The organism is Bradyrhizobium sp. P5_C12 (assembly GCF_054049735.1).
The window spans coordinates 1-110412 of sequence record NZ_JBFULU010000007.1 but is presented as its reverse complement, the minus strand read 5'-3'; the positions used below and the strand labels follow the sequence as shown (position 1 = coordinate 110412).

Below are 110412 nucleotides of genomic sequence, written 5' to 3'. Positions count from 1 at the left end.
ACCACCTGTCGGCTTACTGGGTGCTGCGCGACTTCTTCCAGAGCAGAGCACTGCCGTTTCTCCTGGCCGTCGTATTTCTTGCGCTCTGTCAATACGGCGACGGCGAAGCATTCAACGGACCGTCCGCCCTCGCCATCAGGTACATGTTCGTGTTCATTGCCACGGGCATTCTTGCGCGTTTCCTGGTCCAACCTTCAGCTTGGTTATTGGCGGCGCTATCCACCGTCTGCGCAATCTYGATCTTCTGGAACACGGAGACTGGGATTTATACCTGGCTTGTGGGTTGCGCGGTCTTGTCGGTGCGGGTGCTCGAAAGGCGCTGGCCTTGGGAAGTCGCGGCATTCACCGGACTGTCTGTTGTCATCCTGTCCGCACTGTTCGTCGCTGCGTTCGGTTCGGCCGTTCTTTCGATGGACTTCTTGCACGTATTGCTCGCGCCGATCGGTCTGCACAGCGTCTCGAATTGGGTAGCGGTGACGATGAACTGGCGTCCCGGATTTGGGACATTCTACCAGTTGATCTTTCCAGCGATGGCCATAGGCACAGCTGTTAGCGTTGCAGGGACGTGGGCCAAGTGCCGCTCCATCGAGCGTGCGTATCTTCTGGTACTCTCCCTCGTCGCGCTGGTGTTCATGGCCAAGTGGCTGAACCGGTCCCTTGACGCGGTGTGGCAACAAAACGCCTTTGCTTATCTTGCGGTTTGCGCGTGGTGGTGCCGGTCGGCATTCCGCGCTGTCCTCGGCCGAACGACTTCGCTGGCCATCCCTGCGCTATCGTTGGCGGCAACGGCCGTGCTCTCGGTCGCCGCGCTTCTGAGCGCGCAGGATCGTCAACAGGGCGTGACGATCGGGCTGCGGTCGTATTGGCAATATCCGAGCATCGCCAGGCTGAAGTTGGGCCGAGGAGCTGGGAAGGTAAAGGTTTCTCTCGATAGCAGCGACGTCGACCTGGTCAACAAGGTCGTCCCACGCGATGGTCGCATGTTGTTATTGTCCGACCAGGATTGGCTCGTCCTTGTCGCGCTTGGCAGAGCACCCAAGAGTTACTTCCTTCCATTCCGGGATACGTTCAGCCCGGAACATGTGACTCGGAGCTTTGCTGGCACGGATCATTTCATTTTGGACCGCGGCGCGACCTATGAGTATGACTGGCTGAAGGAGATGGTGGAACGCATCCTGCTGGACCAGTTCGAACGCACCGAGGAATCAACCCGGTTTGCTCTCTATCGAAGGAAGTCATGACCGGCGGGGATGTAGCGGGCACGCGGCGAATTCCGGTGCAGTCACCGCAATTCTATTCGATACTCTCCTATCCGGCAACAGACCCTTCCTGGTCGTGACGAATGACGACAGGTCCGCGCGTCACGCAGCGGAATCCGATATGGCTGGTCGACGTGTCGACCGGCTCGGCATGGCGCGCGGCGGGACGGTAACGCCGGCAATAATTGGGCGCGCAGAGATGCGAGCCGCCCTTCAGCACCTTGCGTGGAATGCGGATGTCCGGCAGGGCGAGGTCGTAGCTCGCATCCTCGCGGCCGCCGTGTGGATTTTTCGGAATGCAGCAGGGCTTTGCGGCGTCGGCCACGTGCCGCGCCGACCACCAGTCCGAGGTCCATTCCCAGACATTGCCGATCATGTCGTGAAGGCCGTAGCCGTTCGGCGGGAAGGCCATGACCGGCGAGGTACGCTCGAACCCATCCTCGCCGAGATTCTGGACAGGGAAATTTCCCTGCCAGATATTGGCCATGTGCTTGCCGCCCGGCATCAGTGCATCGCCCCAGGCAAACTCCTCGTCGTCCAGACCGCCGCGCGCGGCGAACTCCCACTCCGCCTCCGTCGGCAGATCCTTGCCGGCCCAGCGCGCATAGGCCACGGCATCGCTATAGGAGACGTGGACGACGGGATGGTCGTCGAGGCCTCTGATATTGCTGCCGGGCCCATAGGGATGGCGCCAATTGGCACCGCGCATGAAGGTCCACCACTGGCTCCAGTTGGTGAGATCCGTGATGCGCGGCAGCGGCGAGAACACCAGCGAGCCGGCGTAGAGCATTTCCCTGAGCACGCCGGGATAATCCCTGGGATCCGGAACGATCTGGGCCTCGGTGACGTGGCCGGTGGCGTCAACGAACTTCTTGAACTGCCTGTTGGTGACGGGCGTGCGATCGATCCAGAAGCCATCGACGAACGCGCGATGGCTTGGCGCCTCCTCGGGATAATGGTGATCGGATCCCATGCGGAAGGTCCCGCCGGGAATGAACACCATCTCGCCGGACTTTATGTCGTCCGGCAGCCACTCGCAGTGATCCAGGTCCGCCCGCAGCATGGTGGCACTCCGATACGCGCATTCGACCTGGTGCTACGGGGTGGAATTCAGCAGACGTCGATTGCGGCGGATCGCCTTGCACATTGGACGCATTGTCCGGTCCCCCCTCCTTGGCGCCCAGAGCTTGAGATGCTGACGACGTATTGCGTCAGCATCTCCTCCCCTTTTTGCGCGCGCGCTATCCTGCACGCGGCGAAAACCCGCCACGTGCGCTCTGCCAAACCGCAGAGCGACTCCAATTCGTTTCGCTTAGGCCGCAAACGATATCCGAAGATCGGACTTCTGTGATGTGCAGTTTGTGCCAGTACGCCACAGCGACGGTTGAGGTTTGATCCACGACGCCATGCGGCGACGATCTCGCGTCAAATTCGGCGATGATTTGCCTCAAAACACCACATCATCGGCCTGCCCCCCACTTCCCGYTGTGGCACTGCCGGCTGCCGCAGAATCGTCGCGCTTCAGCAACAGAGTACGACCATGGGGCAGGTCCTTCTGGTTGATTCGCGGAAGATCGAGAGCTTCGAAGGTCTTCACCAGGCCGTCCACGGCTCCCATGTCGACGTCATGCAGCTCGGACGCGGTCGGATGCGCGGAGCGCTGTCGCATGTCGGCATCGGGGATTTCTCGCTCAGCATCGGCACCTTCAATGTCGGCATGCGTACGCAGCGCATCGCCAGCGACGACAAGCTCATCATCGGAATGTTGCTGACGGCCGCGGAGCGCGTCGCTCACTGGTCGTTCAACATGCAGCTCAACGACGTCCTCGTGATTCCGCCGCTGGTCGAGCACGATGGCGTCTTTCACGGCGCGTCCGCTTACGCCGCCATGCGCTTCGACCTCAATGAAGTCGCGTCCATGTTCGGCGGCGAAGCGAGACTGAGCGATCCCGACACATGGCGCAGCCGCGGCCATTTCCGGGCTGATCCCGAGACCGGCGCGATCGCCTCACGCCGTCTTGTCGAGATCATGTCGCACCTTCGCGCCCACAATGATGCCCTGACGGCTTCGACTGCCGATTTCTGGAAACGATCCATCGTCGAGTGCATGGCCGCCAACGTCATGTCGTCCATGCCGCCCGATGACAGTGGCTGGCTGCCGTCGGCGAGGCGGCTCATCCGCCGGGTTGAAGGCTATCTCGACGAAGCCGGCACGCGCCCGGTACATGTCTCCGAGATTTGCGCGGCGCTAGGGATCTCGCGACGCACCTTGTATCGCGCCTTTCACGAGGTGTTCGGCGTCGGCCCCGTCGGCTTCCTTCGGCACAAGCGCCTTTGCGCGGTGCACTCCATTCTGCGCGACAGCGCTCCCGGCTCGACGACGATCGCAGCGGTGGCGATGCAGCAGGGCTTCTACGAACTCGGGCGCTTTTCACAGTACTATTTGGCGATGTTCGGGGAACATCCATCGCAGACGTTGGGAGTCGCACCGTTCTCGGCGTCCAAACGCGAGGCCGTCTAGACGCAGGCGACAGGACGGTTACCGCCTCTTGCGGCAGGCCGGTTCGAGCGTCGCTCGGGCCTGACCCCGCCTCAACTCCCCCGCGCCACGCCGTTGCCAATCAACTCCGTTGGGCGCACGCTGTCCGGGCGCGTTAGACGCACCGCAGGGAGAGACACATGAAGGAACACGGCCTGGATGGCCGCCACCGGGACAAGGATGGCGGGATCAGCAAGAAGCACGGCAACACGCTGGTCGGTACCTTGCGCAAGATCTATGGCAAAGGATTTGCGGCCGGGTATCCGGATGCGACCCAGCTCAGCGAGGTCTTGCTTCAACTGAACGAGACGTCGCTGAGCCAATTGCGTCGGGATCACGATACCGGGCATCTGGCGCACAAGATCGACCACGCCTCGAAATGACGGACTTCACTTGACCACTGCATTGGCCACTGCATCTGGCCAAGTTGATGTTGCCGAAACCCGCGCCGCCGGCGCCTTGGCTTGGACAGGCGCGGGTTCGGTCGCCCTCACCGCACTTACCATTTGAGCCTTCCAAAACCGGGCGCTAGGATGAGCCCTTTTACGGAGGCTCATTTGAAACCAATGATTTTCATCGCGGCCATTGCGCTCGTTGCAGCGGCCCCCGCCTGGTCACAAGCCCTGGTCGATCCCAACAAGGTCGCCCCCGAATATCGGGAGGCGGCCGAGAAGCGCCGGGCCGAGCAGATGCGTCAGCGCGAATGCGCGCTGAAGGCGGATCTCGACAAGGTGCTTCCCAGGGATCGCACCGTCTATCTCAACCATTGCCTGGACGCGCTCGCCGCCAAGCAATAGCGGCTGAGCCGGCGGCTTTGACGGACTGAGGCTTCCCCCGTTGTCGCGGGACGATGACGCTCGGCCGCGCGGTGCGCCTGCGCCGCGACGTTGCTCGCGCCCGTTGTATCGGATGCGGCAAGATTTGCGGCCAATTCGCAACCAGCCTTCAGGCTTTCTTCAGACCTCCGGGCACACGCTGGCAATTCATTTCCAATAGTCATTGTTGTCCGCATGAATTCGGTCCAGGTCCAGTGCACGCGCTGCAAGAACGTGTTTCGTGATCGTGCGGGACGATTGCAGGACGGCTATTCGCGGCAATGTCCCAGTTGCGAAGTCGTGTTGTTCTTCGCCGAGGATTCGCCGAACCCTCAGGTCAAGCTCGCGATGAAGCGCGCGCGCAAGGCCCGCAAGGAGCAGCGCGAGTCCGGGATGGCCAAGGCGTCCGACAAGGCGTCCGCGTCGCAATCACGCGCGGGTCTTTCGCGATCGTTTGCCGGGCGGACGAACGCGGCGGAGGACGAGGGCTAGCTCACCCGCGCGGCCGCCGCTTCCTCGGAAACAGCCGATCGCGGATGTAGCGCGAGGTCGGCGTCAGGCGGATGCCGCGCGGCTTCTGCCAGGCGGCGCGGTCGATCTCCTTCTTGTCGCCGATCGCGAGCCTGCCCTTGGCGTCCTTGGCGATGAAGATCGCGTCGCTCATCTTGCGGCCGGAACGCTTATTCCTGGCGGTTACTTCCTTCCAGAGGCTGACCCTGCCGAGCTTCAGCTTGGGCAGTTCCTCCTTGATCTCCCGCCGCAGGCAGTCCTTGTCGGACTCGCGCGCCCGCTTGCGGCCGCCCGGGAACATCCACAGGCCGTCCGACCGGCGTCTGACCAACAATACCTTGCCGCGTTTCGCGGCAACCAGCTTGGAAGACTTCGCCATTACTGTCGTAGACTCGAACCAGAATCGAGCTATCGTAACTTGTCTAGTTCAATAGACAAGTTCGGGGCGCGCTTTGCTCACAACCCTTGCGCGCCGTCAGGTTGCACGGCGCGGCGGGCGGATCGCGCCTGCAAGTGACGGGGTCAGCCTTCGCTCGGCCCCGCCCGGTCCTCGGTCCTGATCCACGCCGCCGCCATTTCCCACGCCACCGACAGGATGATCGGCCCGATGAACAGGCCGACAATGCCGTGGGCCAGCGTGCCGCCGATTACGCCGACGAAGATCACGATCGTAGGCGTGGTCAGGCCCCGTCCCATCACCAGCGGCTTCAACATCGTATCGATGAAGCCGACAAGGACGAGAAACACCGTGAGCAGCAGCGCCGTGGTGACGTCCTTGGCGGTCCAGATCCAGATGATCACCGGCAGCAGCACGAGGAACGCGCCGATCTGCACGATCGAGAGCAACAGCACGATGAAGGCGAGCAGGCCCGCGCTCGGCACGGCCGCGAGCTTGAAGCCGACGCCGGCGAGCAGCGCCTGCACGATCGCGACGCCGATCACCCCCTGCGCCACGGCGCGGATGGTTGCGCCCGCAAGCCCCAGGAAATGCTCGCTCTGCTCGGGGACGATGCGATACAGGAAGCCGCGCCCGGCCGCGACCAGCCGCGGCCCGTGCGGAAACAGGAAGCCGGCGACAAACACCGAGACCAGGAACTGGAGCGTTCCGAGGCTGGCATCGCCCGCGAGCGACAACAGCGGTCCCGCCAGCGGCTGGAGATAGGGCGCGACCTCGCGCAGCACCGCGCGGATATTGCTGTAGGCCTGATCCCAGAGCTCGTAGAGCGTCGGGCCGATGACCGGCCACGACTTGATCTGCTCCGGCGCCGACTGGAGCGCGAGGTCGCCGGTACCGAGCTGATGTGCCAGCTCCCGCGCGCCGTCCACCGCGCTCAGGCCGAGCCAGGTCGCCGGGCCGAGGACGATGCCGAGCGTGATCAGGGTGAGGATGGCCGCTGCGGTCTTCGGGCGGCCACCGAGGATTTTTGCGACCCAGCTGAAGGCCGGATAGAAGGCGACCGCGAGCACACAGCTCCAGGCCAGGATCGGCACGAACGGGCGGATGATCAGGAACGTCCAGATGATCAGCAGCGCCAGCAGGCCAAGCCGGATCACGAGCTGGATGATGTCCTCGCCGGTCAGGAGCTGACGGAGACTTTTCACGGGCACGGCTTTCCTTGCGGCATCGACGCGGGTTCCGGCACTTGCGCGGCCTTGCGTTATTGCCAGCAACGCATCCGGCGTCAAGACGACGGGGTGACCCGGCGAGCCCCGCGATTGGGAACGCATCGCCACAACGCGCATTCCCGGACGATGGTACACCGCCCCAAACCGCCTGATGACCACGCCGGCGTTCACCGCGGCATCCATTTCTCGCTGACGCAGAATGCCGCAGCGGGCTTTTGGCGCTGGGCCTATGCGGTCGGCGACAGGGCCCGGTCCGGGCGGGTGCAAGGCAGGCTGTCGCTGCTGGCCTTCAAGCGCGTCCAGATGCGCATCGACCGGGACATGCGGCCCGGCCGAACTGAGGACTGATCCATCTGCGAAGCCAACACGGCTAGAAGTGATAGTTCACGCCGACCGTGCCGGTCTGGATGTTCAGCTTCACGTTCGCAGGCGTCGCCACCAGATTGCCCGTTGTCACCGGCTGCTCAGTGATCGCGCCAAAGCCCATATAGTTGTACTCGGCCTTCACCGACCAGTTCGGCATGAACATCCATTCGACGCCGCCGCCGGCGAGCCAGCCGGTGCGGTTGAAGCTGCCCGAGGCGGACCCGGCGAGCGCGCCGGCAAGGCCGTTATTGGCGTCGTATTTGTCGCGGGTAAAGGCCGCGCCGCCCTTGGCGTAGAGCAGCACGCGGTCGAAGGCGACGCCGAACCGTCCGGCCACTGTTGCGATATAGTCGTTCTTCAGGGTGAAGGTGAAGCCCGCCCCGCCCCCGAACGGGCCGCCGGCGTTGAGCTTGACGCTGGACCAGGCGCCGGTGCCCTCGAGACCCACCACGAAATTGCTGATCTGATAATTGCCGCCGATCTGGCCGCCGACGATGCCGCCGCTGGCGTTGACCGAGCTCCAGACGGCTAAGGGATCGGTCGGGTCGATGCCGGACCACTTGTTCCAGACCCCGCCGCCATGGGCGCCGATATAGAAGCCGGTCCAGGTGAAGATCGGAGCCGGTACCGGCGCCTTCACCGGCGCGGGCGCGATAATATCCGCTGCAAATGCCGGCGTTGCCAGCGACAGCAGCGCAGCCGTCAAAATAAGTTTCGTTCCCATGATCCCACCCCCAACTGACCCGCCTTCCGACCGAGGCGATGGGGGAAATCTAGCTGCCGGATCAACGGCGCGCTTGGACCGACCGGCGGCGCGATTTGGACTGACGGGCGTTGCAGATACCGGGAAATTCCTGCAAGTCCCGCGATCGGAGGCGGGTTTGGCTAATCGCGATTAACCGGATTTCCGCGGGCGGGTTTACGCCGATGCAAAGCCTCGCACCTAGGCTTCTCCCCAAGTCCCCGAGAACACCGAAGTGCGATGGCCAACAGCATCTGGACGATCGAAGAATTCACCTGCACGGGTTGCAGCATGAACTACAGCGCGACCCGGGAAGAGCACACCGAGCCGCATTCAGGCCACTTCAAATGCAGCATCTGCAGCGGCGTGGTGCACAGCTGGTCCGGCAAGCATCATTTCTTCGGCTGGCAAGCGGTGAAGACGAAGCCGGCCGTGTTCGGCCGGCGCTGGGCCGGCGCGGGCTGGTAGGCGAACGCCGACACGATACGCGGTCTGCCGGGAATCGCGGATCGCGTTGCCCGTCCGAGCTACGAGCACCGTTGCAGCGCCTCTGGACATAAGACTGAGTGGCGCAATCGCCTATGCTCCGTCTGCTGCCCAGCGTCATCTGGCGAAGCAGCCCATTAGCCGGGTCAGTGTCGCGCGGGGGAGTCGCAGCTTCTGCTAAGCTGCGGCCCGGGTTAGACTCCCCTGCCCCGCAACTGAAGCCGACACGCAATGACCGCGCCTTTTGTTCCCCAGATCGCCCTCTATCGCACTTGGCTCGCCGAGCAGCGCGGCCTTTCCTTCGCGAATTACGAGGACATGCGGCAATGGTCGGTGCGCGATCTCGACGGTTTCTGGCGCAGCATCTGGGATTACTATGATCTGCAATCGCCGACGCCGTTTGCGGCCGTGCTCGCCGAGCGCAAGATGCCCGGCGCGGTCTGGTTTCCCGGCGCGCGGGTCAATTACGCCAGGCAGGTGTTCCGGCATGTCGCGGCGGCCGACGCCGCGGGCCTGCCCGCGATCATCAGCGGCGGCGAGGACGGCAGGCTCATCGAGACGAGCTGGCCCGAGCTGCGGCGCAAGGCCGCCGCGCTCGCGCTGCATCTGAAGGACAAGGGCATCAAGCCCGGCGACCGCGTCGCGGCCTATCTGCCCAACATCCCCGAGACCATCATCGCGTTTCTCGCGAGCGCCAGCATCGGCGCGATCTGGAGCGTCTGCGCGCCCGACATGGCCGCGCCCGCGGTGATCGACCGCTTCAAGCAGATCGAGCCAAAAGTGCTGATCGCCTGCGACGCCGTCACCTATGCCGGACGGCGGCACGACCGACGCGACGTTGTGAGCGAGCTCAGGCGATCGCTGCCGACGGTCGAGCAMGTCATCCTGCACAGCAAGGCGGGCGCGCCCGCAGCGCCCGACTCCCTGCTCTCTGATATTCTCGCATGGACGGGTGCCGCGATCGACGCGTTCGAGCCGGCCTGGCTGCCGTTCGATCATCCGCTCTGGATCGTCTATTCCAGCGGCACCACCGGCCTGCCGAAGCCGATCGTGCATGGCCATGGCGGCATCGTCATCGTGGTGCTGGCGCTGCTCGGGCTGCACAACGACCTCGGCTGCTCGTATCATCCAAACTCGTTCGGCGAGCGCTATCACTGGTACTCTTCGACCGGCTGGATCATGTGGAATTCGCAACTCGGCGGCCTGCTCGGCGGCACCACCTGCTGCATCTTCGACGGCAGCCCCGGCGGCACCAAGGACAAGCCGGACTGGACCACGCTGTGGCGCTTCGTGGCGCAGTCGAAGGCGACCTTCTTCGGCGCGGGCGCGGCGTTCTTCGCCAACTGCGCCAAGGCCGAGATCGACCTCGCCGCCGCCGGTGACCTCTCGCAGCTGCGCTGCCTCGGCTCGACCGGCTCGCCGCTCAGCGCCGACACGCAGGCCTGGTTCAACGCACGCTTTGCGGCGCTGTCGAAGACGAACGGCAGCAAGGCGCAGGCCGACATCTGGTGGGCCAACATCTCCGGCGGCACCGACTTCGCCGGCGCCTTCATCGGGGGCAATCGCGAATTGCCGCAGACGCCCGGCGCGATGCAGTGCCGGCTGCTGGGTGCGGCCGTGGAAGCCTTCAGCGAACAGGGCCGCGCCGTCACGGGCGAGGTCGGCGAGCTCGTCTGCACCGAGCCGATGCCGTCGATGCCGCTTTGCTTCTGGAACGACCGGGGCGACATGCGCTACCGCGCGAGCTATTTCGAGACCTATCCGGACAATTTCGACGGCAGCGGCCGCGGACCCGTGTGGCGGCACGGCGATTGGCTCAAGGTCGATCCGGACGGCTCCTGCATCATCTATGGCCGCAGCGATGCCACCATCAACCGGCACGGTCTGCGCATGGGCACGAGCGAGCTCTATTCCGCGATCGAGGCGCTGCCGGAGGTGCTGGACTCCCTCGTCGTCGACCTCGAATATCTCGGCCGCGACAGCTACATGCCGCTGTTCGTGGTGCTGCGCGAGGGCACAGCACTCGACGGCGCGATGCAGGTGAAGATCAACAAGGCGATCGAGGCCGGCCTCTCCCGCAGGTTCCTGCCGAACGAGATTTTCGCGGTCGCCGAGATTCCGCGCACGCTGTCCGGCAAGAAGCAGGAGCTGCCGATCAAGAAGCTGCTGCTCGGCCAGCCCGTCGAGAAGGTCATCAACAAGGAGGCGATGGCCAATCCGGCCTGTCTCGACTGGTATCTCGCCTTCGCGCGCGACTATCTCGCCAGAACTGCGGCGTGACGGATCGCGGCTTGTGGCTGCGATCAGCCGCCGCCGAAATTGGAGGGATCGAGATTCCTGTTCTCCGACGGCGGGATCGGCGGATAGCCGGGAAACTTGTACCAGCCGGGCGGGACTGGCGCGTCCTCGGGGAGACGAACCACGACATGATGCCGCGGGCGAGCATGATGCACTGGCGCCGCGATAGCCGGCGCGCACGCTGAGATGAAGAGAACCAGGGCCAGGACAGACCGCATCGAACGTGCTCCAGACGGCCACCCAGCCCTGATGTGGTGTTGGAACCGGACCGCGCCATTCGTCCGCGGGGTCACAATCGGTCACATCGGCGGCACTCGCGCAGGCCCTCACGCCGGAAGATCGGCCCAATTGCGCCAATGGCGTTTGGACTCCGTTCACCGATCGCCGCTAGATCAGGTTGGATACTCCACACTGAACACCAGCCATGGCCGACCTCAACGCCGTCCTCACCAGGCTCAACGACCGTCTGCTCCGCCTCGAGGGCGAGCTGTTCGTGCTACGCTCGCTGGCGCGGGCGACGCTGACGGCGGGCGACGACCATGCGGCGCGCATGCGCAAGCTGGTCGAAGCTGCAAAAGTCGCACTCGATGACGAAGCCAAGCGCTCGCTGGACAAGCCGACACGCAAATATGTCGACGCGGCATCCGCGCTGGTGGAAGAGCTCCTGGTCGAGCCGACCCCGGCGCGGCCGCTGTTCACGGTCATCGACGGCGGCCGGCGCGACTGATTGCTTCAGACGGGTCGTGTCGCGCCGGGATCGGCGGAAGCCGCCTTCAGCCGGCTGAGGCCGGCTTCGATGATCGCGATCTCCTCATCGATCTGGCCGATCGGCAGGCTGAAATCATAGCCGGACCTGCTCTTCAGATCGACCGCGAGCCGCTGCCGGTGCATCATCAGCGTATCGAGGCCGCGGCGGTTCTTCATCCGCACATAGGCGTCGACGATCTGCTCAATCGCGCTCGGCATGAAATTTGTCCCGGCAGAAAAAACCGCGCGGCGCGCGGACGCCGGCGGGACAATCTTGGTGTCGCGGTACGCAATACAAATCCGCGACAGATTCGTCGATACGCTAAGCTGGTTGAGAACATGTTACCGTTCGATGATCTTACGGTGCGTGGCGTGAAAAAGCCGCTGGCGATCATGCCAGCGGCTTTAGCCGGGTTCGAAAATGGATCCGGAATCAAATGTCGCCAGCCCCGGTAAGGAGAGATCTTAACGGCGGGCCGGATTCCGTCTGTTCGAAATGAAACACAGGAACCGTCGCATCGACGATTTCCTGCCGGTGATGCCCTGCGGCAACGCTAGTCGGTCACGCAAAAATACGTCCGCGGCAGCCGACGATAGGCGGTGTAGCGGTAGTGCCGCCGGTAGGCATAGCCGCGATAAAGTGCCGGCGGCTCCTCGCCGTAATAGGCGCCGTAATAGAAATTGTAGACCGGCCCCTGGGCACAGCGATAGGCATCCCAGGTCGGACCGATGAACGGCGCCACGCCGATCTCAGGCGGAATCGCCGGGTAYGGCACTTGCCCGGCGGCTGCGGGCGCCGTGACGGCCGCAGCCATAGCGGCAACAACGATCAGTCGGGCACTCCGCATCCGGCATCTCCGCAGGCCGATGACAACCCGCTCATGGAAACACCGGAAAGCGATGCTGCGCAATCGCGCAGCTCGTGTCCCGCGCATTGTTGATAACCGGCGCAAACGCCCCGCGGGTGGTGACAGGACGGCCTGACGTGTTATCGGGGGTACAACGCAGTTGCGAGACGGATCGGACACACATGCGCATCACCCTCGTCGGCTCCCGCCATTTCGGCGTGACCACCCTGAACATGCTCCGGGAGCACAGCGTGTCGGTCGCGCGGGTCGTGGTGACCGATGCCGAGGACCGCCTCGCCGCGACCGCCAGGGCCGCCGGCATCGAGGTGGTGGTGCAGGCCAATCCGAAGCTGGTGGTCGCCTCCGAGATCGCACCCGACACCGACCTGATCATCACCGCGCACAGCCACGCCCGGATCGGCAAGGACGCGCTCGCCGCCGCCCGGTTCGGCGGGATCGGCTATCACCCGTCGCTGCTGCCGCGCCACCGCGGCAAGGCCGCCGTCGAATGGACCATCAAGGAAGGCGATCCGATCGCCGGCGGCACCATCTACCATCTGGCCGACCGCATGGATGCCGGCGCCATCGCCGCCCAGGACTGGTGCTTCGTCAAGAAGGGCGAGACCGCGCGGGAGCTCTGGGAGCGTGCGCTCGCCCCGCTCGGGCTCAAATTGCTGGCCGACGTGATCGATTACGTCAAAGTCCACAAGGCGCTGCCGGCCAAGATTCAGGACGAGCAGTTCGCGACGTCCGCACCGAGTCTCTCCTGACGTTTACCCTTAACGTCAAGCCGCATTGATTCTGCTTCGAAAATTGGTGCCAAAAACGCAAATAAACTATTGTTTCCACAGGAACAATTTTCGTTTTGGCATCGCAACAAATTTCCGTCACATTTGGCCTGAATAAGCGTCATCATATCAGACATATTCAAGGACGGAATTCATGCGTTTTGGTCGCATTGCGGTGTTCTGTGCCGCTTCAGTTTTCTCCGGTACCCTCGCCGCTGCCGCCTTCGCCCAGACCCCCTATGACGGTAACTGGCACGTCACCATCGTCACCAAGAGCGGCACCTGCGAGCCGACCGCCAGCTCCATGCTGACGGTGGCCGACGGCAAAATCACCGCACCCGGCGCTAACGTTTCCGGCACCATCGGCAGCGGGGGACTTGTGAAGGTTTCGATCAATGGTGCATATGCCAACGGTCAACTCAGCGGCAACGCCGGATCGGGGAAGTGGAATGGAGCATCTGCAGGCATACCGTGCAGCGGGCGGTGGGAAGCATCGCGCCAATAAGCAATTCGGGACCAGCGTCCTAAACCGGCGGCTGCTGATCGCGGCCGCCGTTTTGTTTGCGGCGTCAATCGCAAATTCTGAAAGCAAGGCCCAGTCCGGCCCATTCGCGCCGATGGCGGGAAGCTGGAGCGGCGGCGGCACCGTCATGCTGGATGACGGCTCGACCGAGCGCATCCGCTGCCGGGCCAAATATGCCCCGATCGGCCCGACCATGGAGATGTCGCTGACCTGCGCCAGCGACGCCTACAAGTTCAACCTCGGCGCCAACGTCCGGGCCGAAGGCAACGCCATCACCGGCAGTTGGAGCGAAGCCAGCCGCAATATCAGCGGCTCGCTCCAGGGCCGCGGCGGCGGGGGAAATTTCGAGGTGGTCGCCTCGACCGCAGGTTTCAACGCCAACATCGGGTTGAAGACGAGCGGCAGCAAGCAGACCGTCACGATCCGCGCGGACAGCCAGTTCCGCGGCGCCAACATCTCGCTGTCGCGCTAAGCCGATACAGCCACATCACAAACGATCCGGCGCCCCGCGTCGGATCGTTTTTTTATGCGCTGGGAACGAACGCCGTCACCTCGATCTCGACCTTGGCCCGGTCGTCGACGAGGCCACCGATATAGAGCAGCGTCGAAGGCGGGAAATTGCGCCCCAGCGTCTCCTTCCAGGCCGCGCCGATGCCGGCACCCGCGGCCTCATATTCGCTGCGGCTGGTCAGGTACCAAGTCAGGCGTACGATATGCTCAGGGCCGGCGCCGGCCTCGCGCAGCAGCTTGATGATGCGCTTCAGCGCGGCCCCGACCTGCGCCGCCATGTCAGGGGCGTAGTCGCCCGCCTCATCGCCGCCGGTCTGCCCGGCCAGCACCACCCAGCGGCCCGGCCCCTCGACCACGACGCCATGGGAGAAGCCGCGCGGTTTTTTCCATTCGTCCGGCTGCAAGACGCGCATGAGCTGTTTCTCCCGTTTCGCTCGCTGGCCTTCCCTTAGCACGCAGCCGCGCATCGCTGCATCCGCAGTTTTGGCCGTTGCAAACCGTGCCGATGTCGCGGATACCGGCCTCCCCTTGCAATCCTGCCCTCCTGCCTCTTGCACCGATGACCACTCCTCCGTCCAAAACGATGGCTGCGCTGTGGATGGCCGGCTGGCTGTCGCTGACGCTGGTCATGGCGGTCGCAGGACGCGAGGCCGTGCGCGAGATGAACGTCTTCCAGGTCCAGGAGGTGCGCTCGCTGCTCGGGCTCTGCTTGCTCTATCCGATGATCCGGCGCGCCGGCGGCTTCACAACGCTCAAGACCACGCGCCTGCCGCAGCACATCGTGCGCAACCTGATCCACTACGTCTCACAGCTCGGCTGGTTCTTCGCGCTGACGCTGATTCCGATCGGCCAGGTCGTGGCGATCGAGTTCACGATGCCGATCTGGACCGCGATCCTCGCCGCCAGCTTCCTGTCCGAGCGCATGACATCGTGGAAAATCGCCGCGATCGTGCTTGGCCTCGTCGGCGTGATCGTCATCGTGCGGCCCACGACCGGCGAGATCAATCAGGGGCAGTTGATCGCGCTCGGCGCCGCGATCGGCTTCGGCGTCTCCATGGCGCTGGTCAAATCGCTCACCCGCACCGAGAGCGCGCTGGCGATCCTGTTCTGGATGCTGGTGGTGCAGGCGGTCGTGGGCTTCCTGCCGACGCTCTATGTCTGGGCCTGGCCGCCCAACTATGTCTGGGGCTGGGTGGTGGTGATCTCGGTCTGCGGCACGTTCGCGCATTATTGCCTCGCCAGCGCGATGCGCTATGCCGACGCGACCGTGGTGGTTCCGATGGACTTCCTGCGGGTCCCGCTCACCGCCACGGTGGGCTGGCTGTTGTATGCAGAGCGCCTCGATGCCTGGACGGTCCTTGGTGCGGTGCTGATCCTGTTTGGCAATCTCTTGAACCTGAAGCCGGCCGCCCCGGTTCCCGCCCGCGTGCAGTGAACCTCGCGCGGCCTCGCGCGACAAAACGAAGTGGCCGTGTGATTTGGATCACGTTGGAGGGGCATTCCATCGTGCACATTCGGCCACACAGCAGCGGGTTGAATACGACGTACTGCCGTTTTGGTGGCGCGAAGTCGGGCACTTCGTGTAGGTTCGTTGCCAATTTGTTGCTGCCTGCAATTCGATTCTGGGGATTTCAGATGCGCTATCTCACCCTCCTCGCTTCGCTGATGTGCATGGCGCTGTCGGTCAGCGCCGCGAAGGCCGACCGCCGCGTCGCCTTCGTCGTCGGCAACGGCACCTACAAGAACGTCGCGCAATTGCCGAACCCGCCGATCGACGCCAAGGCGATGGCGTCGACGTTGCGCAATGTCGGCTTCGAGGTGATCGAAGGCTCCAACCTCACGCGCGACCAGATGACGGAGAAGCTCCTGGACTTCGGCCGCAAGGCGCAGGGCTCCGACATCGCTGTGTTCTATTATGCCGGCCACGGCATCGCCGTCAGCGGCAGCAATTATCTCCTGCCGGTCGATGCCGACATCAAGTCGGAGATGGACGTCAAGTTAGGGGCCGCCATCAATATCGACCTGACGCTCGAACAGACCATGGGCGATGCCAAGGTCAAGCTGGTGTTCCTTGATGCCTGCCGCGACAATCCCTTTGCCGCGAAGATCAAGTCGAACTCGGCGACCCGCAGCGTCAACGTGCAGAGCGGTCTCGCCGAGATGAAGTCCGGCGAAGGCACGCTGATCGCGTTCGCCACCGGCCCGGGCCAGACCGCGCTCGACGGCCAGGAGGGCAACAACAGCCCGTTCACCCGCGCGCTGATCGACAACATCACCAAGCCCGGCATCGAGATCCAGCAGGCGATGACGTCGGTGCGCGCCCAGGTCAATGAAGAGACCCGCAAGGGCCAGCTGCCCTGGGGCCATACCAACCTGATCGGCGCGGTCTACCTCAACCAGGCGCCAACGACCCAGGTGGCCAACGCCGCCCCCACCGCGGCCGGCAGCATGCCAGCGGCGGCCGCCGGCAGCTCGGACGGTGTCGAGCTCGAATACTGGCGCTCGGTGAAGGAGAGCAACAAGCCGGAGGAGCTCAACGCCTACCTCTCGGCCTATCCGAACGGTCAGTTCAAGGCCCTGGCGCTGGCACGCCTCGCGGCGATCAAGAGCGGCCCCTCGACTGCGACCCGCAACCTCAATGCCGGTGTCGATCCCGCGACCTTCACTGACGATGCCAGCCAGCTCACCGAGGACCAGATCGGCCTCGACAAGGGCCAGCGCCGCGACGTGCAGCGCCGCCTCACCGGCCTCGGCTTCGACACCAAGGCGACCGGCGCGTTCACCGACGAGACCCGGACCGTGCTGAAGCGCTGGCAGGCCGCCCGCGGCTATCCGTCGACGGGCTACCTCAACAAGCTCCAGCACAAGGCCCTGCTGTCCGAGATCGTGGCGGCCGCGCCGGCCACCGCGAGCGACGAGAGCCAAAAGCCGGCCCGGCGTGCGGCCCCCGCCCAGGCCCAGAGCGCACCGGCGCAGCCTCGCAACAGCGGCGGCGGCGATGCCGGCGCAGCCTTCGTCGGCGGTGTCGTCGGCGGCATGATGGGCGGCATGTTCCGCCGCTGAGGCGAGACCCGGCTCCAAAACGCAAAAAGGCCCGGCGAGAGCCGGGCCTTTTTCGTGCTGGCAATGGCGTGCTGGCAATGGCTAGTAATCCTGGGTGAACCAAGGCACGAGCGTCCGGATCCGCGGCATCGCCTGCATCGTAATGCTCGTCCGAGCCATCTCCGCGATGCGCGGCGCCAGTGATGAGAGATCGCCACGGCGGGTCACCAGAAGCAGCTCACGAAAAAATCCGGGGCCCGGCAGAGGGAGAGCGCTGACTTGACCAGCATGGGCAAGCCCCTGCAACAGACACAGCGGCGTGGTGATCGCGACGCCCATCCCGGTCGCGACCATGGCGACCAAACTGTCCGAGGTGTCGAACTCAAAAGCCCGCGGCGGGCGAATGCCCATGCGGCTCAGATGGCGCTCGACCTGAGCGCCCGCATAGGAACGCTCGCTGTACCGGACCAGGCGATGTCGACCGAGGATATTCCGCAGATCAAGGCCGGCAAATTCGGCCTCCATGCCGCGCGGCACCACCAGCAGATTTGGCTCGCGATAGAATGGGAAGCGCTCGACGTCATACAGGTCATCCATCGCATCGCATGTGATCGCCGCATCGATCGTTCGGTGGACCAGCGCCTCGGCATGCGAGTGAGCAAGGCCCGACCAAACGGACAGACTCAGTGCGACCTCACCCGTCATGAGCTCCTTGACGAGGTGTGCGCCGACCGTGGCGGCATAGGAGTCGATGACGCCGAGCCTCAGATCGACACGCTCAGGCAGTTTCGCTGCGTCCCGGAGTGCGCTGAGCAATGCGTCAAAGTCGCGATTCAGATCGCGAACCCGGCCAGCAAGGATGCGGCCCGCCCGCGTCAGTGTAAGCGGCCTCCGGCTGCGGTTGAAGAACGCGACTCCGATCGAGGCCTCGGCCCGCCGCACAGCCTGAGAGACCGCCGATTGCGTCATCCCGAACTGACGGGACGCCTGAAGCATGCTGCCGGACTCCGCGACGGCAGCGACAATCTGCAAGCTTCGCAAGTCTGGAATGGGTGGCGTCATATCCATAGCTTAAGCAGAAGTCATATTAACATGCAAATTGTCTTCATTATATGAATTATCCTTGTAGGACAGCCGCATCCGAAAGCAGACTTCGGATCGTCCTAACAATTAAGCAGTCCCGATCCATGAGCGAGAAAGCGGATATTCTGGTGATCGGCCTCGGTGCCATGGGCAGCGCGGCCCTCTACCAACTGGCCAAGCGAGGGGTAAAGGCGGTCGGCCTCGATCGCTTCGCCCCGCCCCACACGATGGGATCCAGCCACGGCGAAACCCGCATCACCCGTCAGGCGGTCGGCGAAGGCCGCGATTACGTGCCCCTGGTGCTGGATACCCACCGGATCTGGCGTGAGCTTGAAGCCGAGACGTCTGCCGAGCTCCTCACGCCATGTGGCCTCGTCGTCATGGCGCCCGGTGTTGGCGAGACGTCGCACCACGGCAAGCCGGATTTCGTCGCACGCTCGATCGGAGCCGCGCGTGACTTCGGCATCGCTCATGAAGTGCTCGACGGGCGAGAGGTGGCTTATCGCTTCCCGCAATTCCTGAATCTCGAGGGTAACGAGAAGGCCTATTACGAACCCGGCGGAGGATACGTTTTTCCGGAGCGCTGCATCAAGGCGCAACTGACGCGCGCGGAGCAGCTCGGCGCAACGATACGCACGGGAGTCGAGGTTCTCTCGATCGTGCAGAGAGGCTCCGCCGTTCGGGTGGAAACGTCCTCAGGCACATTCGAGGCGGACCAGGCCGTCGTGTCGGCAGGCGGCTGGAATGCCCACCTGCTCGGCGCACCGTTCGATCGCGTGCTCACGGTGAAGCGACAGGTGCTGCATTGGTACGAGCTCGACGATACCAGCGCGTATCGCGCCAACGCCCCTGTGTTCATCTGGATGCACGGCGCGACGGATGTCGACTACCTCTACGGCTTTCCGCCATTGCCTGGCGATCGTCGCCTCAAAGTAGCGACCGAGCAGTACGAGACCAACACGACGGCCGACACCATCGACCGCACCGTCGATCCCGCGGAATCGGCTGAAATGTACCGGAAGCACGTCGCGGGGCGGCTCGCCGGCGCCACGCCGCGCGTCGCGCAGGCGGCTGCCTGCATCTACACTGTGACGCCCGATCGGGGCTTCATCATCGACCGCCATCCCAACCAGGACAGAATTTGCGTCGTCTCGGCGTGCTCGGGCCACGGCTTCAAGCACTCGGCAGGTATCGGCAACGTCGTGGCCGGGATGGTGACCGACGGTCGAAGTGCGATCGACCTCAGCCCATTCTCCATCTCCCGATTTTCGTGACGTTTGGCACGAGCCTTGTATCTTGAAAAAGCGCGCGCAACGCGCGTCGTGGTTTAAATCCTGGAGGCGTCATCCGATGAGAGACATTGTCCGTTCTATGATGACAGGAGTCGCGGCGCTGCTGATGCTTGGCAGTGCCCAAGCAGCCGATGGCGTCGATGCCATCAAGCAGCGCGGCACGTTGAATGTCGGTGTCAAGGCTGACTACAAGCCCTTCGGCTTCCGCGATCCCACGGGAAACGTGGTCGGCATCGAGCCGGATCTCGCCGCAGACATTGCCAAGCGCCTCGGCGTCAAACTCGAACTCGTTCCGGTCGCGGCCTCGAACAGAATTGAATTTCTTCAGCAGGGAAAGGTTGACCTGCTGATCGCGACCATGTCGGACAGGCCGGAACGCCGTCGCGTGGTTCAAGCCATCGAACCGTTGTACTATTCGGACTATGTGAACATCCTTCTCAACAAGAAGTCCGGCATCAAGGACTGGGCCGAGCTCAAGGGAAAACCCGTCTGCGCCACGTCGGGGGCCTGGTACAACAAGGACGTCGCCAAATCCTACGGCCCCGAAATCGTTGCGTTTGACGGCTCGGAGAAGCCCCTGTTCGCCATGAAGCAGGGCAATTGCATCGGCTATGTCTATGATCAGACCTTCCTGCAAGGCAAACTGCTGGAGGATGAGTGGAAGACGGACTACGACTTGCCCCTGAAAGGTGTTCTGCCTTCACCGTGGATGATCGCCGTTGCGCTCGAGAATACCAGCCTTCAGAAGCTGCTCGAAGATACGACAAAGGACTGGATGAAGACGGGCTTCATCGTGGCAGCGGAAAAGAAGTGGGGCATTACGCCGACCGAGTATTCGGTCTCCATGCACGAGCAATACAAGGACAAATGAGCGCGTGAACCGGAGCGCCGGAACGGTCTTGCGCTCCGAACAGGTCGAACCAATGCACTGATACGAGGCATCGCCTCAGCACCTCGGTCTCGCGCAAAATGCACGCCATCGGCGACTGGTTTCAACGGCTCTACGAGTCAACGGGGCTGAATTTCTCCGTGTTCTACGATGCGTACGACTGGGACCGCTATTTCGGCGGCCTCAAGATGACGCTGCTTCTGAGTGTCACGACCATCCTGCTGAGCCTCGTGATCGGTGCGGTTGGCGCCTTGCTGCAGGGCAGTCCGTCGATGTTGTTGCGGCTGCCCGTCAATGCTTTCGTGGTGGTGTTCCGCAACACGCCGCCGCTGGTCCAGCTCTTCTTTTTCTATTTCGGCCTCGGCACCATGCTTCCGGCCGTCGAGGCGGCGGGCATGCGCGTTCCGCTGCTGAGCAACGTTCAGTGGGCCATCATTTCGCTGTCACTGTTCGCGGGTGCATTCAACGTCGAAATCTTCCGCTCCGGCATCGAGGCGGTGCCGAGAACGACGCTGGAAGCCGCCGAGGCGCTCGGATACACGCGCCTCAAGGCCTACATCCATATCGTCCTTCCGCTGGCCATTCGCGTCTGCCTTCCCGCATTGAACAACAACCTCGTCAACCTGCTCAAGACGACCACCCTCGCCTACGCGATCGCCGTTCCCGAAACACTTTATGCGGTCAAGCAGATCTGGTCGGAATCGCAGAACGTCCTCGAAATGATGGTCGTGTTGCTGGCGACCTACGGCATCCTTGTCGGCGTCCTCGTCTGGCTGATGCATCGCTGGGAGCGGGCGATGCGCATCCCGGGATATGTCCGATGAAAGCCGCCAAGGCCGAGCACCGGCTCGCCGTCCTTCTGCCGTATCGTCTCGCGCCGACCCGGATGTCCATTCGGATCAACCCGCTGTCCGCCGCGATCCTCTGTTTTTGCGTTATCATGGCTGCATCCACCGCGTGGGCGGCGCAGACCGGGCCGGCGGTGCTGTCCCCGTTGCAAGTCATCGTGAAGTGGTCGCCACTGCTGCTGCGAGGGTTCGCCTTCAACATCCTGATCTCCCTGCTGGCCATGCTGCTGGGGACCATCGCCGGGCTTGGCCTGGGTCTGGGATTGCTATCGGAATTCCGGCCGCTCGCAGCCGTCAGCTGGTTCCTGACTCAATTCTTCCGGAACGCGCCCTGGCTGGTGCTGCTGTTCTTCGTCATGTTTCTGGTGCCCTTCCAGATCACCCTGTTCAAGACCACCGTCCCCTTGCCGGACTGGATCAAGGCAACGGTGGGCTTCGCATTGCCCGTCATGGCGAATGTCGCCGAGGTCGTGCGCGGTGCCGTCCGCTCCATTCCATCGACGCAATGGGAGGCAGCGGAATCGCTCTCATTCACGCGGCGCCAGACGATGTGGCTGATCATGCTGCCACAGTGCATCAAGCGCATGTTGCCGCCCTGGATGAACGTCTATGCGCTGGTCGCGATGTCGACGGTGCTGGCATCGATCGTCGGTGTTTCGGAAATGCTTACCCTGACAGCACAGGTGCATGCCGCCGAAGGCGGCAGGCCGGAGCTGTTCGCGCCGCTCTACGGTTTCGCCCTGTTGTGTTTCTTTCTCTACTGTTATCCGATCAACCTCTGGACCGCTCGTCTCGAGCGCCGGTTCCGCKTACGCTGAGGAAGCAGAGCATGGCCACGAGCTGGACTCCGGATCAGCCCATCGTCCAATGCGTCGACGTCAGAAAGTCGTTCGGCGCTCTCGAGGTTCTGAAAGGTATCAGCCTGTCGGTCAGGAAGAGCGAGGTGATCTGTATCATCGGCCCGTCCGGATCAGGAAAATCCACGCTGATCCGCTGCATCAATGCCCTTCAACCGATCTCGTCCGGCAGCATTCAAATCGAAGGCATCGAGGTTTCCGACCCCAGGCTCGACAAGCTGGCGCTGCGCCGCAAGGTCGGGATGGTCTTCCAGCAGTACAATCTTTTCCCGCACAAGACCGCGCTCCAGAACGTGATGATGGCGCCGATCCATGTTCTCGGCCGGAAACGTGCCGAGGTCGAAGCGCGCGCCCGAGCGCTGCTCGCCAAGGTGCGGCTCGCGGGGAAGGAGGATACTTATCCCGGTGAACTCTCCGGCGGACAGCAGCAGCGCGTGGCTATCGCCCGCTCGCTGGCGATGCGACCGGACATCATGCTGTTCGACGAAGTTACGGCCGCCCTCGATCCGGAAACGGTCAAGGAGGTCCTGGTCACCATCCGGGAGCTTGCCGAGGATGGGATGACATGCCTCCTCGTCACCCATGAAATGAACTTCGCGCGTGAGGTCGCCGATCACGTCTACTTCACCGATCGCGGTGTGATCGTCGAGCACGGGCCGCCGGAAGCATTGTTTACGGCGGCCAAGGACGAGCGAACGCAGCGATTCCTGTCGCAGGTCCTCTGAGTTCGCCGGCGCGCCGCCTTTCGGCGCCCCTGGCAGCCGGCCCCTACTTCCCCGCGGCCTTGCGCAGGGCGTCGTTGATGCGGTCCTGCCAGCCGGGGCCGCCCTCCTGGAAGAACTCGAGGACGTCCTGGTCGATGCGCAGCGTGACCTGCTCCTTGATCCCGGGAGCCGTGTTCTGCTTCGGGGGCGGCGCCACGGCGACCTTGGCCGTCACCTTCTTGAACGCCGCCTCGGCTTCGGTCCGCGCGTCGCCCAATGTCCGTGGCCGCCTCGGTAGATCCGCCATCTGCTAAATTCCTTCAAACAAAGCCGTCGAAAGATAGCGCTCCGAGAAGGATGGCACCACCGCCAGAATGGTTTTTCCCTCAGCTTCCGGCCGCTTGCCGATCTGGAGCGCGGCAGCGATGGCGGCGCCCGAGGAGATGCCGCCCGGAATGCCCTCGTGGCGCGCCAGCGCCCGCGACATCTCGATCGCCGTCGTCGAGTTGACCTTCACGATCTCGTCGATCACGGAGCGGTCGAGGATGTCGGGCACGAAGCCCGCGCCAATGCCCTGGATCTTGTGCGGGGTGTGCTGGCCGCCGGAGAGCACCGGGCTTTCCTCGGGTTCGACCGCGACCACCCGCAACGAGGCTTTGCGCGGCTTGAGCACCTGGCCGACGCCGGTGATCGTGCCACCGGTGCCGACGCCGGCAACGAAGAAATCGATATTGCCACCGGTGTCGTTCCAGATCTCCTCCGCAGTGGTGCGGCGATGCACCTCGGGATTGGCGAGGTTCTTGAACTGCTGCGGCATCACCGAATTCGGTGTGGTCTTCAGCAGCTCTTCGGCGGCGGCGATGGCGCCCTTCATGCCCTGCGCCGCCGGCGTCAGCACCAGCTCGGCCCCGAGAAACGCCAGCATCTTGCGCCGCTCGATCGACATGGATTCCGGCATCACCAGCTTCAGCCGATAGCCGCGCGAGGCGGCGACGAAGGCCAGCGCGATGCCGGTGTTGCCGGAGGTCGGCTCGATCAGCACGGTATCCGGCTTGATGATGCCCGCCTTCTCCATGGCGATGATCATGGCCGCCCCGATCCGATCCTTCACGCTGGCGGCCGGATTGAAATATTCAAGTTTTGCCAAAATGGTCGCATTCACGCCGTGCATGCCCGGCAGGCGTTGCAGCCGCACGATCGGCGTGTCGCCAAAAGCCTCGACGATCGAGTCGTAGACCCGGCCGCGGCCGGGTTGGTGCGCTGCACCCGTGGTGGACGATACGTCCATGATGAACTCCCTGTGACGGCGGTTTGCGCTTCTATCGCAGCTCTTGCGCAGTTACGGACAGCTTGCGGTGACACGCAAGCGACATTGCGGCACATGTTAAATACGCTGCATCGCAAAATCGCGTGAGCTGTAATTATCAGAAAACCAACGCATTTGTGTTGCGACCTCGTCAACTGATTCTGCTTATGTTAGACTTAGGTCTAGAAGCAGGAGGTCACCACGATGTCAGCAGTAGCTGAAGTGTTGTCGACCGTAGTGCCGATGCGCGATCCGCGTTGCAGCGAGTTGCCCACCTGTCCCGTCTGCGCCGACTCCATGGTCGCCGCCGAAGCCTCTGCGTACGTTTCCGACCACATGATCAGCTATCTCTGGACCTGCGACAATTGCGGGTACGGCTTCGTGACCAAGCACGCCGTCAAGCAGCGCTTCGTCTGCAACTGAGTTAGCGCTGGGCGATATCGCCCCTCGCCCAGTCCTCGCGCGTACGCTGATAGAACTCTTCGAACCTTCCGTGTGCGATCGCGTCCCTGATGCCCTGCATCAGGGACTGGTAGTAAGCGATATTGATCTCGGACAGCAGCATCGCCCCCAGCGTCTCGCCGGCCTTGACGAGATGGTGCAGGTAGGCGCGCGCGCAGTTGCACGTCGACGGCCACGAGCTCGCTTCGTCGAGCGGACGCGGATCGTCGGCGTGGCGTGCGTTGCGCAGGTTCACCTGGCCGAAGCGGGTGAAAGCGACGCCATGGCGGCCATTGCGTGTCGGCATCACGCAATCGAACATGTCGATGCCGCGCTTCACCGCCTCGAGGATGTCGTCGGGCGTGCCGACGCCCATCAGATAGTGTGGCCGGTCGGTCGGCAGCGCCGGCGCGGTCTCGTCGATCATCGCCAGCATCACGGCCTGCGGCTCGCCGACGGCGAGGCCGCCGATCGCATAGCCGTGGAATCCGATCTCGACCAGGCCTCTGGCGCTGGCATGGCGAAGCTGCGGCACGTCGCCGCCCTGCACGATGCCGAACAGCATGTAGCCCGCAGGCGCGCTCTCGAACGCGCGCTTGCTGCGCTCCGCCCAGCGCAGCGACAGGCGCATCGCCCGCTCGATGTCGTCCCGCTCGGCCGGCAGCCGCACGCATTCGTCCATCTGCATGGCGATGTCGGAGCCGAGGAAACGCTGCACCTCGATCGACCGCTCCGGCGACAGCTCGACCTTGGCGCCGTCGATATGCGAGCGGAAGGTGACGGCATGCTCGCTGACCTTGCGCAGATCCGACAGCGACATCACCTGGAAGCCGCCGGAATCCGTGAGCATCGGCCCGTTCCAGCCGGTGAAAGTCTGCAAGCCGCCGAGCGCAGCGATCCGCTCGGCGCCCGGGCGCAGCATCAGATGATAGGTGTTGCCGAGCACGATGTCGGCGCCGGCGTCGCGCACCTCGCGCCAATGCATGCCCTTCATGGCCCCGGCGGTGCCGACCGGCATGAAGGCCGGCGTCCGCACCACGCCGTGCGGCGTGGTCAGGCGACCGGTCCGCGCGGCACCATCGGTGGCGAGCAGTTGGAAATGATTGGGAAGAGAACTGTCGGGACGACTCATGGCGGTGCTTATTGCGTGTCGGGAGAGACCGATCAACCGCCCAATTCGCGGCCGTCAGCCACCCAGACCGCCCCACGACCGACACAATTGAGCCATGTGAGGGCCCACGCACGACCGCTTGTTAAACAAAACGATACCGTATAGTTCTATCAGCGGGGTCAGGATGGGATGTCGGCGCCCGGCGAAAATGCCGGCGGCGGCGTGTAGCGTAGACGGTGACTGACGGCGAATGCCTTCCCCCTTGGCCCAGACTGAATCGATCCTCTCCCGCGGCCGGATGAGGAGGACAGGCCTTCGCCTGCTCGGATCGGCCGTCCTCGCGTGCAGCCTTGCGCTGGGCGCCTGCACGACGCTGCCGCGGACGCCCTACACCGCGGCCGATGCCAGTGTTTCGCGCGTGCTCGATATCGACGGCCTCCGGCGTTACGCCGACGATCCCGTCACGAAATTCAGCTTCGAGAAAGACACCAGCACCGCCACCCGAAGCTATCTGGCCCTATCCGGCGGCGGTGCCGACGGCGCCTATGGCGTCGGCGTGCTCAACGGCTGGAGCGCGGCCAGAACCCGTCCCACCTTCTCGGTCGTCTCCGGCGTGAGCACCGGGGGCCTGATCGCGCCCTTTGCGTTCCTCGGCTCGCAATATGACGACACGCTGAAGGAGGTCTACACCAGCGGCATCGCCGAGAGCCTCTTGAACGATCCCAGCATCATGCGCGTGCTGTTCGGCTCCGGCCTGTTCGGCAACACGCGGCTGCGCGAGCTCGTCGCCCGCTATGTCGGGCCGGAAATCATGGCCCAGGTCGCGCGCGAGAACGCCAAGGGCCGAAAGCTCTTGGTGGTGACGACCGATCTCGACACCCAGCGCACCGCGATCTGGGACATGGGCAGGATCGCAGCGGTCGGAACACCCGAGGCCCTAAAGCTATTTCGCGACGTGATGGCGGCCTCCGCCAGCATTCCCCTGGTGTTTCCTCCGATCATGATCGATGCCGAAGGCGAGGGCCGCAGGTTTCAGGAGATGCATGTCGATGGCGGCGTGACGGCGCCGGTGCTGACGCTGCCGGAAGCCCTGCTGTTCCAGGGTAGCCGCCTGCCGGGCACCGCGAAGATGGACATCTACATCCTCGTCAACAAGAAGATCGAACGCAATTTCGAGCTCGTCTCCAACAGCACCATCGATGTTGCCTCGCGCAGCCTGTCGGCGATCACCCAGTCGCAGACGCGCTCGATCATCTTCTCGACCTATGATTTCGCCAAGCGCAACCGGCTGGGCTTTCATCTCTCCTACATCGCGCGCGATTATCCCGCGTCGCCCTCGGAGGGGTTCGACACCGCCTATATGCGGGCGCTATATCAGTACGGATATGAGAAAGCGGCGGCCGGCCAGGCCTGGACCTCGTCGCTCCCTTGAACCCCGGAACGACGCCGTACGGAGACCGTTGACGATACGGCCAATTCGGCCAGATTCGCGATGACGCCCCCGATCCTGCGCGTTATAGAGCGATGACCATTGTTGCTACCGCGCAGGAATCATTGGGCATGGGATTGACTGCGACCAGGACAAAACCGGCAGCGCCACGGCGCGAGGTGCCGAAATCCCGTGGCGGCCGCCCGACCAAAAGCGCCGCCATCGAGCGCGATCAGCGGCTGATCGAGGTCGCCACCCGCCTGTTCCTGGATCGCGGTTTCGACGCGACCTCGCTCGATGCGGTCGCGGAAGCCGCGCGCGTGAGCAAGCCCACGGTCTATTCCCGCTATGGCGACAAGCGCGGCCTGTTCACGGCGGTACTGAGACGCGAAATCTCGCGCTGGCTTGCGCCGCTGTCCGCGGCGGCCGAGACCCGGCTCGGCAGCTCATCCGACATCTCCGTCGAGCAGCGGCTGGTCGAGATCGGGCGGGAGATGCTGACATTCACCTGCGGGCCCGACGCCATGGCCTTCAGCCGCATGATGACGTCGCAGGCCATCAACTTTCCCGACATCGCCAAGCTCGGCAAGGAAGAAGGCTGGCTGAAGGCCGTCGCCACCACCGCGCGCTTCTTCGATCATCTGGTGGTGCAAGGCGCCCTCGATGTCGAGGACACCACCATTGCGGCCGAGGTGTTTCTTGACGTCGTCGTCGGCCACACCCATCGCATGGCGACGTTCGGAACCCCGATGGAAATCAAGTCCGCGGAGAAGCGGATGCGCGCGGCGATCAAGCTGTTCCTGGCCGGGGCGCTGGGACCCGCCGATCGCGTCAAGGATGCCGCCAAAGCCGCGCCACGCCGCCGTCCGTCCCGCTGACAATTCCGTGAGCTCGCGATCTATCCCCAAGGGGGCCACGGCCGCGCCATTGACCAAAATAAAACGATACGGTATGGTTTTGTTATAAGCGGTTCAGGCCCGGTTTTCACCAGCCCCAAAACGGGTCCGGACCGCCTTTCAGACTAGGATCGCCGCGACGGGTACAGCCCGTTGCAATGATCCGCGGCCGGCCGCTGCCCATGGTCGGCCGCGCATTTCTGTTCAAGACGGCCCGGGCCGCCGGCCGGTAAGACAGGTCTCGGCATGGAGACAACGAGAATGCGCATCGTCATAGGCTGGAAGCCGGTCCTCGCGATCACCCTGTGGGCGATGCTCATCGCAGCGCCGGCGCAGGCGATCGTCTCGGCAGGCGGCACACCCACCGCCCTTCACAGCGAGACAGATGGTGATGCGGAAGCCGACCGCCAAGCGGTCAGCCGCGAGATCGAGCGCTTCCGCAGCTCGACCGTCTCGATCAGTCAGGCCATGGCCATTGCCGAAGCGCGGCACGCCGGCGCCACGACTGCCGATGTCAGTTTTGACGGCGGTTCCGGCGTGCCGGTCTACCGGGTCAAGACCCTGCACAACGACCGGATCTGGCGGCACACGATCAACGCCTCGACCGGTGAGCTCATTGGCGGGGAAGCGGCCCTGCCCTTGACCGAGCTCGACGCGGAGGATCGCAACAACCTCGCAGCGCTCGGCGCCATCCGGCACCGCCTGGCGGATGCGGTGCGCGTTGCCGAGCACACGGCGTCCGGCAAGGCCATCAGCGGCGGGCTGGTGCGCGAACGCGGCCGGCTCAATTTCGCGATCGTCGTCATCAGCGGCGATGACCTCAAGGAGGTCATCCTCGAGCCGCCGGGCGCCCCGGCCAAATAGCGGAGGCCCCCGCCCCGGCCACAATCCCGCCGAAAAGCCATTGACGGGCGCAAGACTCTCCAGCATAAGTCGCCGCCATGTTCACGACCACCAAACGCACGACCAAAACCACCACGGCCTTCGGGGCCCGGGGAGGCGTGCGCTTGTAGTCGTCGACTAAAACGCAATCTGCTCTACCGAAGCCCCGCCCATGATGGTCCGGGGCTTTTTTGTTGTCTAAATCGCAAATTCAATGGAGGACACAGTGAGTAACGATCCCGTCGTCGCGATTGTCGGCGTCACCGGTGCGGTGGGCGCCGAATTCATCGCCACCATGGACAAGCGCGGCTTTCGCGTCAGTCAGCTCAAGGCGCTGGCGAGCGCCCGCTCGGCCGGCAAGACGGTGTCGTTCCGGGGCAAGGACGTCGTCATCGAGGAATTGACCGAGCGCGCCTTCGACGGCGTCGACATCGCCCTGTTCTCCGCCGGCGGCAGCATCTCGAAGAAGTACGCGCCGATCGCGGTGAAGGCCGGCGCCGTCGTGGTCGACAATTCCTCCGCGTTCCGGATGGATCCGAACGTGCCGCTGGTGATCCCCGAGATCAACGCCAACCGCATCCGCGACCACAAGGGCATCATTGCCAACCCGAACTGCGCCGCCATCACCGCGCTGGTTCCGCTCTGGCCGATCCACCAGAAGAACCGCATCAAGCGCGTGATCATCTCGACCTACCAGGCGGCTTCCGGCGCCGGCGCGGCCGCAATGGACGAGCTCGTCGAGTCCACCCGCGCCAATCTCAACGGGCAGGTCTATACGCCCAGGGTGATGCCGCACCCCTACGCGTTCAATCTCTTCAACCACAACACCGCGGTCGACCCCGAGACCGGCTACAACGACGAAGAGACCAAGGTCATCAAGGAGACCCGCAAGATTTTTGAGGACGAGACAATCGCGATTGGCGTGACCTGTGTGCGCGTGCCGGTGCTGCGCGCCCATTGCGAGGCCATCACCTTCGAATGCGAGAAGCCGATCAGCGAGGACCAGGTCCGCGCCATCATGGCGCAAGCGCCCGGCGTGAAGATCGTCGACGACCGCGCCAAGAACTACTTCCCGATGCCGATCGACGCCTCGGGCCAGGACGACGTTCTGGTCGGCCGCATCCGCAGGGATCTCAGCGATCCTAGCGGGCATTCGATCTCGATGTTCGTGGCCGCGGACCAGTTGCTCAAGGGCGCCGCGCTGAACGCCGTGCAGATCGCGGAGCTGCTGCCGCAGCGGGTGATGGCGTAACGGAAGGTACGTAGGGTGGGTTAGCAGAAGGCGTAACCCACCTCTTTACTGTCCACGCGGATAGAGAAGTGGTGGGTTACGCTTCGCTAACCCACCCTACGGCCCTGCCCGAAACAGCAGGCACGCATCCCCGTACGAATAGAACCGGTAGCCTTCCGCGATCGCATGCGCGTACGCCTGCTTCATCGTCTCGAGCCCCGCGAACGCCGACACCAGCATGAACAGGGTCGAGCGCGGCAGGTGGAAGTTCGTCATCAGCACGTCGACGGCTCGGAAGCGATAGCCCGGCGTGATGAAGATCGACGTCTCGGCCGTAAACGGCTGAATGGTGCCGTCCTCGGCAGCGGCGCTCTCCAGCAATCGCAGTGACGTGGTGCCGACGGCGATGATGCGGCCACCGTTGCTCCGCGCCGCGTTGAGCCGCTCCGCCGTCTCGGCCGGGATCGTGCCCCACTCGGCGTGCATCTTGTGGCCTTCGGTGTCGTCCACCTTCACCGGCAGAAAGGTCCCTGCCCCGACATGCAGCGTGACACGGTTGATGCCGACGCCGCGGTCGCGCAACGCCTGCTCCAGCGCCGGGGTGAAGTGCAGGCCCGCGGTCGGCGCGGCAACGGCGCCTTCATGCGCCGCGAACATGGTCTGGTAGTCAGCAAGATCCTGATCGTCAGGCGTGCGCTTCGAGGCGATGTAGGGCGGCAGCGGCGGGCTGCCGAGATCGGCGATCGCCTGGTCCAGCGCGGGGCCATGGAACGAGAAGCCAAGCGTCACCTCGCCGTCCGCGCCCTTGGCCTCGACCTCGGCGTCGAGATGGCCGAGCAGGCAGACCTTGCCTTCATTGCCGAACCGGATGCGGTCGCCGGCGGTGAGCTTCTTCGCCGGCTTCACCAGCGCCTGCCAGCGCGAACCGTCGAGCCGCTTGATCAGCGTCGCATCGATCTTCGGCTCGGTCTCGCGGCCGATGCGGCGGCCCCTGAGTTGCGCCGCGATCACCTTGGTGTCGTTGACGACGAGCTGGTCGCCCGGATTCAGCCATTGCGGCAGGTTGGAGATGGTCTGGTCGCGCAAGGCTCCGTTCTCCACGACCAGCATTTTCGCGGAGTCGCGCGGCTGCGCCGGGCGCAACGCGATGCGCTCGGCGGGCAGATCGAAGTCGAAGAGATCGGTGCGCATTGCGCCGTTGCGCCTCACTTGGCGTCATTCCGGGGCGATGCGCAGCATCGAACCCGGAATCTCGAGATGCCGGATTGCCGCGCTTTGCGCGGCCTCCGGAATGACGTGCTTGCGGTTACTCCGCGTCCGCGGCCATCCGCGCCTTGACGATCTTGTCGGGGTTCTGCACCGGCTCGCCGCGCTTGATCTTGTCGACGTTCTCCATGCCGGAGGTCACCTTGCCCCACACCGTGTACTGGTTGTCGAGGAAGCGGGCGTCGTCGAAGACGATGAAGAACTGGCTGTCGGCCGAGTCGGGGCTCGCCGCACGCGCCATCGAGGTGACGCCGCGCACATGCGACTCCTTGTTGAACTCGGCCTTCAGCTTCTGGCCCGAGCCGCCGGTGCCGGTGCCGTGCGGGCAGCCGGTCTGCGCCATGAAGCCGTCGATCACGCGGTGGAACACGATGCCGTCGTAGAAGCCCTCGCGGACCAGCTCCTTGATGCGCGCGACATGGTTCGGCGCGAGGTCGGGCCGCATCTCGATGGTGACGGGCCCCTGCGTGGTTTCGAGGATCAGTGTGTTTTCAGTGGCGCTCATGCTCGTCTCTCTTGGGTTGGGGGTGAAGTCTTCCGGTTGCGAAACTGGATCGCGAATGGACGCCCCGCAGCGGCGCCGGCCATCGCATCGGTAAATGGCATCGGCGTGCAGCGTTGCAATGCCTCCATCACCGCGATCCGGTATTGCAGCCGGTCATCGTCGGAGGCCTCCGCGGACTCATAGGTAATCCTCGGATGGCCCAGAATGTTTCCGGCCCGGTTAAAGCTCACGACGACGGTGATGTCGATGGGGCGGGCCCTGGCGGCCGGGGGCGGCTTCCAGCAGGTGCGCAGATGCTGGAATACCTCCTGGATGGTGTTGACCCGCGCGTCCTCGGCGGCCGCGCCGGACAGGCCGAACAGCAGCGCCGCGGCAGCTACGATGAGCTTTTCGCCACGGCGCGCCATCGCCTCTCCTATTTGATGTCGGAGGCGACCTGCACCTTCACCATCTTGTCGGGATCGGTGACGGTGCCGCTGCCTGAACCGGGAGGCGCCTTCTTCAACTTGTCGACGACGTCCATGCCCTGCACGACCTCGCCGATCACGGTGTAATTGTTGTCGAGGCTGCCGCCGTCCGCGAACATGATGAAGAACTGGGAGTTGGCGGTATCAACGCTGTCGCCGCGCCGGGCCATGCCGACGATGCCACGTGCGAAATGCACCTTGGAGAATTCCTGCTTCAGGTTCGGATATTTCGAGCCGCCGGTGCCGTTGAAGTTCTGGCCGTCGCCGGTCTGCGCCATGAAGCCGTCCATCACGCGGTGGAACGGCACGTTGTTGTAGTAGCCCTCGCGCGCGAGCTGCTTGATGCGCTCGGCGTGCTGGGGCGCAAGATCGGTCCGCAGCTTGATGACGATGCGGCCCTTGGTGGTGTCGATGACGATGGCGTTGGCCTTGTCGAGGCCAGCCGGCAGGGTCTGTGCGCCCGCCGGGACCGCGCCGACGAGCGCGGCAAAGATCGTGGCAAGAATTGCGAGACGACGGATCATGAAAACTCCGGATCAGGTGAGGTGAAGCGGTGCGCCGTTATCCGGCGAATTTGGCCTTGAGCAGGCTTGCTACGAGCGGCGGCACGAACGTCGAAACATCTCCGCCCATGGCAGCGATCTGGCGCACCAGTGTGGCGGTGATCGGGCGGACCATGGGGGACGCCGGCAGGAAGACGGTGTGCACCTCCGGCGCCATGGCCTCGTTCATGCCGGCGAGCTGCATCTCGTAGTCGAGATCGGTGCCGTCGCGCAGACCGCGAATCATGATGGTCGCACCATGCTTGCGTGCGGCAGTCACGGAGAGGTCATCGAAGGTGGTGGCCTCGAGGGTGCAGCCGGCCGCCGCCGCCACCGGCCCGCACACGTCGTCGAGCATTTTCAGCCGCTCTTCGGTCGAGAACAGCGGCTTCTTGCCGGGGTGGACCCCGATCGCGATCACCAGCCTGTCACACAGGGGAACGGCATGCCGGACCACGTCCAGATGGCCGTTGGTGATGGGGTCGAAGGAACCTGGATAGAAGGCAATGCGCGGCATGGCTCCGTCCTACCGCGCCCGGCCCGGCCCGGCAAGCCGGACCGGTTCCCTGGCCGTTTCCCGCCAAATATGCCGCCGGTCCTGTCGGCGCCGGCCGATTTGTTTCGTCCCGGGAGCGGCCACGAAACAAAGGGAGCGCGAACGAAACCATTTCCCGCGTCCGCGAAGACGTCCGGAAACTGGCCATGGTTACTAATCCGGCCAACGAATGACGGGCCGCATACTGGGCGTAGCGGCCGCATCACAGGGGACCGTCAATGATCAAGACCATCTCAGCGATCGCCATCGCCGCGTGTGTTGCCGCAGCGCTCACCATTTTGCCCGGCTTTGCCCCGACCGTCGAAGCCAGCGTGCCGCAGCCGCTCGCCAAGAGCGACCGGCTCGACATCCGGACCATCGGCAAGGACTGCTCGCAGCAGGCCTGGCCGAACTTCGAGGCCTCCTGCCTGCGCCGCGCCGGCACCAAGAGCAATGTCCGCGAGGCGCGCCTGGTGACCGCCGACCGTACCCCGTAGTCGGGTCTGTCAGCTTCGCGTCATGTAACCCCCAGTATGAATCTCATGGATATTTGCGACGTCTCGTCGCAGACTGCCTGATGATCGCGCCCCACGGAATGGCCTGTCGGGCGCGAACCCATTGGGGGATTGCCGTTGTCCAGTACGCCCGCAGTCGCTTCCGGCCATCAACCTGATCCGCTGCCGATTGCCATGACCTTGGGCGCCCTCGGGGTGGTCTATGGCGATATCGGCACCAGTCCCCTCTACGCCCTCAAGGAAGCCGCCAAGGCGGCCGCCCATGGGGCCACCCTCGCTCCCGAAGCTGTCCTGGGGATTGCATCTCTCATCCTCTGGGCCTTGCTGCTGATCATCTCGCTGAAATATGCGCTTTTGATCCTGCGCGCGGACAACCGCGGCGAAGGCGGCATCGTCGCGCTGCTGGCGCTGCTGCATGCCCGCAATGCGCAACCCGGCACCTGGCGCGCGCACCTCCTGGTCGTCGGCCTCGTTGGCGCCGCCCTGCTCTATGGCGATGGCGCGATCACGCCGGCGATCTCGGTGCTCAGCGCCATCGAGGGCCTCAAGGTCGACGCGCCCTCGCTTGCGCCGGTGGTGGTGCCCATCACCGTCGCCATCCTGATCGGGCTGTTCATGATGCAGAAGCAGGGCACCGGCTTCATCGGCCGCATCTTCGGACCGGTGATGCTCGCCTGGTTCTTCGTGCTCGCCGCGCTCGGCATCCACGGCATCGTCAAGGCCCCCGCGGTGCTGGCCGCGCTCAGCCCGCTCTATGCCTTCGACTTCCTGATCCACCAGGATTTCCACGTCTCCTTCGGCATCCTGGGCGCCGCCTTCCTCGCCGTGACCGGCGGCGAGGCCATGTATGCCGACATGGGGCATTTCGGCCGTTTCCCGATCCGGCTGGCCTGGTTCGCCATCTGCCTGCCCGCGCTGGTGCTGAACTATTTTGGCCAGGCCGCGCTCCTGATCACCGATCCCTCCATGATCGAGAACCCGTTCTTCCAGCTCTGCCCCGACGCGTTGCATTACGCGCTGGTCGCTTTCTCTGCCGTGGCAACCGTCATCGCCTCGCAGGCCATCATCTCCGGCGTGTTCTCGCTGACGCAGCAGTCGATCCAGCTCGGCTTCCTGCCGCGCATGCAGATCCGCCACACCACCAGCCACGCGATCGGCCAGATCTACGTGCCGCTGGTGAACTGGCTGCTCGCGGCCGCAACGCTCGGCGCGGTCCTGAGCTTCGGCACCTCCGATGCGCTGGCCGGGGCCTATGGCATCGCGGTGTCGCTGTTGATGGCGATCACCACGCTGCTGGCCGCCCTGGTCGCGATCCAGTGGGGCTATTCGCCGTGGCTCGTGATTGCCGTGAACGGCTTCTTCTTCGTGATCGACGTGATCTTCTTCTCGGCCAATTCGATCAAGCTGTTCGAGGGCGGCTGGTTTCCGCTGCTGCTCGCAGCCCTCGTCGCCTTCCTGATGCTGACCTGGCGCGCCGGCGTGAAGCTGGTCGAGGCGGCGCGCRGAAAACTGCGCCAGCCCGAGGAGGATCTGATCGAGACTGCGGTCAATAAATGCAGCGCCCGCCTCCCCGGCACGGCGGTGTTCCTGGCATCCGCAGCGAAAGGCGTGCCGCTGGCGCTGACGCAGTTCGTCAATCACAACCACGTGCTGCATGAACGTATCGTCCTCGTCACCGTCCTGATCGAGGAATCGCCGCACATCACGGACGAGGACCGCACCGAGGTGATCGAGATCATCCCGGGCATCACCCGCGTGGTCCTGCACTACGGCTTCATGCAGAATCCGACGATCTATGACGGACTGACGCTTGCCTGCCGCCAGGGCAAGCTGCCCGGCATCGACCTCTCCGACATCACCTATTACGTCGGCCGCGAGACCATCATCCCGCGCGAGGACGTCCCGGGCATGTGGGTCTGGCGCGAAACCGTATTCGCCTTCCTCCAGCGCAACGCCGAACGCTCAGCCGCGTTCTTCGGCGTGCCGACCAAGCAGGTGGTGGAGTTCGGGACGGAGCTGGAGATCTAGCGAGCCAAACCGTCCTGCTTACTTCTGCGGCGCCGGCACCCGTCGGACCGCCCAGCCGTCGTTGAAGCGTACCAGAATCGCGTCGCAGTCGTTGTCGGGACACTTCAGTTCGGTGTCGGCCGGGAATACGCGCAGAGCCACATGGTCGTTGTCGATCCAGCGTTGATGGCGCCACTCGACAAGTCCATCCTGCGACTCGCGCTGCCATTGGAGCACAAGCACGTCGCCCAGGGTTGAGCCGACTGCGAGGTCATATTCACCGCCGTGCGCATAGTCATTGTCGATAACGACAAAGCGCGATCCGTCATCCGAAAAAAACGGCACTCCAGAGAGACGCAAGGTTTTCCCCGTGCGGGCGCTCACCAGTTCGACGCCGCTACCCTCGTAATACCGGATGGCGATCGAATAGACGTGGGCCACAGGATGGTAGCCGACAAGCCAATATTGGATGCAATGCTGCGCGTCGTCGATCTCACATGCCTTGATGTCTGTTCGATAGACCTTGGACGTGCCGTTCTCGAGTTGCAGCGACAGCACGTCGCCCTTGCGGCTCGCAAGCTTTCCGAGGTCGCGCAGGCAAACAGCCTCCCGCGCGTCGAGCTTCGTGTCCTCGATATTGGCACGGCAAGTCCCGGCCGCAGCATTGGAGGCTGTCTGAGCTGCGGTCTGCCCAGCGCACAGAGCCGCGAGCCAGCCAACGAAAATAAGGATGGCGATAACGCGCACGTTCCCGGCGTGTCCATGTTTGTAATGGATGCGATCGATTGCCGGACACTACTCAAAGTTACAATTGAGGACAACTCTCTCGGCGAGCTGCACCTCAATGTAACTGCAATGTCGACGTTGCTGCGTCGGCAACTGCCCGCGACCGGGCAGCGGATCAGCTGGCCCTTGTCGGTGACCAGCATGATCTGGCCGGCACCTCCACCGGGGCGGTTCTGCCTTCAATGCGGCGGCAAGGGCTTCATTCCGGCCTTGGTGATCACGGCTGCAACATCTGCGGAGGACAGGAAGTGCAGCAGGGCAATCGCGGCGTCGGGCTGTTGCGAATTCTTGGGCAGGGCACCGACATACAGGGTCGGCGGCTGAACCTCAGACGGCACCGTGCCCACGAAATCGATCCCCGGCACGTGGATCAGCTCCGGGACTTGCTGGAAACCTATGTCCGCCTCTCCGCGGGCGACGACGGCAGCGACGGGCTCACCTGAGGGAGGACCGCGTACCTTGCGAGTCTTGCCGGCGATCTCGTCGGCGACACCGAGCTTCTTGAAGCCGACTGTCGACAGATAGGTGCCGCTGGAGCTGTCCGAATAGGCGATCGACTTGGCCGCGAGCAACGTCTTGCGCAGCGAATCCACCGTGCTGATGTCGGGCTTGGGTTGCCCGGCACGAACCACCATGCCGATGAACGATTCCGCAAGCGGCATCCGGCTGCCGGGTCGCGTCAAATTCCGCTGGTCCAGGAGATCGACGCCGACGCCGTCCATGATCACCACGTCGGCCTCCTCGCCGCGGGACAGACGCGTCGGTATCGCTTCCGGTGAATCGCCGATCGAAGGCCCGCGCGTGGTGACGAGCTTGTGCCCCGTCGACTTCTCGAATGCAGGACCGAGCTCCTCGTACACGGCAAAGAACCCGGCCGAGATCATCACCTTGACATCAGCAGCCGCTGCCCCCGTCGCCAAAGTGACGGTGACCAGGACAGCAAACAGGCAAGCAATGCATCGCGGCATGGCACGTCCCCCCAATACTAGCCTCGGCCGCGCCTAATGCGCACCATTCCCGTTCTCGCCGTTGCCGCTCTCGGCCTCTTCCGTGATGTGCTCGACCGAGACGACGTGCTCGTCCTCGGCGGTGTCGAACACGATCACGCCCTGGGTCGAGCGGCCGGCGATGCGGATGCCCTCGACCGGGCAGCGGATCAACTGGCCCTTGTCGGTGACCAGCATGATTTGATCAGCATCCTCCACCGGGAAGGACGCGACCAGGTTGCCGTTGCGGTTGTTGACGCTCATGGCGACGATGCCTTTGCCGCCGCGCCCCGTCGTGCGGTACTCGTAGGACGAGGTCCGCTTGCCATAGCCGTTGACGGAGACGGTGAGCACGACCTGCTCGGCCGCCGACATCTCGACATAGCGCTCCGGCGGAAGCTGGAAGCTGCCGGAGGTCTCCTCGGCCTCGGCGTCAGCTGCCGGCTCCTCGGCCGCGGCTTCGCCGGCGACCGCGCGGCGCATCTTCAGGTACGCCGAACGTTCGTCCGAAGAGGTCTCGACATGGCGCAGGATCGCCAGCGAGATCACCTTGTCGCCCTCGCCAAGCGCAATGCCGCGCACGCCCATCGAGGTGCGCCCGGTGAACACGCGCACGTCGGTGACGGGGAAGCGGATGCACTGGCCGCCCGCGCCGGTCAGCAGCACGTCGTCGCGCTCGGTGCAGATCTGCACGTCGACGATCGCTTCATTCTCGTCGAGCTTCATGGCGATGATGCCGGAGCGGCGGACGTCGACGAAGTCGGACAGCTTGTTGCGCCGGACATTGCCGCCTGTCGTGGCGAACATCACGTCGAGGTTGCCCCAGGTGGATTCGTCCTCCGGCAGCGGCATGATGGTGGTGATGCGCTCGCCCTGCTCCAGCGGCAGGATGTTGATCAGCGCCTTGCCGCGCGCGTTCGGCGCTGCCATCGGCAGCCGCCAGACCTTCTCCTTGTAGACCTGGCCGCGCGAGGAGAAGAACAGAACCGGCGTGTGCGTGGAGGCCACGAACAGGCGGCTGACAAAGTCCTCGTCGCGGGTCTGCATGCCGGCGCGGCCCTTGCCGCCGCGGCGCTGCGCCCGGTAGGCCGACAGCGGCACGCGCTTGACGTAGCCGGCGTGCGACACGGTGACGACCATGTCCTCGCGCTGGATCAGGTCCTCGTCCTCGACCTCGCCTTCCTGCTCGATGATCACGGTGCGGCGTGGGGTCGCGAACTCGGCCCTCACCTCGGCGAGCTCGGTCTTGACGATGTCGAGCACGCGGGCACGCGAACGCAGGATGTCGAGATAATCGGCAATTTCGCCGGCGAGCGTGTCGAGCTCTTCGCGGATCTCGTCACGACCGAGTGCTGTGAGGCGCTGCAAACGCAGATCGAGAATGGCCCTGGCCTGCTCCATCGACAGCCGGATGGTGCCGTCCTCGCTGATGCGGTGGCGCGGGTCATCGATCAGGGTCAGCATGTCCTCGACGTCCCGGGCCGGCCAGTCGCGCGACATCAGGGTGTCGCGCGCCGCGGTCGGATCCGGTGAGGTGCGGATGACGCGAATCATTTCGTCGATGTTGGCCACCGCGATCGCCAGGCCGACCAAGATATGCGCGCGGTCGCGCGCCTTGCTCAGCAGGAACTTGGTGCGCCGCGTGACGACCCGCTCACGGAAGTCGACGAAGATGGCGAGCAGGTCTTTCAGAGTCATGATCCGCGGCCGACCGCTGTCGAGCGCCACCATGTTGACGCCGAAGCTCGTCTGCAGCGGCGTGAATCTGTAGAGCTGGTTCAGCACCACGTCGGGCACGGCGTCGCGCTTCAATTCGACGACGACGCGGAAGCCGTCGCGGTCGGATTCGTCGCGCAGGTCGGCGATGCCCTCGATCTTCTTTTCCTTGACCAGTTCGGCGATGCGCTCGACCATCGTCGCCTTGTTCACCTGATACGGGATCTCGGTGATGATGAGCGCCTCGCGCTCCTTGCGAATGGTGTCGATGGTGACCTTGCCGCGCATCACGACCGAGCCACGGCCCAGGTGGTAGCCGGCGCGGATGCCCGCCCGCCCGAGAATGATGCCGCCGGTTGGAAAGTCCGGTCCGGGAACGATGTTGATCAGCTCGTCGATGGTGAGCGCGGGATTGTCGATCAGCGCCACGCAGGCATCGATGACCTCGCCGAGATTGTGCGGCGGAATGTTCGTGGCCATGCCGACTGCGATGCCGCCGGCGCCGTTGACCAGAAGGTTCGGGAACTTGGCCGGAAGAACCGAGGGCTCGGTCTCGTTGTTGTCGTAGTTCGGCTGGAAGTCGACGGTGTCCTTGTCGATATCGGCCAGCAGGGCCAGCGCCGACTTGGTCAGTCGCGCTTCGGTGTAACGATAGGCGGCAGGCGGATCGCCGTCGACCGAGCCGAAATTGCCCTGACCGTCGATCAGCGGCACGCGCATCGAGAAGTCCTGCGCCATGCGGACCATGGCGTCGTAAATCGACTGGTCGCCGTGCGGATGATACTTACCGATGACGTCGCCGACCACGCGGGCGGACTTGACGTATTTCTTGTCGGGCGTGTGGCCCTGCTCGTGCATCGAGTACAGGATGCGGCGGTGCACCGGCTTCAAGCCGTCGCGGGCATCAGGCAACGCACGCGCCACGATCACGCTCATGGCGTAATCGAGATAGGACTTCTTCATCTCGTCGAGGATGGAGACGGGGCGAATGTCCGAGGGTTGCGCCGGCTGGTCGCCGGGCTTGTTGTCGTCGTCAGCCAAAGGGGAATCCGGTGAGTTTTTATCTGGGAATCATATAGCGCATCGAAGCCCTCATAACCACCCTTGCGAGGTTCAGGGAAGCGCTTTTTCCGACTGTTTTTCCAGAGACTTACGCGCTCCGCGGCACCGCCTTTGACGGGGCCGGAACGAGCCGGGCGGAACCGCCTCTTACGCCCCGAAAATCACCCGGTTCATGATCCGCCCGGGCAGCAGCGTGAACAGGCCCGCGATCACCAGCGCGCCGACGAAGGTCATGATCATGATGCGCCGGTGATCGGCGACGCGGTGGGTGTGCGCCCGCCAAACCGCGAGCGGCAGCATCACCAGTGTGAAGATCGAGAGCAGATGGATCGGACTGAATGGCCCGACCAGGCGGATCTGGTGGATCCAGAACGACGATGCGGCCACGGCCGCCATCAGCACCACCCAGATCCAGCCGATCGTCCGATGCGGCAGCGTGCCCTTGGGAGCTGCAAACTGGACGAGACCGAGCACGAAGGCGGCCATGGCGGCGAAGGCATGCAGCGGAATGGCCGGGGCGGCCTCAAGCAGCGGTGCAAAGCTCATGCGGGGCTTCCTCCGATCGACAGCCAGTCCATGTGAATAGGATTAACATTAAGTTAATACCATTCACATCGCAGCCCGTCAAAGACTTGAGGCAGCACATGAGGCAAGCCCGGAAAACCGAGCTTGACCCGTCAATTGGTAAGAAATCCTGCCGCTCTACGCCAGCCCGTAACTCTGATGGGTGAAGCGCCCCTTTTGGCCAACGCCAGGACGGGATTCCGCCAGCCACCAAAAGGCGTGTATCTAGAACCAGATCGATCGGGCTTTCCCGGTCCCTCCCCTGGAGTGGTCAAAGTGACCAACGTCCTGTTCGTCTGCAGCGCCAATCGCCTCCGCAGCCCGACCGCTGAACAAGTCTTTTCGACTTGGCCAGGCGTCGAGACCGACTCTGCGGGCATCTCGAACGACGCGGCCGTGTCGTTGTCGTCCGAGCAGGTCGAATGGGCCGACATCATCTTCGTCATGGAGAAGACCCACCGTAACAAGCTGAACCGGAAATTCCGCTCCAGCCTGAACAACAAGCGGGTCATCTGCCTCGACATTCCGGACGACTATGAATTCATGGATCCCATCTTGATCCGGATACTTGAAAGCCGCGCCGGCCGTTTCCTCTCACGACCAGCACCGGCTATTCCCAAGCCTTAGAACGGCAAGCCTCAGAACGGGATGTCGTCGTCCATGTCGCTGTTGCGGCCACCGCCGCCGGCGGCCACCGGACGGCGCGGCGCGCTGCTGACCGGACCGCTGGAGCCGAAGTCGCCGCCCGGCTCCTCGCCGAAGCTGCCGCCGCCCCCGCCGCCACGGCCATCGAGCATCGTGAGGGTCGAGTTGAAGCCCTGAAGCACGACCTCGGTGGAGTACTTCTCCACGCCGCTCTGATCGGTCCATTTGCGGGTCTGGAGCGCGCCCTCGATGTAAACCTTGGCGCCCTTCTTCAGGTACTGCTCGGCGACCTTGCAGAGGCCTTCATTGAAGATCACGACGCGATGCCACTCGGTCTTTTCCTTGCGCTCGCCGCTGTTCTTGTCGCGCCAGGTCTCCGAGGTCGCGATGCTCAAATTCGCGATCGGCCGCCCGTCCTGGGTGCGCCGGATTTCCGGATCCTTCCCGAGATTTCCAACCAGAATGACCTTGTTGACGCTTCCCGCCATCGCCGCTCTCCATTCCAAATGCCACTGAATTTCAAAAGGCCGGGCCCGCGCGCCCGCGGTCCTCTGCCACCCTGTTGGCGACCCTATACGCTTGCGAGGGCCGGTCAGCCCGTCACCCCTCAGGTTATCCCCATATATAGCATCGGCCTGAAGCTTGTTCCAGATTTGTTCTTGCGAAACTGGCGGTCGCGGTGCAGGCCAGACGGCGTCAATGTGCAGCGACAATGCAAGGCACCGGATGGAACCTTTTCAGGTTCCCGCGAACGACAAAAACCACTTAACATTCATCAAGTTAGAGGCGCTGCCGTTGCGTCGCGAGTGTGGTATTTCGGAGACGGACTCTGCCACTTGATTGGGCTACGGTTGCCTCGGAATTAAGTTCATATGGGCGTCGCGCCTTGATTAGCCGCTTCGGGGACCTCCAGGAGGCGGTTGTAACTGGGGAGACTGCAATGAATAAGATTTTGATCGGCGCAATCGGTGCAGTGACATTGAGCCTCTCGGCTCCCGCGAGCGCGGCGGATATGGCCGCGCGTCCCTACACCAAGGCTCCGCCGCCGATGGTCGCCACCATCTACGACTGGAGCGGTTTCTACATCGGCATCAACGGCGGCGGCGGCACGAGCCACAAGTGCTGGGACTTCGATCTGGGCGGCGGCGTGCTGGTCGGCGAGGGCTGCCACAACGCGACCGGCGGCACGGTCGGTGGCCAGGTCGGCTATCGCTGGCAGTCGGCCAACTGGGTGTTCGGCCTTGAAGGCCAGGGCAACTGGGCCGACTTCTCCGGTGACAACATCAGCGCGGTGACCGGCCTACGCGATCGTTCAAAGATCAACGCCTTCGGTTTGTTCACTGGCCAGATCGGCTACGCCTGGAACAACGTGTTGCTCTATGTGAAGGGCGGCGGCGCTGTCGTCGGCGACCGCTATCGGAGCTACGATGTCGTCACCGGCCTCGAATTCGACCGGGCCAACGAAACCCGTTGGGGTGGCACCGTGGGCGCCGGCGTCGAGTTCGGGTTTGCGCCGAACTGGACGGTGGGCTTCGAGTACGATCACATCTTCCTCGGCAACCGCACCATCAACTTCACCGGCTCCGGCAACTTCGTCGCCGCGCCGCTCGGCGCTCTCACACGGTCTGAGCGAATCAGCCAGGACGTCGATATCGGCCTCGTCCGCGTGAACTATCGCTGGGGCGGCCCGGCGATCGCGCGGTACTGATATCGCTCTGATATCACTCAGGATAAAAGGCCGGCCTCGCGCCGGCCTTTTTGCTGCGCACAGCCGGTTGCTGCGCACGGCCGGAACAATAGGTCAGCCACCGCGACATTTCCAATCTGCTGTGTCTTTTCGGGTACACAACTTGCGGCTTCACTGGTGTAAGCACGACGTCAGTTGGACCAGAGCGTCCGATGCCCTTCTCGATCGTGGAAGGCACAAACAGAAACTGGGACTGGGATTAAGTTGAAAATGAAGAAAGTTTTGTTGGCTTCGGCCTGTTTGTTCGCACTCGCCGCTCCGGCCTCGGCCGCCGATCTTGCTGCGCGCCCCTACACCAAGGCTCCGGTGGCTGTGGCCTCGGTCTACAACTGGACCGGCTTCTACCTCGGTATCGTCGGTGGCGGCGCTTGGGAAAACGGCTCGGGCGACCCGAAGATGAAGGGTGGCTTCGTCGGCGGCACCGCCGGCTACAACTGGCAGACCGGCAACGTCGTGTTCGGCATCGAGGCCGACGGCAGCTGGGCTGACGTCAGCGCTTCGGTCACCGGCGCCACCGTTGTCCCCGGCTTCGGCGTTGTAACCGCGACCGCGAGCTCGAAGACCGATGCAATGGGCACCGTGCGCGGCCGCATCGGCTACGCCGTCAACCAGGTCCTGTTCTACGGCACCGGCGGCTACGCCTGGATCGACAACAAGATCACCCTCTCTGCGCTCGGCGTGTCCGCGTCGGACAGCAAGTGGCACTCCGGCTGGACCGTCGGCGCGGGCGTCGAGGCGTTCTTCGCTCCGCAGTGGTCGGTCAAGGGCGAGTATCTCTATCGCAGCCTTGGCGGCGAGACCTACTTCTCCGGCGCTCTCCCCACCGGCACGCTCAACTTCCACACCGTGCAGGTCGGCGTGAACTATCACTTCGGGGGCCCGGTGGTCGCGAAGTACTGAGCTTCGCCTCCAACGCACTGCGTTACGAAAGGCCGGCCTTGCGCCGGCCTTTTTGTTTTCGCGCGTGCAGATCCAGGCGAACCGCTTCCCGGCGTTTTCGTGGGAGCTGTGGCACCCCGGTGACACAACCTTTGGCTTCAATGGTGTAAGGCAATGACATCAGTTGGGTCATTGGGTCCACTGCTCTTCCGCCGTGCGGAAGGCGACCAAAAGAAACGGAACTGGGGAATCGAAATGAAGAAGGTTTTGCTGGCCTCGGCCAGTCTGTTCGCACTCAGCGCGTTGGCTCCCGCCTCGGCGGCCGATCTGGCGGCCCGCCCCTACACCAAGGCGCCCGTTGCTGTGGCCTCGATCTACAACTGGTCGGGCTTCTATATCGGCATCAACGGCGGCGGCGCCTCGAGCCGCAATTGCTGGGATCTCAACACGGTCCTCGGCGTCGCAATTCCAGTCACGGCTGAGGGCTGCCACAATGCGACCGGCGGCCTCGTCGGTGGCCAGGTCGGTTATCGCTGGCAGTCGGCCAACTGGGTGTTCGGCCTTGAAGCCCAGGGCGACTGGGCCAATCTGAAGGGCTCGAATACGAGTTCGCCGGCAGCGCTCGCGCCGCTGGTCAACCAGACCAAGATCGATGCGCTTGGCCTGTTCACCGGCCAGGTCGGCTATGCCTGGAACAACGTGCTCTGGTACGTGAAGGGCGGCGCCGCCGTCACCCACGCCAAGTACGACGGCCTGTTCGGCGGCGTGGTCATCGACAGCGCCAGCGAGACGCGTTGGGGTGGCGCGGTCGGCACCGGCATCGAGTTCGGCTTCGCGCCGAACTGGTCCGTGGCGATCGAATACGACCATCTGTTCATGGGCAGCCGCAACAACTCGTTCACGGTTCTCGGCGTCAACGACCGCATCGACCGTATCAAGCAGGACGTCGACATGGGCACCGTCCGCGTCAACTATACCTTCGGCGGCCCCGTCGTCGCGAGGTACTGAGCTTCGCTTCCAACGCCATCGCGTTACGAAAGGCCGGCCTCGCGCCGGCCTTTTTGTTTTCGCGCGAGCGTGCACCCAACCGTCTTGGAGTCGTGAGGCGCGCAAGGCGTCCGCGAATGGCTTCGGCGAGTTGAGGACGTAACATGAAGACGTGGATGCTGACCGCGGTCAGCCTGTTCGCATTCGGCGCGGTCGCGCCGGCCGGTGCCGCCGATCTCCCCCTCTACCCCAAGGCGCCGGTGGCGCCCGTCCTCGGCTATGACTGGAGCGGCGTCTATGTCGGCATCAATGGCGGCGGCGGCTGGGCCCATGCCTGCTGGGGCGTGACAAATGCACTTGGCGTCGCCGTCGATCCAGCCGTCGGCGAAGGCTGCCACAATGCAGGCGGCGGCACGGTCGGCGGTCAGGTCGGCTATCGCTGGCAGAGGGGTCGCTGGGTTCTCGGCGTCGAGGGCCAGGGCAACTGGGCCGACTTCAAGGGCAGCAATGTCAGCGTGGCGCTGGCGCCGCTGACCAACCAGACCAAGATCGACAGCTTCGGTCTCTTCACCGGCCAGATGGGCTACGCCGTGAACAGCCTGCTGTTCTACGGCAAGGCCGGCGCGGCCGTCGCCCACGACAAATACGACACGTTCTTTCCGGGCGCGCCCGCCGCCTTCGCGTTCAACAGCGTCAACCAGACGCGCTGGGGCTACACTGTCGGCATCGGCGTCGAATACGGCTTCGCCGAGAACTGGTCGGTCGGCGGCGAATACAACCATGTGTTCCTGGGCCATCACAACGCCGAATTCGCCACCCTGGCCGGCGGCCTGCTCCCGCGCAGCGACCGGATCGGCCAGGACATCGACGTCGGCCTGATCCGCGTCAATTACCGCTGGGGCGGCCCGGTCGTCGTCAAATACTGACCCCCCAAATACTGCCCCCCAAATACTGACCCCCAAGGACTCCTCCAAGGTCCTGCTCAAGCGCGGATGATGCGATCCGCAGCCAAATGCGAACGAAGGGCCGGCCTCGTGCCGGCCCTTCGTCTGTTCCGGATCGCAGCTGCTACTGCCAGATGCCGCCAGCGCGCCAACAATCCGTTGACGATTCGCAAGTCCCACTGGAAATCCGTCGCCGTTCTTCCTACGTTCGCTGCCATACCCATCGGCGCCGATCCCGGTTCCGGGCAAAGCGCGCCTACAACGTTGGCGCGATCGCGCGCCGTTGGGATTCCTTGAGGACCACCAGGATGGATGAAGTGATCAAGGCGAAGCGCCAACAACAGAACGCGGGATCACACCTGCGCGCAATTACGATCCGTGGCGCGCGCGAGCACAACCTCAAGAATGTCGACGTCGAGATTCCCCGCGACAAGCTCGTGGTGTTCACCGGCCTGTCCGGCTCCGGCAAATCCTCGCTCGCCTTCGACACCATCTACGCCGAGGGCCAGCGCCGCTACGTCGAGTCGCTCTCGGCCTATGCCCGCCAGTTCCTGGAGATGATGCAGAAGCCGGACGTCGACCAGATCGACGGCCTGTCGCCGGCGATCTCGATCGAACAGAAAACCACCTCGAAGAACCCGCGCTCCACCGTCGGCACCGTCACCGAGATCTACGACTACATGCGGCTGCTCTGGGCGCGCGTCGGCGTGCCCTACTCGCCCGCCACCGGCCTGCCGATCGAGAGCCAGACCGTGTCGCAGATGGTCGACCGCGTGCTGGCGCTGCCCGAGGGCACCCGCCTCTATCTGCTCGCGCCGGTCGTGAACGGCCGCAAGGGCGAGTACAGGAAGGAGCTCGCTGAATGGCTCAAGAAGGGCTTTCAGCGCGTCAAGATCGACGGCACCTTCCATGAGCTTGCCGAGGCGCCGACGCTCGACAAGAAATTCCCGCACGACATCGACGTCGTGGTCGACCGCATCGTGGTGCGGCCCGACATCGGCCAGCGTCTCGCCGAAAGCTTCGAGACCGCGCTGAAGCTCGCCGAGGGCCTCGCCGTCGTCGAATTCGCCGACGCGCCGGCGACGGCTCCGGCCGAAGAGAAAAAGAAGACCGCAAAGATCCACGACAAGAGCGGGCCCGAGCGCATCCTGTTCTCGGAGAAGTTCGCCTGCCCGGTCTCCGGCTTCACCATCCCCGAGATCGAGCCGCGACTGTTCTCGTTCAACAATCCCTACGGCGCCTGCCCCGCCTGCGGCGGCCTCGGCGTCGAGCAGCATGTCGACGAAGACCTCGTCATCCCCGACAAGGAGCTCGCCATCGGCAAGGGCGCGATCGCGCCCTGGGCCAAATCGTCGTCGCCCTACTACGTGCAGACGCTGACGGCGCTCGGCAAGCACTACAAGTTCACGCTGACCACCAAATGGAAGGATCTGCCGAAGAAGACGCAGAACGCAATCCTCCATGGCTCGGGCGAGGACGAGATCAAGTTCTCCTACGAGGACGGCGTCCGCTCCTACGACACCAAGAAGCCGTTCGAGGGCGTCATCACCAACATCAACCGCCGCTATCGCGAGACCGAGAGCGAGTGGGCGCGCGAGGAGCTGGCGAAGTATTTCCATGACGTCCCCTGCGAGGCCTGCAAGGGCTTTCGGCTGAAGCCGGAGGCGCTCTGCGTCAAGATCGGCGGCAAGCATATCGGCGAGATCTCGGAGTTGTCGGTCAAGCGCGCCGGCGACTGGTTCGAGACCGTGCCGGAGGCGCTGAACGCGCAGCAGAACGAGATCGCGGGCCGCATCCTCAAGGAGATCCGCGAGCGCCTCACCTTCCTGCTCGACGTCGGCCTCAACTACCTCACCCTGTCCCGCTCCTCCGGCACGCTGTCGGGCGGCGAGAGCCAGCGCATCCGCCTGGCCTCGCAGATCGGCTCGGGCCTGACCGGCGTGCTCTACGTGCTGGACGAGCCCTCGATCGGCCTGCACCAGCGCGACAACGCCCGCCTGCTCGACACGCTGAAGCGGCTTCGCGACCTCGGCAACACCGTGATCGTGGTCGAGCACGACGAGGACGCGATCCGTTTGGCGGACTACGTGCTCGACATCGGCCCCGGCGCCGGCATGCATGGCGGCCACATCGTCGCCGAGGGCACGCCCGCCGAGATCATGCGCAACCCGAAATCGCTCACCGGCAGATATCTCACCGGCGAGCTCGAGGTCGAGGTGCCGGAGCGGCGCCCGCCGAACCATCGCCGCACCATCAAGGTGGTCAACGCGCGCGGCAATAATCTCAAGAACGTCACCGCCGAGATTCCGCTCGGCCTGTTCACCTGCGTCACCGGCGTCTCCGGCGGCGGCAAGTCGACGCTCCTGATCGACACGCTCTACCGCGCCATCGCCCGCAAGCTGAACAATGCCAGCGAAGGCGCCGCGCCGCACGATCGCATCGAGGGCCTCGAGCACATCGACAAGATCATCGACATCGACCAGTCGCCGATCGGCCGCACCCCGCGCTCGAATCCCGCGACCTACACCGGCGCCTTCACGCCGATCCGCGAATGGTTTGCCGGGCTCCCGGAAGCGAAGGCGCGCGGCTATGAGCCCGGCCGCTTCTCCTTCAACGTCAAGGGCGGCCGCTGCGAGGCCTGTCAGGGCGACGGCGTCATCAAGATCGAGATGCACTTCCTGCCGGACGTCTACGTCACCTGCGACGTCTGCAAGGGCAAGCGCTACAACCGCGAGACGCTCGAAGTCCTGTTCAAGGGCAAGTCCATCGCCGACGTGCTCGACATGACCGTGGAAGAGGCCGCCGAGTTCTTCAAGGCCGTGCCGCGCGTGCGCGAGACGTTCCAGACCCTGCACCGCGTCGGGCTCGACTACATCCATGTCGGCCAGCAGGCGACGACCCTTTCGGGTGGCGAAGCGCAACGCGTCAAGCTCGCGAAAGAGCTGTCAAAACGCGCCACCGGCCGCACGCTCTACATTCTCGACGAGCCGACCACCGGCCTGCACTTCCACGACGTCAAGAAGCTGCTGGAAGTGCTGCACGAGCTGGTCGCGCAGGGCAACACGGTCGTCGTCATCGAGCACAATCTCGAAGTCATCAAGACCGCCGACTGGGTCATCGACCTCGGCCCCGAAGGCGGCGACGGCGGCGGCGAGATCGTCGCCTGGGGCCCGCCGGAGGACATCGCGAAAGCGCCGCGGAGCTACACGGGCAAGTTTTTGGAGCCGGTGCTGAAGAAGGCACGGAAGCCGAAGCGGCGAAGCACGAGCGAGGCGGCGGAGTAGGTTCGCACCTGGAATGTGCCGACGCATGTGCCTGAGGGAGACCGAATTTGCCTGCCGGACTTGTGCAAACCTATCGCGCGTTCGCCCACAATAATGCCTGGGCGAACCATCGGCTGCTCACCGCCTGCGCCGCGCTGTCTCAGGCCGACTTCGAAGCCGGGCGGACCGGCTTCTTTCCGAGCCTGCAGCGCACGCTGAACCACATCTATGTCATCGACCTCTTCTATGTCGATGCGCTGGAGGGCGGGTGGCTCGGACCTGCCGCCTGGAAGAACGAAGTGCCCTACCCTTCGCTTGCCGCGCTGAAGCCCGCGCAAGCCGCAATCGACAAGCGGTTGATCGCCATCTGCGATGCACTGACGCCCGAGCTCCTCAACGGTGCGGTGAAGATCAACCGCGACACCCAGGTCCAGAGCGAGCGCCGCGACCGGTTGCTGATGCATCTCTTTCAGCACCAGATTCACCATCGCGGACAGGCGCACGCCATGCTGTCCGTAACGGCAGTTGCGCCGCCTCAGCTCGACGAATTCTTTGCGGAAGGAGAAGCGCCGCTCCGGGCCGGCGAGTTCGCCGATCTCGGGTGGACCGAGGAGACCGTGTGGAGCTCCTAGACGCGGAGCACGAACGAACGAGTTCAGGGTTTCTGGTCTATGAGCTGGTCAGGAACTCCGGCGGCACATGGTCGGTCAGCCACACCCCGTTGTCTGCACGGTAAAACTTGAATCCCTTCACACGCATGCCGCCTGCGTCGACCTCGAAGATGTGCGGCTTGCCGTGGCGCTGACCAACGCGCTGTGCCGTCGCCTTGTCGGCGGACAGATGCACCTGCTGGCGCGCTTGCGGCTTCAAGCCCTCCGAAAGGATCGCTTCAACAAACCGCGTCGCCGTCCCGTGATACAGGACTGAGGGGGGCTCCTGGGCCGGCAACCCAAGCGCCACCGGGACCGAGTGCCCTTGCGCGGCACGGATGTTGCGCCCGTCAGCCGAAACCGAGAACCGCTTCTTGTCGCTCATCGCGACGACGTTGAGCAGATCGGTCCGGTCGAACGTCGTCCCTGTCGCATTGGCTTTTTCAACGAGTTCATCGATATTGGCCCAGCCATCCGTGCCAAGCGTCAAGCCGATCTCATCGGGCCTATGCCGCAGCACAAGGCTCAGAAATTTGCTGAGGTGAATCTGATCGACCGGCATCTTTGCATTCCCGTTTCGCTCTTGTACATCCGGCTACGAATGACGACCAGACCTTCAGGAACCAATGCCCTACGCCCTCGCCATCTTCGATCTCGACGGCACGCTCGTCGACAGCTTCCCGTGGTTCCTGCGCACCATCAACGGCGTCGCCGACCGCTTCGGCTTTCGCCGCGTCACGGAGGAGGATGTCGAGGGGCTGCGGCACGCCACGTCGCGCGAGATCCTCAGCCGGCTCGAGGTGCCGCTGTGGAAGCTGCCCGCGATCGCGCGGCATGCGCGGCGGCTGAAGGCCGAGGCTGCGGCGGAGATTTCACTGTTCGCGGGCGTCGAGGCGATGCTGCGGACGCTGGCCGAAAACGGCGTGCAGCTGGCGCTGGTGACATCGGACAGCGAAGCCAATGCGCGCGAGAAGCTGGGCGAGGCCGCCGCGCTGTTCTCGTACTTCGATTGCGCGGCCTCGCTGTTCGGCAAGCCCGCGAAATTCCGCCGGGTGATCCGGCGCGCCGGCGTAGACCCGAGCCGCGTGATCGCGATCGGCGACGAGGTCCGCGACATCGAGGCCGCGCGGGCCGTCGGCATTGCCTGCGGTGCGGTGTGCTGGGGCTATGCCGCGCCGGCGGCGCTGCGGGCGCTTGCGCCCGACCATATCTTCGCGCAGATGGACGAGATTGCGGACGTGGTCTGCCGGATTCCGCTAAAGGCCTGATCCCGGCATCCGCACATCCAGGGAGACGGTGATGGCGCTCACGGAATCAGCCCGCCTGAAGCTGCTGGCCCCGCCCGTCGGCCGGGTCCGCGTCGTGCTCGACACCTACAACGAGATCGACGACCAGTTCGCGCTCGTGCAGATGCTGCTGTCGAAGGATCGGTTCGATGTCGAGGCGATCTACGCCGCGCCGTTCTTCAACACCCGCGCGGACAGCCCCGGCCACGGCATGGAGCTGAGCTATCAGGAAATCCTGCGCCTGCTGGAGCGTCTGAACATCGCGCCGGAAGGCCTGGTCCATCGCGGCGTCACCGCCTATGTCGGGCCCGCCAAGGCCGCACGTGAGGCACCCGCCGTCGACGACCTCGTGGCCCGTGCCCGCGCGGGGTCGCCGGACCATCCGCTGTATGTGGTCGCCATCGGCGCCATCAGCAACGTCGCCTCGGCGCTGCTCAAGGCGCCCGACATCACCGACCGCGTCGTCGTCATATGGCTCGGCGGCCATGCGCTGGAATGGCCGCACACGATCGAGTTCAATCTCAAGCAGGACGTCGGCGGCGCCCAGGTGCTGCTCGACAGCGGCGTGCCGCTGGTGCTGGTGCCCTGCAAGGGCGTCACCTCGCACCTTCACAGCACGGTGCTGGAGATCGAGCGCCATGTCGAACCGCACGGCAGCATTGGCGCATTCCTCGCTCAGAGATTCAAAGAGTATTCGTCCGATCATCTGGGGTGGGCGAAAGAAATTTGGGACATGGCGCCCGTCGGCTGGCTCCTCAATCCCGATTGGGCGCCGAGCGTGATCATTCCGGCCCCGGTCCTGACCGAGCAGATGACCTGGAGCATCGACCGCAGGCGGCATGCGATCCGCTACGTGACCTATGTGGATCGCAATCCGATCCTGAAGGATTTTTTCCTGAAGCTGAAGGCGTTTGCCGGATCGAAATAGGGCTCAGTGCCGTAGGGTGGGCAAAGCGAAGCGTGCCCACCATTGCGTTCCGAAGCAGCGGAGGTGGGCACGGCGCGTTGCGCCTTTGCCCACCCTACGCACCTACGCCACCCCTACTCCGTCCTCCGCAAGAACGCCCCGAACGCGCGCGGGCCGTCGCCGGTCTTGACTTCGCCCACGACCTTCAGCTCGGCCGCGTCGATGATGCTGAGCGTGTTGCTCTCCCAATTGGCGACGATGATGCGCCTGCCGTCCGCGGTCACCGCAATCCCTTCCGGGTAGTCGCCGACGGTGATGCGCTTGACCGGCTTCAGCGTCGCCAGATCGAACACGCTGACGGTGCCGCCATACTGGTCGGTGACGAAGCCGCGGCCTTGCGCCAGCGCCACCGCATAGGGCCGCATCCCGACCGGCACGCGGTCGATCTCGCTACCCCCGGCGATGTCGATCACGGAGACGTCGTTCGAGCCGACATTGGCGGTATAGGCGCGCTTGCCGCCGGCATCGATGGTGACGCCGAACGGCCGTGTGCCGACCTTGATGATCGCCTTGCGCGCGCGCGTCGCGGTGTCCACGACGGAGACGCTGTCGTCGTCGCGGTCCGCCGAAAGCAACAGCCTGCCATCCGGCGTCACCGCCAGCCCGGATGGCGAGGCGCCGACGGCGATGCTCGCCACGACGCTGCGCGTCGCCGCATCGATCACCCGCACCGCCGCCGCGTACCAGTCCGCGACATAGACCGTGCTGCCATCGGGTGCGACGGCAATGCCGAGCGGCCCACCGCCGACCTCGATCCGCCCCATCACCTGGCGCTGCACCGCATCCACCACCGTCACCGCCTTGGCATCCGGGCTCGTCACATAGGCAAAGCGACCGTCCGGGCTGACCGCCACGCCGGCCGGCTTGCCGCCGATCGCAATGGTCGCGACCGCGCGCGAGGTGGCGAGGTCGACGACCATCAGGTCGTCGCTGAGCTGGTTGGTGACGAAGGCCTCTTCCGCGGATGCCTGCGCGATGCTGGCGGCAAGCGCCGCCAGAACCAGGGCTCGCACGGTCAGCTTCCGCTCTCGATCTTCTTCTTCAGCGCCTCGAGGCCCGTCTGGTAGAGTCCCTTCACCGCCTTCACCGCGGCCTCGTCGCTCAGCTCCGGCGGCGGATCGTTGTTGGGAAAGCCGCGGTAGAACGCGCCGGCCCATTCCAGCGTCGAGCCCTTGCCGTCGGCGCTCGGCGCCACCGTCAGCGTCGAGGAATAATTGGTGACCGGCAGCACCTTCACGTCGACGGCGGTGATCCGGTAGGAATAGGTCATCGCGGCGGCATCGAACTTGTAGAGCTCCTCGTCGACCGTGGCGCCTCCCGTCAGGGTCAGACGCCTTGTCGCGCCAATCTCGTTGCCCTTCTCGCCCTCGGTCTTGGTGACCGGCGGGAGCCAGCTCATGTCCTGGAAATTGCCGATCGCGGCCCAGACCTTGGCCGGGGCTGCGTTGATCTCGATGGACTCCCGCACCTTCTGCCGGGTCGGCCCGTGAGCCCAAACCGGCTCAAACGCGGCCGTCAGAGCTATCCCCGCCACCGCCAGCGCCGCCACCCCGGCGACCGCCGTTCCGATCGTCATCCTCATACCGTTTCCTCACTCTTGAATCTGCGCGACTTGAGGCGCGCTGAGGTCATCGTAGCGCATTTTTGGACCGTGGGGAGACCGGTTCGTGGCACGGCTGTGGCGAGGGTCGATCCCCGCATTCACACCATCGCTTGAGTTGCCCGACGGGCAAAACACGCCAGACCGGGGTCAATGCATCAGGATCAAAACAATTCGCTTTACTAGAATTCGGAATTATCGCATATTTCGGCCATCCCAACCCGGCCGAGGGGCGTTATCGCGATCGTCACGACACGCGGGATGGGACGTGGTGGACGCGGGCGGCGTCGGCGCGAAGGTGGTTTGCAGGGCGGGTCACTCCGTGAGCAGCTACCTGCGCGCACACGACCGGTGCAGCCTGCGTACGGCAAAATCGCGTGGTCCTGGCACCCGGGGTCTGTGTGCCAAGTCTTGCGGTGATGTGTGCTGCCCGACCGGGCTCGCACATCAGCCATCCGCAAGGCGACGGGGGCAATAGTGCATCGCTCCCCGGGGAGAGCGCGACATAAGCCGTAAAACCACTGCGCAGGGAAGGCCGGATGTTTGGCTTCACCTGTATGCCGCTGTGCATCTGTTTCCAGCGCAATTTGCGCACAGCGGACCGCGGGTGCCAGCCGGCACCCGGCCTTCCCTGCGCCCTCGGCACTTGCGAGGTTGGCGACGACAGCAAAGCTCGGGCAGTTCATGCCGCGAGAATGCGAAGCCGCGCGTATGATGTGGGCAGCAATGCAAGATGAATTCGGGCTCGTGCCCCGGACGCAGCGCAGCGCCCCTTCGGCGGTGCGCTGCAGAGCCGGGGCCCATGCAGCGGGAAACGGCACGGCTTCTGGGTCCCGGCTCTGCGCCGCAACGCTCACGCGTTGCAGCTTGTCCGGGACACGAGTGTGAGCGTCGGCTGCGCCCCTCACCTACTCCGCCAGCGTCGCCTCCACGAACCCGCGCGGGTCGTCACAGAACTCGCGCATCAACCGGTAATGGTCAGTCTCTTCCACCGTCACCGGCTCCAGCCCGTATTTCCCGAGCCGCAGCAGCCGCGCGTTGGGATAGGCCATCAGCATCGGCGAATGGGTTGCCATGATGACCTGGCAGATGCGGGAGTCTTCCATGCGTCGCAGCAGCTTCAGGAATTCGATCTGACGCGCCGGCGACAGCGCCGATTCCGGCTCGTCGAAGATGAAGATGCCCTGACGCTGGCAGCGCTCCTCGAAGAAGCGCAGAAAGCCTTCGCCATGGGAGTGCGACAGGAAATCGGGGCCGGCCTGGCCGGCATCGCGTGCGGCCTTGTCGAGATATCGCGCCACCGAGAAGAAACTCTCGGCGCGAAAAAACCAGCCATGGGTGATCTTCGGCAGCCAGCTTGCGCGCAACGCCTTGGAAAGCTGGCCGCCCATCTTCTCCCTCGCTTCGGAGTGATCGACCGGCATGTACCCCTTGCCGCCACCGGCATCGTCATAGCCGGCGAGCGCTGCAATCCCCTCGAGGATCGTCGACTTCCCGGTGCCGTTCTCTCCGACGATGATCGCGATGGCAGCGTCGAAATTGAGCTCGAAATCATCCGGAAAGATGGGCAGGCAAAACGGGTACGCCTCGCGATCGTGAACTTGCGACGGATCGAGCCAGACCCGCTTCAGGTAGGGCGCCGGCAGGTTAATCGTGCGATTGCTTCTTCGGCTCATGCCCGGCTTCCAACCCATTCCGATCGATCTCTTGATCGGAACATATCAAGAACACAATCCTCACGAAAGCTGCATTTGAGAAACATATAGAAACAACTAGACACAAACTCGATCTGCGTCACTTGGAGATAATTCAAACCTCAGATTGTAAGCAGGAACGCCCAAAAGACGCAGCTCTGAGACGATGTGCTGGCATGAGGCCGGCCCCCACCTCGCGACCCGGCAATGATTGACGGACGTCCGGGACCGTAACGCCGCGAGGAATGCGCGATGGTCACAACGTATTTCAGCTACAACTACATTGCGCACAATCTCAAGCAGTCGCTGACGCGGGTCGAACAGCAACCGGACGTGGCGCGGGAGGCCGCCTATTACAAGGCCAACATCGGCAAGGTGAAATCCGTCGACGATTTGATGAAGGATTATCGCCTCTATCACTATGCCATGAAGGCCTATGGCCTCGAAGACATGGCCTACGCCAAGGCCTTCATGAAGAAGGTTCTGGAGAGCGACCTCTCCGACTCCACCAGCTTCGTCAACAAGCTGGTCGACAAGCGTTACCGGGAGTTTGCGGCGGCATTCTCCTTCACCAGCGGCACGAAGCTCGTTGCGCAAACGGAGCACCAGACCGACGACATGATCGGTCTCTACACTGCGACCAAGCAGAACCAGGTCGATACGCTGGATAGCGATTCGGCTTATTACAGCACCCAAATCGGCAACGTCACCAGCGCCGACCAGCTCCTGAACAACGACCGTCTTCGTAACTATGTCTATGCGGCATTCGGGATGGATGAAAGCAAGTGGCCGCGCGACACGATCAGCCAGGTGCTGCGCAGCGATCCATCCGACCCGAACAGCTACGTCAACACCACCTTCACGTCTCAATTGAGCGGCCTCAACGCCCAGCTCACTCAAGCCAAATCGGACGTCACGGCCACCAATCAGAAAATCGCGGACTACACGGCCCAGCTATCACAGCCAGGCGCCGACGTGTCCCAGTTGAACGTGCAGATCCTGGTCGAAAAGTATCATTTGGAAAACTTCACCAAGAGCGTCTCCAGCCTCAGCGACCAGATCGGGACGATTGGCAAGTTCGTCGACCTCGCCAGCGCGTTCGAGTTTGCGCCCGACGGGTCGCTCCCGCCAGGCGTGCCCGCCCAGACGGCGGCAAACGTCACGCTCACGAAGCAGAACTTTGACCACAGCAAGTCCGACGTCTACGCAGACGCAAGCCCACTGAGCGAAGCACTGGCCATCACGCTCTTCAGAGCGGCCGTCGGCAATGTCAAATCGGTCGATACGTTCGTGTCGACATCGGCCGTGTATGATTTTGCGCTGGGCGCCGTCGGCCTCGACCCGGCAACAACCTCGCAAGCCACGATCAAGGCTGTCCTCGAAAGCGACCTCAACGACCCCAAGAGCTTCGTCTATACCCTCAAGGACGATCGGTACGTCAAGCTCGCACGCGACTTCAACTTCGACGCAAAAGGCAATCTGACGACTCCCTTGGTGGCCCAGGACTCGGCTGACGTCCTCGATATTGCGAAGAGCTACGTCATTGCAGCGCTGAGGGACGCAAGCCCCCAGCAGCAGAAGGCAGTTCGCGAGCAAGCCCAGAAGGACGCGACGTCTTATCAGGAAGCCGTCGCAGACATCGGAAGCGTTTCCGACCTGCTCGCAAACCGGAAGGTGATCGATTTCATTCTCGTCGCCAAGGGCCTGGATCCCAAGAAGGTCAGCACCGAATTCCTCACGAAGATCTTCAGCTCCGACCTGAGCAATCCCAAGAGCTTCGCGAACACGCAGAGCGATCCTCGCTTTGCCGAAATCGCGGGGACGTTCAACTTCAACAGCAAGGGCGACGTCGCGCGCCTCCCGATGCTGGGTCCTCAGAAGGGCGATCATTTTCGGGACACGCAGGCGAGCTATCTCCAGCAAAGCCTGGAGCAACAGCAGGGAGATACGAATCCCGGCGTGCGCCTGGCGCTCTATTTCCAGCGCAAGGCGGGCGACATCACGTCGGCATACGACATCCTGGCCGACCGGGCGCTTTCGGAGGTGTTCAGGACCACCTTCGATCTGCCCGACTCGATGGCGGCGATGCCGATCGATCAGCAGGCCAAGTTCGTGGACCGATTCATGAAGATCAAGGATCTGTCCGATCCCGCGAAGGTCGAAAAGCTGCTGAACCGTTTCTCCGCCATGTATGACATCAGAAACAGCGAGAGCACCGGTCAGGGTCAATCTCCCTTGCTCAACCTCTTTCAAGGATCGAGCTCGGGGATAAGCGACTCGACGTACCTGGCCATTGCCAAGCTGCAGTCTCGCTGATGACCGCGCGCCGAGACTAGCCCAGCACCTCGAGCACCAGCTCCATGGTCATCAGCACGGGATTATCGCCACGGATCAGCCGACCCTCCGCAATGCCGCCGGTGTAGTCGATCAGGGCAATGTCGAGCGCAGCTTCCAGCGCGCCCGAAGGGCTAGGCGCGATCGTGCCGGCTGTTATCGCCAGCTCGGTGGCAAACGGCTCGGTCACACCGCCATGGGTGAAGCGCGCACCGATGGTCGAGCCGACACCACCATGGAGCTTCGCGCGGGCAATGCCGTGCGTGCGGCAAAATCCTTCGAGGCATCCGGCAAAATCCTGGTTCGGCCGCAGCCGCAGCGCAAAGGCGCGGCTTGTGGTGCGCGCACCGGTGCTCGCAGCAGGCACCGGCCCGAACAGCTTGAAGTTGGTCTCGGGATCTGGCTCGGCCGCGAACGTCGCTCCATCAATCCCAAAGGCTTGGACCTCGAACGGTTCGGCGACGACCGTCTCGTCCGGCAGCATGTGGCCGCCGCTTGCCTTGCCGTCCGCCTCGGTCCAGAGCCCATGGCAATGAAAGAATGGCGCGCCGTCGCGCAAGCCCAGCGTCATGCTGCCGAGCTTCGTGCGCGTCACGCCCTTCGGCCGATACGTCTCGCTGTAGAACGCGGCGTTCTCGCTGGTCTTCGACAGCGCCGGCATCACATAGGCGAACGGCCCGAGCACGCCGCTGCCAAAGTTCAGCACACCGCCGGCAAATCCCTCCGCCGCAAAGCCGCGGCGCGCGGCCTCCAGCAGCGGCAGGCCCGCTTCAAGCGTGAACGCGAAGGCGCGTCCCCTCGCCTCCACCCACTGGATGCGTTCGGCGGCGGGCGGGCCCGGCTGTTTGATGCTTCGCATGTTACGACGTCAGCCCGCCTTCGTCTTGTCGAGCTCGAGCAGCCCGCGCGCCTCAAGCTCGTCGCGCACCATGCGCTTGGGGATCTTGCCATAGCCTGATTTCGGCAGCGCCTCCCAGAAGAAGAACCGTTTTGGCATCTTGTAGCGCGGCACCTTCGGGAGGAGGAACGCCGCCATCTCCGCCTCGCTCGCGGGCTGTGCGCCTTCACGCGCGACGCAGACGGCGACACCGACCTCGCCCCAGGTCGGATCCGGCACGCCGAGGACCGCAACCTCGCCGACGGCGGGATGCGTCAAAATCTTCTCCTCGATCTCGCGCGGATAGATGTTGGAGCCGCCGGAGATGTACATGTCCGACGCACGTCCCGTGATGTAGAGGAATCCCTCCTCGTCCATATGGCCGAGATCGCCGGTGCGGAACCAGCCGTTGCGGAACGCCTTGGCATTGGCTTCCGGATTGTCATAGTAGCCGGCGAGCACGGCCGGGCCGATCACGCAGATCTCGCCGCTCTGGTTGGCCCCGAGCTCGCGGCCCTCGTCGTCCTGGATCGAAACCTGCATGCCGGTGCGCTCGAAGCCACAGGTGCCGATCCTGGCATGGGGCCCATCCTCGGGATCGTGCAGCGCCGCCGGCAGCACCGTGATGTTGCCGGTGACCTCGCCCAGGCCGAAATATTGCACGATGACCTTGCCGAGCTTCTTCAGCGCAGCCTTCTGATCCTCGCGATACATCGGCGCGCCGGCATAGATCACGTGACGCAGCGCGGAATGATCGTATTTGTCGGCGGCGGGATGCTCGACCATCATCTTCAGGATGGTTGGCACAGTGAAGAGATTGGCGACGCGATGCGCCTCGATCAGGCGGAACGCCTCGTCGATGTCGAATTTCTCGGTCGGCAACAGCACGGTGCAGACGCCACGCGCGGTCTGCACCAGTTGATGCACGCCGGCGCCATGCGACAGCGGCGCCACCACCAGCGAGGCATCGTCTTCGGTGACACCCGGGGTCAGATCGGCGAGATGATTGGTGACGACAAAGCCCATCTGTCCATGGGTCAGCACCGCGGCCTTGGAGCGGCCCGTGGTCCCCGAGGTGAAGAAGAACCAGCAGGGATCGTCATGCTCGACCGCGACGTTCTCGACCGCTGCGCCCGCCTGCGACGCGATGGCTTCCGCAACCGAGGTCTCGCCAAACACGCCCTTGCCGTCGATGCTCCAGGTGAAGTCCAGCGCACCGCCGCTCACAGCCGCCGCGTGCTCGGGAAAATCGACGTGGCACAGAAACGCCTTCGCGCCGGAGGCCTGCGCCAGATAGGTGACCTCATCGGGCATCAGGCGGAAATTGGTGGGGACCCAGACCGCGCCGAGCCGGAACGCGGCGAACATCGAGAAGAACATCTCGTCGCCGTTCTTGGAATGGACGAGGATGCGGTCGCCCTTCGTGATGCCGCGCGCGGCGAGTGCTGCGGCCAGCGCCGAGACCTGCGCATCGATCTCGCGCCAGGTCCAGGATTTGTCGCCCCAGACGAAGCCTGGACGCAATCCATGCCGCCGCGCGTTCTGGGTCAGCATGTGAGCGAGATTCATGACGCGGCGGGACATGCGCAGGGGCTGCATGGGGCTTCCTCTTCGACGGCGGACGGCGCGCAAGCGCGCCGCTGTTTGCGACCCATTTATCGCCATCGCAAGCACGCCTGCAAGGCCGCCAGCCGCACACCTGCCTTACGGCTGCTTGAACGCGAACGGCGTCGCCGTGATCGCCTTCTCCTTGAAGCAGGCCTGCGCGCCGAAGCCGCCGCAAAAGCTCCCGTGCAGATCGAAGCGGACGGTGCGCGGCGCGCCACGCTTCATCGGCTTGACCTTGATCTCGTAATTGCGGACATAACCGTCGAAGACCGGCCGCACATTACCGTCGGGCTGCGTCACCAGGATGTTCATGACACAGCCTCCGGTTCCGCAATAGGTGGTGTCGCGCTCGCCGCATTTGGTATCGCGGAAATCGACGATGTAGTCGTCACGGCCGTCGCCGGTCAGATCGACCTTGCGCACCGTGTCCAGTGCAAAAGTCACCGCGCCGCCGCCCTGGCTCTCGCATTCCTCGTTGGCGTAGCGCAGCGCTGTCTGCACGCCGGGCGGATAGTCGGCCGGGTTGAACGGCTTTCCGTCGTCGGCGCGCGCAACGGTGGCGAGCAGCGTGAGCAGGAGGATCAAATATCGCATTCGCGTTGGTCGTTCGCAGGCTGGCGATCGTTCAGGGAATTTTAAACATGATCGGCGCAACCTCAACCAGTTCTCGCGTACAGAGTGCCGCATCATGGTCAAAGCGCCCGCCCTCCTCCTATTGTCGCTGGCGCTCGCCGGATGCGCCATGGCGCCGCAAGCGCACCTCGCCTCGGATCCCGCCGCCCTCAAGCCTGCACGCTACGCCTGGGATGGCGCCGGCGAGGATCCCAATCGGCCGCGAGCGGCCTCCGAACCGACGCGGACCGCAGCCCGATCCGAGCGCAACAGGTCGCAAGCCGGGCTTCAGCCCTACTCGAAGGAATGGTGGCAGGCGCAGGACGGCATCGAGGCCGAGCAGGACGCCAAGGTCAACCGGTCGCTCGTCATCTGCCAGGGCTGCCTCCGCCCGCAGCAGCAGCCGGAAGATGGGCGGCTCGCCAAAGCGACCGATTGAACCGAACCGCCTTCCCATCGGTCTACCGAGATATGCGCTGACCCCGGCCGCTCCGGCCGGTCGTCGCGCGCCATCATCTCAGGACACTCCATGCTCACCCGTCGGACCTTCGTCGCCGCCTCCCTGCTTGCCAGCATCGCCCCGGCGTTCGCCGAGACCCCTGCTCCCAGCGATCCCGTGACGATCCTGACCGCGATCTACACCCGCGCCGCCAAGGGCAAGGGCGATGGCGGCGGCGCCTTCGTGATCGAGAACAAGGCGGCCAAGAGCAAATATCTCTCCAAGGCGCTGGTGGCCCTATGGGCCAAGGCGGATGCTCACACACCCAAGGGCGACGTCGGACCGGTCGATTTCGATCCTGTCACCAATTCGCAGGAGCCGGACGTGAAGTCGTTCAAGGTTGACGCCGAGAAGATGGAGGCCGACAAGGCGACGGTTGCGGTGACCATCACCGGCCACCGCAACGACCGCAAACCCGCCGACCAGATCGTGCGCTATGATTTCGTGCGCGAGGCCAATGGCTGGAGGATCGACGACATCAAGGGCTCGTCCGACGGCGAAGCCTGGTCGATCCGCAGGATGCTGACGGACTCGCTGAAGAGCTGACCGGAGACGACATGAGCGACGTCATCGACAACAGGGACCATCATCGTTTCGAGCTGGAGGTGGAGGGCCATCTCGCGATCGAACACTACAAGCTCGACGGCAATGTCATCACGTTCGAGCATACCGAGGTGCCGAAGGAACTCGGCGGCAAGGGCGTCGGCTCAAGGCTGGTGCAAGGCGCGCTCGACCAGGTCCGCGCGGCCGGGCTGAAGCTAATCCCGCAATGTCCGTTCGTGAAGGCATGGATCGAGAAGCACTCGGCGTATGCGGATCTTGTGAAGACATGAGAGCACAGGCCCGCCGATCGCGCGGCGGGCCCGGTGAAACCTGCGGCCTATTGCCCGTGCTTCAGCATATCCTGGTCATTCAGATCCCAGTCCTGCCACAGCTGGAGAATGCCAAGGATCACCGCCACCGCGCCGAGACTCGTATGGTAGATCCGGAGAAAACCTTCGCCGGAATAGCCGAGCGCGTAGGGCGAGGCGATGAGCCACAGCCCGACCAGGATCGTCGCCACCTCCTGCCAGCGCTGCAAGGCGACATATTCGAGCTGGCTGAGACCAAAGACGACGAGGCCGATTGCGACCGTGTTCAGGATTATCATCTGCTGTCCGCCGATCGCGGTGTGCTCCTGGATGGGAAACCATGGCGACGCAACAATCAGCGCGCCCAGCACCATTCCGCACCAGTCTTCCCATGTTCGATGAGTATTCAAGAAACCAAAGTCCGACATAGTACCCTCCTGCAAAAGAGGCATACGTTAGCGGCTGGCAATCATGACACTCCGAATGTCTAGCGACCCTGCCGGCCGCATTCGGGCGTATGTCCTCTTGAGGACGTGGGAATCACCGTGGAACTTGCAAGAGCGACGTCGGGGATTATTTGTGGTCGCCGCGCGATGTTCAAACGCAGATCGCACTGCAACTAAGGGCCCCAGGCCTCTGCGCGCCTCGAGACCAGCGCGGCGCGCAGCGCCATGAGGCTGATCGGGACACGCATTTTTCAGATATCTCCCTGCGGCAACCTGCTTTGGTCGCACCTTGTGGCAAGGGCGGCGTCAGGCGCCTAGATCAGGGGACAGGCAGCGCTTCGGAAGGACCCGGCATGGCGGCATCGGTACGCGACAACAAGGATCGAGGCCGCTTTGAACTCGATATCGGCAGCGAGGTCGCCTTCGCCAATTACCGGCTCACGCCGTCAGCGGTGATCATCACCCACACCGAGACGCCGCGCGCGCTGCGCGGCCGCGGCATCGCCTCCGAGCTGGTCAAGGGCGCACTGGAATTGATCCGCCGCGACGGCAAGAAGGTGATCGCCGGCTGCGGCTTCGTCGTCGACTATCTCGACAGGCATCCGGAGGATGCGGATCTCGTCGCCTGAAGCAAAAGGGCCCGCGCGATGGCGGGCCCTGTGCTGCGACCGAGCGATCGGTCAGTGCTTGATCTCAGGCGGCAGCTTGCCGCCATTGGCGGCGAGCTTGGACATCACCTGCTTGTGCAGCCAGACATTCATGCTGGCGGAGTCGTTCATGTCGCCGCTGTAGCCGAGCTCCTTGGCGAGATCCTTGCGCGCGGCAAGGCTGGAATCGATGTCGAGCGCCTTCATGAGATCGACGATCGAGGTGCGCCATTCCAGCTTCTCCTTCTGGGCAGCCACCAGCTTGTCGACGATGGCCGCAACGTCCACGGTCGGTGCCGATGCGGTCGGCGCGGTCCCTGCTGCGGGCGCGCTGCCCGGAGCTGTGCCACCGGCGGGCGCGGCAGCGGCCGGATGGCTACCGAAGATCGCGCCCATGATTTTACCGAAAATGCTCATATCTGCTCCCCGAAATGGATCCGTTGGAAGGGCCTTGAGTGCACTTATAGACGAAGTTTCTGCGCTGCGCCCGCGGTGTTCTGCGAACCGGCAAGCAGCATCAGCTTATCTGCGGCGAAATGACGACCGAATGACACATTCGAGGTTGCACTGCGGCATCGAATCTCACCCGAGCGTGAGGGACAGGACTCGGAATTGGGAGTACGGTTTCGGTTCAGCTCGCGATGCCATCCGGAATTCGCGTCTGGTCGGAATCGCGATCATCCAAGAAAAGCGGCCGCTTGCGCCGTTTGCCGGCGCCGGATTCGGCTGCATGGCAAGGGAGCAAGCCGACCATGGCCACACTCTACCCGGGCAATGTACCCACGATGGCCCCGCCCGCTGAAGCGGCGGGACCAACCATCCGGACCATCCAGCTGTCCGACCTCCACGACGCGCTCCGCCGCGGCTGGGAGGATTTCAAGGCGGTTCCAAGCCACGCCATCATTCTCTGCGTGATCTATCCGGTGCTGGGCCTCGTGCTCGCCCGCGCGGTGATGGGCTATTCGGTGCTGCCGCTGTTGTTTCCGCTCGCTGCGGGCTTCGCTCTGATCGGCCCGTTCGCCGCCCTAGGCCTCTATGAGCTCTCGCGCCGGCGCGAACGTTACGAAGAGGCCAGCGCCTGGGACGCGATGGAGGTGCTGCGCTCACCCTCCTTCGGCGCAATGCTCGGCCTCGGCACGCTGCTGCTCGCCTTGTTCGTGACCTGGGTTGCAACAGCGCAGGCGATCTATGTCGCCGCCTTCGGCTATGAGGGCGTGACCGGAATCTCGGATTTCATGACGCGCGTGCTGATGACCCGGCAAGGCTGGTGGCTGATCGTGATCGGCTGCGGCACCGGCTTCCTGTTCGCGCTCGCCGCGCTGTGCATCAGCGCCGTGTCGTTCCCCTTGATGCTCGACCGGCACGCCGGCGCGTTCGAGGCGATGGTCACCTCGCTCCGCGTCGTCGCCAGGAATCCCGTGCCGATGGCGGCTTGGGGCCTGATCGTCGCGGTGCTGCTGGGGCTCGGCACGATTCCCGCGTTCCTCGGCCTCGCCGTGGTCATCCCCCTGCTCGGCCACGCCACCTGGCATCTCTATCGCAAGGTGATCGTCTCCGATCCCGCTGCGCAGCCGGTGCCGCCTCCGCCGCATCGTCCGCGCAAGCCGGCCGCCGACTTCCCCGCCAATCTCTTCCCCTGGCGGAATCGGACGGACGCCTAACGATCTTGTGACAACCGATCCTGCCCTCGCCTGGGCAGGATCGGGCAATGTCAAACGCCTTGCTTTGGCCGCGGTTAGAACCGAGATTGCCGGGGCCGGGAATGCCACTTCATGGAATCCATTTATTCGAATGACCCCGACGATTTCTCGTCTCGCTCTCGCAGCTTTCGCCCTTACTGTGTCAATCGTCTCGGCTGAGCCCACGCTCGCCGCTGTTGCCTGCGGTTCAGGCAATTTCGACGCCTGGCTCGCGGACTTCAAAACCGACGCCGCCGCCAAAGGGATCTCGCCGCAGGCCATTGCCTCGGGGCTTGCCGGCGTGACGCTCGATCAGGCCGTGCTCAATCGCGATCGCTCGCAAAAGGTCTTCAACCAGACCTTTGAGGAGTTTTCCGGCCGCATGGTGCCGCCGCGCATGCAGCGCGGCTCGAACATGATGAAGCAGTACGGCTCAGTGCTGTCGCGCATCGAGCAGACCTACGGCGTGCCGGGCGAGGTGCTGGTCGCGATCTGGGGTCTCGAGACCGATTTCGGCGTCAATACCGGCAAGTTTGCGACGATCCGCTCGCTCGCGTCGCTGGCCTATGACTGCCGGCGTTCCGAGCAGTTTCGAGCCGAGCTGTTGGATGCCCTGCGCATCGTCCAGCGCGGTGATCTCGCGCCTGGCGACATGCGCGGCGCCTGGGCGGGCGAGCTCGGCCAGACCCAGTTCATGCCGTCATCCTGGATGAAGTACGCGGTCGACTTCGACGGCAATGGCAAGCGCGATCTCCTGCACAACGCGCCCGACGTGCTCGCTTCGACCGCCAACTATCTCGCCGGCTATGGCTGGCAGCGCGGCAAGGATTGGCAGCCGGGCAGCCCGAATTTCGCGGTGCTACAGCAGTGGAACAAGAGCGAGGTCTATTCCAAGACCGTCGCCTATTTCGCGACCCAGCTCGCACGCGCCCCTTAAATAGCGCCCGACAAGACGCGTAGGGCCGATCGCGCGGCGACCGGCCCTCTCTTGGTGCGTTTACTTACCCATGGTGGCGTGCATCGCCTTGTTCAGATGCGTGCCGCACGCACCCATTTTGCCGTTGAGCAGCGAATCCTGCGCAGCCGCGATCTCCTTCTGCGCGACGAACTTGCTGTCACCGTCAGCCATGTTCTCGATCGCGGTCTCGGTCTTCTCCAGATTGGCCGAGCTGCAGCCGCCAGTGGCGTGCTTGGCGGCCTGGGCCGGCGCGACGGCAAACGCGACGGCGGCAATTGCGATAACCCCGAGTAACTTCGTCATGATGTTACTTTCCTTCTCTTGTTCTTGAGACAGAACCGGCGACATTGCCGGAATCTGTGACATGACTTTCCTCCGGGCGCGGCAACTTGCCGCAATAAATTCCTCGCGAGAATTGCGTGATGTTGCGCGCGGCGCAGAGGCGCATGCGAAATTTCTGATTTTCATTACAGCCGTGTAATCAAAGTACACGTTTGGCGTGTGTGCACTGCATCAACGAGGCCTCACGGCCGCGGCTGTGGTTGAACCAGACCGCAGGCCTTGCCGCGCTCCCTCCTCCAAATTCCAATGACGCCCCAGTTTGGTGCGAATCGACGACGCCGCAATCGCCTGCGCTTGGCGAATCGGCCCCACGTAATATGAATTTATATTCATATCTACGATTCCTCTGCTCATGCGATTCGCGCATGCGAGACTTGGGCATAGACGCTGCCAGAGCGTCTTGCGGATGTTACGAGCGCAACATATTTCCACAACAGATGGAACCGCACACCCGGTGATAAACCCGTGATTTCACGGATGCTTACCGTGGGTTCCGATGGTTTCCGCCCAGCCGTTGGGCGCACCTGCCACCAAGTTAATCGTCCGTTACCGATGCCATGCACCCATCGCTTAGCTGCATCGCAACATCGGAACTTCCGCACTGCAACACTCCCATCTATATTCATTTCAACGATGACACCCGGGCAAGGGTTGAATCGAACTACAGGAGACTACCAATGCTGCTCTCGCTCATCCGCATGATCCAGGCTTTCCGGGACTATCAGCGCAATGTTGCCGAGCTGTCCCAACTCAGCGATCGCGAACTGGCCGACATCGGCCTCGATCGCTCGGACATCCCGCGCGTTGCCGCCGGTCAGTATCAGGGCTGATATCGTTCAGCCCTCACCGGACGAACCGATAGCGCCCGCCTCGTGCGGGCGTTGTCGCATCTGAAGGCAGAAAACTCGATCTCGGCGATTCCACTGACCGCCGAAAAGCGCTACCTGTCCCGCCCATGACAGGACCCCAATCCAACACCGTGCACGTGATCGGCGCAGGCCTTGCCGGCTCCGAGGCCGCCTGGCAGGTGGCCAAATCAGGCGTGCCCGTGGTGCTGCACGAGATGCGGCCGACCCGCRTGACCGAGGCGCACCGCACCGACGGGCTCGCCGAGCTCGTCTGCTCCAATTCGTTCCGCTCGGACGATGCCGCCAACAACGCCGTGGGCCTGCTGCACGCGGAAATGCGCCGCCTCGGCTCGCTGATCATGCGCGCGGCCGACGCCAACCAGGTGCCCGCCGGTGGCGCGCTGGCGGTCGACCGCGACGGCTTTTCGGCTGCCGTCACCAAGGCGCTCAACGACCATCCGCTTATCGAGATTGCCCGTGGCGAGATTGCCGGCCTGCCGCCCGCCGATTGGGGCAATGTCATCGTTGCGACCGGCCCCCTCACCTCCGCCCCGCTCGCCGACGCCATCCGCGAACTGACCGACGAGAACGCGCTCGCCTTCTTCGATGCGATCGCACCGATCGTGCACCGTGAGTCCATCGACATGTCGGTGGCCTGGTTCCAGTCGCGTTACGACAAGGTCGGCCCCGGCGGCACCGGCGCCGACTATATCAACTGCCCGATGACCAAGGAGCAGTATGACGGCTTCGTCGCCGCGCTCATTGCCGGCGAGAAGACCGAGTTCAAGGAATGGGAGACCAACACGCCCTATTTCGACGGCTGTCTGCCGATCGAGGTGATGGCGGAGCGCGGTCCCGAGACCTTGCGCCACGGCCCGATGAAGCCGGTCGGCCTCACCAACCCGCACGACCCGACGACGAAAGCCTACGCGATCGTGCAGCTGCGCCAGGACAACAAGCTCGGCACGCTCTACAACATCGTCGGCTTCCAGACGAAATTGAAGTACGGCGAGCAGCAGCGCATCTTCCGCACCATTCCGGGGCTGGAGAAAGCCGAATTCGCCCGGCTCGGTGGCCTGCATCGCAACACCTTCCTCAATTCGCCAAAGCTGCTCGACGGCCAGTTGCGCCTGCGCGCGCAGCCGCGGCTGCGCTTTGCCGGCCAGATGACGGGCTGCGAGGGCTATGTGGAATCCGCCAGCATCGGCCTGATCGCCGGCCTCTATGCGGCAGCGGACGCGCGCGGCGAGCAGCTTGCGAGCCCACCTGGCACAACGGCCCTGGGATCGCTGCTCGGCCACATCACCGGCGGCCATATCGAAACCATCGAACCGGGCACGCGCTCGTTCCAGCCGATGAACATCAATTTCGGCCTGTTCCCGCCGCTCGCCAGCGCGCCGACGAAGAAGCCGGACGGAAGCCGCCTGCGCGGCAACGAAAAGACGGTGGCCAAGAAGCAGGCGATGAGCGCATTGGCGCTCGCCGATCTCGATCGCTGGATCGCCGATCACCTGCGCATCGCCGCAGCAGCGTGAGTTGTCGATGAACCTCCCCAAGGACGACGCCGCAGTGCTCTCGGCGCGCTGGACTGAGGGCGTGCTGCTGAAGCGCGACGTGTTCTCGACCGTCGAGCGCGGCCGCTTCCGCGGCGACGATGGCGAGGTCGACGCGGTGCTGCGCCGGCTCGACGAGGTGCCGTGGTGGTCGTTCCTGCTGGCGCGCCATCTGTTCGCGCGCGAGAAGCATGCGCTGGCTCTCGCAAAGGGGCTGAACGTCGGCCCCGAACTGCTGTGGGCCGGCCGCCGCGCGCTGGCGCGCGGCTTCGTCGACGGCGTCGCGCTGCATCTGGCCAAGCCGCATGGCGACCTCGCCTATTTCCGCTCGGCCAAGGACGCGCTGCGCCGGCTGCGCCGCGCCGGCATCTGCCACAACGATCTTGCGAAGGAACAGAACTGGCTGGTCGGCCGCGACGGGCGCGCCTATGTGACCGACTTCCAGCTCGCCGCCTGCTTCGCGCGGCGCGGCCGGCTCTATCGCATCCTCGCCTATGAAGACCTCCGGCACCTGCTCAAGCACAAGCGCTCCTATGCGCCCGAGGCGCTGACGCCGCGCGAGCGCAAGATCCTCGCGAAAAAATCCTTCGCCGCAAGCCTGTGGCTTGCCACCGGCAAGAAGGTCTATCGCGCGATCACGCGCGGCCTGTTCAATTTCACCGACCGCGAAGGCGGCGGCCGCAGGCTCGTCAACGACGCGCCGGTGCTCGCCGATCTGATCCGCAAGAATCCGGCCGTGCGCGACACCGCCATCGTCGCCTTTGCCGACCGCCGTTCGGGCGTCGGGCTCTATGCGTTCGTGGAAGGCGATCAGGCCGCGCTCGAAGGCCAGCTCCGCAGCGAACTGACCGCAGCGAAGGGACCAAAGCCGCCAGAGCACATCCAGATCGTGCATGCGCTGCCCCGCGATCCCAGCGGCAAGCCGCGCACCGAGATCCTGCAACTGGTCGCCATGAACCAGCTCGACCTGATCGAGCCGATGATGAAGAGCGACCAGGACCGCGCCTTCCTCAAGGACATCCTGGAACAGCGCAAGAACCTGCGCGACCGCTTCAATTTCGAGGCGGACCTGCCAACGAGCTAGCCCGGAAGACCGTGCCTTGAAGCGTCCACATTGGCGGCGGAGAAGCGGCCGGGTGGAACCCTGGTTTGGTGAGCGATGATGATTTGGGGGCTGATGACGCGTCGGATGGCCGGCAGGGCAATCGCCGGCCTTCTGCTGCTGGTTGTCACGCCTGCTCTGGCCGACTCCCCGGCCGAACTGATCTCGAGCTTCCGCCTCAAGCACGGTGAGGTCCGCGTCGTGCGCGACACGACCCTCGACCGCATCGCGATGGACCAGGCGCGCGCAATGGCCGCGAAGGACGATCTCAGTCACGATGCCCTCGGCCCGTTCAACAGGCGCGTCGCACCGGCCGGCGCCGGGCGTGCCGCCGAGAACATCGCCTACGGTTACGACAATTTCGAGAAGACCCTCGGCCAGTGGATCGATTCCTCCGGGCACCGCAAGAACCTGCTGCTGCACAATGCCTCCCGGGTCGGGATCGCGAGCGCCAAGAATGCGAGCGGCAAGCGCACCTATTGGGCCATGGTGATCGCGGGCGATTACGAGCCGAAGCGGGGCAAGGGCAAGAAAGACAAGGAGCCGCTGGTCGCCGTGAAGCGCGAGGCCCCGCCCGCAAGCAAGCCCAAATCCAGCAGCTGCCACATCAAGCTGCTTGGCCTCTGCATCTGAGGCGAGACGCCGCGCGGGAAGCGCTGTTGCCTGCGTTTCTCTGGCCAGCCAATATGGTCGCGCCGCTGTCTTGGACCAACCCTGGGGCGATCAATGGCCAAAAAATACACAGCTCAATGCGCCTGTGGCGCCATCAAGTTCGAATTCAACACCGATCCGACCTTTATCGCGAACTGCCATTGCAACGATTGCAAGCGAGCGTCAGGCGGCGAGATGGCGACCTTCTTCGCCGTGCCGGAGGATGACTTCACGCTTCTCAGCGGCAAGCCGAAGGCCTTTCACTACATCGCCAATTCCGGCAAGGGCCTGGATCGAAATTTCTGTCCCGAATGCGGCTCGAGGGTCTTCAGCTCGAACCTCGACAGTTTTCCCAAGACGGTGTTCGTCCAATTGGGCAGCCTGGACCGGCCCGACCTGGTCGCGCCGAAGCTCGAGATGTTCACCGAGCGTCGCATGCAGTGGAACAAGCCCCTCAACCTGCCGCAGTTCGAAGAGATGCCGCACTGAACCGGCGATAGCGCGAGGACCGAGGTGCAGTTGATCGACATCGACCGAATACGTGCCGACACGCCAGCCGCCGCTCGGCTTGCGTACCTTCACAATGCAGGCGCGGCTCTGATGCCTGCTCCTGTGGTCGCGGCCATGAAGCGGCATATCGATCTGGAGAGTGAGATCGGGGGCTATGCCGCCTCCGACCGGGAGTCCGATCGGTTGCAAGCGGTGTACGGCTCGGTCGCCCGGTTGCTGAACGCCGCGCCGGACGAAATCGCCCTCATGGAGAACGCGACGGTTGCCTGGCAGATGGCGTTCTACGCGCTTCCGTTGCGCGAGGGCGACCGGATCCTGACCGCCGAGGCGGAATACGCCGCCAACTATGTCGCGTTTCTTCAGGTGGCCAAGCGCACGGGCGCAACGATCGACGTCGTGCCGAGCGATGCCAGCGGCGAACTCGACCTCCAGGCGCTCGACCGCATGATCGATGAGCACGTGAAACTCATCGCCATCACCTGGGTTCCGACCAATGGCGGGCTGGTCAATCCGGCGGCGGCGGTCGGGAAGATCGCGCGAGCACGGGGCATTCCCTATCTGCTCGACGCCTGTCAGGCGGCTGGACAGATGGCGGTCGATGTCGAAGCCATCGGCTGTGACATGCTGTCAGCGACGGGGCGCAAATTCCTGCGCGGCCCGCGCGGCACCGGCTTTCTTTACGTGCGGCGAGCGATGCTGCAACAGCTCGAGCCGCCGATGATCGATCACTTCGCGGCGCCCTGGGTCTCCCGAGATGAATACCGGCTCCGCGACGATGCGCGTCGCTTCGAGACCTGGGAGAACAATTACGCAGCCCGACTCGGCCTCGGCGCCGCCATCGATTACGCCCTCGACATCGGAATGGGCGCGATCGAACAGCGCTGCCGCACACTCGCGGACCGTCTTCGCGGCGGCCTCGCTTCCATTCGCGGCATCAGGATTCGCGACCTCGGACGCGCGCCGGGGGCCATCGTCAGCTTCACGATGGAGGGCCATGAGGCGGAAGCCATAGTCGGCAGCGCGGCTGCCGCCGGCATCACGATCGGTGCCTCGTACCCGTCGAGCACCCGCATCGATGCCGAAGTCCGCGCGCTGCCTCCGGTGGTGCGCGCCTCGCCGCATTACTACAACACGGAAGCCGAGATCGATCGGCTGATCGGCCACCTCGCCGGTTTGACGCCGCGATAGCACGCGGATACGCGTCGCTCAGGTACAGCGCGCGCTCAATCCGGATGCGCCGAGCCTGGCCATGACCTCGTCGAGATGCGCGCTGTCGCGGGTCTCGATGACCAGTTGCAGCAGCGTCGCCTTGGCCGGCAGGTCCGAGAACGTCCGCTGGTGCGAGACCTCGATGATGTTGGCGCCGGCCTCGGCCAGCAGCGCCGCCACCGCCGCCAATTGCCCGGGCCGGTCGGGGATATCGAGCGACAACTGGGTCAGCCGTCCCTCGCGCGCAAGCTCGCGGGTCAGGACCGAGGCAATCAGCCTCGTGTCGATGTTGCCGCCGCTCAGCACCAGCCCGACCTTCTGCCCGGCAAGGCGTGACGGGTCGGACATCAGCGCGGCGAGGCCGGCGGCGCCGGCGCCCTCGACGACCGTCTTCTCGATCGAGATCAGGGTCGCAACCGCACGCTCGAGCTCGGCTTCGTTGACGAGCGCGATGTCGTCGACGAGGCGGCGGACGATCTCGGTCGTGATCTTGCCGGGCGATTTGACCGCGATGCCTTCGGCCAGGGTATCGCCGCGCGCCGGCAGGTTGCCGCCATGGATGGCGTTGTACATCGAGGGATAGAGCCAGGCTTCAACGCCCAATATGCGCAATGACGGCTTCATCGATTTCGCGGCGATGGCGATACCGCTGATCAGGCCGCCGCCGCCGATCGGAACCACCAGGGTATCCAGCTCGGGCACAGCCTTCAGCATCTCCAGCCCGACCGTGCCCTGCCCGGCGATGACAAGCGGATCGTCGTAGGGATGGACGAAGATCATGCCGCGGGTTTCGCCGTGGCTGCGCGCGAATGCGGCCGCCTCTTCCAGTGTCGCGCCGGTGACCACCACCTCGGCGCCGTGGTGCCTGGTGTTCTCGACCTTCACCATCGGCGTGCCGACCGGCATGATGATGGTGGCGGGAATGCCGAGCCGCTTGGCGTGATAGGCGACGCCCTGCGCATGGTTTCCCGCCGACATCGCGATCACGCCGCGCGCACGCTCCTCGGCCGACAGCGCCGTCAACCGGTTGAGCGCGCCCCGCTCCTTGAACGAGGACGTGAACTGGAGGTTCTCGAATTTGAGCCAGATGTCGCAGCCGCAGATGCTGCTCAGCGTGCGGCTGTAGCCGCAGGGGGTCTCGACGACCGCGCCCCGGATCGTCTCGGCGGCAGCGTGAATGTCGCTAGGTGCGACCGGAAAGCCGGTCAGATCGATGGACACGGTTTGGGACAAGTCAGCCATAGGACAGCATAGAGCATTTGGCCGATGCAGGCGATAAGCCAACCGCTATTTGGTAAATTCCCGCGATCGCGAAGCCCGCCACAGCGTCCATAAGGTGCGCAAGCGCGATGCCGGCTGCGGCGCGAAGGGATCGCGCCCCGGCCGCGACAGCCGCTTGAGGTCGGCCCGCGTCTGGCCCAGCGGCAGAAACGCGGACCGCGCCGGCGCCGGCACCTCCGCAAGCAACGATGAGGCCGTGGCCAGATGTTGCCGGGCTTCGCCCGCGAGCTGTTCCAGCACGGCACGCAGATTGGGCGTGTCCTTGCCGGCGAAGACATCCTCCATGCTGCAGCCATGGCTCGTCAGAAATTGCTGCGGCAGGAACAGTTGCCGGTGCGCGGCATCGCGCGGCAGGTTGGTGACGATCTGCACGATGCCCTGGGCCAGCCCGGCATGCCTTGCCAGATGCTCGATGGCCGGCGAAGGCGGCGCCATGATCCGGGCTGCGAGCCCAAACAACGCCGAGCAGGTCGCGTCCAGATAGCCTTCCAGGGCCGCCATCGTCGGCATCGGATCGTTGTACAGATCGAACTGGTGCTCGTCGGCGAGCAACGACAATGGCTCGATCGGCAGGTCGAAATCGCGGATCGCGCGCAAGAGCTCTGCCGCCACCGGATTGCCCTCGGCGCTGCCATGGACATGGCCCGAGAGCATGTCGGTCCACCATTGCAGGCGGATTTCGCCGGGCAAGGGCTGGCTCACCAGATCGCGGACGCGGACGATCTCGACGTTGAAAGCGTAGAGCGCGAGCAGCGCGCGGCGCTCGGCAGCGGGCGCGAACAGCGTCGCGGCATAGCGCGGAAAGTCATGGCTGCGCACGATATCGGCGCAGAAGGCAACGGCATCGGATGGCGGCGCAGTGCTGTTCATGGCACGGCGATCAGCGCGGCCGCAACGCGGCGCCGTTCGCCGATCATGATGTTGTAGGTCCGCACGGCGGGACCGGTCTGCATCGTGTCCAGCACCACCCTCACCGCTTTCAGCGCCTGGCGCAGCGCCGGCGGCGGCAGCCAGACGCCGGTTCCGGTCCCGATCAGAAGCGTGTCGATGCTGTTGGCAGCCGTGAAGACCCGATCCAGCGAATAGCGGTCGATCTGGGCGGGATCCGTCACGTCCCAGGCCCAGATCGCGTCGGGCAGGCAGAGCAGCGAACCGCGATGCGACATGCCGGCAAAGGCGAAGCCGCCCTTGCCATAGGCTTCGATCGGCGCGGAGCGGGGGAAATGCGGAGCGTTGGGATCGCCGGCCATGAGACTTGTCCGAATGGGTCTATTGCCCTCGCAAACGCCTGCGAGGGCATGCGGTTCGGATCATGCCTTGCTTTTCTTCGCCGGCGGAGCCTCTTCTTTCGCATCCTCGCGATGCTCGCCGACGCCGAGATAGATCAGGATCGGCGCCGCGATGAAGATCGAGGTATAGGTGCCGACCAGCACCACGCCGAACATCATCACCGCGGTGAAGCTGTGGATGGCGTGGCCGCCGAACAGCAGCAGAGCCAGCAGTGCCAGCGTCACCGTGAAGTGGGTGATGATCGAGCGCGACAGCGTCGAGTTGATGGACTCGTTGAGCAGCTGCGGCATCGGCATCTTCTTGTAGCGCCGCAGCATTTCACGGATACGGTCGTAGATGACGACGGTGTCGTTGAGCGAATAGCCCAGAATGGTCAGAAGCGCCGCGATGCTGGTCAGGTCGAAATCGACCTGGCTGATCGACATGAATCCGATGGTCAACACGATGTCGTGCACGTTGGCGATCATGGCGCCGAGCGCGAATTGCCATTCGAACCGGAACCAGAGATAGATCAGGATCGCGACGATCGCGAGCATCAGGCCGAGCATGCCGTAGGCCAGAAGCTCGCCGGCCACGCGCGGACCGAGCACCTCGGTGCGCTGAATGTCGACGCTGTCGCCGAGCGCGCCACGAAGCTTCTGCAGGGCTTGCTGCTGTGCGGCATCGCCACCCGGTTGTTCCGCAACACGGATCAGGACGTTCTCGGGGCCGCCGAACTGCTGCAACTGGACTTCGCCCAGACCCAGGGCGTCGAGCGTGGTGCGCATCGCCGCGATGTCGGCGGTGCCGGACCTCGCCTTCACCTCCAGCAGCGTGCCGCCCTTGAAGTCGATACCGAGGTTCAGGCCGTGGGTAAAGAACAGCGTGATCGCGACGATCGACAGCACCGCCGAGATCGGGAAGCTGATGCGACGGAAGCGTGTGAAGTCGAAATGCGTATCGTCCGGGACGATGCGCAGCGACGGCAGCCAGCCGAACACCGAGACCACGGTGAGTACAGCAATGAGGATGCCGAGCCCGATGAGAACAATGTGAGTCACGGTCAGGCTCCTAGATCGGCACGCTCTGCGGCCGCTTCCACCGCACCCACCCGGCCACGATCAGCCGGGTCAGCGTGAAGGCGGTGAATACCGTGGTGATGATGCCGATGCCGAGCGTCACGGCGAAGCCGCGCACCGGGCCGGTGCCGATGTAGAACAGCACCGCGGCGGCAATGAAGGTGGTGATGTTGGAATCGAGGATGGTCGCGAGCGCCCGCTTGAAGCCGGCGTCGATCGCCGAGATCGCGTTGCGGCCGCCGCGCAGCTCCTCGCGGATACGCTCGTAGATCAGCACGTTGGAATCGACCGCGATGCCGACGGTGAGCACGATGCCGGCGATGCCGGGCAGCGTCAGCGTGGCGTTGAGCAGCGACAGCAGGCCGAAGATCATGGCGACGTTGATCGCCACCGCGATGTTGGCGAACACGCCGAACAGCCGGTAGGTCAGCAGCATGAACACGACGACCAGGATCGAGCCGACATAGGCCGCAAGCTCGCCCTTCTCGATCGAGTCCTGGCCGAGGCCCGGACCGACGGTGCGCTCTTCGACAACCGTCAGCGGCGCCGGCAGCGCGCCGGCGCGCAGCAGGATCGCGAGATCGTTGGCCGATTGCACGGTGAAATTGCCGGAGATCTGGCCCTGACCGCCGGTGATCGGCTCGCGGATGACGGGAGCCGAGATCACCTTGTTGTCGAGGACGATCGCAAACGGCAGCCCCACGTTTTCCTGCGTGGCCTGCGAGAACTTGCGCGCGCCCGACGTGTTGAATTTGAAGCTGACGACCGGCTCGCCGGTGCGCTGGTCGAAGCTCGCCTGGGCGTCGGTCAGGTCGCCGCCGGCGACCAGCACCTGCTTCTTGACCACATAGGGCACGGGCGGCGGCGACGCGCTCATCAACAGCTCGGATTCCGGCGGCAGCCTGCCCTGCTGCGCCTGGTCCGGCGGCACGGAGGCATCGACCATGCGGAATTCCATCTTCGCGGTCTTGCCCAGCAACTCCTTCAGGCGGGTCGGGTCCTGAAGCCCGGGGACCTGCACCAGGATGCGGTCGGTGCCCTGGCGCTGGATGACGGGCTCGACGGTACCGAGCTCGTTGACGCGGCGCTCGACGATCTGGATCGATTGCTCGATGGTCTTGCGCATGCGCTCGATCATCGCGGCCTGCGGCACGCTGAGGCGGATCAGCCCGCCGCCGGCATCGGTCACGTCAAGGTCGCGTTGACCGCTGGAGCCCAAGAGACCGCCCAGCGGCTGGGCCATCTCGCGCAGCTTGGTCAGCGCGGTCGGCACGTCGGATTCCTTGGTAATGCGAACCTCGACGGCGTCGTTGCGTACCGTGAGACCGCCGGTAAAGCCGATCTTGTTGTCGCGCAGCACCCGACGCCCCTCGTCGCGGATCTGGTCGAGCCTCTCCTTCTTCACGTAGTTGGCGTCAACCTCGAGCAGCAAATAGGAGCCGCCCTGAAGGTCGAGGCCGAGCACGAGCCGGCGCTGCGCCCAGGCGGGCCAGGTCTTCACCTGCGCCTCGGGAAAGAAGTTCGGGACCGCGCAGAGGCACACGATCAGCGCCGTCAGGATAATCCCGAGCGCCCTCCACCGCGTGAAATACAACATCGACTGGACCTGTCAGATCAGGAGACTTGCAGGAAGACTTGAGAGACTCGCGGAAGCACTCACTTCGACGCGGCGTCGTCCTTGGCGGTTTCCTTCGCGCCATCCTTGGATTCCTTCGCCGGTTCGCCCTTGGCGCGGACGCCGGAGATCATCTGGCGCATTTGCCGCACGCGCACGCCGTCGGAAATCTCGAACTCGATCTGGTCGTCATCGACGACCTTGGTGACCTTGCCGACGAGGCCGCCAGAGGTCACGACGGTGTCGCCGCGGCGGATGTTCTTCACGAGCTCGGCGTGATCCTTCACCTTCTTCTGCTGCGGGCGCAGAATCAGGAAGTACATGATCACGAAGATCAGGGCGAACGGCAGCAGCGACATCAACATGCTGTTGGTGTCGCCGGCGCCCGCGGCCTGGGCATACGCAGGGGTAATCAGCATTCGGACGATCCTCGTGGAAACGGGGGAAAGCCGGTCAGGCCCTCAAAGGCGACCGGTTCGGTCAAATTCGCGCGGACTATAGCGGCCACCGCCCCAATTGCAACGCTGCCAGACCGTCGATTTGGCCACCTTGCGGCGCGCCTCCCGGCCCGATAAGGCTGCATTCTCAGGAACTTCGGACATGCCCAGAAAACCAAGCAAAAGCCCGGCCGGCAAAGGCCCCATTACCCCTGCCAGGAAGCCTGCCCGGGTCGCGGCAAAACGCCCCAAGGCAGCTTCCAAGGCTGCCCCCGACCTCTCCCAGGAGCGCGTCGTCCGCGCGCTGGAGACCATTGCGGCGCACCTCTCCGCCCAGGGGAAGCCGGCCGCAGCGCCCGAATCGTTCGAGCGGGCGGATGCCTTTGTCTGGCACCCGGATGGCCGCCTGTCGGCGGTGCCGCGGGTCAGCCGCGTCGAGCTGTTCCTGTTGAAGGGCGTCGACCGGGTGCGCGACATCCTGATCGAGAACACCGAGCGCTTCGCTGGCGGCCTGCCCGCCAACAATGCGCTGCTCTGGGGCGCGCGCGGCATGGGCAAGTCGTCGCTGGTGAAGGCGGCCCATGCCAGCATCAATGCGGAGCGCAAACCGGCGGACAAGCTCAAGCTGATCGAGATCCACCGCGAGGACATCGAGAGCCTGCCGGCGCTGATGGAGCAGTTGCGGGCGTCCTCGTTCCGCTTCATCGTGTTCTGCGACGACCTCTCCTTCGACGGCAATGACGCCTCGTACAAATCGCTCAAGGCGGTGCTCGAAGGCGGCATCGAGGGCCGGCCCGAGAACGTCATCCTCTACGCCACCTCCAACCGCCGCCACCTGCTCGCGCGCGAGATGATCGAGAACGAGCGCTCGACCGCGATCAATCCCGGCGAAGCGGTCGAAGAGAAAGTCTCGCTGTCGGATCGCTTCGGCCTCTGGCTCGGCTTCCACCGCTGCAGCCAGGACGAATATCTCGCAATGGTGCGCGGCTATTGCAGCCATTTCGGCGTCAAGGTCGACGACGAGGCGCTGGAGCGCGAGGCGCTGGAATGGTCGACGACGCGCGGCTCGCGCTCAGGCCGTGTCGCCTGGCAGTTCGTGCAGGAGCTCGCGGGCCGGCTGGGCGTGAAGCTGGCGGCGCCGTAGCGGTCGGATCGCAACCCACTTACGGCTGTCTTTCCCCGAAGGCGGGGAATCAAGGGCGCGTGCGCATAAAAACCGGTTATGGCGGCGTGTAGGGATCCGGGGTGCCAAGCTTGATCGGAGGGTACTTCTTGAAGCTCGCTTCCAGTGCTCCGATGATTCTCACCGCGGGATCGGCGACCCAGGAGTTTTGCGCGGCAACATCACGCTCCTCCTTCCGGTCGGTCAGTAGATTGATGATTCTCGGCAAGGGCAATTTCTGCGGCGTGGCGTACATCGTTTCCTGCCAGATCAAATGGACTTTCCAGTTTCGCCATTTGACGGCTGACAGCCGGTCGGCCACATAGGCGGGGAACCCTTCGCGGTTAGAGGTCTCCTGCTTGCCCAAAAAGAAATCTAGCTGATCCACGCCGTCAATCGCGCGATCCGTAGGGACCTCTGCGCCCCCGACCCGCGCAAGCGTCGTGAAGAGGTCGACGATGTGAACGATTTCGTTGCTGACGCGGCCCGCCGGCACCTTGCCGGGCCAGCGAATGATGAACGGTGCCCGCAGTGAACCTTCCATCGCCGTGAAGTAAGTTCCGCGCCAAGGTCCGCTGTCACCCTCCCAGGGGTTGGTCGCCTCCGGGCCATTATCGCTGGTGAATATCACAAGCGTGTCGTTTTCGATGCCTGCTTGCTTGATGGCATCGAGGATTTGCCCGGTGCGGTAGTCCATTTCGGCCAGGCAATCGGCCCAATCGCCGTTGCCGGTTCTGCCCGCGAACTCAAGATTTGGAAGCGTCGGCATGTGAACCTGCGCGAACGGAACGTAGGCATAGAACGGCTTGCCCGAGCTCGCGTTGCGCTTGATGAACTCCACCGCACGGCTGGTGATTTCCGCGTCCATGGTGCGGCGGCGATCCACATCCAGCACAGCGACCTGTCGAGGTTTATCGCCCTTGCGTGCTTCATAGATGTGTTGGGGGTGAACGACTTTCGCATCCCAGCCCTGCCTGTTCCCGACCGACGGCCACATGCTTTGTGTCTCGTCCAGGGACGGCCACATCGCCTCGTCATAAGTGCGCGGGATGCCGTACCACTCGTCGAACCCCTGATTGGTAGGCATCCGGTCTTCGGCGCTACCGAGATGCCATTTGCCCCACATCCCGGTCGCGTAGCCCTGCCCCGACAACAGCTCCGCAGTCGTGATCTCCCACTGTGTTAATCCGTCGGGGATGCCGCCGATCGGAACTTCGTACGTGCCGGAGCGGATGGCAAAGCGCCCCGTAAGCAGGGCCGAGCGGGACGGCGTACACTGCGCTTCAACATTGAAGTTGAGCAGACGCGTGCCCTCGCCGGCGAGCGCGTCAATGCGTGGCGTGGGCGCGCCGCGAAGGATACCGCCGCCATATATGCCCAGCTCGCCATAGCCCAGATTGTCCGTGAGCATGACGACAATGTTGGGCTTCTTAGGTTGCTGCGCTGCGGAAGGCGCGATCACAATCGCTATGGCGGCGACTGATGCCAACGAACCGAGCCAGATGGTTTTGCTCTTCGGCACGTTTTGCCCTCAGATCAATTGGCCACCTTCCGACCAAGCTCGGCACCAATCCCCTACGTGCCGCCAGAGCCGGTTGCCGGTTGATGCCTTTCTCCGGTTGATCCCCCTACTTCGTCACCCTGCGCGGGGTCGGCGCAACGGTGCTTTCAGGCGCGGCGGGCGAGATCGCAAAGGTCAGCCAGGTATTCCAGCCCGACGGCCGGTTCTCCGCTCCGAATTCGCCATATCCCTTTATGTTCAGATATCCCTGCATGCCGCCGACCGGAAAAAGATAGCCGAACTGCGGACCGATGCCGAAAACGCGCGACCTGAATCCGCCAAGGGCCGGCAGTCCGCCGGTATCGTTGGAGACCTGCTGATAGGCATAGCCGACCAGACCTACGAAGGCCTGCTTCGAGAGAAATTTCGACGCACCCCAATCGAAGTGGAAATCGACGCCGCTCTGAACCAGCGTGTCCGGGTTCTTGAAGTTGTACGTGAAGCCGCCGACGCCGGAGAATTCATATCCCGTCATCGGGTTGAGGTAAGTGTAACCCCCGCCTGCGTCGATGGCGCCATGACCGATGCCGATGTTGGAGAGGCGGCTGGGCTCATAGGCGCCGACTGGAATGTCGCCGGTCACGTAGGTCATGTAGTTGTGGACGCCGTCGTGCCACTTCATCGTGACCATGGGATAGAGGTCGCCGAACCCGGTGAGCGAGTCCGATATGGTTCCCGTGCGGGTCGCCGAAATCGGACCGAACCCGGTCGTCAGCGTGCCATCGAGGGTCGTGCTGTTTCGACCGTAAATGCCCGTGACACCGACGGACAATTGCCCGCCGAGGACCGGCGTCGCGAACGTATACGTCGGAGACAGAAACAGCAGGTCTGGCGGCGCTTTGAGATTTACGTTCAAGTCGACATTGACGTTCGGAGAGAAACGGCCAATCTGAACTTCTCGGGCCGCTGCGGCAGCACCGGAGGCGGACACACTGGTGTGGTAATAGATCGTCCCGAGGGACCAGCCTGGGGCGGTGGGTGCCGCTGCCAGACTGCCGAACAGCCCCGGGACCCAGAACGAGATGCCGCTCTCGTCGGCGCTCGCGATCTGCGGCGAAAACGTGAGAGCTGCAAACGCAATTGCGCCGAGCAGGGTCGGCTGAGAGGAACCCGCAAATCCCAACGTGCGCTTCATCTGCAATCTCCTAGCGGTTCGACGGATGCGTCGGGATTTGGCGGTCGCGAACACACTTTCCGTTTTAAGACCTGGTCCCGTCATGAGGCCTAAGCCTATCTCGAGACCGAAGGAATCGGAGTTTCGTCTACGGGCTGTCAGTAAGGCATGCTCCAGACGCGATGTCCGTTGTGAATTGGCCACATCCAAAAAATATAGTCGGGTGCTATGCCCGACAGCGTGCATAACGGCTGGCTGGCTGCGCACTGCATTCGCGCAGCCATGGGTCTTACGATTTCACCTCTCATCAAACGAAAAGATCCTCTTCCAGTCGTTCTTCATGTCCACAACGGTCCACCTGTTCGGCGCTGCAGCATCGAGAGCGACATCGAGCTTGCCGAAATGTGATTGGCGATCGTAGGCATATTCACGTTCCGCGTCGGTATGGTGGACGATCAGGCCGAACCGCGCGCCGCTGGTACCGAGCGTCGCCCATTGCAGCATTTCGAGGTCGCCATCGGAGTTACCGAATGCGGCGATCGGACGCCGGCCAATGTGGCTATTGATCCCGATCGGCTTGCCGGCCTTGTCGTCGATGAAATCGACCTCGGGCAAGCGAAATAGAACCGGTGTGCTGTCACGCATTTCATATCGGGTCTTGATTGACGATCCGACCACCTGCTCGGAAGGCACTCCATAAATCGTCTCGGTCCATGGCCGCATGAACTCGACGCCGCCACCTGACACGATAAAGGTCTTGAAGCCGTTGGCGCGGAGGTAAGCGAGCAATTCGAGCATAGGCTGATAAACGAGTTCGGTGTAGGGACGTTTGAAGCGGCCATCACGCGCGGTCGCAAGCCAGTCTGTGACGATCTTCTCAAATTCCGCTGTCGTCATGCCGGCGTGTGTCACAGCGATGATTTCGACCAGTCCTTTTTCACCGGAAGCCGCCAGCGCCTTCAGGTCGCCGTCCAGCACCGCTGCGAACGGCTGCTTGGTCTTCCAGTCCGGATGCATGGGTGCAAGAACCTTTACGCGATCGAGTGCGAAGGCCAGCTGAATATACATCGGCTGCTCGATCCAGAGCGTGCCGTCATTGTCGAAAGTTGCAACGCGTTGCTCGGACGGTACGAAATAAGGGCCGTTTTGCGTCGTGACGCGCGTGACGAAGTCGAGGATTGACGATTTGGTCGGACCGTCGTTCCAGGACGGGAGCGGATCGCGTTGTGCCTGTGCCACCGCGGAGGTGGAACGGAACGGGGCAGAGATCAAGGGAAGCAGCGCCAGCGACGAGAGCAGAATGCGGCGATCGATAACAGGAAGACGAACAGTCGGTTTCATGACGGGCTCCCTTCCGCTGCCAAGCGGGCGCACGGAAATTCGGCGCGCCCGCCATAAATCAGTCGAAGCCCTGGCGACTACCTAGTCATTGCCGCCCGAGCCGCCTCGATTTTCGCCTTCACGGCATCGAGGTTGAAGCTTGCGCCCTTTTGCATCGGCGGAAACTCGATCGCCGTCATCGCCAGCTTTTCCACCTGCTGCTGAACAAACACAAAGCGCCAGAATTCGTATTTGAACCAGTCGAAGTATTGCTGCGCGCCTTCTTTGCTCCCGTTATCGGGCCAGCCCGTGCGCTCGAACGGATCGAGGCGAAGGTTGGTGAGGTAGGGCACGTCAACCTTGGATTTTTCACCGAGCCAGCCCCTAGGCTGGTCAATGAAACGATACTTGAAGTCGTCGATGCGAACGGCACCGAGTTCGCTCTCTCCGAAGTAAAAGATTTCGTGCCGGTTCGACGGCCCCTTGCCGGTGATCATGTCCATCTGGTTATAGCCATCCAGATAGCACTTATAGGTCCTCTCACCGATCTGTTTGCCCTTCTTCAGCTCGTCTGCAATGTTTGGGTTACCGGCTGCCGCGAGGAAGGTCGGAAACCAGTCCAGACCTGAAATGATGCCGTTCTCGACCTTGCCGGCCGGCACCTTGCCCGGCCAACGGATCATGCAGGGTACACGGAAGCCACCTTCCATGACGGTACCCTTGCTCTGCGCGAAAGGCGTCTGTCCGCCATCGGGCCAGGTGAAGACCTCGGTTCCGTTGTCGGTGGTGAAGACGACGATGGTGTTGTCATCCACGCCCATATCCTTGAGCTTCTGCATCACGAGGCCGACGTCGTCATCGAGCTGCGCCATGCCGGCTTCATGTATCGACCAGCCGTTCTTGGAATTTCGTAGGGCCTGGTATTTGGGCGAGAGGTGGGTGACGATGTGCATCCGGGTCGGGTTGAGCCACAGGAAGAACGGCTTGTTGTCGGCCTTGGCCTTCTCGATGAACTTCAGCGCGAGATCGCGAATTTCGGCATCTACGGTTTCCATCCTCGGGGGATAAAGCGTCCCGGCATCCTCGATCCTCTGCTTGCCGACCTTTCCCCAGCGCGGATCGACGGTGGAATCGTCCACATCGGTCGCGTACGTATGGAGCATGTTGCGCGGACCGACGGTGTTCAGCAGATCCTGCGGGTAGTTCGGGTGCGCGGGGTCTTCCATGGCGTCGAGGTGATAGAGGTAACCGAAGAACTCGTCGAAGCCGTGCACCGTCGGCAGGAATTCATTCTTGTCGCCAAGGTGATTCTTGCCAAACTGGCCGGTGGCGTAGCCCATTCCCTTCAGCGCGGTGGCAATCGTCACCGCCTGCGCGGGTATGCCGATGGCTGCGCCGGCCTGGCCGACCGTGGTCATGCCGGTACGGATTGGCAGCTCACCGGTGATAAAGTTGGCGCGACCTGCCGTGCAACTCGCCTCGGCATAGTAATCGGTAAACAGCATGCCTTCAGCGGCGAGCTTGTCGAGATTGGGCGTCCGGCCAGCCATCAGGCCGCGGTGATAAGCGCCGATATTCCACATGCCGATGTCGTCACCCATGATGACGACGATGTTCGGCCGCTGCCCCGCTGGCGCGGGTGACGGTGTTAGCTGCTGCGCCTGCGCAGAACTTGTCAGCCCGACCGCGGAGAGTGCCGAAGCGGCGACAAGAGAACTCCCGCTCAGCAAGAGATCGCGGCGTTTCATTCCGCTGCCCGATTGCGGAGTGGCGTCGTGGGAATCGCCTGGCGGAAGCTTGTTGCTCATGACGCGCGCCTCTCTGTTGTGACGCAATTGGTTCTGTTTGCTTGATGCATCGGAAGCCGAAATGGCTTGTGGAGGTGCCGGCCGGCCCCGCGCGGGCCCTTATCGCTTTGCTCGCTATTCCGTCGGCGGGCGCCCGTGGGGCGCCCGCATCACCCGCAAGGATCCGAGTTACTGGCTCGGGTGCCCCTGACCCTTCTTGAGCTGTTCCATGACCTGATCCAGGTTGTAGCTCGCGGGATCCTGAAGGGGTGGGAACTCCTTGTAGGATTCCAGCTCCTTCAGCCACAGCACCTGCCCGATGGGCAGCAGGTTCCAGTCGTATATGTAAGCCGTGACCGGCCCGGCGAGCGCGCCGCTGAACCAGAAGCTCGCCTTTTTCTCATCGCCCCACGACGTCTCGAATGGATCGCGCTTGAGGTTGACCATGCCAGCTGCGAACTGGGTCTGGACTCCCGGGGAGAGGAAGCCCGTCGCGGTTTCGGGCGCGATCGCGAAATACATCTTCCAATTCTTGTAGCGCACAGCCGACGGATGGCTGCTGGAATAGTAGAAGAAGGTGTCGCGCGCCGACTTTTCCGAACGTCCGGAAAGGTACTCGGTCTGGTCGACGCCATCGAGCTTGGTCTTGACGATGCCCGGATAGGCGCCGGCCATGATCCGCTTGTTCAGAGCATCGCCCTTGGCTCCGCCCGCGATGTTGACAAGCGTGGGCAGCCAGTCGAGCGACGCGAAGATGTCGTTCTTGACCGTTCCAGGCTTGATGACGCCCGGCCAGCGAATGACACACGGAGCGCGCATGCCGCCTTCCCAGGTGTTCATCTTCGAGCCCTTGAACGGGGTCGTGCCGCCGTCCGGGTAGGTGAACGTCTCAGCACCGTTGTCGGTGGTGAACACGACGATCGTGTTGTCGAGCTGGCCCATGTCCTGGAGCTTCTTCAGCACGTAGCCGATGTTGTCATCCATCTGCTTCATGCCGGCTTCGTTGACGCCCCAGTCCTTGCCGCCGGGTTCGCCGACCATGGCCATGTACTTGTCGTTCAGCACGGTCGTGACGTGCATACGCGCCGGGTTGTACCAGACGAAGAAAGGCTTGCCCGTCGTCTTCGGGTCGTTGCGATCGATGAAGTCGATAACCTTGGCCGAAATTTCCTCGTCGACACCCTTCGATCGTTCGAGTGTCAGCGGGCCCTGATCGACGCACTGCTGAGTCCTGGATGTACCATCCGACTTGCACGACAGGACGTTGCGCGGAGGCGTCAGGCAAACGGTCGTTAGCGGATCGACCGCGCCCGGTACCTCCGGGATGCCTGGGATCGGCGTATTCTTGCATGGCGGAGCGACCGTCTGCTGGGTCGGGGACTTGTTGATGTCCGGGAAGCTCACGCCCTGCATCGCATCGAGATGATACAGGTAGCCCCAGTATTCCTGGAAACCATGCGCGGTCGGCAGTGCGTCGGTGTGATCGCCGAGATGGTTCTTGCCGAACTCGCCGGTGTTGTAGCCGAGATCGAGCAGGAATTTGGCGAGCGCCGGCGTACCGGGCCGCAGATAGGACGGGCTACCAGGCAGTTGCGGGGGGATCATGCCGGTGCGCAGCGGATTCATGCCGGTGAAAAAGGCATTGCGGCCGGCCGTGCAGCTCTGCTCGGCGTAATAGTGCATGAAGATCGCGCCTTCGTTGCCGATGCGATCGATGTTGGGCGTCTCGCCGACCATCAGGCCGCGGTGGTAGATGCTCGGCTGCATCCAGCCGATGTCGTCGCCCATGATGAAGAGGATATTGGGTTTCTGGGCCGGCTGTGCGGTTGCCGGCGTGCTGGCCGGCCCGGACAGCGACATCAACATCGTCGCGCCAAGCAGCGATGCGCAGGACCGCTTGTGCCAACTAGGTGTCTTGCATGGCTTGGCGGGCAATATGGTACGCAACATGGTTACGCTCCCTATTTATGATGCATCAAAGGCTCCTCGCCTGACGCACCGAAAGCCGAGATGACTCGTGGATGTGTCGACCGGCTCCGCATGCCGCGCAGCCGGCCTGTAGCGTCGGCAGTAATTCGGCGCGCACAAATGCGAGCCGCCTTTGATGACCTTCCGTGGAATTTTCACGTTGGTCGTTCTTGGGTCGTAGCTATCGGCCTCGCGGCCGCCGCGCGGGTTCTCTGGAATGCAACAGGCTTTTGCAGCGTCGGCTTCATGCCGAGGCGAATACCAGTCTGACGTCCATTCCCAGACGTTGCCGATCATATCGTGCAGCCCGTATCCGTTCGGCGGGAATGCGGTGACCGGCGATGTCCGTTCGTATCCATCGTCCCTGGTGTTCTGGCGTGGAAATTCGCCCTGCCAGGTGTTGGCCATGTGACGGCCCCCAGGCGCAAATTCATCTCCCCATGCGAACTCGGCGCCATCCAGCCCGCCGCGCGCCGCAAATTCCCATTCCGCTTCGGTCGGCAAATCCTTGCCAGCCCATCTTGCGTAGGCGAGCGCATCGCTGAAGGCCACATGCACCACGGGATGATCGTCCAGCCCACGGATGTCGCTGCCCGGCCCGTAGGGATGCCGCCAGTTCGCGCCTTTGGCGAAGGTCCACCATTGGCTGAAGTCCCGGAGACTGACCGGATGCGCGGGCGGAGCGAACATCAGCGAGCCCGCGTAGATCATATGCGGGAGAATTCCGGGATAGTCCTTTGGATCGGGCGCGATCTCGGCAACGGTGACGTGGCCGGTAGCCTTGGCGAACGCCTTGAATTGCCGGTTCGTCACTGGATGGCGATCCATCCAGAGCGCATCCACGGTGACGCGGTGGACCGGCGCTTCCTCCGGATAGTGCCGATCCGAACCCATGCGAAACGTGCCGCCCGGCACATACAGCATCCCCTCGCCTGCTGGATGCTGGTACGATTGTCCGGAATCAGGCGACGATTTCGTATCAGCCAGCTTCATGCCGATCTCCGGACCCGAGCGTCATTGGCGTGCGCTGCTACCGAAACGGAACGCCACTCTTCCAGGTTGATCTAGATCAAGGGTTCCAGGTCGGGACATTCACGACGGCGCTGGGTCACCAGCAAGCCCTGCCCTGTCCGCTGCGCCATCGAAACCGAAGCAGATTCAGAACATTGGGACATCGCACCGGCAGCCATCGGCTACTTTGCACGGGGTTGTTCTTCGATAATTTGATGGTCCGGTCACAAAAGCCTCAGGCCGAACCTGATCCCGCGACCAACGCGTTCCAGGCTCCGACACCGAACCTCGAATCCTACGCGACGAACTCAGCGATTTTGAATGGTTCGGGATTCAGAGAGCTTGCCGGAAAAGGAGCAAGCACAAACATTCCGCCGGAGCGAACTCGCATGAACGCGATCCGCTTCCGGCATTCGCCAAACTTTTATTAATCCGAATTTTACTGCGTGCTAATCTACGCCACAGTTCGCGGCAGCGTCTCGGCCCAGCGACTGCTGTCTCTGCAATACTGGATCGCCCGCTCCAGTGCGCAATTGCGCACAAGGCGGGCGATGACAGCGTCGTTGTGGCCTGCCCTACTTCTCAGGCTCGCGCCTCACGCCCCGTTCAGGAATTGAAGCGGGTCAACCGGACTGGATCCCTTACGGATCTCGAAGTGGAGCTGCGGCGACGCCACCTCACCGGATTGACCCGACTTGGCAATGACCTGACCGCGCTTGATGGTATCGCCGCGCTTCACCATCAGCTCACTCGCATGGGCATATGCGGTGACGTAGCCGTTGGAGTGCCGAACCAGGACCAGATTGCCATAACCCTTCAGCTCGTTGCCGGAATAGGCAACGACGCCATCTTCAGCCGCCTTGACCGGCGTACCCTCGGGCACTGCGAGATTGATGCCGTCATTGGACTTGCCGTTGGTCTTGGCGCCGTAGGTGGTGATCACCTTGCCGCGCACCGGCCAGCGGAAAGTCGGCAGCGCGCTGGTGACTTCCGCGGCCTTCGCCGGCGTCTCGGCGGGCTTCTCTTCGACATTGGCGGTGGCCTGGGCCAGACGGGCACTCTGCACCGGCGCGGCAACGGCGGCCATCTTGGTGGCGGGCGCCGGAGCGGCCGCAACGGGCTGCAGGGTACCCGCAACCGGGGCGGCCGCGACGGGAGCCGGAGCAAGCGGTGCCGCAACCGCGGCGGTCTTGGCGCCGGGCACGGTCAGCCTGGCGCCGAGCTTGAGCTTTGCCGAAGGCTCAAGGCCGTTGGCGCGGGCGAGCTCGGCCGGCGAGATATGGTTCTTGCGCGCGATGCTGGCGAGCGTGTCGCCGCGGTTGACGAAGTGGAGGCTGGGCGGCGCAGCGACGGCCGCAACCGGCTTGGCGGCGGGCGCCATCACCGGAGCGGCAGCAACCGGAGCCATCGCCGGCGCGGGTGCGGCAGCCGTCGCGCCGGGACGCGGGATGATCAGCTGCTGGCCGGGCGAGAGCGCACGCGGGCCCTTGTAGCCGTTGGCGGCAAGGATCGCCTGCGGCGTGACGTGATAACGCTTGGCGAGCACGTCGAGCGTATCGCTGGTGCCGACGATGATCTTGGTCCCGCCGGCCGGCTGGGCGGCTGCGACCGAGCGCGGCGGCACGGTGGCTGTGGTCTCGAGATGCGGCTGTGCCGGCGGCGCATAGGAACCGACGCCACGTCCGCCCCCGGACACACCGCCACCCGCCGCAACGGGATAGGATTGCGGCGCGGAAACCGCCGGCGGCGGCAGCGGCTGAGACTGATAATAGCCGGGCTGGGTCTGCGGCCGCGAATATTGCGGCAGCTCACGCTGCGGCGGGGGCGCCTGCTGCACCGAGCCGGTCGCTTCCGACGCGAAGGGATTGGAGAAATTCGACTGGGACAGCCGCGACGACATGTCGGCGCTGCACCCTGCGAAGCTGAAGGAGATCAGCGCCAGCACCGCGACCTGCGGTACGCGGCGCGAGTAAAGCAACTCGGCGACGACAGACATGGTTACTCACTCGTACGCAACAGAACTGGTCTTTTAAGTAAACACGCGCCGAGTAAATAACGGCTTAACCCTCCCAATAAGATGTTGGCAGCACAGCCGATCCGGAATTCTACAGCTCCCGCGCCACGCCGGGCAGCGCCGGCACGAAGCGGACCTCGAGGAGTTCCTTGCGCTCGATCCCGGCCTCGCTGCGGCTTAGGCGGATCAGCGTCTGCACGCCCTGATGCGGGCCGACCGGTGCGATCAGGATGCCGCCGACCTCGAGCCGCTCGACCAGGTTCTCCGGAATCTGCTCCATCGCCGCCGTGACCATGATGCGGTCGAATGGCCCGATATTGGCGGGCAGGTTGAGACCGTCGGCCAGCATCACCTCGACGTTGTGACAGTCGAGCTTCTCAAGCCTGGCGCGTGCGGCGTCGGCGAGCTTGCGGTAGCGCTCGACCGTCAGCACCTGGCCTGCGAGCCGCGACAGCACGGCGGCCTGATAGCCGGAGCCGGTGCCGATCTCGAGCACGCGATGCCGCTTCTGGAGTTGAAGCTGCTCGGTCATGTAGGCGACGACGAAGGGCTGGCTGATGGTCTGCCCGCAGGCAATCGGCAGCGCGCTGTCGCGATAGGCGCCGGCGCGATCGGCCTCGTCGACGAACAGCTCGCGCGGCACCGCCTCCATGGTGCGCAGCACCGCCTGATCGCTAATGCCCCGACGCCTCAGCGTGAGCTGAAACATCATCTTTTCCGGCGGGTGATGATCGGAGGTCATGGCTGTCAGTGTTCGTCTCGTCAGATCCGGATCGAGGTTTTGTGCAGCAGGTATTCGCGCCCGAATCTTGTTCCGGCTCAGGAACCCATGATAGACTTTCGATGCAGCATTTGACCACACATTGGCTTGCGACGGAGCAGCGGCGATCACCATTCGCAGGCTTCCGTTCGCCCAAACGCGCATTGCGTCCTGTAGCGTTATCTGCGAACGTTTGTCCCTATGGGCAAGGACTCAGCTATGACTGCGGCAAGGCTTTCGGGCCGTTCTGTATTCCTCGTCGAGGACGAGGTCATGATCAGGATGATGGTCGCGGACATGCTCGAAGAGCTCGGCTACAAGGTCGCAGCTGAGGCCGGCGATATCAACGAAGCGATGCGGCTTGCCCAGGCGACCGAATTCGACATCGCCATCCTCGACGTCAACGTCAACGGCAAGGTGATTTCGCCGGTAGCCGATCTGATCAAGGAAAAAGGCTGCCCCTTCATCTTCGCGACCGGCTACGGCTCCTCGGGCCTGCCCGAGCAATATCGCGACCGGCCGGCGCTCCAGAAACCGTTTCAGCTCGACGCGCTCGGCAAGACGATCGAGGCCGCGCTTCGCGGCGCCTAGCGGATCTCCGTAGCCCGGATGGAGCGAAGCGCAATCCGGGATTGGAGCCGCGCGGCACGAGGCCCCGGATTGCGCTTCGCTTCGTCCGGGCTGCAGGCTAGCGGCTACTTGAGCGTCGCGCCCAGCGCCTCCGAAAACGCCTCATTGGTTCGGTCGAGCCTGAGAGGGGTGACCGAGACGTAGCGCTCGCGCAGTGCCGCCAGATCTGTGCCTTCGGCGGGCGTGTCCATCATCGCCGCGCGCTCGAAGCCGATCCAGAAATAGGGATTGCCGCGGCCGTCCCTGCGCTCGTCGATCCTGAGGAAGCCGAGGTTGCGCTTGCCCTGCCGGGTCACGCGGATGCCCAGGACATCCTCCGGCGCGCAGGACGGGAAGTTGACGTTGATGACGGTGTCCTTCGGGATCCCCGCCTTGATCACTTTGCGCAGGATATCGGGCCCGAATTGGCGCGCAGTGTCCCATTGCGGCCGGTCGCGGGTCTCGACGCTGAACTCCTGCGACAGCGCGAACGACGGAATGCCCAGGATGGTGCCCTCCAGCGCGCCGGCGATGGTGCCGGAATAGACCACGTCCTCGGCAACGTTGCGCCCCTTGTTGACCCCGGACAGCACGACATCGGGCAGCTTGGCGCCGAGGATATGGCGCGCGCCCATGATGACGCAGTCGGTCGGCGTGCCCCGCACCGCGAAGTGCCGCGGGCCGACTTCGCGCAGGCGCAAGGGATCGTTCAGCGACAGCGAATGCGACACGCCGGACTGGTCGAGCTCGGGCGCGACCACCCAGACATCGTCGGACAGCGCCTGCGCGATTTCCTCCACGACCTTGAGGCCGGGGGCGTGGATGCCGTCGTCATTGGTGCAGAGAATGCGCATATCTCAGCTCGATTCCATGGGTCGTCTCAAGCTGGTCTTATCCGGCTATGACCGATCAGGCAAACGGACGCCGCCTTGGCCGATGGGCCTCTCAGCGGCGAATTCTCCACTGCGGCAAGAACCGCGCAAGCCTGCCTTCCGCACGCAGCACGAAGGCCGGTGGAACCGGCGGCCGGGCCTGGAGCAGCTCCGCGGCAGCGGGCGGCGCCGGCAACAGGTCGGCCACCGTCGGAGCCGGCTCACGCGGATAGCGCGTGCGCGCGGTCGTCAATGCCGCGTCAAAATCGTCGATGTTGACGCCGGGCTTGGCCCGCCGGCTCTGCACGAGAGCGTCGTCCCAGAGCCGCGCGATCTCGATGTCCAACACGCCACGCAGGCGCTGGTCGACGGCCTGGATGCCGGCACCCGTCACCGCCCATTGTCTGCCGACCCAGAAGATGTCGCGGTGCAAGGCCATGAACGGGGGTTTCGAGTTGTCGGGTGGCCGACAAGATAGCCGGCCGCCCGATCTTCGCAACCAAACGTTTCCGCGTTACGGCCGGCCAATCGCGCCCTACTCGCGCGCGACCACCTTCAGCCCGCCCATATAGGGCTGCAGCACGTCGGGGACCGCAATCGAGCCGTCCTCTTGCTGGTAAGTCTCCATCACCGCGATCAGCGCGCGGCCAACTGCGGTGCCGGACCCGTTCAGCGTGTGCACGAAGCGCGGCTTGCCGTCGGGGCCACGCGAGCGCGCATCCATGCGCCGCGCCTGGAAGTCGCCGCAGACCGAGCAGCTCGAGATCTCGCGGAACATGCCGCCGTCGCCCTGCCCGGGCATCCAGACCTCGATGTCATAGGTTTTTTGCGACGAAAAGCCCATGTCTCCTGCGCACAGCGTCATCACGCGGTAGTGCAGGTCGAGCTTCCGCAAGACCTGCTCGGCGCACGAAAGCATGCGCTCCAGCTCGTCCTTGCTCGCTTCCGGCGTCGTGATCGAGACCAGCTCGACCTTGGTGAACTGGTGCTGGCGGATCATGCCGCGGGTGTCGCGTCCGGCAGCACCGGCCTCGGCGCGGAAGCACGGCGTCAGCGCGGTGAGCCGCATCGGCAATTGCTTCTCGTCGAGAATGGATTCGCGTGCGAGGTTGGTGAGCGATACTTCCGCGGTCGGGATGAGGCCGAGACGCTCCGTGCGCAACCGCTCGTGATCGGGCGCGGCCAGGAGCTCGCCCTTGATCGCCCAGAACTGATCGTCCTCGAATTTCGGCAATTGCCCGGTGCCGAACATCACTTCGTTGCGCACCAGGAGCGGCGGGTTGATCTCGGTATAGCCGTGCTCGGTCGTGTGCAGGTCGAGCATGAACTGGCCGATCGCGCGTTCGAGCCGCGCCAGCCCCTTTTTCAGCACGACGAAGCGCGCGCCGGAGAGTTTTGCCGCCGCCTCGAAATCCATGTAGCCGAGCGCCGTGCCGAGATCGTCATGCAGCTTCGGCGTAAAGCTGTAGTTGCGCTTGTTGCCGAACACATGGTGCTGCAAATTGCCGTGCTCGTCGACGCCGTCGGGCACGTCGTCGAACGGAATGTTCGGGATCGCGGACAGCTCTTTCGTCAGCTGCTCGTCCGCAGCTTTCGCGGCGGCCTCGAGCTCCGGCATCGTGGTCTTGAGCTCGGCGACCTCGRCCATCAGCTTGGCCGCGCGCGTCTCGTCCTTCGCCTTCTTGGCGTCGCCAATCTCCTTCGATGCTGCGTTGCGCCGCGCCTGAGCCTGCTCCGAGGCCAGGATCGCCGCGCGCCGCGTCTCGTCGATCGCCAGCAGCGAGGCCGACAACGGCTTCAGGCCCCGCCGCGCGAGACCGGCGTCGAAGGCTTGCGGATTGTCGCGGATCGATTTGATGTCGTGCATGGCCGTGGTCCTGGGGAGCGCGTAGATGGTCAACATTTATGCTGACAATTTACATTGGCGCGTCTCCTAGCACGGCTGTCATCATCCGCGAAGGCGGATGATCCAGTATTCCAGAGACGGCAGTGATTCCCCGAGAGGCCGCGGCGTACTGGATTCCCCGCTTTCGCGGGGAATGACGGCCGAGAATGGGGCGCCCTACTCCGCCGGATTGGCGTCCGACGATGCGCTGGCGGACGCCTGCGAGGCCGCCGCCTTCTTCTCCACCATCCCCACCGCGATGATCGAGCCCTCATAGAGCGCCAGCAGCGGAATCGCGAGCGAGCACTGGCTCAGCACATCCGGCGGCGTCAGGACGGCCGCGATGACGAAGGCGATGACGATGAAATAGCGGCGTTTTTCCCGCAACATCTTTGCCGTGATGATGCCGATGCGCCCCAACAGCGTCAGGATCACCGGAAGCTGGAAGGCGATGCCGAAGGCGAAGATCAGCGACATCATCAGCGACAGATATTCGCCGACCTTGGGCAGCAGCTGGATCTGCGCGGTCTCGTCACTGCCGGCCTGCTGCATGCCGAGCGAGAAGCGGACCAGCATCGGCAGCACGACGAAATAGACCAGCGCCGCGCCCAGCACGAAGAAGAACGGGGTTGCGACCAGATAGGGCAGGAAGGCCTGCTTCTCGTGCTTGTAGAGGCCCGGCGCCACGAACTTGTAGATCTGCGTCGCAACGATCGGGAACGAGATGAAGCCGGCGCCGAACAGCGCGAGCTTGAGCTGGGTGATGAAATATTCCAGCAGCGCCGTGTAGATGAATTTCGAATTCTCCGGCCCTGCGACCCACACGAACGGCCAGACCAGCACGTTGTAGATCTGCTTGGCGAAGAAGAAGCAGAAGATGAAGGCCACGCCGAATCCGAGCAGCGCCTTGATCAGCCGCGAACGCAGCTCGATCAAATGGTCCATCAATGGCGCTTTGCTCGCCTCGATATCGGCGTCGCTCATGACGCTTTGGCGTCCTTGATCGCCTCGGATGGCGCGGTGTCCTGCGCCACTGGAGTCTGCTCGACCTCGCGGGTGATGGCGAGCGGCTCGCTCGCCGCCGCGTGGGCCTCGGCTTCCACGAAGGTCGCCGGCGTCGGGGCTTCCGGAGTCGTCGGCGCCGCCAGCGCTTCACCTGACGTCGCCGGCGGTTCGACGGCAGTGGTCGTGGAGGTCTCGGCCGGCTTGTCGAGCGCATCGACCCGCAGGGCGTCGCTGACGTCCTTCTGGAGCGAGGTCATCAGATTGTTCCCGGCGAAGCCGGTGGCTGCTTCCTTGACCTCATCAAAGCTCTTCTTGAGGTCGGCCATTTCGGCTTCGCGCATCGCTTCCTGGAACTGGCCCTGGAATTCGGCGGCCATCTTGCGGGCCTTGCCCATCCACTGTCCGACCATGCGCAGCACGCCCGGCAGCTCTTTCGGGCCGATGGCGATCAGGGCCACGACCCCGATGAGGACCAGTTCACTCCACCCGATGTCGAACATGAGGTCTTCCGTTCAGGCCAGCCGCAACCGGCCCAATCCTCTCCACGCAGGATCGGGACCGCCCGCGTCCGTCCACGCTTAGGCTCAGACGGCCTTGCTGCCGACGTCGGTCCGTGCCGCGGTCGGCGCGGCAGTGTGCTCGATCGACTTGGCCGGCTCGGGCTTGTCGGCGACCTTGTCGTCGTCCTGCATGCCCTTCTTGAACGCCTTGATGCCTTGCGCCACGTCGCCCATCAGATCCGAGATCTTGCCGCGGCCGAACAGCAGCAGGACCACTGCGATCACCAAGATCCAGTGCCAAATGCTAAGCGAACCCATCCTGCAACCCTCCAAACACGCATGGCCGGGGTCCCGGCCGATCTTCACTGAAACCTAGGCGTCGCAGGTGTCAAAAACAAGGACCAAGGCAGCGCCAATTCGCTGTTGGCGCTACGTAATCTTGCTAGTGTTAACTGGTCGCAGGGGTCTGCAAACGGACCGAACGTCAGCCCTCGTCGCCACCCTCATTGCCGCCTTCCGGCGTCTCCGGCTCGACTGCGGGAGCCAGCGCAAGATCCAGGTCCTCGCCCGGTTCCAGCGGATCCTCGTCCTCGCGCAGCGTCGGGTCGTCCGACGGCGTCGGCACGCTGAATCCGGTCGGCAGGCGCGAATCCAGCAGGCCGGTGCCCTTGAGCTCCTCGAGGCCCGGCAGATCGCCGAGCTGTTCCAAGGTGAACTGCGACAGGAAGTCCTCGGTGGTTCCGAAGGTCAGCGGACGGCCGGGCGTCTTGCGCCGGCCGCGCGGCTTGATCCAGCCGGTCTCCAGAAGCACGTCGAGCGTGCCCTTCGAGGTGACGACACCGCGGATTTCCTCGATCTCGGCCCGCGTCACCGGCTGGTGATAGGCGATGATCGCCAGCACCTCGATCGCCGCGCGCGACAGGCGGCGGGTTTCGGTGCTCTCGCGCGTCATCAGCCAGGCGAGATCGCCTGCGGTGCGGAACGTCCATTTGTTGGCGATGCGCACGAGGTTCACCCCGCGCGTGGCATATTCGGCCTGCAACTGGGCGAGTGCGGCCTTGACGTCGACGCCTTCCGGCATGCGCTTGGCCAGCGTCGCGGTATCCAGCGGCTCGCTCGAGGCGAACAGGAGAGCTTCGAGCAGACGCAGCTCCTCGGGACGTGCCTGGGATTCGTTCTCCATCGGCTCGGCCTCGTCTATCCGCACTTCAGCCAGGCTTGCCATGGCAGATTCTCCTTCTTGCACTTAACCGACCGGCGCATCAGGCGCAGGAGTTGCGTCTGGCACCGGTTGATGGCGCCCCTTTCGGAAATAGATCGGCGCGAACGCCTCTTTCTGGTTCAGCTCCAGTTGACCTTCCCGCACCAGTTCGAGCGCGGCGGCGAAGCTCGAGGCGAGCACCGTCGCGCGCTGCGTCGGATCGGCGACGTGCCGGAGCAGAAAGTCGTCGAGAACGCCCCAGTCGTCCTGTTCGGTGATGCTGCCGACCAGCCGCTCCAGCGTGGCGCGCGCTTCAGCCAGCGACCACACCGTGCGCTTGGCCAGATGCACGCTTGCCAGCACGCGCGACTGGCGCTGCGAGGCATAGGCGGTGAGCAGGTCGTACAGCGTCGCAGTGTATTTCGGATGCTTGATCTCGGCGATCCGCTCCGGCTCGCCGCGCGGAAAGATGTCGCGCAGCAATTGCTGCCTGTTCATCAGCCGGTTGGCGGCTTCGCGAATGGCCTCCAGCCGCCGCAGACGGTTGGCGAGCGCCGTCRCCATTTCCTCGGCGCTCGGCCCTTCCGCGCTCGGCGGCTCCGGCAGCAGCAGGCGCGACTTCAGGAAGGCGAGCCAGGCCGCCATCACGAGATAGTCGGCGGCAAGCTCCAGCCGGATCTTTCGCGCGGCTTCGATGAAGTGGAGATATTGGTCGGCCAGCGCCAGGATCGAAATCTTGGAAAGGTCGACCTTCTGCTGCCGCGCCAGCGCGAGCAGCAGGTCGAGCGGGCCTTCATAGCCCTCGACGTCCACAACCAGCGCCGGCTCACCCTCGGCGAGCTCTGCAGGCCGCCCGGTTTCAAACGATAGGATTTCTGCGGTCATGCGGATGCCGTGTTTACCCGTGCGATCAATGCGTCCAGTTCGGCGCGTGCGGCCGCGCGGTCGAACGGTTGCGGTGCCTTGCGCGCCGCGAGCGCGGCTTTCGCCCGCTCCAGCGCCCTGCCCGACAATTCAGGCGTCTGGGCGGCGACATCGCGCATCTCCTCGATGTTGCCGTTGCAATGCAGAGCCATGTCGCAGCCGGCCACGAAGATCGCCCGGGTCCGCTCGGCAAGGCTTCCCGCCAGCGCGTTCATCGACACGTCATCACTCATTAACAAACCCTGGAACCCGATCACGTCGCGAATCACCTGAGCGATCATTGTCGCAGAAGTCGTCGCTGGATGGGCGGGGTCGACGGCGCTAAACACAACATGTGCAGTCATCGCCATCGGCAGGTTCGCGAGCGGCTTGAAAGCCGCAAAGTCGGTCCGTTCCAGTTCGTCCCGGGGCGTGTCGACCATGGGCAGCTTGAAATGGGTGTCGGCAGTGGCGCGTCCGTGGCCGGGAATGTGCTTCAGGACCGGCAGCACCCCACCCTGTTCCAGGCCGTCAGTGATCGCGCGGGCGATCGCCGCAACCTTGCCCGGCTCGGTGCCATAGGCGCGGTTGCCGATGACGGCATCGGCGCCCGGGACCGGCACGTCGGCCAGTGGCAGGCAATCCACGGTAATGCCGAGATCGGCGAGATCGGCCGCGATCAGCCGCGCGCTGAGGCGCGCCGCGGTGAGCCCGAGGGCCGAATCAGTATCGTACAGGGACGCGAAAACGGCGCCGGGCGGGTAGACCGGCCAGTGCGGCGGCCCCAGCCGCTGCACGCGTCCGCCCTCCTGATCGATCAGGACAGGGGCGTCGGGGGAATCGGCAACCGCTCGTAATTCTTCAACCAACGCAGCAACTTGAGCCGGAGTCTCGACATTGCGTTTGAACAGGATGAAGCCCCATGGGCGCTGGTCGCGGATAAACTCCCGCTCGGCGGCGGTCAGTTCCGTTCCGGATACGCCGGTAATGAAGGCCCGCGTGCTCATAAGGGCCGATTAACCCTGCCCCGCGAGGGGGTCAAGGAAACGGCGGTTAATTCCTCTGGACGAAGCAGGTCGGCAAGCCAGCGGACTTCAGGCTGTTGCAAGCCTGCGTCGCATCCTCGGCCGAACCATAGGGCCCAGCGAAGGCGCGGTAGACGATGCCCTTGCCCTTGTCGGTGAGATCGACACGCTTGATCACGGGCGAGCGCGATCCGAGTACGCTGCCATACTTGCTCTGGAGCACCCGGTAGGACGCGGCGGCGCTGTCCTCGCTCTGCTGCGAGGAGACCTGCACAATGTAGCCCCCACCGCCACTGCTGGCGGGTGCAAGCTGCGTCGGGTTGGTCGCAGCCATCCGCTGCGGCGGCTCTGATGCCGTCGGCTGCGGCGCGAGCGAGAGCGGCTGATTGGCGCTGGCATTGGCCGAGGTCGGCGGGCTGCGCGGCGCGGCCGCGGTCGGTGCTGCAGGTGCCGCGATGGGCTTGGGCCCGGTTGCCGGCTTGGCGGCCGCCGAAGGCGCGGCGGTTTGCGGCGCCGTGCTGTCGGTCTGATCGCCCTTCACGGCCACGGTCCTGATCGGGCGCGGCGCGTTGTTCGGCAGCGTGCCGTTGCTCGGGATCGGACCAGCACTCGACGGCGGAATGTTGGACGGCGAGACGCTCGCGACCGGCGGCGGGTTGGCATTCTGGTTCAGCGGCGGAAACACCACGCGCGGACCGCCAGCCTTGGCGTTGACGTCGACCGGCGCCTCCTCGCGCGGCACGATCTTCTCGGAGCCATCGCTACTGACCATGCGGTCCGGCACCTTGGCCGAGGAGTCCGTCGGCGCCGGCACGACCTTGGTCGGGGTGTTGTCGGCCTTGATGATCGGCGGCTCGCCGCTGCGGGGCGAGCCCATATAGGTCTTGTAGGCAAAGGCGGCGCCGGTGCCGACCACCGCAAGCGCCAGGATCGCCGCGACCGTCATCATGCCGCCGCGCGACTTCTTCGGCTCGTCGAGATCCGCCTCGGGATAATCACTCTGGAACGCGTAGGGATCGTCCGGATAAGCCGGATCGCGCTGATAGTCCTGCTCGCCCGCCTCAAGCCGCCCGTAGAGCGCATCGTCGTAGCGCGACGGATCGGGCTGGGCCGGCTCCTGATAGGCCGGCTCCTGATAGGCTTGGCTCTGATGGGTTTGCCCCTGATAGGCCTGCTGATCCTGATAAGCCTGATCCTGATACGCCTGGGGCTGATGAAAAACAGGCTCAGGCGCTGCCGGCTGGGCGGCATAGCGATGCAGCGGATGCACCGGGTTCACGGACACGGGATAGTCAGGCTCCGGCGCGGGCACGGGCGCCGGCTGCACGTTGGCACGCCGCATCCATGACGGCGGCCCGGGCTGAGGCGGCGCGGCCGGCTCGGCATAGTCCTGCTGATCGCCGTCCTGCGGATAATCGTCTTCCCGATAGCTCTGGGCAGGTGCAGGCACCGCCGGCGGCTTGGCGCCGGGACGCCCCTGTGCCGCGAATGGATCGGTCTGCCCGATCAGGCGGGCGAGTTCGGCCAAGGGATCATTTTCCGCCTTCCCATGCTGATCGCCACCGCGACCATAGTCATCGGAAGGAAACGGTCTGTCCTGATATCGATCGGCCATCGTGATGATGCGTCCCTTCGGGAAAGCCGCGCACCCCTCGACCAAGGCACGGCCTTCGACCCACAAGGCTTTCAACCAAGTCTAAGCGGTCCGGCTTCTGCCGGTTACCCCCAAAAAATTCCCCTTAAGTAGTTCGCCCCAAACTACCGCATCTCGTCCGGGGCATGGACGCCGAGGATGGCGAGGCCCGATGCCAGGACCGAGACGACGCCCTGGACCATAGCCAGTCGCGCCTTCGTTAGATCTGCATCATTATTGATAATGAAGCGTAAATAGGGCAAATCGCGCCCCTTCGTCCAAAGTGCGTGAAATTCGCTCGCTAAGTCATAGAGATAAAAGGCAATACGGTGCGGCTCGTGGGCCGCGGCGGCGGCTTCCAGCGTCCGCGGAAAAATTGCGAGGCGCTTGAGAAGATCGAGCTCGACGGGGTCCGACAGCCGTTCCACGGCCGACTCGCCGAGCCAGGCGATGCGCTGGCCGGCATCCTCCGGGAGTTCCGGGAACACTTCGGCGCGCGCGTTACGGAAGATCGAGTGGCCGCGGGCATGGCCGTACTGCACGTAGAACACCGGATTGTCGCGCGATTGCTCCATGACCTTGGCGAGGTCGAAATCCAGCACCGCGTCGTTCTTGCGGTAGAGCATCATGAAGCGGACGGCGTCCTGGCCGACCTCATCCACCACCTCACGCAAGGTGACGAAGTCTCCGCTCCGCTTGGACATTTTCACCGCCTCGCCATTGCGCAGCAGCTTCACGAGCTGGACGATCTTGACGTCGAGCGCGCCCCTGCCGGAGGTCGTGGCCTTCACCGCCGCCTGCATGCGCTTGATGTAGCCGCCATGATCGGCGCCCCAGACGTCGATCATCTCGGCGAAGCCGCGGTCGAACTTGTTCTTGTGGTAGGCGATGTCGGAGGCGAAGTAGGTGTAGGAATTGTCCGACTTGATCAGCGGACGATCGACATCGTCGCCGTAGGCCGTCGCCCTGAACAGCAGCTGCTCACGGTCCTCCCAATCCTCGACCGGCGCGCCCTTCGGCGGCGGCAGGCGGCCTTCATAGATGTCGCCCTTGGCGCGCAGGAAATCGATGGTCTCGGCGACCTTGTTGTTGCAGCTCTCGATCAGCGAGCGTTCCGAGAAGAACACGTCGTGGCGGATGTTGAGGGCGGCGAGATCGTCCTTGATCTCGTCCATCATCATCGCGATCGCCTTGGCGCGCACCACCGGCAGCCACTCGGCCTCGCTCATCGCGAGGAGCTTGTCGCCGTGCTCCTTCGCCAGTGCCGCGCCGACCGGCTTCAGATAGTCGCCGGGATAGAGCCCGTCCGGGATCGCGCCAATGTTCTCGCCGAGCGCCTCGCGGTATCTCAGGAAGGCGGAACGCGCGAGCACGTCGACCTGCGCGCCGGCATCATTGATGTAATATTCGCGCGTGACGTCGTGGCCGGCGAACTGGAGCAGGCTCGCCAAGGCGTCGCCAAACACGGCGCCGCGGCAATGGCCGACATGCATCGGCCCGGTCGGATTGGCCGAGACGTATTCGACATTGACCTTGGAGCCGCCGCTGACGCGGCCGTAATCGGCGGCCTCGCGCAGCACCGTCCGCAGCGCCTCCGCCCAGGCGGAGGGCTTCAGCGTCAGATTGATGAAGCCCGGGCCGGCGACGTCGACCTTGGCGATCAGCGCGTCGGCGCGCAGCCGCTCGGCGATCTGCTCGGCGAGATCGCGCGGCTTCGCCTTCGCCTCTTTCGCAAGCACCATGGCGGCGTTGGTCGCCATGTCGCCATGGGAGGCATCGCGCGGCGGCTCGACCACCACGCGCGAGAAATCGGTGCCCTCGGGCCAGCCGGCGTCCACAGCGAGCGCGCGGCAGGCGGCGTGCACGCGCGCGAGCACGTCGGCGAACAGATGCAGCGATGAGGATGTGTCGGGCATGGCCGCCGCCTATCGCAAATCCGGGGTCGAGTCAAAGAGCCGCTGGTGCTCGGTCAGGGCGAAACGGTCGGTCATTCCGGCAATGAAATTGCCGATCCGGCGAGCCCGGTCGCCCTCGTTGTCGCCCTCCGCCCCCTGCAGCCATTCCGGCGGCAGCTCGGCCGGCATCGCCAGGTATTTCCCGAACAGGTCGAACAGGATCTGTTCCGCCTGCCCCATCACCCGCATCACCCGCTCGTGGCGATACATGTGCTGATACAGGAAGCGCTTGATGGCAGCCTCCTCCTCGGCGACCTCGGCGGGGAACGCGACCAGTGCGCGGCTCTGCTGGCGCACGTCCTGGGCCGATTGCGGCTTGACCTCGGCGAGGTTCTTGCGCGCCTCCGAAAACACCGCGCCAATCAGGTGGGAGATCAGCTCGCGCACCAGCTCGGCGCCGCGCCTGACCTCGTCGAGATCGGGATAATGCGCGGTGGTCTCGGCAATGATCTCCGCCGTGAGCGGCATCACCTTGAGCTCGTCGAGATGGAATAGGCCGGCGCGCAGGCCGTCGTCGATATCATGGGCGTCATAGGCAATGTCGTCGGCGATCGCGGCGACCTGCGCCTCCAGCGAGGCGAAGCTCCAGAGCTCGAGGTCGTAGGACTTGATATAGTCGGCGATGCCGACGGGAATGCCGTATTCGCGATAGCGTCCGACCGGCGCGCCGCTGCGGTCGGTCAGCGGGCCGTTATGCTTGACGATGCCCTCCAGCGACTCCCAGGTCAGGTTCAACCCGTCGAACTCGGGATAACGGTGCTCCAGCGTGGCGACGACCCGCAGGGTCTGGGCGTTGTGGTCGAAGCCGCCAAAATCCTTCAGGCAGGCATCCAGCGCCCGCTCGCCGGCATGGCCGAAGGGCGGATGGCCGAGATCGTGGGCGAGCGCAAGCGTTTCCGTGAGGTCTTCGTCGAGCCCGAGCTGCCGGGCCAGCGCGCGGGCGATCTGCGCCACCTCCAGCGAATGGGTCAGCCGGGTCCGGTAGTGGTCGCCCTCGTGGAACACGAACACCTGGGTCTTGTACTTGAGGCGGCGGAACGCGGTGGAATGGATCACCCGGTCGCAATCCCGCCGGAACGGGCTGCGGGTCTGGCTTGGGGGTTCCGCGACCAGCCGGCCGCGGCTGCGATCGGGATCGCAGGCATAGGGCGCGCGGGGGGCAGCCATTCCGACGGACACGGCGAATTTAGTCCCTATCCATTTGATTCTGCGTATGGTGGCACTTAACTATGACGGGCGCGGGATACCAAATGAATTGGGGCAAGTGACCCTGGTGTGACCGCGGGACGATCGGAGACGAACGATGACGACTGCCGTGACCATCAGTGACCGGGCCGCACGCCGGATCGGGGAGATCCTCAAGGGCGAAGGTTCTGGCGCGATGCTTCGGATCTCTGTCGAGGGCGGCGGCTGCTCGGGCTTTCAGTACAAGTTCGACATCGACCGCGCCCAGACCGATGATGATCTCGTGATCGAACAGGACAACGCCGTGGTGCTGGTCGATTCCGCGTCCCAGCCGTTCCTGGCGGGATCGCAGGTCGATTTCGTCGACGATCTGATCGGCGCCTCGTTCCGCGTCAACAATCCCAACGCGACCGCCTCCTGCGGCTGCGGAACCAGCTTCTCGATCTGACCGGCTACGCGCCGGTCATCTGCCTTTCCTCATCGGTCCAGTCCGCCTCGACCGGCATCATCTCCGGCTGAAGCGGCGCGTCATCCCACACCTCATGGTTCAGCGCCCGCAGCAAGGCGGCGACCAGCGCGGGCTTGCGTAAGGGTTTTGCCAGGAAATCCGACATGCCGGCCTCGCGGCAGATCCTGACGTCCTCGGGGAAGGCGTTGGCGGTCAGCGCGATGATCGGCAACGCCGCGAAGCGGCCGCCTTGCGCGCGGATCGCGCGGGTCGCGGCAAGGCCGTCCATGTCGGGCATGCGCACATCCATCAGCACGACGTCGTAGTCGGCCTCGGAGGCCGCCGCGACGGCTTCGACGCCGTCGGTGACGACGCGCAGCTCGACGTCGAAGGCGCCGAGCATCTTGCTCACGACCATCCGGTTGACGGCGTCGTCCTCCGCGACCAGCACCTTCAGCGGCCGGTCAAGGCTCGCGATGCGGGCCTTGAGATCGTCGGCTTCGTCGCGGTCTGCATTCTGGTCGGACGCCTGCGTCTGGCTCCAGGGCAGCACCAGCGTGAAGCGGAAGGTCGAGCCCTCGCCCGGCGTCGAGGTGACGCCGATGGTGCCGCCCATCTGCTCGATGATGCGCCGGGAGATCGCAAGTCCGAGCCCGGTGCCGCCGAAACGGCGGCTGATCGAGGCATCGGCCTGCGCGAAGTCGCTGAAGAGCTGCCCGACCTTCTCGGGCGCGATGCCGATGCCGCTGTCGGTCACGCTCCATTCGACGGTGGCGAGCAGGTCACGCCGCGCCTGGCAGGCGGCCGATATCGTCACCGCGCCTTCATCGGTGAACTTCACCGCGTTGGAGGCGAGGTTGAGCAGCACCTGCCTGATGCGCGCAACATCGCCGCGCAACGTCGGCGGCAGGTCCGGATCGAGCTCGACCTTGACCGACAGCCCTTTGCTCTTGGCGCCTGCGCGAACGACGGTCGCGACCGCCTCGGCCAGCGCCTGCGGTGCGAAGTCGATCGCCTCGAACTGAAAGCGTCCGGCCTCGAGCTTGGAGAGATCGAGGATGTCGTTGAGGATGCGCTGGAGATTGTCGCCGGACTCGCGGATCGTGGTGACGGCCTCGTGCTGCTCCGGATCGAGCTTGGTTTCGAGCAGCATGCTGGCAAGCCCGAGCACGCCGTTCATGGGCGTGCGGATCTCGTGGCTCATCACCGCGAGGAAGTCCGACTTGGCGCGGCTTTCGGCCTCGGCCTTTTCGGCGCGCCAGCGCTCGGTGACGTCGCGCCCGAAGCCGCGGTAACCGAGGAACTGGCCGTCACGGTCGTAGGCCGGCTTCGCCGTCAACGACCACAGCCGCGCCTCGCCGCCGGCGACGACCTTGAGGCTCATCTCGTGCAGCGGTTCGGCGTGCTCCATCAGGCCGACGACGTTGTAGGCCGCCGTCTTGTCCTCGGGGCAGAGCATGTCGAGCACGTCGGCGAATTGCGATCCCTTCAGGAGTTGGAGCGGCAGCTGCGCGACGTCGGCAAAGCGCTGGGGCACGTCGGTGAGATGCCCCTCGGCGTCGGTCTGCCACAGCCAGTCGCTGGCGTTCTCCTGGAAATCCTTCAGCAGCAGCGAGATGATCTCGGTCTGCCGTTCGAGCTCGAGCTGCGCCTTGAGATTACCCAGGAACAGATTGCCCTGGGAGACGATGCTGCGCGCCATGAAGAACGCGAACAGCAGCAGGAACACCGAGGTCACGAGATAGGGGCCGGCGCCGCACATCAGCAGCGCGCCGGCGCAGGCGATGGTCATCGTCGCGAGATAGACGAGGCCTGCGCGCGGGAAGGTCGAGAGCGTGAAGGCGCCGCCGGACATCATGCCGACCATCAGGCAGGCCAGGATCAGCTGGCTGGTCGGCTCGACCCGGCTGAACAGCGCCAGTGGCAGCGTGCCCCAGATCGCCGCGAGGAAGAATGCCTGCCGCAGCATCTGCCGCGCGGCGCGGGCCGAGGCTTCCTGCGGCGGGCTGTTGTGGGACCGCCGCCACGACCGAAACGCGATCAGGGCGACGACTGCAAGCGTCAGGCCCCAGATCGCGAGGAAGTCGTTCCAGCCCCTGCCCCAGAACAGGATCAGCACGATGGCGACGTTGAGCATGGTCACGGCCATCGTCACCGGGATCAGCCGGGTCACGGTGTCGATCTGCTTGGCCCGGATCCGGCGCATCTCGCGCTCGCTGAGATCGGCGGTGAGGCCGTCCTCGATCTCGAAGCCGCCGAGCCAGTACAGGAACGCACCGATCAGGCCGTCACGCGGCTCAGCTTGCTTCATCGATTTGTCCGGCCATTCCATCCGAGGAACCCTTTCGGCATCAATGGCCTGCGGCCCGCTTAAGCCGGGTTAATTTTGTGGGAGATTTTGCGGCGTCCTTGACGGGGGCGTTTGCATTTTGTTCTAAGGTTGGCCCCTGCCTGGAGCCCCGCACATGCCGATCAGAGTAGCCACCTGGAACGTGAACTCGGTCCGGCAGCGGATTGATCTTCTCCTGACTTGGCTCAGGGAGTGCCAGCCGGACATCGTCTGCCTCCAGGAGATCAAATGCGTCGACGAGGCCTTCCCGCGGCTGGAGATCGAGGCGCTCGGCTACAACGTCGTCACTCACGGGCAGAAGACCTTCAACGGCGTCGCCCTGCTGTCGAAATTGCCGTTCGACGAGACCAAATCGGGGCTGGCCGGCGACGACGAGGATGCGCATGCCCGCTTCCTCGAGGGCGTGGTGACGCTCAAGCGCGGGGTGCTGCGCATCGCGTGCCTCTATCTGCCCAACGGCAACCCGGTCGGGACCGAGAAATATCCCTACAAGCTCAAATGGATGTCGCGGCTTCTTGAGTATTCGAAGGAGCGCCTCAAGACCGAGGAGCCGCTGATCCTCGCAGGCGACTTCAACGTCATCCCGGCCGCCCGCGACGTGCACAATCCGGCCGCCTGGACCGAGGACGCCCTGTTCAAGACCGAGACGCGGGAGAGCTTTCAGGCCCTGCTCGGCCTCGGCCTGACCGATGCGCTGCGGGCGGTCACCGACGAGCCAGGGCTCTATACCTTCTGGGACTATCAGGCCGGCGCTTGGCAGAAGAACCACGGCTTGCGGATCGACCATCTGCTGCTGTCGCCGCAGGCCAGCGACCGGCTCGCCAATGTCGGCATCGACAGCTATGTGCGTGCCTGGGAGAAGCCGTCGGACCACGTGCCGGTGTGGGCGGACCTGGATCTCGAGGCGGCGTGAGCCCGCCTAGGATGGTGAGAATGGTGGGTTACGCTTCCGGCGTTCCGTGTTGAGCAACCGGGAATGCAGTCTCTAACCCACCCTACAGGGGTGCCCTATTCGCGACGGCCCTGCACCCACTGTTCCAGCATTTGCAGGCACATGGCGCGGTCGTCGTCGGAGGCCTTGGCGAAAGCGCGGTTGTAGCTTTCCTTGATCCAGGTCTCCTCGGCGCCGGCGCTGTCACGCGCGAGCGTCAGCCACATCAGGCCGCGCGCGGCCTGCCGCGGCAGGCGGTCACCGTTGAAGAGCATCTGACCGAGCAGCGCCTGGGCCTCGTGCTGGCCCTTCTGGGCGGCAAGGCCGAGCCAGCGCGCGCCGTAGCGGAAATCCTCGCGCGAGGCGTCCGGCGTCTTCAGGTAGAGCCGGGCGAGATCGTACTGCGCATCCGCATTGCCGAAATAGGATGCCGCGTAGGAGAACATCTCCCGGGCCCGGTCCGGATCCGACTTGACCTTCGAGTTCGGGATGCCGCTGAGATAATAGCGGCCGAGCGCGACGAAGGCGTTGGCCACGATCTGCGCCTGCGGCGCCGATGGGCTGTCCTCGGCATGAGCGTTCGCGATCCGGCTGAAATATTCGAATGCGCGCACATCGTCCTGGGCGACGCCGTCGCCATTGGCGTACATACGGCCGAGCTTCCACTGCGCGATGGGATGGCCGCCCTCTGCGGCATATTGCAGGGCGCTCAGCGAGGTCTCCTGGCCCGTCACCGCCGGCGGCACGGCCTTGCGCAGCGCGCCCGCCGCACTCGGCACGGCGGAGACCACGGGGATGGTCGCATCCTTCGTGTTGACCGGCGCGCCGTCGAAGGCGAGCGCCGGTGCGGCCAGCGCAGCAGCCCCCAACACAAACGCAACTATGGCACGCCTAGATGTCCGCATAACACTGTTTCTCGTGCGCGCCGCCCGGGTGGGTTACTGCCCCATCGACCGCCGGTCCTACCTGCTGAGCATATTTCCACAGCGCACCCGACGTGTGGTTAGTCGCGCGAGCGCGCCATTTGGTTTTGCGCTGAGCGAGCTCGTCGTCGCTCAATTTTACGTCAAGGGTGCCGGCGACCGCGTCGATCTCGATGATGTCGCCATCCTGCAACAGTCCGATCGGGCCCCCGATAGCGGCCTCGGGCCCGACATGGCCGATGCAGAAGCCACGGGTGGCGCCGGAGAAGCGGCCATCGGTGATGAGCGCGATCTTGCCGCCCATGCCCTGCCCGGTCAGCGCCGCGGTGGTCTGGAGCATTTCCCGCATGCCGGGGCCGCCTTTCGGCCCCTCGTAGCGGATCACGATGACTTCGCCTTCGCGGTAGGTGCGGTTCTGGACGGCCTCAAAGGCGTCCTCCTCCCGGTCGAAGCATCGAGCCGGACCGGTGAACCTCAGGTTGGACATTCCCGCGACTTTCACGATCGCACCTTCTGGCGCCAAATTGCCCTTCAGACCCACCACACCACCGGTGACGGTGATCGGCTTGTCTGCCGGGTGCACCACGTCCTGGTGCGGATTCCATTTCACGCTCTTGAGGTTTTCGGCGATCGTTCGACCGGTGACGGTGAGGCAGTCACCGTGGAGAAATCCGTTGTCGAGCAGCGTCTTCATCAGAAGCGGTATGCCGCCAACTTCAAACATGTCTTTGGCGACATAACGGCCGCCCGGCTTCAAATCCGCGACATATGGTGTCTTTTTGAAGATTTCGGCGACGTCGAATAAGTCAAACTTTATGCCGGCCTCATGCGCGATCGCCGGTAGGTGCAGCGCAGCATTGGTCGAGCCACCGGAGGCGGCAACCACGGCCGCCGCGTTCTCCAATGCCTTGCGGGTGACGATGTCACGCGGCCGGATGTTCTGAGCGATCAGCTCCATCACCTGTTCGCCCGCGGTCATACAGAAGGCGTCGCGGATTTCATACGGTGCCGGAGCGCCGGCCGAGTAAGGCAGCGCAAGGCCGATGGCCTCCGAGACGGTCGCCATGGTGTTGGCGGTGAACTGCGCGCCGCACGCGCCGGCGGACGGGCACGCCACACGCTCGATCTCGTCGAGGTCCTCGTCCGACATGGCGCCGACCGAATGCTTGCCGACGGCCTCGAACATGTCCTGCACGGTGACCTGCTGTCCGCGGAAATTGCCGGGCAGGATCGAGCCGCCATAGATGAAGATCGAGGGAACGTTGAGGCGGACCATCGCCATCATCATGCCCGGTAGCGACTTGTCGCAGCCGGCAAGCCCGACGAGGGCGTCATAGGCGTGGCCGCGGATGGTTAGCTCGACGGAGTCGGCGATGCATTCGCGCGACGGCAGCGAGGAGCGCATGCCGTCATGGCCCATGGCGATGCCGTCGGTGACGGTGATGGTGCAGAATTCGCGCGGGGTGCCGCCGGCCGACGCGACGCCCTTCTTCACCGCCTGCGCCTGGCGCATCAGCGAGATGTTGCAGGGGGCGGCCTCGTTCCAGCACGAGGCGACGCCGACGAAGGGCTGGTGGATCTGCGCGGTGGTCAGACCCATGGCGTAGAGGTAGGAGCGATGGGGCGCGCGCGCGGGGCCTTCCGTCACGTGACGGCTCGGCAGCCTCTGCTTGATGTTGCTCTTCGCGTCCATCGCAAACCAGTTTCCCCGGCCAACCCTTTCAGACCCGAAAAATCAGACCCAAGATTTGAATCGACCTTGGGATTTCTCGCTGCCTTCGCCGGCTGCCCCTCAAACATTAGAGTGATTTTATTCATGCTCGGGTGTGGCTAAAAAGCGGCGCAGATGCGAACCGGCTGCGATAACAGTTAAATCCGCCGTGAGTGTTGCGTGGACAGCACAATCGTTACCGGGAAGACACGGGCTTGCTTATCGGGATACCCTCGCGAAGATAACAATCTACAACTTGAGATTTTACGGCAGGTACGACGCGCCCGGCATGGTCGTGCTGATGGGCGCACCCGCGCGTGAGTCGGGCCTTCTCCGACCCCGTCATCCAGAGGTGCGAGGCTTGCGATGCGAAAGCATCGTAAGCGGAGCTTTGCTTCGTCGCTCCACCCACTCAAAGCCAAGAGGGCGCAGGGAAGGCCGGGTGCCGGCTGGCACCCGCGGTCCGCTGCGCGAAAAGCACACGCAGAAAA

At 64.2% G+C, this 110412-nt stretch carries 113 protein-coding genes (1 of these 113 only partly in view); 52 read left to right on the top strand and 61 right to left on the bottom strand.

From position 1 onward, the window contains the following. Positions 1–1241: the 3' portion of a hypothetical protein gene (locus ACXJMY_RS08785; protein WP_456618925.1), read on the top strand. Its footprint begins 823 nt before the window's first position; the window shows 1241 of its 2064 coding nt (coding positions 824–2064); its start codon lies off the left edge, out of view; it ends in the stop codon at positions 1239–1241. A 67-nt stretch (positions 1242–1308) separates the two neighbouring features. On the opposite strand, the gene ACXJMY_RS08780 is transcribed toward ACXJMY_RS08785, so the two are convergent. Further along, positions 1309–2322 (bottom strand): formylglycine-generating enzyme family protein, encoded by a 1014-nt coding sequence (locus ACXJMY_RS08780; RefSeq protein WP_456618924.1) that lies wholly within the window; start codon positions 2320–2322, stop codon positions 1309–1311. A gap of 477 nt (positions 2323–2799) precedes the next feature. Here ACXJMY_RS08780 and ACXJMY_RS08775 point away from each other — a divergent pair, with 477 nt between their 5' ends. The 4 genes from ACXJMY_RS08775 to ACXJMY_RS08760 all read left to right on the top strand — a co-directional run bounded on the left by ACXJMY_RS08775 (position 2800) and on the right by ACXJMY_RS08760 (position 5105). After that, positions 2800–3780 (top strand): helix-turn-helix domain-containing protein, encoded by a 981-nt coding sequence (locus ACXJMY_RS08775; RefSeq protein ID WP_456618923.1) that lies wholly within the window; start codon positions 2800–2802, stop codon positions 3778–3780. A 158-nt stretch (positions 3781–3938) separates the two neighbouring features. Continuing rightward, positions 3939–4181, top strand: a complete 243-nt coding sequence (locus ACXJMY_RS08770; protein WP_456618922.1) for a hypothetical protein — start codon at positions 3939–3941, stop codon at positions 4179–4181. Between the two features lie 174 nt (positions 4182–4355). After that, the gene (locus ACXJMY_RS08765; RefSeq protein ID WP_456618921.1) at positions 4356–4595 is read left to right on the top strand and encodes a hypothetical protein; all 240 of its coding nucleotides are present in this window, start codon (positions 4356–4358) and stop codon (positions 4593–4595) included. Positions 4596–4916: 321 nt separating this feature from the next. Then, on the top strand, positions 4917–5105 hold the full coding sequence (locus ACXJMY_RS08760; RefSeq protein ID WP_456618920.1) for a hypothetical protein: 189 nt from the start codon (positions 4917–4919) through the stop codon (positions 5103–5105). Between the two features lies 1 nt (position 5106). Here the strand turns inward: ACXJMY_RS08760 and ACXJMY_RS08755 are convergent, their stop codons facing one another. Together ACXJMY_RS08755 and ACXJMY_RS08750 are read right to left on the bottom strand one after the other, a co-directional pair. Then, positions 5107–5502 carry an NUDIX hydrolase gene (locus ACXJMY_RS08755; protein ID WP_456618919.1) on the bottom strand — a complete coding sequence of 132 codons (396 nt, stop codon included), beginning with the start codon at positions 5500–5502 and terminating at the stop codon, positions 5107–5109. A gap of 143 nt (positions 5503–5645) precedes the next feature. Continuing rightward, positions 5646–6725 (bottom strand): AI-2E family transporter, encoded by a 1080-nt coding sequence (locus ACXJMY_RS08750; RefSeq protein ID WP_456618918.1) that lies wholly within the window; start codon positions 6723–6725, stop codon positions 5646–5648. 150 nt (positions 6726–6875) lie between these two features. On the opposite strand from ACXJMY_RS08750, the gene ACXJMY_RS08745 reads away from it, so the two are divergent. Further along, positions 6876–7097 (top strand): hypothetical protein, encoded by a 222-nt coding sequence (locus tag ACXJMY_RS08745; protein ID WP_456618917.1) that lies wholly within the window; start codon positions 6876–6878, stop codon positions 7095–7097. 22 nt (positions 7098–7119) lie between these two features. On the opposite strand, the gene ACXJMY_RS08740 is transcribed toward ACXJMY_RS08745, so the two are convergent. Further along, complete coding sequence (locus ACXJMY_RS08740) at positions 7120–7839, bottom strand: outer membrane protein (RefSeq protein WP_456618916.1); 720 nt, start codon at positions 7837–7839, stop codon at positions 7120–7122. Between the two features lie 258 nt (positions 7840–8097). Here ACXJMY_RS08740 and ACXJMY_RS08735 point away from each other — a divergent pair, with 258 nt between their 5' ends. The 3 genes from ACXJMY_RS08735 (at position 8098) to ACXJMY_RS08725 (ending at position 11368) form a co-directional block, all read left to right on the top strand. After that, the gene (locus ACXJMY_RS08735; protein ID WP_456618915.1) at positions 8098–8325 is read left to right on the top strand and encodes a hypothetical protein; all 228 of its coding nucleotides are present in this window, start codon (positions 8098–8100) and stop codon (positions 8323–8325) included. 249 nt (positions 8326–8574) lie between these two features. Beyond that, the gene (locus ACXJMY_RS08730) at positions 8575–10623 is read left to right on the top strand and encodes an acetoacetate--CoA ligase (RefSeq protein WP_456618914.1); all 2049 of its coding nucleotides are present in this window, start codon (positions 8575–8577) and stop codon (positions 10621–10623) included. Between the two features lie 442 nt (positions 10624–11065). After that, complete coding sequence (locus ACXJMY_RS08725; RefSeq protein ID WP_456618913.1) at positions 11066–11368, top strand: hypothetical protein; 303 nt, start codon at positions 11066–11068, stop codon at positions 11366–11368. A 5-nt stretch (positions 11369–11373) separates the two neighbouring features. On the opposite strand, the gene ACXJMY_RS08720 is transcribed toward ACXJMY_RS08725, so the two are convergent. Both ACXJMY_RS08720 and ACXJMY_RS08715 read right to left on the bottom strand, forming a co-directional pair. Then, on the bottom strand, positions 11374–11607 hold the full coding sequence (locus tag ACXJMY_RS08720) for a hypothetical protein (RefSeq protein ID WP_456618912.1): 234 nt from the start codon (positions 11605–11607) through the stop codon (positions 11374–11376). A gap of 335 nt (positions 11608–11942) precedes the next feature. After that, positions 11943–12236 carry a hypothetical protein gene (locus ACXJMY_RS08715; RefSeq protein ID WP_456618911.1) on the bottom strand — a complete coding sequence of 98 codons (294 nt, stop codon included), beginning with the start codon at positions 12234–12236 and terminating at the stop codon, positions 11943–11945. A 182-nt stretch (positions 12237–12418) separates the two neighbouring features. Here ACXJMY_RS08715 and ACXJMY_RS08710 point away from each other — a divergent pair, with 182 nt between their 5' ends. From ACXJMY_RS08710 to ACXJMY_RS08700, 3 genes are all read left to right on the top strand, one after another. Beyond that, positions 12419–13006 carry a formyltransferase family protein gene (locus ACXJMY_RS08710; protein WP_456618910.1) on the top strand — a complete coding sequence of 196 codons (588 nt, stop codon included), beginning with the start codon at positions 12419–12421 and terminating at the stop codon, positions 13004–13006. 172 nt (positions 13007–13178) lie between these two features. After that, a complete protein-coding gene (locus ACXJMY_RS08705; RefSeq protein ID WP_456618909.1) occupies positions 13179–13529 on the top strand; it encodes a hypothetical protein in 351 nt (116 codons plus the stop codon). Beyond that, on the top strand, positions 13474–14019 hold the full coding sequence (locus ACXJMY_RS08700; protein WP_456618908.1) for a hypothetical protein: 546 nt from the start codon (positions 13474–13476) through the stop codon (positions 14017–14019). Before ACXJMY_RS08705 ends, ACXJMY_RS08700 begins: the two co-directional genes overlap by 56 nt. A 52-nt stretch (positions 14020–14071) precedes the next feature. On the opposite strand, the gene ACXJMY_RS08695 is transcribed toward ACXJMY_RS08700, so the two are convergent. Beyond that, a complete protein-coding gene (locus ACXJMY_RS08695; RefSeq protein ID WP_456618907.1) occupies positions 14072–14470 on the bottom strand; it encodes a RidA family protein in 399 nt (132 codons plus the stop codon). A 146-nt stretch (positions 14471–14616) separates the two neighbouring features. On the opposite strand from ACXJMY_RS08695, the gene ACXJMY_RS08690 reads away from it, so the two are divergent. Further along, on the top strand, positions 14617–15492 hold the full coding sequence (locus tag ACXJMY_RS08690; protein WP_456618906.1) for a DMT family transporter: 876 nt from the start codon (positions 14617–14619) through the stop codon (positions 15490–15492). 200 nt (positions 15493–15692) lie between these two features. Beyond that, positions 15693–17120: a caspase family protein gene (locus ACXJMY_RS08685; protein ID WP_456618905.1), complete on the top strand. Its 1428-nt coding sequence runs from the start codon at positions 15693–15695 to the stop codon at positions 17118–17120. 81 nt (positions 17121–17201) lie between these two features. Here ACXJMY_RS08685 and ACXJMY_RS08680 read toward each other — a convergent pair whose 3' ends face one another. After that, positions 17202–18161, bottom strand: a complete 960-nt coding sequence (locus ACXJMY_RS08680) for a LysR family transcriptional regulator (protein ID WP_456618904.1) — start codon at positions 18159–18161, stop codon at positions 17202–17204. Between the two features lie 125 nt (positions 18162–18286). On the opposite strand from ACXJMY_RS08680, the gene solA reads away from it, so the two are divergent. The 5 genes from solA (at position 18287) to ACXJMY_RS08655 (ending at position 22793) form a co-directional block, all read left to right on the top strand. Then, a complete protein-coding gene (gene solA / locus ACXJMY_RS08675; RefSeq protein ID WP_456618903.1) occupies positions 18287–19456 on the top strand; it encodes an N-methyl-L-tryptophan oxidase in 1170 nt (389 codons plus the stop codon). Between the two features lie 76 nt (positions 19457–19532). Further along, positions 19533–20345, top strand: a complete 813-nt coding sequence (locus ACXJMY_RS08670) for a transporter substrate-binding domain-containing protein (protein WP_456618902.1) — start codon at positions 19533–19535, stop codon at positions 20343–20345. A 98-nt stretch (positions 20346–20443) separates the two neighbouring features. Then, a complete protein-coding gene (locus ACXJMY_RS08665; RefSeq protein WP_456618901.1) occupies positions 20444–21187 on the top strand; it encodes an amino acid ABC transporter permease in 744 nt (247 codons plus the stop codon). Positions 21188–21249: 62 nt separating this feature from the next. Beyond that, entirely contained in the window at positions 21250–22029 is a 780-nt protein-coding gene (locus ACXJMY_RS08660) for an amino acid ABC transporter permease (RefSeq protein WP_456619081.1), read from the top strand. Between the two features lie 11 nt (positions 22030–22040). Further along, positions 22041–22793: an amino acid ABC transporter ATP-binding protein gene (locus tag ACXJMY_RS08655; protein ID WP_456618900.1), complete on the top strand. Its 753-nt coding sequence runs from the start codon at positions 22041–22043 to the stop codon at positions 22791–22793. 43 nt (positions 22794–22836) lie between these two features. On the opposite strand, the gene ACXJMY_RS08650 is transcribed toward ACXJMY_RS08655, so the two are convergent. After that, positions 22837–23079, bottom strand: coding sequence for a BrnA antitoxin family protein (locus ACXJMY_RS08650; protein WP_456618899.1), 243 nt, complete (start codon positions 23077–23079; stop codon positions 22837–22839). Positions 23080–23082: 3 nt separating this feature from the next. Continuing rightward, positions 23083–24060, bottom strand: a complete 978-nt coding sequence (gene cysK, locus ACXJMY_RS08645; RefSeq protein WP_456618898.1) for a cysteine synthase A — start codon at positions 24058–24060, stop codon at positions 23083–23085. Between the two features lie 222 nt (positions 24061–24282). On the opposite strand from cysK, the gene ACXJMY_RS08640 reads away from it, so the two are divergent. After that, positions 24283–24501 carry a hypothetical protein gene (locus tag ACXJMY_RS08640; protein ID WP_456618897.1) on the top strand — a complete coding sequence of 73 codons (219 nt, stop codon included), beginning with the start codon at positions 24283–24285 and terminating at the stop codon, positions 24499–24501. 1 nt (position 24502) lies between these two features. On the opposite strand, the gene tgt is transcribed toward ACXJMY_RS08640, so the two are convergent. Further along, positions 24503–25651, bottom strand: coding sequence for a tRNA guanosine(34) transglycosylase Tgt (tgt, locus tag ACXJMY_RS08635; protein WP_456618896.1), 1149 nt, complete (start codon positions 25649–25651; stop codon positions 24503–24505). Positions 25652–25928: 277 nt separating this feature from the next. On the opposite strand from tgt, the gene ACXJMY_RS08630 reads away from it, so the two are divergent. The 4 genes from ACXJMY_RS08630 to ACXJMY_RS08615 all read left to right on the top strand — a co-directional run bounded on the left by ACXJMY_RS08630 (position 25929) and on the right by ACXJMY_RS08615 (position 30089). Beyond that, complete coding sequence (locus ACXJMY_RS08630; protein ID WP_456618895.1) at positions 25929–27062, top strand: patatin-like phospholipase family protein; 1134 nt, start codon at positions 25929–25931, stop codon at positions 27060–27062. A gap of 128 nt (positions 27063–27190) precedes the next feature. Continuing rightward, positions 27191–27937, top strand: coding sequence for a TetR/AcrR family transcriptional regulator (locus tag ACXJMY_RS08625; protein ID WP_456618894.1), 747 nt, complete (start codon positions 27191–27193; stop codon positions 27935–27937). Between the two features lie 279 nt (positions 27938–28216). Then, complete coding sequence (locus tag ACXJMY_RS08620; protein WP_456618893.1) at positions 28217–28819, top strand: PepSY domain-containing protein; 603 nt, start codon at positions 28217–28219, stop codon at positions 28817–28819. Between the two features lie 232 nt (positions 28820–29051). Then, on the top strand, positions 29052–30089 hold the full coding sequence (locus ACXJMY_RS08615; RefSeq protein WP_456618892.1) for an aspartate-semialdehyde dehydrogenase: 1038 nt from the start codon (positions 29052–29054) through the stop codon (positions 30087–30089). Between the two features lie 96 nt (positions 30090–30185). Here ACXJMY_RS08615 and queA read toward each other — a convergent pair whose 3' ends face one another. The 5 genes from queA to coaD form a co-directional block, all read right to left on the bottom strand. Further along, the gene (gene queA, locus ACXJMY_RS08610; RefSeq protein WP_456618891.1) at positions 30186–31259 is read right to left on the bottom strand and encodes a tRNA preQ1(34) S-adenosylmethionine ribosyltransferase-isomerase QueA; all 1074 of its coding nucleotides are present in this window, start codon (positions 31257–31259) and stop codon (positions 30186–30188) included. Positions 31260–31374: 115 nt separating this feature from the next. Next, positions 31375–31839 (bottom strand): peptidylprolyl isomerase, encoded by a 465-nt coding sequence (locus ACXJMY_RS08605; protein ID WP_456618890.1) that lies wholly within the window; start codon positions 31837–31839, stop codon positions 31375–31377. Beyond that, entirely contained in the window at positions 31836–32246 is a 411-nt protein-coding gene (locus ACXJMY_RS08600) for a hypothetical protein (RefSeq protein ID WP_456618889.1), read from the bottom strand. Before ACXJMY_RS08600 ends, ACXJMY_RS08605 begins: the two co-directional genes overlap by 4 nt. Positions 32247–32254: 8 nt before the next feature. Next, complete coding sequence (locus ACXJMY_RS08595; RefSeq protein ID WP_456618888.1) at positions 32255–32830, bottom strand: peptidylprolyl isomerase; 576 nt, start codon at positions 32828–32830, stop codon at positions 32255–32257. A 37-nt stretch (positions 32831–32867) separates the two neighbouring features. Further along, complete coding sequence (coaD, locus tag ACXJMY_RS08590; protein WP_456618887.1) at positions 32868–33365, bottom strand: pantetheine-phosphate adenylyltransferase; 498 nt, start codon at positions 33363–33365, stop codon at positions 32868–32870. A 257-nt stretch (positions 33366–33622) separates the two neighbouring features. Between coaD and ACXJMY_RS08585 the strand changes: the two genes are divergently transcribed. Then, complete coding sequence (locus tag ACXJMY_RS08585) at positions 33623–33880, top strand: hypothetical protein (RefSeq protein WP_456618886.1); 258 nt, start codon at positions 33623–33625, stop codon at positions 33878–33880. A 192-nt stretch (positions 33881–34072) separates the two neighbouring features. Continuing rightward, a complete protein-coding gene (locus ACXJMY_RS08580) occupies positions 34073–35926 on the top strand; it encodes a potassium transporter Kup (protein ID WP_456618885.1) in 1854 nt (617 codons plus the stop codon). An 18-nt stretch (positions 35927–35944) separates the two neighbouring features. Here ACXJMY_RS08580 and ACXJMY_RS08575 read toward each other — a convergent pair whose 3' ends face one another. The 4 genes from ACXJMY_RS08575 to ACXJMY_RS08560 form a co-directional block, all read right to left on the bottom strand. Beyond that, positions 35945–36652, bottom strand: a complete 708-nt coding sequence (locus ACXJMY_RS08575) for a hypothetical protein (protein WP_456618884.1) — start codon at positions 36650–36652, stop codon at positions 35945–35947. Positions 36653–36870: 218 nt separating this feature from the next. Continuing rightward, positions 36871–37659: a substrate-binding domain-containing protein gene (locus ACXJMY_RS08570; RefSeq protein ID WP_456618883.1), complete on the bottom strand. Its 789-nt coding sequence runs from the start codon at positions 37657–37659 to the stop codon at positions 36871–36873. Between the two features lie 33 nt (positions 37660–37692). After that, positions 37693–40434 (bottom strand): DNA gyrase subunit A, encoded by a 2742-nt coding sequence (gene gyrA / locus ACXJMY_RS08565; protein WP_456618882.1) that lies wholly within the window; start codon positions 40432–40434, stop codon positions 37693–37695. Positions 40435–40602: 168 nt separating this feature from the next. After that, complete coding sequence (locus ACXJMY_RS08560) at positions 40603–41001, bottom strand: DUF2306 domain-containing protein (RefSeq protein WP_456618881.1); 399 nt, start codon at positions 40999–41001, stop codon at positions 40603–40605. A 294-nt stretch (positions 41002–41295) separates the two neighbouring features. Between ACXJMY_RS08560 and ACXJMY_RS08555 the strand changes: the two genes are divergently transcribed. Continuing rightward, a complete protein-coding gene (locus tag ACXJMY_RS08555; protein ID WP_456618880.1) occupies positions 41296–41646 on the top strand; it encodes a low molecular weight protein tyrosine phosphatase family protein in 351 nt (116 codons plus the stop codon). Between the two features lie 11 nt (positions 41647–41657). On the opposite strand, the gene ACXJMY_RS08550 is transcribed toward ACXJMY_RS08555, so the two are convergent. After that, positions 41658–42152: a single-stranded DNA-binding protein gene (locus ACXJMY_RS08550; RefSeq protein ID WP_456618879.1), complete on the bottom strand. Its 495-nt coding sequence runs from the start codon at positions 42150–42152 to the stop codon at positions 41658–41660. A gap of 452 nt (positions 42153–42604) precedes the next feature. Between ACXJMY_RS08550 and ACXJMY_RS08545 the strand changes: the two genes are divergently transcribed. Beyond that, the gene (locus tag ACXJMY_RS08545) at positions 42605–43372 is read left to right on the top strand and encodes an outer membrane protein (RefSeq protein ID WP_456618878.1); all 768 of its coding nucleotides are present in this window, start codon (positions 42605–42607) and stop codon (positions 43370–43372) included. A gap of 249 nt (positions 43373–43621) precedes the next feature. Further along, entirely contained in the window at positions 43622–44311 is a 690-nt protein-coding gene (locus ACXJMY_RS08540; RefSeq protein ID WP_456618877.1) for an outer membrane protein, read from the top strand. A gap of 22 nt (positions 44312–44333) precedes the next feature. Here ACXJMY_RS08540 and ACXJMY_RS08535 read toward each other — a convergent pair whose 3' ends face one another. Further along, entirely contained in the window at positions 44334–44483 is a 150-nt protein-coding gene (locus tag ACXJMY_RS08535) for a hypothetical protein (protein ID WP_456618876.1), read from the bottom strand. 62 nt (positions 44484–44545) lie between these two features. On the opposite strand from ACXJMY_RS08535, the gene ACXJMY_RS08530 reads away from it, so the two are divergent. The 4 genes from ACXJMY_RS08530 to ACXJMY_RS08515 all read left to right on the top strand — a co-directional run bounded on the left by ACXJMY_RS08530 (position 44546) and on the right by ACXJMY_RS08515 (position 50116). Beyond that, positions 44546–45298 carry an outer membrane protein gene (locus tag ACXJMY_RS08530; RefSeq protein WP_456618875.1) on the top strand — a complete coding sequence of 251 codons (753 nt, stop codon included), beginning with the start codon at positions 44546–44548 and terminating at the stop codon, positions 45296–45298. A 143-nt stretch (positions 45299–45441) separates the two neighbouring features. Next, a complete protein-coding gene (locus ACXJMY_RS08525) occupies positions 45442–46203 on the top strand; it encodes an outer membrane protein (protein ID WP_456618874.1) in 762 nt (253 codons plus the stop codon). A gap of 326 nt (positions 46204–46529) precedes the next feature. Beyond that, positions 46530–49505: an excinuclease ABC subunit UvrA gene (uvrA, locus tag ACXJMY_RS08520; protein ID WP_456618873.1), complete on the top strand. Its 2976-nt coding sequence runs from the start codon at positions 46530–46532 to the stop codon at positions 49503–49505. A 47-nt stretch (positions 49506–49552) separates the two neighbouring features. After that, positions 49553–50116: a DinB family protein gene (locus tag ACXJMY_RS08515; RefSeq protein ID WP_456618872.1), complete on the top strand. Its 564-nt coding sequence runs from the start codon at positions 49553–49555 to the stop codon at positions 50114–50116. A 37-nt stretch (positions 50117–50153) separates the two neighbouring features. Here ACXJMY_RS08515 and ACXJMY_RS08510 read toward each other — a convergent pair whose 3' ends face one another. Beyond that, positions 50154–50696: an RNA 2'-phosphotransferase gene (locus ACXJMY_RS08510; RefSeq protein WP_456618871.1), complete on the bottom strand. Its 543-nt coding sequence runs from the start codon at positions 50694–50696 to the stop codon at positions 50154–50156. 64 nt (positions 50697–50760) lie between these two features. Between ACXJMY_RS08510 and ACXJMY_RS08505 the strand changes: the two genes are divergently transcribed. Both ACXJMY_RS08505 and ACXJMY_RS08500 read left to right on the top strand, forming a co-directional pair. Beyond that, positions 50761–51402 (top strand): HAD-IA family hydrolase, encoded by a 642-nt coding sequence (locus ACXJMY_RS08505; protein WP_456618870.1) that lies wholly within the window; start codon positions 50761–50763, stop codon positions 51400–51402. A 31-nt stretch (positions 51403–51433) separates the two neighbouring features. Then, on the top strand, positions 51434–52348 hold the full coding sequence (locus tag ACXJMY_RS08500) for a nucleoside hydrolase (protein ID WP_456618869.1): 915 nt from the start codon (positions 51434–51436) through the stop codon (positions 52346–52348). 113 nt (positions 52349–52461) lie between these two features. Here ACXJMY_RS08500 and ACXJMY_RS08495 read toward each other — a convergent pair whose 3' ends face one another. From ACXJMY_RS08495 to ACXJMY_RS08485, 3 genes are all read right to left on the bottom strand, one after another. Further along, positions 52462–53400, bottom strand: a complete 939-nt coding sequence (locus tag ACXJMY_RS08495; RefSeq protein ID WP_456618868.1) for a YVTN family beta-propeller repeat protein — start codon at positions 53398–53400, stop codon at positions 52462–52464. Between the two features lie 2 nt (positions 53401–53402). Then, positions 53403–53969 carry an SRPBCC family protein gene (locus ACXJMY_RS08490; RefSeq protein ID WP_456618867.1) on the bottom strand — a complete coding sequence of 189 codons (567 nt, stop codon included), beginning with the start codon at positions 53967–53969 and terminating at the stop codon, positions 53403–53405. Positions 53970–54895: 926 nt separating this feature from the next. Then, a complete protein-coding gene (locus ACXJMY_RS08485) occupies positions 54896–55663 on the bottom strand; it encodes an AAA family ATPase (RefSeq protein ID WP_456618866.1) in 768 nt (255 codons plus the stop codon). A gap of 270 nt (positions 55664–55933) precedes the next feature. Between ACXJMY_RS08485 and ACXJMY_RS08480 the strand changes: the two genes are divergently transcribed. Further along, entirely contained in the window at positions 55934–57997 is a 2064-nt protein-coding gene (locus ACXJMY_RS08480; RefSeq protein WP_456618865.1) for a DUF1217 domain-containing protein, read from the top strand. 16 nt (positions 57998–58013) lie between these two features. On the opposite strand, the gene ACXJMY_RS08475 is transcribed toward ACXJMY_RS08480, so the two are convergent. The 3 genes from ACXJMY_RS08475 to ACXJMY_RS08465 form a co-directional block, all read right to left on the bottom strand. Next, the gene (locus ACXJMY_RS08475) at positions 58014–58874 is read right to left on the bottom strand and encodes a PCC domain-containing protein (protein WP_456618864.1); all 861 of its coding nucleotides are present in this window, start codon (positions 58872–58874) and stop codon (positions 58014–58016) included. Between the two features lie 9 nt (positions 58875–58883). Further along, complete coding sequence (locus ACXJMY_RS08470; protein ID WP_456618863.1) at positions 58884–60491, bottom strand: acyl-CoA synthetase; 1608 nt, start codon at positions 60489–60491, stop codon at positions 58884–58886. A gap of 105 nt (positions 60492–60596) precedes the next feature. Continuing rightward, complete coding sequence (locus ACXJMY_RS08465; RefSeq protein ID WP_456618862.1) at positions 60597–61094, bottom strand: hypothetical protein; 498 nt, start codon at positions 61092–61094, stop codon at positions 60597–60599. Between the two features lie 94 nt (positions 61095–61188). On the opposite strand from ACXJMY_RS08465, the gene ACXJMY_RS08460 reads away from it, so the two are divergent. The 3 genes from ACXJMY_RS08460 to ACXJMY_RS08450 all read left to right on the top strand — a co-directional run bounded on the left by ACXJMY_RS08460 (position 61189) and on the right by ACXJMY_RS08450 (position 62444). Next, positions 61189–61551, top strand: coding sequence for a hypothetical protein (locus ACXJMY_RS08460; protein WP_456618861.1), 363 nt, complete (start codon positions 61189–61191; stop codon positions 61549–61551). A 90-nt stretch (positions 61552–61641) separates the two neighbouring features. Next, complete coding sequence (locus ACXJMY_RS08455) at positions 61642–62157, top strand: DUF3828 domain-containing protein (protein ID WP_456618860.1); 516 nt, start codon at positions 61642–61644, stop codon at positions 62155–62157. An 11-nt stretch (positions 62158–62168) separates the two neighbouring features. Continuing rightward, positions 62169–62444 carry a GNAT family N-acetyltransferase gene (locus ACXJMY_RS08450; RefSeq protein WP_456618859.1) on the top strand — a complete coding sequence of 92 codons (276 nt, stop codon included), beginning with the start codon at positions 62169–62171 and terminating at the stop codon, positions 62442–62444. A gap of 47 nt (positions 62445–62491) precedes the next feature. Here ACXJMY_RS08450 and ACXJMY_RS08445 read toward each other — a convergent pair whose 3' ends face one another. Further along, entirely contained in the window at positions 62492–62890 is a 399-nt protein-coding gene (locus tag ACXJMY_RS08445) for an SPW repeat protein (RefSeq protein ID WP_456618858.1), read from the bottom strand. A gap of 371 nt (positions 62891–63261) precedes the next feature. On the opposite strand from ACXJMY_RS08445, the gene ACXJMY_RS08440 reads away from it, so the two are divergent. Then, positions 63262–63537 (top strand): GNAT family N-acetyltransferase, encoded by a 276-nt coding sequence (locus ACXJMY_RS08440; protein WP_456618857.1) that lies wholly within the window; start codon positions 63262–63264, stop codon positions 63535–63537. 51 nt (positions 63538–63588) lie between these two features. Here the strand turns inward: ACXJMY_RS08440 and ACXJMY_RS08435 are convergent, their stop codons facing one another. Continuing rightward, positions 63589–63972 carry a DUF3597 domain-containing protein gene (locus tag ACXJMY_RS08435; protein WP_456618856.1) on the bottom strand — a complete coding sequence of 128 codons (384 nt, stop codon included), beginning with the start codon at positions 63970–63972 and terminating at the stop codon, positions 63589–63591. A gap of 335 nt (positions 63973–64307) precedes the next feature. Here ACXJMY_RS08435 and ACXJMY_RS08430 point away from each other — a divergent pair, with 335 nt between their 5' ends. Beyond that, on the top strand, positions 64308–65216 hold the full coding sequence (locus ACXJMY_RS08430; RefSeq protein ID WP_456618855.1) for a DUF2189 domain-containing protein: 909 nt from the start codon (positions 64308–64310) through the stop codon (positions 65214–65216). A 130-nt stretch (positions 65217–65346) separates the two neighbouring features. After that, entirely contained in the window at positions 65347–66171 is an 825-nt protein-coding gene (locus ACXJMY_RS08425; protein ID WP_456618854.1) for a lytic murein transglycosylase, read from the top strand. A 60-nt stretch (positions 66172–66231) separates the two neighbouring features. Here the strand turns inward: ACXJMY_RS08425 and ACXJMY_RS08420 are convergent, their stop codons facing one another. Continuing rightward, the gene (locus ACXJMY_RS08420; RefSeq protein WP_456618853.1) at positions 66232–66558 is read right to left on the bottom strand and encodes a hypothetical protein; all 327 of its coding nucleotides are present in this window, start codon (positions 66556–66558) and stop codon (positions 66232–66234) included. 653 nt (positions 66559–67211) lie between these two features. Between ACXJMY_RS08420 and ACXJMY_RS08415 the strand changes: the two genes are divergently transcribed. From ACXJMY_RS08415 to ACXJMY_RS08390, 6 genes are all read left to right on the top strand, one after another. Continuing rightward, entirely contained in the window at positions 67212–67364 is a 153-nt protein-coding gene (locus ACXJMY_RS08415; RefSeq protein WP_007590701.1) for a DUF1127 domain-containing protein, read from the top strand. A 125-nt stretch (positions 67365–67489) separates the two neighbouring features. Beyond that, a complete protein-coding gene (trmFO, locus tag ACXJMY_RS08410; RefSeq protein WP_456618852.1) occupies positions 67490–68917 on the top strand; it encodes a methylenetetrahydrofolate--tRNA-(uracil(54)-C(5))-methyltransferase (FADH(2)-oxidizing) TrmFO in 1428 nt (475 codons plus the stop codon). 7 nt (positions 68918–68924) lie between these two features. Continuing rightward, positions 68925–70019 carry a serine/threonine protein kinase gene (locus ACXJMY_RS08405; RefSeq protein ID WP_456618851.1) on the top strand — a complete coding sequence of 365 codons (1095 nt, stop codon included), beginning with the start codon at positions 68925–68927 and terminating at the stop codon, positions 70017–70019. Between the two features lie 75 nt (positions 70020–70094). Further along, a complete protein-coding gene (locus ACXJMY_RS08400) occupies positions 70095–70670 on the top strand; it encodes a CAP domain-containing protein (protein WP_456618850.1) in 576 nt (191 codons plus the stop codon). 93 nt (positions 70671–70763) lie between these two features. Continuing rightward, positions 70764–71177 (top strand): GFA family protein, encoded by a 414-nt coding sequence (locus ACXJMY_RS08395; protein WP_456618849.1) that lies wholly within the window; start codon positions 70764–70766, stop codon positions 71175–71177. A gap of 30 nt (positions 71178–71207) precedes the next feature. After that, positions 71208–72386, top strand: a complete 1179-nt coding sequence (locus ACXJMY_RS08390; RefSeq protein ID WP_456618848.1) for an aminotransferase class V-fold PLP-dependent enzyme — start codon at positions 71208–71210, stop codon at positions 72384–72386. A gap of 18 nt (positions 72387–72404) precedes the next feature. Here the strand turns inward: ACXJMY_RS08390 and ACXJMY_RS08385 are convergent, their stop codons facing one another. The 6 genes from ACXJMY_RS08385 to yajC are packed head-to-tail and all read right to left on the bottom strand — an operon-like array spanning position 72405 to position 78070. Then, entirely contained in the window at positions 72405–73649 is a 1245-nt protein-coding gene (locus tag ACXJMY_RS08385) for a threonine ammonia-lyase (RefSeq protein WP_456618847.1), read from the bottom strand. A 45-nt stretch (positions 73650–73694) separates the two neighbouring features. Next, entirely contained in the window at positions 73695–74558 is an 864-nt protein-coding gene (locus tag ACXJMY_RS08380) for a phytoene/squalene synthase family protein (protein ID WP_456618846.1), read from the bottom strand. Beyond that, positions 74555–74938 (bottom strand): Mth938-like domain-containing protein, encoded by a 384-nt coding sequence (locus tag ACXJMY_RS08375; protein WP_456618845.1) that lies wholly within the window; start codon positions 74936–74938, stop codon positions 74555–74557. The genes ACXJMY_RS08380 and ACXJMY_RS08375 overlap by 4 nt, the downstream gene beginning before the upstream one ends. Before the next feature lie 60 nt (positions 74939–74998). Next, complete coding sequence (secF, locus tag ACXJMY_RS08370; RefSeq protein WP_456618844.1) at positions 74999–76018, bottom strand: protein translocase subunit SecF; 1020 nt, start codon at positions 76016–76018, stop codon at positions 74999–75001. Between the two features lie 10 nt (positions 76019–76028). Further along, positions 76029–77633 (bottom strand): protein translocase subunit SecD, encoded by a 1605-nt coding sequence (secD, locus tag ACXJMY_RS08365; protein WP_456618843.1) that lies wholly within the window; start codon positions 77631–77633, stop codon positions 76029–76031. A 59-nt stretch (positions 77634–77692) separates the two neighbouring features. Continuing rightward, positions 77693–78070 (bottom strand): preprotein translocase subunit YajC, encoded by a 378-nt coding sequence (gene yajC / locus ACXJMY_RS08360; protein ID WP_456618842.1) that lies wholly within the window; start codon positions 78068–78070, stop codon positions 77693–77695. 181 nt (positions 78071–78251) lie between these two features. On the opposite strand from yajC, the gene ACXJMY_RS08355 reads away from it, so the two are divergent. Next, positions 78252–79232: an ATP-binding protein gene (locus ACXJMY_RS08355; RefSeq protein WP_456618841.1), complete on the top strand. Its 981-nt coding sequence runs from the start codon at positions 78252–78254 to the stop codon at positions 79230–79232. Between the two features lie 76 nt (positions 79233–79308). On the opposite strand, the gene ACXJMY_RS08350 is transcribed toward ACXJMY_RS08355, so the two are convergent. From ACXJMY_RS08350 to ACXJMY_RS08315, 8 genes are all read right to left on the bottom strand, one after another. Continuing rightward, entirely contained in the window at positions 79309–80772 is a 1464-nt protein-coding gene (locus tag ACXJMY_RS08350; RefSeq protein WP_456618840.1) for an arylsulfatase, read from the bottom strand. 106 nt (positions 80773–80878) lie between these two features. Next, positions 80879–81946: a SphA family protein gene (locus ACXJMY_RS08345; RefSeq protein ID WP_456618839.1), complete on the bottom strand. Its 1068-nt coding sequence runs from the start codon at positions 81944–81946 to the stop codon at positions 80879–80881. 276 nt (positions 81947–82222) lie between these two features. Continuing rightward, the gene (locus ACXJMY_RS08340; protein WP_456618838.1) at positions 82223–83266 is read right to left on the bottom strand and encodes an HAD family hydrolase; all 1044 of its coding nucleotides are present in this window, start codon (positions 83264–83266) and stop codon (positions 82223–82225) included. Between the two features lie 77 nt (positions 83267–83343). Beyond that, positions 83344–84993 carry an arylsulfatase gene (locus ACXJMY_RS08335; protein ID WP_456619080.1) on the bottom strand — a complete coding sequence of 550 codons (1650 nt, stop codon included), beginning with the start codon at positions 84991–84993 and terminating at the stop codon, positions 83344–83346. A 228-nt stretch (positions 84994–85221) separates the two neighbouring features. After that, positions 85222–86892, bottom strand: coding sequence for an arylsulfatase (locus ACXJMY_RS08330; RefSeq protein ID WP_456619079.1), 1671 nt, complete (start codon positions 86890–86892; stop codon positions 85222–85224). 105 nt (positions 86893–86997) lie between these two features. Continuing rightward, a complete protein-coding gene (locus ACXJMY_RS08325) occupies positions 86998–87993 on the bottom strand; it encodes a formylglycine-generating enzyme family protein (protein WP_456618837.1) in 996 nt (331 codons plus the stop codon). A gap of 613 nt (positions 87994–88606) precedes the next feature. Continuing rightward, positions 88607–90007 carry a peptidoglycan DD-metalloendopeptidase family protein gene (locus ACXJMY_RS08320; RefSeq protein WP_456618836.1) on the bottom strand — a complete coding sequence of 467 codons (1401 nt, stop codon included), beginning with the start codon at positions 90005–90007 and terminating at the stop codon, positions 88607–88609. A gap of 109 nt (positions 90008–90116) precedes the next feature. Continuing rightward, positions 90117–90767 (bottom strand): protein-L-isoaspartate(D-aspartate) O-methyltransferase, encoded by a 651-nt coding sequence (locus ACXJMY_RS08315; protein ID WP_456618835.1) that lies wholly within the window; start codon positions 90765–90767, stop codon positions 90117–90119. 237 nt (positions 90768–91004) lie between these two features. Between ACXJMY_RS08315 and ACXJMY_RS08310 the strand changes: the two genes are divergently transcribed. Next, positions 91005–91376, top strand: a complete 372-nt coding sequence (locus ACXJMY_RS08310; RefSeq protein WP_456618834.1) for a response regulator — start codon at positions 91005–91007, stop codon at positions 91374–91376. Positions 91377–91480: 104 nt separating this feature from the next. Here the strand turns inward: ACXJMY_RS08310 and surE are convergent, their stop codons facing one another. The 12 genes from surE to ACXJMY_RS08250 all read right to left on the bottom strand — a co-directional run bounded on the left by surE (position 91481) and on the right by ACXJMY_RS08250 (position 103552). Then, on the bottom strand, positions 91481–92248 hold the full coding sequence (surE, locus tag ACXJMY_RS08305; protein ID WP_456618833.1) for a 5'/3'-nucleotidase SurE: 768 nt from the start codon (positions 92246–92248) through the stop codon (positions 91481–91483). A 91-nt stretch (positions 92249–92339) separates the two neighbouring features. Next, complete coding sequence (locus tag ACXJMY_RS08300; protein ID WP_456618832.1) at positions 92340–92705, bottom strand: hypothetical protein; 366 nt, start codon at positions 92703–92705, stop codon at positions 92340–92342. 96 nt (positions 92706–92801) lie between these two features. Continuing rightward, positions 92802–94133 carry a serine--tRNA ligase gene (gene serS / locus ACXJMY_RS08295; RefSeq protein ID WP_456618831.1) on the bottom strand — a complete coding sequence of 444 codons (1332 nt, stop codon included), beginning with the start codon at positions 94131–94133 and terminating at the stop codon, positions 92802–92804. Between the two features lie 195 nt (positions 94134–94328). Further along, positions 94329–95135: a twin-arginine translocase subunit TatC gene (tatC, locus tag ACXJMY_RS08290; RefSeq protein ID WP_456618830.1), complete on the bottom strand. Its 807-nt coding sequence runs from the start codon at positions 95133–95135 to the stop codon at positions 94329–94331. Further along, entirely contained in the window at positions 95132–95656 is a 525-nt protein-coding gene (tatB, locus tag ACXJMY_RS08285) for a Sec-independent protein translocase protein TatB (RefSeq protein WP_456618829.1), read from the bottom strand. Before tatB ends, tatC begins: the two co-directional genes overlap by 4 nt. 84 nt (positions 95657–95740) lie before the next feature. Then, a complete protein-coding gene (locus tag ACXJMY_RS08280) occupies positions 95741–95974 on the bottom strand; it encodes a twin-arginine translocase TatA/TatE family subunit (protein ID WP_456618828.1) in 234 nt (77 codons plus the stop codon). 166 nt (positions 95975–96140) lie between these two features. Further along, entirely contained in the window at positions 96141–96881 is a 741-nt protein-coding gene (gene scpB / locus ACXJMY_RS08275; RefSeq protein ID WP_456618827.1) for an SMC-Scp complex subunit ScpB, read from the bottom strand. A gap of 21 nt (positions 96882–96902) precedes the next feature. Then, positions 96903–97742, bottom strand: a complete 840-nt coding sequence (locus tag ACXJMY_RS08270) for a segregation and condensation protein A (RefSeq protein WP_456618826.1) — start codon at positions 97740–97742, stop codon at positions 96903–96905. Continuing rightward, positions 97739–98767, bottom strand: a complete 1029-nt coding sequence (gene nagZ, locus ACXJMY_RS08265; RefSeq protein ID WP_456618825.1) for a beta-N-acetylhexosaminidase — start codon at positions 98765–98767, stop codon at positions 97739–97741. Before nagZ ends, ACXJMY_RS08270 begins: the two co-directional genes overlap by 4 nt. 46 nt (positions 98768–98813) lie before the next feature. Beyond that, positions 98814–100400, bottom strand: a complete 1587-nt coding sequence (locus ACXJMY_RS08260; RefSeq protein WP_456618824.1) for an SPOR domain-containing protein — start codon at positions 100398–100400, stop codon at positions 98814–98816. A gap of 143 nt (positions 100401–100543) precedes the next feature. Further along, the gene (gene argS / locus ACXJMY_RS08255) at positions 100544–102334 is read right to left on the bottom strand and encodes an arginine--tRNA ligase (protein WP_456618823.1); all 1791 of its coding nucleotides are present in this window, start codon (positions 102332–102334) and stop codon (positions 100544–100546) included. Between the two features lie 9 nt (positions 102335–102343). Beyond that, positions 102344–103552: a deoxyguanosinetriphosphate triphosphohydrolase gene (locus tag ACXJMY_RS08250; protein ID WP_456618822.1), complete on the bottom strand. Its 1209-nt coding sequence runs from the start codon at positions 103550–103552 to the stop codon at positions 102344–102346. A 124-nt stretch (positions 103553–103676) separates the two neighbouring features. Between ACXJMY_RS08250 and erpA the strand changes: the two genes are divergently transcribed. Then, positions 103677–104006 carry an iron-sulfur cluster insertion protein ErpA gene (gene erpA, locus ACXJMY_RS08245; RefSeq protein WP_456618821.1) on the top strand — a complete coding sequence of 110 codons (330 nt, stop codon included), beginning with the start codon at positions 103677–103679 and terminating at the stop codon, positions 104004–104006. Between the two features lie 4 nt (positions 104007–104010). Here the strand turns inward: erpA and ACXJMY_RS08240 are convergent, their stop codons facing one another. Continuing rightward, positions 104011–106338 (bottom strand): ATP-binding protein, encoded by a 2328-nt coding sequence (locus ACXJMY_RS08240; protein ID WP_456618820.1) that lies wholly within the window; start codon positions 106336–106338, stop codon positions 104011–104013. Between the two features lie 133 nt (positions 106339–106471). On the opposite strand from ACXJMY_RS08240, the gene xth reads away from it, so the two are divergent. Then, positions 106472–107269, top strand: coding sequence for an exodeoxyribonuclease III (gene xth, locus ACXJMY_RS08235; protein WP_456618819.1), 798 nt, complete (start codon positions 106472–106474; stop codon positions 107267–107269). A 95-nt stretch (positions 107270–107364) separates the two neighbouring features. On the opposite strand, the gene ACXJMY_RS08230 is transcribed toward xth, so the two are convergent. Next, a complete protein-coding gene (locus tag ACXJMY_RS08230) occupies positions 107365–108192 on the bottom strand; it encodes a tetratricopeptide repeat protein (protein ID WP_456618818.1) in 828 nt (275 codons plus the stop codon). Beyond that, positions 108179–109903 carry a dihydroxy-acid dehydratase gene (ilvD, locus tag ACXJMY_RS08225; protein WP_456618817.1) on the bottom strand — a complete coding sequence of 575 codons (1725 nt, stop codon included), beginning with the start codon at positions 109901–109903 and terminating at the stop codon, positions 108179–108181. The genes ACXJMY_RS08230 and ilvD overlap by 14 nt, the downstream gene beginning before the upstream one ends. Between the last annotated feature and the right edge of the window lie 509 nt (positions 109904–110412).

Excerpts from the sequence above, each read along its gene's own strand:
- ACXJMY_RS08780 (WP_456618924.1), bottom strand. The coding sequence starts at position 2,322 with ATGCTGCGGGCGGACCTGGATCACTGCGAGTGGCTGCCGGACGACATA.
- ACXJMY_RS08775 (WP_456618923.1), top strand. The coding sequence starts at position 2,800 with ATGGGGCAGGTCCTTCTGGTTGATTCGCGGAAGATCGAGAGCTTCGAA.
- ACXJMY_RS08770 (WP_456618922.1), top strand. The coding sequence starts at position 3,939 with ATGAAGGAACACGGCCTGGATGGCCGCCACCGGGACAAGGATGGCGGG.
- ACXJMY_RS08755 (WP_456618919.1), bottom strand. The coding sequence starts at position 5,502 with ATGGCGAAGTCTTCCAAGCTGGTTGCCGCGAAACGCGGCAAGGTATTG.
- ACXJMY_RS08745 (WP_456618917.1), top strand. The coding sequence starts at position 6,876 with ATGGTACACCGCCCCAAACCGCCTGATGACCACGCCGGCGTTCACCGC.
- ACXJMY_RS08740 (WP_456618916.1), bottom strand. The coding sequence starts at position 7,839 with ATGGGAACGAAACTTATTTTGACGGCTGCGCTGCTGTCGCTGGCAACG.
- ACXJMY_RS08735 (WP_456618915.1), top strand. The coding sequence starts at position 8,098 with ATGGCCAACAGCATCTGGACGATCGAAGAATTCACCTGCACGGGTTGC.
- ACXJMY_RS08725 (WP_456618913.1), top strand. The coding sequence starts at position 11,066 with ATGGCCGACCTCAACGCCGTCCTCACCAGGCTCAACGACCGTCTGCTC.
- ACXJMY_RS08720 (WP_456618912.1), bottom strand. The coding sequence starts at position 11,607 with ATGCCGAGCGCGATTGAGCAGATCGTCGACGCCTATGTGCGGATGAAG.
- ACXJMY_RS08710 (WP_456618910.1), top strand. The coding sequence starts at position 12,419 with ATGCGCATCACCCTCGTCGGCTCCCGCCATTTCGGCGTGACCACCCTG.
- ACXJMY_RS08705 (WP_456618909.1), top strand. The coding sequence starts at position 13,179 with ATGCGTTTTGGTCGCATTGCGGTGTTCTGTGCCGCTTCAGTTTTCTCC.
- ACXJMY_RS08700 (WP_456618908.1), top strand. The coding sequence starts at position 13,474 with ATGGAGCATCTGCAGGCATACCGTGCAGCGGGCGGTGGGAAGCATCGC.
- ACXJMY_RS08695 (WP_456618907.1), bottom strand. The coding sequence starts at position 14,470 with ATGCGCGTCTTGCAGCCGGACGAATGGAAAAAACCGCGCGGCTTCTCC.
- ACXJMY_RS08690 (WP_456618906.1), top strand. The coding sequence starts at position 14,617 with ATGACCACTCCTCCGTCCAAAACGATGGCTGCGCTGTGGATGGCCGGC.
- ACXJMY_RS08685 (WP_456618905.1), top strand. The coding sequence starts at position 15,693 with ATGCGCTATCTCACCCTCCTCGCTTCGCTGATGTGCATGGCGCTGTCG.
- ACXJMY_RS08680 (WP_456618904.1), bottom strand. The coding sequence starts at position 18,161 with ATGACGCCACCCATTCCAGACTTGCGAAGCTTGCAGATTGTCGCTGCC.
- solA (WP_456618903.1), top strand. The coding sequence starts at position 18,287 with ATGAGCGAGAAAGCGGATATTCTGGTGATCGGCCTCGGTGCCATGGGC.
- ACXJMY_RS08670 (WP_456618902.1), top strand. The coding sequence starts at position 19,533 with ATGAGAGACATTGTCCGTTCTATGATGACAGGAGTCGCGGCGCTGCTG.
- ACXJMY_RS08665 (WP_456618901.1), top strand. The coding sequence starts at position 20,444 with ATGCACGCCATCGGCGACTGGTTTCAACGGCTCTACGAGTCAACGGGG.
- ACXJMY_RS08655 (WP_456618900.1), top strand. The coding sequence starts at position 22,041 with ATGGCCACGAGCTGGACTCCGGATCAGCCCATCGTCCAATGCGTCGAC.
- ACXJMY_RS08650 (WP_456618899.1), bottom strand. The coding sequence starts at position 23,079 with ATGGCGGATCTACCGAGGCGGCCACGGACATTGGGCGACGCGCGGACC.
- cysK (WP_456618898.1), bottom strand. The coding sequence starts at position 24,060 with ATGGACGTATCGTCCACCACGGGTGCAGCGCACCAACCCGGCCGCGGC.
- ACXJMY_RS08640 (WP_456618897.1), top strand. The coding sequence starts at position 24,283 with ATGTCAGCAGTAGCTGAAGTGTTGTCGACCGTAGTGCCGATGCGCGAT.
- tgt (WP_456618896.1), bottom strand. The coding sequence starts at position 25,651 with ATGAGTCGTCCCGACAGTTCTCTTCCCAATCATTTCCAACTGCTCGCC.
- ACXJMY_RS08630 (WP_456618895.1), top strand. The coding sequence starts at position 25,929 with ATGAGGAGGACAGGCCTTCGCCTGCTCGGATCGGCCGTCCTCGCGTGC.
- ACXJMY_RS08625 (WP_456618894.1), top strand. The coding sequence starts at position 27,191 with ATGGGATTGACTGCGACCAGGACAAAACCGGCAGCGCCACGGCGCGAG.
- ACXJMY_RS08620 (WP_456618893.1), top strand. The coding sequence starts at position 28,217 with ATGCGCATCGTCATAGGCTGGAAGCCGGTCCTCGCGATCACCCTGTGG.
- ACXJMY_RS08615 (WP_456618892.1), top strand. The coding sequence starts at position 29,052 with ATGGAGGACACAGTGAGTAACGATCCCGTCGTCGCGATTGTCGGCGTC.
- queA (WP_456618891.1), bottom strand. The coding sequence starts at position 31,259 with ATGCGCACCGATCTCTTCGACTTCGATCTGCCCGCCGAGCGCATCGCG.
- ACXJMY_RS08605 (WP_456618890.1), bottom strand. The coding sequence starts at position 31,839 with ATGAGCGCCACTGAAAACACACTGATCCTCGAAACCACGCAGGGGCCC.
- ACXJMY_RS08600 (WP_456618889.1), bottom strand. The coding sequence starts at position 32,246 with ATGGCGCGCCGTGGCGAAAAGCTCATCGTAGCTGCCGCGGCGCTGCTG.
- ACXJMY_RS08595 (WP_456618888.1), bottom strand. The coding sequence starts at position 32,830 with ATGATCCGTCGTCTCGCAATTCTTGCCACGATCTTTGCCGCGCTCGTC.
- coaD (WP_456618887.1), bottom strand. The coding sequence starts at position 33,365 with ATGCCGCGCATTGCCTTCTATCCAGGTTCCTTCGACCCCATCACCAAC.
- ACXJMY_RS08585 (WP_456618886.1), top strand. The coding sequence starts at position 33,623 with ATGATCAAGACCATCTCAGCGATCGCCATCGCCGCGTGTGTTGCCGCA.
- ACXJMY_RS08570 (WP_456618883.1), bottom strand. The coding sequence starts at position 37,659 with ATGCCGCGATGCATTGCTTGCCTGTTTGCTGTCCTGGTCACCGTCACT.
- ACXJMY_RS08560 (WP_456618881.1), bottom strand. The coding sequence starts at position 41,001 with ATGAGCTTTGCACCGCTGCTTGAGGCCGCCCCGGCCATTCCGCTGCAT.
- ACXJMY_RS08550 (WP_456618879.1), bottom strand. The coding sequence starts at position 42,152 with ATGGCGGGAAGCGTCAACAAGGTCATTCTGGTTGGAAATCTCGGGAAG.
- ACXJMY_RS08545 (WP_456618878.1), top strand. The coding sequence starts at position 42,605 with ATGAATAAGATTTTGATCGGCGCAATCGGTGCAGTGACATTGAGCCTC.
- ACXJMY_RS08540 (WP_456618877.1), top strand. The coding sequence starts at position 43,622 with ATGAAGAAAGTTTTGTTGGCTTCGGCCTGTTTGTTCGCACTCGCCGCT.
- ACXJMY_RS08535 (WP_456618876.1), bottom strand. The coding sequence starts at position 44,483 with ATGACCCAACTGATGTCATTGCCTTACACCATTGAAGCCAAAGGTTGT.
- ACXJMY_RS08530 (WP_456618875.1), top strand. The coding sequence starts at position 44,546 with ATGAAGAAGGTTTTGCTGGCCTCGGCCAGTCTGTTCGCACTCAGCGCG.
- ACXJMY_RS08525 (WP_456618874.1), top strand. The coding sequence starts at position 45,442 with ATGAAGACGTGGATGCTGACCGCGGTCAGCCTGTTCGCATTCGGCGCG.
- uvrA (WP_456618873.1), top strand. The coding sequence starts at position 46,530 with ATGGATGAAGTGATCAAGGCGAAGCGCCAACAACAGAACGCGGGATCA.
- ACXJMY_RS08510 (WP_456618871.1), bottom strand. The coding sequence starts at position 50,696 with ATGCCGGTCGATCAGATTCACCTCAGCAAATTTCTGAGCCTTGTGCTG.
- ACXJMY_RS08505 (WP_456618870.1), top strand. The coding sequence starts at position 50,761 with ATGCCCTACGCCCTCGCCATCTTCGATCTCGACGGCACGCTCGTCGAC.
- ACXJMY_RS08500 (WP_456618869.1), top strand. The coding sequence starts at position 51,434 with ATGGCGCTCACGGAATCAGCCCGCCTGAAGCTGCTGGCCCCGCCCGTC.
- ACXJMY_RS08490 (WP_456618867.1), bottom strand. The coding sequence starts at position 53,969 with ATGAGGATGACGATCGGAACGGCGGTCGCCGGGGTGGCGGCGCTGGCG.
- ACXJMY_RS08485 (WP_456618866.1), bottom strand. The coding sequence starts at position 55,663 with ATGAGCCGAAGAAGCAATCGCACGATTAACCTGCCGGCGCCCTACCTG.
- ACXJMY_RS08480 (WP_456618865.1), top strand. The coding sequence starts at position 55,934 with ATGGTCACAACGTATTTCAGCTACAACTACATTGCGCACAATCTCAAG.
- ACXJMY_RS08475 (WP_456618864.1), bottom strand. The coding sequence starts at position 58,874 with ATGCGAAGCATCAAACAGCCGGGCCCGCCCGCCGCCGAACGCATCCAG.
- ACXJMY_RS08470 (WP_456618863.1), bottom strand. The coding sequence starts at position 60,491 with ATGCAGCCCCTGCGCATGTCCCGCCGCGTCATGAATCTCGCTCACATG.
- ACXJMY_RS08465 (WP_456618862.1), bottom strand. The coding sequence starts at position 61,094 with ATGCGATATTTGATCCTCCTGCTCACGCTGCTCGCCACCGTTGCGCGC.
- ACXJMY_RS08460 (WP_456618861.1), top strand. The coding sequence starts at position 61,189 with ATGGTCAAAGCGCCCGCCCTCCTCCTATTGTCGCTGGCGCTCGCCGGA.
- ACXJMY_RS08455 (WP_456618860.1), top strand. The coding sequence starts at position 61,642 with ATGCTCACCCGTCGGACCTTCGTCGCCGCCTCCCTGCTTGCCAGCATC.
- ACXJMY_RS08450 (WP_456618859.1), top strand. The coding sequence starts at position 62,169 with ATGAGCGACGTCATCGACAACAGGGACCATCATCGTTTCGAGCTGGAG.
- ACXJMY_RS08445 (WP_456618858.1), bottom strand. The coding sequence starts at position 62,890 with ATGTCGGACTTTGGTTTCTTGAATACTCATCGAACATGGGAAGACTGG.
- ACXJMY_RS08440 (WP_456618857.1), top strand. The coding sequence starts at position 63,262 with ATGGCGGCATCGGTACGCGACAACAAGGATCGAGGCCGCTTTGAACTC.
- ACXJMY_RS08435 (WP_456618856.1), bottom strand. The coding sequence starts at position 63,972 with ATGAGCATTTTCGGTAAAATCATGGGCGCGATCTTCGGTAGCCATCCG.
- ACXJMY_RS08430 (WP_456618855.1), top strand. The coding sequence starts at position 64,308 with ATGGCCACACTCTACCCGGGCAATGTACCCACGATGGCCCCGCCCGCT.
- ACXJMY_RS08425 (WP_456618854.1), top strand. The coding sequence starts at position 65,347 with ATGACCCCGACGATTTCTCGTCTCGCTCTCGCAGCTTTCGCCCTTACT.
- ACXJMY_RS08420 (WP_456618853.1), bottom strand. The coding sequence starts at position 66,558 with ATGTCACAGATTCCGGCAATGTCGCCGGTTCTGTCTCAAGAACAAGAG.
- ACXJMY_RS08415 (WP_007590701.1), top strand. The coding sequence starts at position 67,212 with ATGCTGCTCTCGCTCATCCGCATGATCCAGGCTTTCCGGGACTATCAG.
- ACXJMY_RS08405 (WP_456618851.1), top strand. The coding sequence starts at position 68,925 with ATGAACCTCCCCAAGGACGACGCCGCAGTGCTCTCGGCGCGCTGGACT.
- ACXJMY_RS08400 (WP_456618850.1), top strand. The coding sequence starts at position 70,095 with ATGATGATTTGGGGGCTGATGACGCGTCGGATGGCCGGCAGGGCAATC.
- ACXJMY_RS08395 (WP_456618849.1), top strand. The coding sequence starts at position 70,764 with ATGGCCAAAAAATACACAGCTCAATGCGCCTGTGGCGCCATCAAGTTC.
- ACXJMY_RS08385 (WP_456618847.1), bottom strand. The coding sequence starts at position 73,649 with ATGGCTGACTTGTCCCAAACCGTGTCCATCGATCTGACCGGCTTTCCG.
- ACXJMY_RS08380 (WP_456618846.1), bottom strand. The coding sequence starts at position 74,558 with ATGAACAGCACTGCGCCGCCATCCGATGCCGTTGCCTTCTGCGCCGAT.
- ACXJMY_RS08375 (WP_456618845.1), bottom strand. The coding sequence starts at position 74,938 with ATGGCCGGCGATCCCAACGCTCCGCATTTCCCCCGCTCCGCGCCGATC.
- secD (WP_456618843.1), bottom strand. The coding sequence starts at position 77,633 with ATGTTGTATTTCACGCGGTGGAGGGCGCTCGGGATTATCCTGACGGCG.
- yajC (WP_456618842.1), bottom strand. The coding sequence starts at position 78,070 with ATGCTGATTACCCCTGCGTATGCCCAGGCCGCGGGCGCCGGCGACACC.
- ACXJMY_RS08355 (WP_456618841.1), top strand. The coding sequence starts at position 78,252 with ATGCCCAGAAAACCAAGCAAAAGCCCGGCCGGCAAAGGCCCCATTACC.
- ACXJMY_RS08345 (WP_456618839.1), bottom strand. The coding sequence starts at position 81,946 with ATGAAGCGCACGTTGGGATTTGCGGGTTCCTCTCAGCCGACCCTGCTC.
- ACXJMY_RS08340 (WP_456618838.1), bottom strand. The coding sequence starts at position 83,266 with ATGAAACCGACTGTTCGTCTTCCTGTTATCGATCGCCGCATTCTGCTC.
- ACXJMY_RS08335 (WP_456619080.1), bottom strand. The coding sequence starts at position 84,993 with ATGAAACGCCGCGATCTCTTGCTGAGCGGGAGTTCTCTTGTCGCCGCT.
- ACXJMY_RS08330 (WP_456619079.1), bottom strand. The coding sequence starts at position 86,892 with ATGTCGCTGTCCGGGCCGGCCAGCACGCCGGCAACCGCACAGCCGGCC.
- ACXJMY_RS08325 (WP_456618837.1), bottom strand. The coding sequence starts at position 87,993 with ATGAAGCTGGCTGATACGAAATCGTCGCCTGATTCCGGACAATCGTAC.
- ACXJMY_RS08320 (WP_456618836.1), bottom strand. The coding sequence starts at position 90,007 with ATGTCTGTCGTCGCCGAGTTGCTTTACTCGCGCCGCGTACCGCAGGTC.
- ACXJMY_RS08315 (WP_456618835.1), bottom strand. The coding sequence starts at position 90,767 with ATGACCTCCGATCATCACCCGCCGGAAAAGATGATGTTTCAGCTCACG.
- ACXJMY_RS08310 (WP_456618834.1), top strand. The coding sequence starts at position 91,005 with ATGACTGCGGCAAGGCTTTCGGGCCGTTCTGTATTCCTCGTCGAGGAC.
- surE (WP_456618833.1), bottom strand. The coding sequence starts at position 92,248 with ATGCGCATTCTCTGCACCAATGACGACGGCATCCACGCCCCCGGCCTC.
- ACXJMY_RS08300 (WP_456618832.1), bottom strand. The coding sequence starts at position 92,705 with ATGGCCTTGCACCGCGACATCTTCTGGGTCGGCAGACAATGGGCGGTG.
- tatC (WP_456618830.1), bottom strand. The coding sequence starts at position 95,135 with ATGAGCGACGCCGATATCGAGGCGAGCAAAGCGCCATTGATGGACCAT.
- tatB (WP_456618829.1), bottom strand. The coding sequence starts at position 95,656 with ATGTTCGACATCGGGTGGAGTGAACTGGTCCTCATCGGGGTCGTGGCC.
- ACXJMY_RS08280 (WP_456618828.1), bottom strand. The coding sequence starts at position 95,974 with ATGGGTTCGCTTAGCATTTGGCACTGGATCTTGGTGATCGCAGTGGTC.
- scpB (WP_456618827.1), bottom strand. The coding sequence starts at position 96,881 with ATGGCAAGCCTGGCTGAAGTGCGGATAGACGAGGCCGAGCCGATGGAG.
- nagZ (WP_456618825.1), bottom strand. The coding sequence starts at position 98,767 with ATGAGCACGCGGGCCTTCATTACCGGCGTATCCGGAACGGAACTGACC.
- ACXJMY_RS08260 (WP_456618824.1), bottom strand. The coding sequence starts at position 100,400 with ATGGCCGATCGATATCAGGACAGACCGTTTCCTTCCGATGACTATGGT.
- argS (WP_456618823.1), bottom strand. The coding sequence starts at position 102,334 with ATGCCCGACACATCCTCATCGCTGCATCTGTTCGCCGACGTGCTCGCG.
- erpA (WP_456618821.1), top strand. The coding sequence starts at position 103,677 with ATGACGACTGCCGTGACCATCAGTGACCGGGCCGCACGCCGGATCGGG.
- ACXJMY_RS08240 (WP_456618820.1), bottom strand. The coding sequence starts at position 106,338 with ATGGAATGGCCGGACAAATCGATGAAGCAAGCTGAGCCGCGTGACGGC.
- xth (WP_456618819.1), top strand. The coding sequence starts at position 106,472 with ATGCCGATCAGAGTAGCCACCTGGAACGTGAACTCGGTCCGGCAGCGG.
- ACXJMY_RS08230 (WP_456618818.1), bottom strand. The coding sequence starts at position 108,192 with ATGCGGACATCTAGGCGTGCCATAGTTGCGTTTGTGTTGGGGGCTGCT.
- ilvD (WP_456618817.1), bottom strand. The coding sequence starts at position 109,903 with ATGGACGCGAAGAGCAACATCAAGCAGAGGCTGCCGAGCCGTCACGTG.